Here is a 115,343-nt window from a genome sequence, read left to right as displayed (position 1 = left end):
AATCCCGCGCGGCAACCTCATCATTGCGGCGAGCGCGCGGGCGCCTTTGATCGAGTCAGCATTTCGTCACGCCCTGTCTACTTCACCCGAGTCACGCATGTTGCATCCAGACGACGCTTTGGCGATGGTGCCGTTTTTGAAGGCGGACTATGTTGCTGCTGCCTTCTACGATCCGTTGAGTTGGGATATGGAGGTAGACAGCCTGCTGCAAGGCTACCTTCGCCTGGCACGACAAGCCGGGGCGCAGGTGCAGGTCGCAAGCCCGGTCACCTCGGTCCATCGTGAGCACGGTGTCTATCGTCTGCAAACGCCGGGTGGCGAGATACTCTGCCGAAAAATCGTCAATGCGGCGGGCGCCTGGGCGGATGATTTCGCCGCGCTGGCAGGCCTTGAACGGCTGGGCATCGTGCCCTACCGCCGCACGGCAATCACTGTCGATGGGCCTGAAGGCATGGACATTTCCGCCATGCCAGGTGTGAACGAAGTCGAAGAGGCGTTTTACTTCAAACCTGAATCTGGGCGGATCATGGTCTCACCCGCCGATGCAACGCCGAGCGAGGCTTGCGACGCACAGCCCGATGAACTGGACGTCGCCTACGCCGCACACTTTCTGTCAGAGTCGACGACGCTACCCGTCAACCGAATCACTCACAAATGGGCGGGGCTGCGCAGCTTTGCCCCAGACAAACGGCAGGTCGTCGGTTTTAGTCCGCAGGACGCGGATTTCTTCTGGCTGGCAGGCCAAGGCGGTAGTGGAATTCTAACGTCTCCAGCCCTTTCCGCATGGGCTGCCGGCTTGTTTCTGGAGGGTGCGCCGCCAGCCGACCTATGTAAGGCCGGGATACGACCAGACTTCTTTTCACCCGCTCGCCTGTCAACCCTCAAACAATAGAAATTGTCCGACTCCGACAACAGGATGTGTCGCGGCATTGGTGCTTCTTCAACGACCCGATGGATTCAAACGGCCTTGGTCAAGATGGACATCCGCGAGGAACAGGACGGCCATCTCCAAAAGGCGGCATCAATCACTGAAGTCAGCGTACTCGGCTCCCATCCTGCCGCTACGCTTGACTTGATAGAGCAGCCCGTCGACTTTCTCGACAAATTGCAGCGCAGTGTCATCGTGCTTGGGGGTCGTGGTGCCAACTCCGAGGCTCAGGGTCAAGAGTGCTGAAACTTCGGACGTTGGATGGCTGATCTGCTGTTGGCGGATCAGTTGCAGGCATTTCTCCGCCACATCCCTGGCCTTTTCGGCAGTGGTTTCAGGCAGTAACCAAACGAACTCTTCGCCCCCGATACGCGCAATGAAATCCCCTGGACGGTTCGCCGCCTGCGACAAGGTCTGGGCTACTCGCCGCAAGGCTTCATCGCCCTTCACATGCCCGTAGTGATCGTTGTACTGCTTGAAGTAATCGATATCCAAAATAATCAAAGACAGCGGGCGTTGATCCCGTTGCGCACTGCTCCACTCGCGTTCGAGCACCCTGTCGAACATGCGTCGGTTGGCTATCCCGGTCAGCCCATCCTGGAAGGAAAATTCTTCAAGTTGTTTTTGCAGACGAATCAGATGATCTTCGGTCCTCTTGCGTTCGCTAATGTCAAACATGAAGCCGACCAAGGCTTCAACTTCACTACCCTTGCGCACAACGTGCACCACATCGCGTATCCAGACGTAGCCGCCATCCTTGGTCAATGCTCGATAATCCGCCTCATGATCAACGCCGGCCCTGGACTGCGATACGCAGAAGTTAACCACATAGTCACGATCATCCGGGTGCATGCGCGCAACCCAGTCATCAACCCCGATCCAGCTGTCCGGCGTCCACCCGAGCAGCCCTTCGATCTGCGGTCCTATGTAGCTGAACGTCATTGTTTTCCAGTCAATCCGCCAAGGGATTGCCTTGGTCGACTCAAGCAGGGTTTTATAAACAGCACTATCGGTTTCAGGAGGGAGTTTGGCGGTGTTCATATCGACCAGGCCTCAATGAAGGAAGTGCGCAATAGCATGTTGCCACCGTCGCGGCGAATCAAGGTCGAATCCATTGAAGCGATGCGCGGAGCTCCACAGTGTTCGCTGAACGCTCCAGGGCCAATTACAGGTAATATCAACGGCCCAAGAGCACACTCAAATAAGCGATTTAAGTGCTTGCTGGAATTGTTCGATGTTCTGCTCGTGGCGCTTGTAATAAGTCCACGGGCCAATGCGCTGCGACGTTACCAGTTGAGCCCTTTGCAACGCGGCGAGGTAAAGCGAAACCGTTGATTGCGACAAGTTGGCCCGCGCCTGAATAATGCTCACGCAAACGCCAACCTCATCGGCATTGACCTCTTGCTCGGGGAAATTTTTACGGGGCTCTTTGAGCCACGCAAGAATGGACAACCGAGTGGGGTTGTCCAAGGCCTTCAGGGCTTCGCTGATATCAATACTCATAGGTCATTCGCATCTGCTTTTCGAGATATTACGATATCTACGCCGAAAATACAGCGCGCCGCCCCTCGTGGCGCATCCGATGCTTAGATGCCGTGGAAAGGATAGTCGGTATACCCCATCGCAGTGCCGCCATAAAGACTGGCGGGATCAGCCAGATTCAGTGGCCAGCCGTTGGCGATGCGTTGCGGCAAATCCGGGTTGGCGATGAAGGGGCGTCCGAATGCGATCAGATCACTCCAGCCCTCGCCAATGGCTTTCTCACCGCGCACTGCCGTGTATTTGCCTGCGTAGATGATGCGCCCACTGAACGCAGCGCGAGCAGCGTGACGAAAACTCTCCGGCAGCTGCGGTGCGTCGTCCCAGTCAGCCTCGGCCAGCGACAAGTAGGCGATACCGATGTCCTCCAGTACCTTGATCGCTGCGACGTAGGTTGCATGAGGGTCGTCTTCAACCAGCCCGAGGTAGACGCGCGCTTCGTCGGTGCTTTGAAACAGGGGCGAGAAACGCACCCCCACACGATCTTTGCCCACGCGATCAGCTACAGCCTGGGTCACTTCCCTGAGAAAGCGCAAGCGGTTGTCCAGGCTGCCGCCGTATTCATCCTCACGCTGGTTGCTGTGCCGAGAGATGAACTGGTTGATCAGATAGCCATTGGCGCTGTGGATCTCAACGCCATCAAAGCCCGCATCCATCGCGTTCTGTGCAGCTTGCGCATAGAACGAAACCAGCTCTGCAATCTCTTCGCGTGTCAGCGCTCGTGGCTGGGACGGCGCGCTTAACTCACCCGTGCCCGGTCCTGTTTCGATGAATACGCTGACCCCTTGTGCGGCAATTGCCGAGGGCGCTACCGGCGCGCCACCATCAGGTTGTAGCGAAACATGCGAGACCCTGCCGACATGCCAGAGTTGGGCGAAGATGACTCCGCCATCGGCGTGCACTTTGGTTGTCACCTTGCGCCAGCCCTCGATTTGCTCTGCAGTGTGGATACCCGGTGTCCAGGCGTAACCCTGCCCTCTTGGTTCAATCTGGGTACCTTCAGTGACCATGAAGCCCGCACCACTGCGCTGGGAATAGTAGGTCGCCATGAGGTCATTCGGTACATTGCCTGGCTGCGAGCTACGAGAGCGGGTCAATGGTGGCAGGACCACCCGGTTTTTCAGGGTATAGGGGCCGAGTTCGGTGCTGCTGAATAGAGTCGAGTGTTTCAACGTAGAATCCTTGTGGATCACGGGTACTGATTAATGACAGCGGCCACTATAATCTGCATATTGATATATCTCAATATGTATATCCGAAAAGACCACCTGCCAGGGTGGCTCTCCCGAATTTTCGCGTCAGATCAGCGGTACTTAGAACGCGAGACAGATTTTCCCCAGGTGAGCACCCGACGCTTCATGGGCAAAGGCCCTACCGATATCAGTCAGCACGAAGGTACTGTCGATCACCGGTTTGATGCCCGTCGCTTCAAGCCCGCGCACCATGTCCCGCTGGTTCTGCCGGCTACCCACGATCAACCCCTGCAGACGTTGTTGTTTGGCCATCAATGCCGCCGTCGGCACCGGACCTTCCCATCCTGTAAGGACGCCGATCAGGGCGATATGCCCACCGATACGGCACGCGATTATTGATTGAGGCAGCGTGCCCGGACCGCCGACTTCGATGACGTGGTCAACTCCTCGGCCGCCGGTCAGTTTGAGCACTTCGTTGCCCCACTCGGGCTGTTGGCGGTAGTTGATCGTGTGGTCTGCACCCAGCTCTCGAACCTTGGCCAGCTTGGCGTCCGATGACGAGGTGGCAATCACTGTCGCGCCCATCGCCTTAGCTATTTGCAAGGCGAAAATCGACACGCCTCCGGTCCCCAACACCAACACACTGTCACCCGCTTTGAGCCCGCCATCGACGACAAGTGCCCGCCAGGCGGTAAGCCCTGCCGTGGTCAATGTGGCGGCTTGCACATGGCTGTAACCCGCAGGCGCCAGCGTGAACCAGTGACTTGGCTTGACCACTACCTCGCGGGCATAACCATCCACGCCATCGCCGGGTGTCGTGCTGAAGTCAGCGATCACGGCACCGCCGGTTTCCCAGTGCGGAAAAAAACACGAGACGACATGGTCGCCGACCTTGAACTCACTGACACCCTCACCCACTGCTTCCACCACACCCGCGCCATCGGCCATAGGGATACGCCCATCGGCGGTCGGCATCATGCCGGTCACTACCGCGTAATCGTGAAAATTCAATGAGCACGCATGAATGCGCACACGAATCTGCCCGGCAGCGGGTTTTCCAGGATCGGGCAGCTCGACCAGTTGAAGGTTTTTCAGTGACGCAGGCAGCGTGATCTTGATAGCTTTCATTGAGCAATTCTCCAAAAAAGAGGCTTCGATAAGGCTCGCGCGCCGCGAAAAGCCAACACTGACAAGACAGACACCCGAGCAGCAGAAGAAATTCGACCTTCACCCCGAAAAACCGAGAATAGCACCCCGCTCTAGCGCTGGCGGTATCGCTGAGCTGTGGCTGTCGGGGCTGTCGGTGGCTGAATATTCAAACGCTATCCGACGCCTTAACAGCCAGGCCGTCTACTATCATGAATCTACCAAACAGCCTGAAGACAACGACAACGGAGGTTGAACTTGAATCATCTGGTGATCGCGGCAGTCGTTTTCATCTGTCTGTTCGGTAGCGCGCTGCTGGGTTCGTATCTACGCGGGCGGCTGCCCTCTCAACACCTGAGCGATGAATCCATCAGCGTAGTGAAACTCGCCACAGGCCTGATCGCGACAATGGCCGCCCTGGTGCTTGGTCTTCTTGTCTCGTCAGCCAAAGGCACTTTCGATACGACCAGCGCCGAGCTCGTGGGAACGGCGGCCAAGGTCGTTCAATTCGACCGAGTGTTGTCCCGATATGGGCCGGACACCCAAGAAATCCGCAGCCTGCTCAAGCATAACTACGCAGGCGTCATGCAAGTGCTTGCATCACGCGATGCGACACAGATCGCAAAGCTCGACAGCCCCGAGGCAATAAACCGGTCTGAAGAGCTGCAGCGCAAGGTGGAAGCCCTTTCCCCTGGCAATGATGCTCAGAGCGCGCTCAAGGCACGTGCCTTGCTGGTTATGGATGAAGTGTTTGCTACCCGCTGGCTGGCACTCCTTCAGGCAAATGGCTCGATCCCGCTTACGATGCTTGCGATTCTGGTGTCGTGGCTGTGCATTATCTTCGGCACCTTTGGCTTGTTCGCGCCTCGTAACGGCACCATTTTGGCCGTGCTAATGATGTGCGCACTATCAACCTCCGCGGCGATTCTTCTGGTCGAGGAACTGAACAGGCCGCTCGATGGTTTGATCGGTGTATCACTTGAGCCCATACGCGACACACTAGGCAGACTCGGTCAGTAGCCAAATTCCAGGGCGAGCACGGGTGTGAGATAGAGGCGCCTATAGTTTTTCAAATTCGCTTTTAAGCTGATCTGAATCAATGGCCCATGACCGACAGCGCTATAAACAGTACGTTTGACTGAGCAAGGAAATAACCGAGTTATGTGTAGCGCCAGGGTAAGATTCAGCAAACTGACACCTGATGGCATCACGCTAACCATCACCGGTTATGTCTGTAGCCCTAGAATTGTTAGCGCGACCAAGAGTGACCTCCTCTTTGAAATACTCAAGAGACTGAGCGCTGCCGGTATTCCGTTGGCCAGCCCTAAACCTTGATGCCTACGAAATTTTCGGGTTGGATTGATTGTTTAAATGCAGTGGGCCCGTTTGTATAGATAGCTACCCGGCTGCACGGATCTGCCTACCCACCTTCCGACGCCATTCCTGATAAACTTTCATCTCCCGCCTCACCCACCTAGATACCCAATGCCCCTAAATCTCGCCACGGCACCACCCCAATCCTTCTCCCGCCGCTTCAGTGTTGCGCCGATGATGGATTGGACCGATCACCATTGCCGCTTTTTCCTGCGGCTGTTGTCGAAAAACGCGCTGCTCTACACGGAAATGGTCACGACCGGCGCGCTTCTCAATGGGGATCACGCTCGTTTCCTGCAGCACGATGAAGCAGAGCACCCACTGGCTCTTCAACTGGGCGGGAGCGTTCCTGCCGACTTGGCAGCCTGCGCGCGTATGGCTGAAGCCGTAGGCTATGACGAGGTCAATCTGAATGTGGGCTGTCCGAGTGATCGGGTGCAGAACAATTTGATTGGCGCGGTGTTGATGGCGCATCCGGGGTTGGTGGCGGATTGTGTCAAGGCGATGCTGGATGCAGTGTCGATACCGGTGACGGTGAAGCATCGGATAGGGATCAATGGTCGGGACAGTTACGCGCAGTTGTGTGACTTTGTCGGACAGGTGAGTGAGGCGGGTTGCACGAGTTTTACCGTGCATGCGCGGATTGCGATTCTTGAGGGGTTGTCGCCTAAGGAGAACCGCGATATTCCGCCGCTGCGCTATGACATAGCTGCGCAGTTGAAGGCGGATTTTCCTGACCTGGAAATCATTCTCAACGGAGGGATCAAGACGCTCGAGCAATGCCGTGAACATTTGCAGGTGTTCGATGGCGTGATGTTGGGGCGTGAGGCTTATCACAACCCTTATGTGTTGGCCGAGGTCGATCAGCAGCTATTTGGCAGTACCGCGCCGGTGATTTCCCGGGCGGAGTCGCTGGCGACGTTACGGCCTTATATAGCGGCTCATATTGCCAACGGCGGTTCGATGCATCACATCACTCGGCATGTGCTGGGGCTGGGTACGGGTTTTCCGGGAGCTCGGCGGTTTCGGCAATTGCTGTCGGTCGATATCCATAAGGCGAAAGACCCGCTGGCGTTGCTGGATCAGGCGGCGCAGCTACTCGAAGGTCGGTAGTTACCGCGTCGCTTGGGGAACAACCGGTACGGATCGGGTTCAAAGGATTCTGGATCGCTTATCCGCCTCTTGGAGTGCCGATAAGGATGCGCCCTTGAGTGGCTGGCAGCGCTCGGGTAATGTCTTCTAACCGCACAGGACAGAGCACGCTCATGACTTCCAAGCTGGATCAACTCAAGCAAATGACTACTGTGGTCGCTGATACTGGCGATTTTGATGCCATCGCCCGCCTCAAGCCGGTGGATGCGACGACCAACCCTTCCCTGCTGCTCAAGGCCGCGTCCAGTTCGAACAACGCCGAACTGCTCGCCGATGCGTTTAGCGGTAGCAAAAACGATATTGGACTCGCTTGCGACCGGTTTGCCGTCGCGATCGGGCAAAAAATTCTCAACGTGGTACCTGGCCGCGTTTCCACTGAAGTGGACTCCCGGTTGTCATTCGACACTGATGCCATGATCAATCGCGCCGAGCGTCTGGTTGGCCTTTACGATGATGCCGGCATTGGCCGCGACCGGATACTGATCAAACTGGCGTCGACCTGGGAAGGCATTCGTGCCGCCGAGAAGCTCGAACGCGATGGCATTCAGACCAACCTCACGCTGCTGTTCTCGTTTGCTCAAGCAATTGCCTGCGCCGAGGCTGGCGTGTTCTTGATTTCGCCGTTCGTAGGGCGGATTTACGACTGGTACAAAAAATCGGCTGGTCGTGATTTTTTTGGCGCTGAAGACCCAGGCGTGCAATCGGTCACCCGGATCTACAACTACTACAAGTCCAATGACTACAAGACCGTGGTCATGGGCGCGAGCTTCCGCAACCTCAGCCAGATCGAGCTACTGGCCGGGTGTGATCGTCTGACCATCAGCCCGGACTTGCTGGAGCAGCTGTCGAATGACAACGGTAAGCTGGAGCGAAAACTGGCACCGGGCAATGCCGGTGAGAAACGTCAGAGCTTGAGCGAGAACCAGTTCCGCTGGGCCTCGAACGAAGATGCGATGGCCACCGAAAAACTGGCAGAAGGCATTCGTCAGTTCGCACGGGATCAGGAAAAACTCGAAGCATTACTCGCCGCCAAGGCCTGAATACATCAAAGGGCGGCACCTTCACAGGTCCGCCCTTTTTAATTCCCGCGCAACAGTGCCGCTATCAGTGCCGCTCTAGCGCATTGACCAAGTCGTGAAACGCTTCGCGATTAGAGTCGTTCAAGCCCATCAGTATCTTGTGCGCTTCCAGCACTTTGGCCTTCACTACTTCTTCGGACTGATCCTGCGACGGTAAGTCGGTCAGGCACTCAGGACATGGGATCGGCCGATCTACTATGTTGAACACTTGATCAAAGCCCATCGACTGCAACAGTCGAGTGATGTCTTCGTGGGTGGTGACGACCGTCGGCAATAACCCCACTTTTTGGCGCGACAAGATGGACAACTTGGCCAGCAAGCCGAGCGTCGTGCTGTCAATGCTACGGGTTTCGGTCAAATCGATGACGATTGCCGAAAAATTCCGCGCAGTGAAGATACGTTCAATAGTTGCATCCAAAGCCGAACAGAGCGTAAGGCGCACTTCGCCAACAAACTTGAGGACAAAAGTGCCTGCTTGCTCAGCGAACTGGATTCTACCGGTACTCATTAAAGGTTCCTGCTCAACACCAACAAGGCGATATCATCCGGCATCTCTCCTAGCGTGGCCAATCCAAAAACTTGACGCAGACCATCCAGGCTGCCGCCGGCCTTTTTTACCAGCTGAGGTAAAATGGCCTCTTTCTCTTTGAGTGTATCACCGGGCAAAAGGTCCAAAATCCCATCGGAGAGTAAAGTCAGGCTGAAGGTCTCAGGCAAGTCCAGTACGTGATCCTGATAGGTCGCCTCATTGAACAGCCCGACCGGCAGGCCACGGCCTTCCAGATAATGGACATCCGTGGGCGTGTACAAGATCGGTAGCGGTAAATGGCCACCGATGCTGTAGGTCAATTTCCCGGTTTCTTCGTCGATCACACCACCCACCATGGTCACATGCTTGCCCAGGTTGCAGTTGATCAGTCCACGGTTGATATGACCCAGCACCTCCGAAGGTTTGAACTCCGGCAATGTACCGCTACGTTTGAATTCGAACAACAGGCGCGTGGTCATGAACTTCAGCAGCACCGTGACAAAGGCTGAAGAAGCACCATGCCCGGACACGTCGGCGAGGTAAAACGCCACGCGGCGCTCGTCGACCCGAAAGTAATCCACGAAGTCGCCCGACAGGTATAGCGACGGGATGATCTCGTGAGCGAACTGGAACTGATCGACCGCCCATGGATTGACCGGCAACATGTTCATCTGCACCTGTCGACCGGCGTTCTGGTCTTCCTGGAGCAAATGCAGGCTGGCTTCGAGTTCGCGGTTGGCCGTTTCGAGCTTCTGACGATAGCGCTGGTTTTCCAGAAGCAGCCGCGCACGATCCAGGGCTCGACGCACTGAGTGCTCAAGCACCGCTAGATCTTCTAGAGGCTTGACCAAGTAATCGGCAGCACCCAGGCGCAAGGCCTCGACGGCGTCGCTCATGACTCCTGCCCCGGATACGACTATCACTGGCGTTTCAGGCGAGAGGGTAGTTACCTGACGGATCAGCTCGAGGCCGCCCACCTGAGGCATACGCAGGTCGCAGATCACAAGGTCGGGCTTTTTTTGCTCAAAGACCTGAAGACCCTGCAAGCCATTGCTCGCTTGCAGGACGCTGAAACCACTGTCTTCCAAATAGGCGGCGATGCTAGCTCGCACTACTTCGTCGTCATCGATTATCAGCAGCGTGGCACTGGTTTTCTGCATGTGGGCAAACGGCGCCAGAGTAGGTTGGCGTAGGCGGCTCGGTTTTTACCGGACTCGCGTACTGGATTCGCTTCTAGCCTCTCTGAACAGTAACGACAGACTTTTGGTCGTGCGCAGCGCTGTTCAAAGGTGCCCTTCAAGGCGCAGACGGTACTCCCATACGCCGGGCGTTTCAAGCTCACGCCGATGGTCACTGGATGTCTTTACATCGCAAATCACCCGGAGTTATAAGAACAGGTAAATCAGCAACGAAATCGAAGGACATGTCATGAGCCAAAATGATCGGAACTACGCGGAAAAGAGAGATTACATCCGCATGCGTGTGGATGCCGACGTGACCCTGTTGTACGCCGGCCAGATCATTCCAGCAGTCTGCGTGGACCTGTCAAGCTCGGGCATGCAAGTGGAGACGCCTCGCGTGTTCAAGGTCGGAGACAAGCTGAGTGTGCGGATCGATTCCGACCATACGGCGCTCAAGGGGCTGGAAGCAGATACCGAAGTCGTGTGGCTAACCGATCAAGAAGAAGGGGGTCAGAAGCTAGGCCTGACTATTCTCTCAATGAATTGAATCGATTTTTTTCGAAGGGAAAATCAAACAAAAAAGGCGACCAGAAGGTCGCCTTTTTTACTGGCCGGAAGACTAGAAATCGTCTTTGACCTTGCCGTCTTTCACCTTGAACTCACGGTTTTGCAAGTAGGCGTTACGGATGAACGTGTATTTGTCGCCGCGGATCAACTTCTCAGCTGACAGCAGGCTCGCACGGGTGTCAATAATATCCACACCCCACGTGGTGTTACGGGCCGGTATGTCATTCATGTAATGGTACGGTGCATCGTAAGTATCAGGGTACAGGGCGAGGCCATCGCGCACGTTGCTAGGACCGAGCAACGGCAGCACCACATATGGGCCGCTCGGCAAACCCCAATAACCCAAGGTCTGACCAAAGTCTTCATCGTTACGCTGCAAACCCATTTTGGTACCGACGTCGAAGAAGCCGGCCACACCAAGCGTGGTATTCAAGAGCAGACGCGTTGTGTCGACGCCCGCAGCGTACGGCTTGGCCTGCAATACATCATTGGCGAAGTTGCGAACGTCACCGATGTTATTGAACATGTTGTGGATGCCGTCTTCAAGGAACTGCGGCGTGATGTACTGATAACCCTGCGCCAATGGCTTCAGCGCATAGGTATCGAGCGTGTCATTGAAGCGGAAAATGACTCGGTTGACGCCTTCCCAAGGGTCTTCATCAGCGGCCTGAGCAACCATGGGAACCAGCGCAACACCGGCACAAATACACAATTGAGCCAGACGATCGATAAAGCCTGCACCAGTCACGGGCATAGCAGACACTCCTAGAGACAGTAATGGGACGGGCGCTACGCCCTGCAACTCAAGACGCGCAGTATAAAGCCTTCCACGACTATTTAGGCAGCTTAGTGGATCCAGAGGCTGACAAAGCACAAAATCAACGGCCCACCCTCGTGACTAAGTCGTCATGCGACTGTCATCTATCACCCGTAGCGTGTGAGGATACTTCAGGGACGTCACCATGCCTGCGCCACGCGCCACACCAGCCCCCTCTCCTTCGCCGACCTTCACTGCCCTGCTCTTTGGCCTCAGTGGCTGCCTGGTCGACTTTGGTGCTCGCGCCCGAGCGGTGTCGGCCCGAAACGCACTCGACGCACAGCCGCAGGATATTCAATTCGAGATGAGCGAGCAGGCCCGCGTCACACCGGGCGCTCTGGATATTCTGCAAACTCTAAGCCGACAAGGCGTACCTTGCGTATGGCTGGATGATCTCCCCTCCACGGTCAGCCAGCGCTTGGCGGCGCCACTGCTGGAATGGGTTCAACCGGCCGATCATGCCACTCCCTCCTGCGCAGCCTGGCCCGCACCCGATGCCTGCTGGCAGGCGTTAATGGCCTTGAAGGTGAAACAACTCGATGGCTGCGTGCTCGTCAGCGGTGAACCACGCCTGCTGCAGTCCGGGCTCAATGCCGGACTCTGGACCGTCGGCCTGGCATCTTGCGGCCCCCTCTGCGGATTGTCGCCTAGTGAATGGCGAGCGCTGAACAGTACTGAACGCGAATACCGACGCGGCCAAGCGACCCTACAACTGTATGGCCTTGGTGTGCATTCAGTGATCGATCACCTTGGGGAACTCGCTTCCTGCCTCGCCGATATCAGCTTGCGCCGCACCAAGGGTGAGAAACCCTGATCGCGACCCGTTGATCAAGATCATGCATGCAGCTTCGGAGTGGATTAGTCTTATACTTATCAAGGACCTTTAGCTCAGCGCTAAGGTCCATGCCAGAGACTATCCATAAAGGGAGCACGCTATGCCTGCCCGCGAACTGCAAGAACAACTCAATACCCTGCGCGAGCAACTGGAGCAGAACCCGCCGCTGTCCGAATCGGAACGCGAGCACCTGCATGATCTGATGCAGAAGATCGAACTGGAGCTGCAACTGGAAACCGTGACTCAGGATTCGAGCTTGGCTGACAACGTCAATCTTGCCGTCGAACGCTTTGAGCTGGAACATCCAGCCATTGCCGGAACATTGCGTAGCATTGTTCAGACCTTGGGTAATATCGGGATTTAAGCCCACCCGCGAAACACATCGGTTACGCACCACAAAAACCCGTCTGATTTAGACGGGTTTTTTCGTTTACTGACGTGCCAGCCTGCGGTTTTCCAGACTGATCGCCTCGGTACTGCGATAAGGGTTGATGTCCAACCCGCCGCGTCGCACGTAACGTGCGTAGACCGTTAACTTCTCTGGCTTGAGCAAGCGTTGCAGATCGAGAAAAATCCGCTCGACGCATTGCTCGTGAAAATCGGAGTGCTGACGAAAGCTGACGATATAGGCCAACAAACTGGCGTGATCCAGAGCGGAACCGCGATATTCCACAGCAACGCTACCCCAGTCAGGTTGGCTAGTGACCGGACAATTAGACTTGAGCAGATGGCTGTGCAGGCTTTCTTCGATCACCCGCGATTCATCGCAACGCAGCAGCTCTGGGCGCGGCGTTTCATAGCTGTTGATGCTCACGTCCAGCTCATCGATGCAAACGCCCGGCAATGCCGCGACACCCTCTGCTTCAACGTCACTCAGGCTGCGAATGCGTACGCCCACCGGCTTGCCAGCGGCGGCAGACAGATCCGCCTGCAACGTCGAGACCAGGCTGGCGCGATCCGGGAACTCGGTCTGGTTCAGCGAGTTAAGGTAGAGCTTGAAAGATTTAGACTCAATAATATTCGGCGAGTCTGCCGGGATGGTGAATTCACCAATAGCTACCACCGGCTTGCCCGACGGCAGCAACCAGGACAACTCGAAACAGTTCCAGAAGTCGACACCTTGATAGGGCAGCGTTTCAGCTGTGAGCCCAAGCTCGGCCCATTTCGCCGCGCGCGGGATCGGGAACAGCAGGGACGGCGTGTAGGTAGCAATGTATTCACTGGACTTGCCCAGCGGCGAATGTTCGGCTGCGGGATGCATGGCGGGGACCTGGCTAAATAATCCCCGCAAGTTTATAGGGTTTGCCCGCAGCTTTCAGCGCCTAGTCGACGACGTTGATCTTGCCGACCATACCCGCCTGATAATGCCCGGGAATGTTGCAGGCAAATTCCAGGTTGCTGGCCTTGCTGAAGGTCCAGGTCAATTCGGCGGTTTTGCCCGGCTCAACCAGCACGCTGTTGGGGGCGTCGTGTTTCATGGGTTTATCATTATTCATTGCACCTTGCATCATGCTGTCATGACCCATACTGCCGTGATCCATTGCCTCATGGCTCATTGCCTCATGACTCATACCCGTCGGCGAGAGCATGCCGCCTTGCTGCATCGCGAGCATTTCCTTCTGATGTTCCGCGTGCATGGCCGCGTCGCCAAGGTTGAACTCGTGCAGCAACTGCCCCTTGTTGACGAGGACGAAGCGCACCGTCTCACCCGCTTTGACCTGAATAGCCTTGTCCTGGAAAAACATATCGCCCAAGGTCAACTCGACCGTGCGAGTAGCCTGAGCCGCCGGAGCAGCGTGACCGAAGTTCAGTGTATGGGCAGACGAAGCCATTAGCGGCAGGCTCAACCCCAGCAGCCCCGCGACCACGGCAATACGAACAAGCGAAACCATAGACTTCTCCAAATAAGCGACAATCAATCACCCTACTGTAGAGAGGCAGCGCTGGCAGTTAGCTGACCGGGAGATTACAACTTTGTCAGCTTCGGCCTTGGATCTGCCATTCGCGTTATAAAGTACCGCTGCATAAGCTCCTCCGCGGTCGCCACGAGTCGCCCATGAAATTACTAATCGTCGAAGATCAACCGAAAACCGGCCATTACCTGCGCCAAGGCCTGAACGAGGCCGGTTTCATCACCGAACTGGTGGCCGATGGCACCACGGGACAGCACTTGGCGTTGAGCGGCGACTACGCGCTGCTGATCCTGGATGTGATGCTGCCCGGCCGCGACGGCTGGCAGATACTCCAGGCCGTGCGCAGCGCCGGACTGGAGACGCCTGTGCTATTTCTCACAGCCCGTGATGCAGTGGAGGATCGGGTTCGAGGCCTTGAGCTGGGTGCAGATGATTACCTGGTCAAACCCTTCGCCTTCTCTGAACTGCTCGCCCGGGTCCGCAGCCTGCTTCGTCGTGGCAGCAGCGTCGCGCAGGAAACCCATCTGCAACTGGCGGATTTGCGCCTTGACCTGCTGCGTCGACGTGTCGAGCGCAATGGACACCGCATCGACCTGACGGCCAAGGAGTTTTCGCTGCTGGAACTGCTGTTGCGGCGCCAGGGTGAAGTGCTACCTAAATCGCTGATCGCATCACAGGTCTGGGACATGAATTTCGACAGCGACACCAACGTGATCGAAGTCGCCATCCGCCGCTTGCGCTTGAAGGTCGATGATGATTACCCAAACAAACTGATCCATACCGTGCGCGGCATGGGCTATGTCCTTGAAGAGCGCCCCCTGTGATGGCTCGCCTGTCCCTCAGCAGTCGTTTGGCACTGCTGTTCGCAGCCTGCACTGCCGTGGTTTCGTTGACCGCGGGCGTACTGTTCAATCGAGCCAGCGAAGCACACTTCATCGAGCTGGACCAACAATCACTCGACAGCAAGTTGCAGACATTTCGCTCGGTATTGAAGGGTGTTGCAAGCCAAACCGATCTCATCGGTCGACAAGCGGCGCTGCAAAGCGAACTCGGCCGTCAGCCTGACTTGGCGCTGCGTATCAGCGGCAGTGACGGAGGCATCTGGTTCGACAGCCTGCCGACGCTCCCGGCAACATTGTCCGTTCCGCACGGCCTGCACACCTTGCACAGCGCAGAGACTGAGTATCGAACGTATCACGCCTTGCTGGAGCCAGAGGCCGTTAATTCACCGCAGCTGACGCTGTTGCTGGACGTGACTCATCACCAACACTTTCTTCAGCGCATGCAGCACTTGATCTGGCTCACGGTCGGTTTTTCCGCTCTGGCCACCGCACTGCTGGGCGCATGGGCAGCACGCAGTGGCCTGCGCCCACTCAGACAGATGAGCGAAATCGCCGCCAGCGTCTCAGCCAGTTCGCTGACCACACGGCTGCCGCAGACGGAAATGCCCGCTGAACTGGCGGAACTGACGCACGCCTTCAACGCCATGCTTGGGCGCCTCGACGACGCCTTTCAGCGGCTCTCGGCATTCTCTGCGGACATCGCCCATGAGCTGCGCACACCGCTGTCCAACCTGCTGACCCACACCCAAGTCACCCTAACCCGCCCGCGCTCGACCGAAGATTATCGCGAAGCCTTGCTCGGTAATCTTGAGGAGCTGCAATGGATGGCGCAGATGATCAACGACATGCTGTATCTGGCCAAGGCCGAACACGGTTTGCTCAACCCGATGCGGGAAACCCTGCAACTGGAAGACGAAGCGGACGCAGTGCTGGAGTTCTTCGCACCCTTGGCCGAGGACGCACAGGTGCGGCTGTCACGCGAAGGCAACGCCACACTGGCCGGTGATCGCAACATGCTGCGCCGCGCTATCTCCAACCTACTGGACAACGCGCTGCGCTTCACCCCGGCGGGCGGACAGGTCGCAATGCGCATATCCCACTCGGATCAAGGGGTGCAACTAAGCATCGAAAACAACGGCGCAACTATTCCGGCACGAGCGTTACCCCATGTGTTCGATCGGTTTTTTCGTGCGGACCCTGCACGCAGCGAAGGCAGCAGTGAGCACGCGGGATTGGGGCTGGCGATCACTCAGTCAATCATCCGCGCCCACGGCGGACAGATTCGCTGCGAATCGGCGGACGACTGGACGCGCTTTGTGATTGAGTTGCCGGCTTGAGTTCAAGCGTGAATCACTGCACAGCAATCACTCGTAACGCAGCGCATACGCCGGCTGAATCTGTGCCGCACGCCAGGCTGGGTAGAGCGTCGCGAGAAAACTCAGGATAAACCCGGCGCTGCAGATCAGCGCAACGTCTGCCCACTGCAGCTGGGATGGCAGATTGTTGACGAAGTACACATCGGAACTGAAGATGTGCTGCCCCGTGACGCGCTCCAGCCAACCCACCATCTCGCTGACATTGAACGCCGCGATCACACCGAGAACGCCGCCGATAAGGGTACCGACGATCCCGATGACTGTGCCTTGAACCATGAAAATCATCATGATCTGCCCTGGCGTGGCACCAATGGTGCGCAAGATGGCGATGTCAGCACCTTTGTCGTTAACCACCATGATCAAGGTGGCAATGATGTTGAACGCCGCCACCGCGACAATCATCAACAGCAGCAGGCCGATCATGGTTTTTTCCATTTTCATCGCACTGAACAGGCTGCCCTGAGTGTGAGTCCAGTCATCGGCGCGGTAATCAGCACCGAGGCCGGCAACAATGGCAGCCGAGACTTGCGGCGCGGTGTACAGATCCTTCAGCGCCAGACGTACGCCTTGCACTTGATCAGGCTGCCAGCGCTGCATTTGCGCAGCGTCGGCGACGTTGATCAGAGCCATGGAACCGTCCAGTTCGGCACCCACCTTGAACACGCCGACCACCGTCAGCCGCTGCAGGCGCGGGGTAATGCCGCCGGGCGCGTTACTGGCTTCCGGGACGATCAGGGTCAGCTTGTCGCCGACGTTCAGGCGAAAACGTCGAGCGGTGATCTCACCGACCACCACACCGAATTCGCCAGCCTTGAGGTCTTCCAGGCGCCCTTGAGTGATGTGCTGAGCAACAATCGAAACCTTGTGCTCCAGCGCGGGGTCAACGCCGCTGATCTGGATCGGCTGCATCGAACCCTTATAGGAGAACATGCCCTCCATTTCAGTGAACGGAACGGCAGCGGTCACCTCGGGGTTCTTCATCGCCGCAGCGGCTGCGGGCTTCCAGTCGTCAAGCGGCGTTACGCCAGCGATAACGGCGTGGGGCACCATGCCCAGAATCCGCGAACTCATTTCACGCTGAAAACCATTCATCACCGACAGCACCACGATCATCGCCAACACGCCCAGCGCGAGGCCAATCATCGAGGTCATCGAAATAAACGAAATAAAGTGATTACGGCGCTTGGCGCGGGTATAGCGCGCGCCAATAAAAATTGATAACGGTCTGAACATTCGCGGAGCACCGTAGAAAAAATGAAAACCCCGACGCTGTGACAACCGGCGCCGGGTTGATTGAATCAATCAGCGACCAAATGACCATCTTCTAGACGCAACACCCGATCCATCTGCCGGGCCAGAGCCATGTCGTGGGTCACGACCAGAAACGCCGTTTGCGATGAGGTACTGAGCTCCAGCATCAAATCCTGAATGCCCTGCGCCGTGTGATGATCGAGGTTACCGGTAGGTTCGTCGAGCATCACCAGTCCCGGCCGGTTGACCAGCGCCCGGGCAATCGCCACGCGCTGACGCTCGCCGCCAGACAATTCCGATGGCTTATGCGCCAGGCGATGCCCCAGCCCTACCCGCTGCAGCAACTCGGTGGCACGCTGACGGGCTTCCGGGATCGCCGTCCGGCCGATCAACAGCGGCATGCAGACGTTCTCCAGAGCGGTGAACTCAGGCAACAGATGGTGGAATTGATACACAAACCCCAGCGCCCGGTTACGCAACAGACCCCGGGCTTTTTCGCCCAACGCCGACAATTCTTCACCCGCCAGCCACACGCTGCCTTGCGAAGGCGTATCCAGACCGCCAAGCAGATTGAGCAAGGTACTTTTACCGGAACCCGAACTGCCGACAATGGCGACGCGCTCGCCGGGGTGCAACTCCAGTTGCAAGCCCGAAAGGACCACCACCGATTCTGGGCCTTCCTCGTAGGATTTGCCCAGATTGCGGCAACTCAGTACTGCTTTATCACTCATGCCCGACTCACTCATAACGTAGCGCCTCCGCAGGCTGGGTGCGCGCAGCACGCCAGGCTGGATACAGGGTGGCGAGAAAACTCAGAATCAATGCAGCACCGCAGACCAGCAGTACGTCTTCGGCCATCAATTGCGACGGCAGGTAGTCGATGAAGTAGACGTCCGCATTGAGAAACTTGTGCCCGAGCAAACCTTCCAGCGCGGAGATCGCAGCGCTGACGTTGAGCGCGGCGAAAATCCCCACCACGGCACCGATCAGCGTCCCGACCACACCGATGACAGTGCCCTGCACCATAAAGATAGCCATGATCTGCCCAGGTGTAGCGCCCAGGGTCCGCAGGATCGCGATATCGCCCTTCTTGTCGTTGACCACCATCACCAACGTGGAAATGATATTGAAGGCAGCGACCGCAACGATCAGTAACAACAGCAAGCCGATCATGGCTTTTTCCATACGGATCGCCTGATACAGATTGCCTTGGGTCCGGGTCCAGTCACGGGCATAGAAATTATGATCACCCAACGTCTGCGCGATTTCCCATGACACCCGGGGCGCCTCGAACAGGTCGTCGAACTTCAGACGCAGCCCTTGCACCTGATCCGGTTTCCAGCGATGCAGACGCGCCAGATCGGTAAGATTGGTCAGGCCGAGGTAGCCGTCCAGCTCGCCAGCGCCGACGTGAAAGATGCCGACGACGGTAAAGCGCTTCATCCGCGGAAATATTCCGGCGGGGGTGACCGTCACTTCCGGAGCGACGAAGGTCAGTTTGTCACCGAGGCCTACACCCAGTTTCGTGGCGGCCTTGTCGCCGATAACGATCCCAAAGCTACCGGGTGCCAGATCATCCAGACGCCCCTTCAGCATGAAGTTATCGATGATCGAAACCTTGCGCTCCTGCGCCGGATCAATCGCGTTGAGCAGCACCTTCTGCACCTGACCGTTGCTGGTCAGCAAACCCTGCATCTGGGTAAACGGCGCAACCGCGACAACCTTGGGGTTCGCCTTGACCTTGTCGCCCAGGCTTTGCCAGTCACTGATCGGCTGATCGGACTCGATGGTCGCGTGGGGCACCATGCCCAGCACACGGGTGCGCATCTCATGATCGAAACCATTCATGACCGATAACACGACGATCATCACGACGACGCCAAGGGCGAGGCCGATCATCGACGTCAGGGAAATGAAGGAGACAAAGTGATTGCGGCGTTTTGCACGGGTATAACGCGTGCCAATAAATACAAAAAGAGGTCTGAACATGTCGGGGCTTGTTCGGAGGAAAGGGAACGTCCTTGTGGCGGGGCTCAGCGAGCAGCTTTACACTCAGAACACCGCCGCTACCATGGGTTCGCCATGTCGACATTAAATGAAGAAGATCGCCGCGAATACTACCGTATCGAGGACACGATCGCACTGGAAATTAACCACTTGTCCGACACTCACGCGCCCCATCAGGCGCCAGCGCAGGACACGTCCACGCTGTTCAACCTGCTCAGCGAGCTGCACATCAGCGAGTTCGAGTCTCAACATCTGCTACGCCAGTTAGGCGATCACGACCGCGCGCTAGGCAGTTATCTAAAGGCCCTGAACAAGCGTATCGATTTGCTCGGCCAAGTCGTGGCACACACCGTCCTGGGCAAGATCGGCGAGCCACAGCTGGTGATTCTCTCCGAAGGCGGCGTGCTGTTTCATCATCCACTGCCGATTCCCACAGGCACAAAACTGTCCATCAAGATGGTGCTGATGCCACAAGCACTGGGCTTGATGATGAACGCCAAGGTCACGCACTGCGACGCTCGCGAAATCGGAAATTTCGAAATCGGCACTGAGTTCGAGGACCTGCCGGATGCCCAGCGACAGCTGCTCGCCCGTTATATTTTGCAACGACAATCCCAGCAACGCCGCCTGGCGCGAGAGCAAAACAATGGCTCAGAGACTTGATACCTGACAAATTCGGCTATCCCGTGAAAACATCCGAACCCAGGTAACGAAGACGCTTAGGCAATAAGCAGCGCAAAAACCCACAAGGAGTAAACGTGACCCTTATTTACGGCCACCGCGGCGCTAAAGGCGAAGCACCGGAAAACACCCTGACCAGCTTCCAGGAATGCCTCAAGCACGGCGTTCGCCGCTGCGAGTTGGATCTGCACCTGTCCCGTGATGGCGAATTGATGGTAATCCATGACCCGACGCTAAAACGCACCACGGATCGGCGCGGCAAAGTCATTGAGCAAGACGCTGCTGACTTGGTGACTTTTGATGCGCGCAAAGGCGGCCCCGGCTGGATTCATCCCTGCCCGATCCCACGCCTGGAGGAATTGTTCGAGCAATGCGCCTTCGATCATTGGCAACTGGAAGTCAAAAGCGCATCACGCACACGCGCTGCGACCACCGTGCTGGCAATTCGGGAGTTGGCCCAGCGTCACGGCTTGCTGGACAAGGTCACCGTTACGTCGAGTTCGCGGGAAGTATTGCGCGCAGCGCTGGACCTGACACCCGACCTGTCACGCGGACTGGTGGCTGAATACGCCTGGCTCGACCCACTGAAGGTCGCGCAAAGTTATGACTGCAAGATTCTGGCGTTGAACTGGACACTGTGCACCCCCGAGCGCTTGCAGAAAGCCCAGCGTCAGGGATTGCACGTATCTGTTTGGACCGTCAACGAACCCGCGCTGATGCGCAGGCTCGCCGACTTCGGCGTAGATAGCCTGATTACAGACTTTCCCGGTTTGGCCACTGCCACTCTCGGGAATTGCTGAAATCGGTCTCCCCGGCCGGCTCAGGCCACCGGCCGGAGCCGCTCAAAAAAGCCGGTTGAGGCCATCGTAAGCAGCTACCCGATAAGCTTCTGCCATGGTCGGGTAGTTAAAGGTGGTGTTGACGAAGTACTTGAGGGTATTGGCCTCACCCGGCTGGTTCATGATTGCCTGACCGATATGCACGATCTCTGACGCCTGGTCACCAAAGCAATGCACGCCCAGCACTTGCAGCGTCTCGCGATGGAACAGGATCTTCAGCATGCCGACCGGCTCGCCGGAGATCTGCGCCCGGGCCATGCCCTTGAAGAACGCCTTGCCAACTTCGTACGGTATTTTCGCCTGGGTCAGTTCGTGTTCATTCTTGCCGATCGAACTGATCTCCGGAATGGTGTAGATCCCGGTTGGTACATCGTTGACGAAACGCCAGCTGCCATTGTCGACGAGACTGCCCGCCGCTGAACGACCCTGGTCATAAGCCGCACTGGCCAGGCTAGGCCAACCGATCACATCGCCCGCACCATAGATGGTCGGTACGCTGGTGCGGTAGCTCTCGTCGACTTCAATCTGACCACGGCTGTTGGCCTTGATCCCGACGTTTTCCAACCCGAGTTTGTCGGTGTTGCCGGTCCGGCCGTTACACCAGAGCAAGGCGTCGGCCTTGATCTTTTTACCGGACTTGAGGTGCAGGATCACACCATGATCCAGGCCTTCGACCTTCTCGTAATCTTCGTTGTGGCGAACCATTACGTTGTTGTTGCTGAAGTGATAGCTCAACGCCTGAGAGATTTCCGAATCAAGGAAGCTCAGCAGTTGCTCACGGTTGTCCACCAGTTCGACCATCACCCCAAGACCGCTGAAGATCGAGGCGTATTCGCAACCGATAACACCGGCACCGTAGATGATCAGCTTGCGCGGGGTATGCCCGAGGCTGAGGATGGTGTCGCTGTCATAAATTCGTTGGTGGGTGAAATCGATATCGACCGGGCGATAGGGACGCGAGCCGGTGGCGATGATGATCTGATTGGCCACCAACTTTTCCAGCGTACCGTTGGGGCACACCACGTCGATGCTGTGCTCATCGGCAAAACTGCCCGTGCCTAAAAACACGTCGACACGGTTACGAGCGTAATAGCCGGTACGCGATGTCACTTGCTTGGCGATGACTTTTTCAGCGTTTTTAAGTACGTCCGGGAACGAGAACCAGCGCGGCTCACCAATGGCCCTGAACATAGGGTTGGTGTTGAAGTGGATGATTTGCTTGACCGAGTGACGCAGCGCCTTGGACGGGATGGTGCCAAGGTGAGTGCAGTTGCCGCCGACCTGACGACGGCTATCGACCATCGCTACTTTGCGTCCTGCTTTAGCGGCGTTCATTGCCGCGCCTTCTCCCGCCGGGCCTGAACCCAGCACTACTACGTCGTAGTTGTAGACAGCCATGCGTACTCCTTTAGAACAGGCCGAGGCACCACTCTGGCGTCTCTGGCTAAATCATGCCGCGGCCAGCGGCATGAAGGATCGAAACTGGTGCGCAGTCTAACCAAGCGCGCAAGCGGCGAACATTAACCCTTGGTCGCGTCGTAGGCTAATACTGTCTGCACTACATCACACGCCTGGGTGATAAATCGCTGTCGGACTACTGCGATTTCCCGGCAAACAGCCTGTCAAACTCCGGATTGCTGCGGATGATAAAACGCTTGTCGACACGAATCACAAAAAAAGCGGCAATTTTATGCTGCTCTGCAAAAGCCCAACCCCGTTCCGGTCCGAGAATCAGCAGCAGAGTGGATAAACCATCAGCCATCAACGTCGAGTGATCAATAACGGTGACCGATGCCAGCGCATGATCAATGGGCGCACCGGTCAACGCATCAAGGGTATGGGAGTAACGGTGCCCATCCTGTTCGAAATAGTTACGGTAGTCGCCAGAGGTGGAGACGCCATAACCATCGAGTTCGATGGTTTTTTCGACGACCCGCTCATCGTCCCGGGGCGCTTCGAGCGCTACACGCCAGGGCGAACCATCAGCTTTTTTCCCAACCGCCTTGAGTTCACCTGTCGCCTCGACCAAAAAACTGCCGATACCCAACGCCTGCATCCGCGCGCTGATGCGGTCCACCGCATAACCGGCTGCGATGCTATTGAAGTCCACCTCCACCGGCGCATCCTTGCACAACTGATCGCCGTCGATATGCAAGTGACCATACCCCACCCGCTGGCGCACCACGGCCAACTGCTCAGGCGTCGGCACTTGCTCGACCCGGGCCTGCGGGCCAAAACCCCACAAATCGAGCAAGGGTTCCACCGTCAGATCATATGAGCCGTCGCTGTCGATGGACAATTGCTCCCCCACCCGCACCAACGCCAACACCCCTGCGGGCATCGTCTGACAACTGTTCGCTGGCAGCCCATTGAACCGCTCAATGTCGGAATCACTGCGGTAGGTCGACATCTGCTGATCGACTTCAGCCAGAATCGCTTCCACCTCCGGCTGGACGTGCGCAACGTCTGGCCCGGAGGGGCCGCGGATGTATTTCACCGAATACGTACTGCCCATGGTCGGACCGCCAAAGCGTTCCAGGCCATCACCCGAACCGCATGCGGCCATGGAGCCCATCAGCAGTAAGGGCATCCAAAACTTGACGAGCCAAACGCTGCAATTGAGCGCGCGCGATTCTGCTATCCAATCGGAACACATTTATTCCTCGCAAGCCCGGCATCGAGCAAAAATTGACTTAACCTGTCAGTAGGCATTCAACGAAGCGCGGCCATTATGCGACATCTGATGATTTACCTGCTGCTGACATTCAGTCCATTGGCACTGGCTAATCAAGCAGAGCGCCTCAAGGAAGCAAACTTCCCCGCGCAACTCAGCGACCACTCACCTGTGCTTGAACGCAAGAGCCAGGCGGTACTGACGTATTTATGGGTCGACGTATACGCTGCAGCCCTGTTTGCTGAACCTTCGACCAGCGTCCAACAGGCGGTTTCCGCCCAAAAAACGCAGCGCCTCGAATTGTATTATTTTCGCGACATTGATCGTCAGGACGTGATCAAAGCCGCCAGTGCTACGCTCGAACGCCAGCAAAACACAGCAACCCTCGCCCGCCTGCAACCACAACTGGATCAGATCAATCAGAGCATCCAGAGTATTCGTCGCGGAGACAGGTACGCCTTGACCTGGCAGCCTGGCCAGGGACTGAAGATGGAATGCAACAGCAAGGTCATCTTCAGCAGCCGGGACAGCGAATTGGCCCAGGTATATTTCTCGATCTGGCTGGGGACTCAGGGGGTCTCAGACGACTTGCGAGAAGCCTTGCTCACGCAGAATTGAGCAAGGCTGTTGTGCTTCGTATCAGCGAGCTAACACCAGGAACAAGCGTTGCGCCAGCTCCTTGCCAATTACACTGCGGTAAATGCTCACGACTTCTTTATTGTCACTGGCGGCTCTAAGCAAAGCCTTATAACCCAGACGTCTCTGTTCAGGTAACTTCAGATGTGCAGCCGTGAAGGCCTCGGAACTGGCGCTTTCTGTGGCGTAATGAAAATGCGCCCACCATAAGATCTGGTTGTCCTTGTCGCGAATCGCGTACTCCTGCAGAAAATCGTCACGCCGGGCACCCGACAAGTTCTTTCTACCGTCGAAGCGTGAAATATTGACCTCCCCTTGCCTATCCAGGTAGTTGATTCGTGCCGCCGTCGGCGGCCGAGCCTTGATCATACTGATACGAATGCTGCGCCCCTCTTTGGTCAATCGGGCCGCTGCCGCCCGAAGGTCTTTGAGCACGCTGACCACCTGCGCATAAACCGATTCAGCCAGCATTGCATCATTGCTGTACACGTCGAGCCGGTCCGCAAGCTCGCTCAGCTTTCCGGCCTTTTGCACCAGAATATCTTGCATATCTTCAGGTTCACTGGCCCTCTTGGACTGACGCCAGGCGCTGCTGACTGTTCGCTCCACTTGACTGAGCGACTCAAGCGCATCGCGTTGCAACTCATTCAATGGCACGTTTTTGACTTTCGGGGTGGTCGTGGGTGGCTGAGCAGTCTCGATGCCCACCCATTCCCCGTCGGCATGCTGGTGATAGGAGCCGATGACTCGATGGGTGATCAGGTCGGTCACATCTACAACCTCGCCGGGAAAATCCGGTTCTTCCGAGCGAACCTGCCCCACCAGCGAGCGCTGACCTCGTGTCCTGATTATTTTTTTCCTGGGCTGCTCAACCTTGGGTACATATTCAGACGGCAGTGCAGACGAGTCTGTTTCCTCTTGAATCAGCGCAGACAAACGGGTTTCCGCGCTGTCACGTATGGCAACCATCTCAGCCAAAAATCGCTTCAGGTACTCACTCTGAACAGAGTCAATTTCAAAGGACTGCGCATAAACCGCAATATCAACGGCCCTGCCATATTCGCGAAATGCACTTTCAAGCACGTTGATCTGCTCGATCAGCGAGTAGTCGTTAGGCTTGTCCAGCTCGGCGTGAGAACTGAGTGCACCGTGAAGGCCGTCGTCGTTACGCAACGCCTTGAGCTGCTTCAAGCTTTGATCCATGAGCATTTGTTCTTTGCTGAAACACAGTTCAAGCAAGGAGAACAGGCGCGTCACTTTCCACTCCAGACGGGTGAACATATTATTCTTGTGCAATTCCAATACCTCGACGCGCCAAAGCGACTCTCCCACCTTGGGAACCGCACGCAACTGCTGCCAAAGTAATTCCCTGGCATCTGCCCATTTCGCGCCCATTTCCTGCTGCACCAGAAGCTTCCTGAATAAATTCAGGTATGCATCGACATTAGCGGGGACCACCACACCATCCGAGGATGATTCTTGCAGGATCGCGATGTCATGCCGCGTCATGCGTTGAATATCCTGAAGCAAAAGCCCTTCGAAATAACACACGTGCCTGGCAGCGCCCCGAAGATCAGCCGCAGTCACCTGCTCTAAAGGACGATCTGCGGACCTCAACGCTTGGCCCTGCTTGATTTTTTGCTCGACAACTTCAACGACTTCCTGCAAATCTTTTTCATAACGCAGGAAAAACAATGAGCGAAGCTCGCCGGTCGCGGTCCGGAGCTGCGTGTCGTAAGCCATGATTTTTTTATACAGTGCGTCTAAACGCGACTGTGACTGCATCCTGCTTTCCGTGATTTGTTTGAGCTTGGCGGCGTTTTCCTCAATCATTTTTCCAGCTTTTTTCTTGGGGCCTCCACCGCGTAATCTCAGCCTCAGGTCCAGATCCCAGACCGGACCATCATGCTTGAGCCACGGCCCGGTTCGCAGTGAATCATTCAAGTCGACAACGACGACGCCGTCCTCCTCAAGCATCACCCGGTAAAGGTCTGAATCGACCCTGGCATACCATGCTCCCTCAACCTCATACAAACCCTCATGAGGACCGGCAGCCGCAGGAGCCCCCAGGGTCGACGCAAGCGAGACCTTAAAGGCGTCCAAAATCCCTCGTTGAGTCGCGGTCAATTGATTCCTCGGATTCGACCAAGTGAAATCGAGCACAGTTCGTCCGGCGCCAATCGGCTGCATCGCCAGCGGCTCGGATTGCCGAATAACCATTTCAGCCACAACCGATGGGGCTGCCTCGTCTCTGCGGCTCAGCCCTGATGTACGAATGGCTGACCCGCTGACAGAGAGACCTTGGTGCATGAGAATCAGAGAAATATTCAGCAAAAAATCGGCCAGCGCGGTGGCCTGGACGCTGGCATCAGTGCTGCCTTGAGCCTTCAGCGCCTGATCAACGCTGACCATCAACTGTGCAAGCCACACGGCATTGGCCACCGGACCACTGACAAAAGGCAGCAGGACATTGAGCAGCAACCAGCCACCTTGCTTGAGCCTCGCCCAGCGACTTTCGGTGTTAGAGACTGAGTTTCGGTCAGCCAGATCAACCAGCGCCCGGGCATTGGCGGCAAAAAGGACGAGCAATGGGTCGCCATCAACCGTGTCGACACTCAGCACAGCTGGTTGCGGGCGCTCCAGCGGCGCAAACTCGGAGCCCAGACCGAAGCGCACACTATGCGGTTCCTGAAAGCCGCCGTTGGCGTAGTTCAATCGCGCCCGGTCACCCAGCCAAACCAGAACGGTCTCCTGCATGTCGCCCGGTTGTTGTATGGCAGCCAGCAGCGCTGACCATGAGCCAAATTCAGTCAACGACTGACTGGCGAACGGCCGGTAAAGCACATGCGGCCCGGCAGCCACTTTTTCAGGGCCAATCACGAACATATTGCTGACCACGTCAGCGCTTGCGCCTGGGTGCGAGAAGAATGCCAAGGGCCGGATGACGATGCCGTGAGTCCCGACCTTTCGTTCGCCTGACGCTTTCATGAGCGCGGCGACATTGCGATAACCCGCCTCGCTGAACCCGCCCTCTCCCTTGATCTTCTGTTCCAGCGCCTTGAGCGGCAACTGAATCCGCAATTGTCGGGCAAACAATACCTGACGCCGCCCGGCTTCCTCGGTATCGGTAATCAGAGACCGCTCAAGCAGATGAGGATAGGCCTGGCCAATGTTCGCGCGTGCAGTCAGCGCTTTAAGGTAGTCCACCGAGAACCAGTCGGGTATTGGCTGAGCGCCGGCACGATGCAGGGTAATGCTTCCATAGGGCAGACTCGACAGGTTTTCCAGTGCGAACTCGCTCAGTGTCATACGCACCCGTTCAACCCCGCCTACCGACACGATCTGCCCGCCCGATGGCAACGCTGCAGCCGTCACTTTGTCGATCACGATCTCGATGTCGTCCAGCGACAAGTCGCTGGCACCGGGATGGTCTTCCAGCACATTCAGGCGCAAGGTCTGAAGCGTAAAATCGGTGATCGACGGCAAATCGTCATTAAACGATTGGCCGTTCGAACGTTCCTGCTCTACCGCCAACGCAGCCAGATACCAGCTGTAATCCAGACGGTCAGTTATCGTGGCGTGCTGAAGCCATTCGGGAAGCGTCTCGAGGGCCCGTGCCGGAACCTGAATATTGGCGGGGCCCGGCGCGTCGAACACGCTGCACAGGTCTGTGGCCGAGGCCAGGTGTTGCTCTAGAGACTCAAGGTCATACGAATCGGCACCTTTCAGCGCCTGCAGGGTGTTCAACTGCGTCTCCAGAAGGACCTGAGTCAACGCCTCGAAAATATTGCCCTCGGGCTCATACAGCGTCCATTGGAGCTGATCGACGTCCCACTCTCTGCCGAGCCTCGCACCCAGGCTTACGCCTAACTGATCCTGGGATGAACAGGATTCGACCTTCCCCGAAGGCCAGCACACCATCACGATCTCGTCTCCAGCCGTGTGCCCGACCAACACAATCGCAGGCAGTGGCTCGTCGTTGGATTCGCCCTCTTTGCCCATATTGAGGTAAGCGATGCACGCGCGCAGGTCATCGTCGGCCTTGCCAGGGATCGCACCGAGCAAGGCGTTGCGTTGAGCCTTATCCGCAAACATGGCAACAGCACTCAAGGCTGAGCGTTGCGCGTCAGTCTGCTGCGGAAAAGCCCCCGCTATGACCTTGTCGCTGAGCTGCTGCTTCAGCCTGCTGGACAACCATTCCCAGCGACTGATACCCGTGGTGCTTGGCTGACACCAATAGTCCGCAGTAGCCTGTTCAAAACCTTCGATCAACACCAGCGACAACCTGTCGAGCAGGGCGCTGATGTCTGCCATATCGACGGCCAGCGGCATCCATTCGCCAGCCGATGGCTGAGCCGCAAGCACATGCTGTCCTTGCGTGAAGTGCCACGGTCTCTGGCTAGAGAAATTATCCAGCAGACAGTCCGTCAGTGTCATGAGGCGGCCTGCCGTGTTTGCGTACTCGCGACTCAATGGCGGTTCGGACACAACCGCCACCTCGGGTTCAATGCTCAGCGCAGGGTATTTTTCGCTTAGGGCGTCACGGAGCATTGCGGTTGCCACGTCACGCAGTGTTGGGCGGGTCAAAAATTGTTCGACCACATCGATTTTGATTGTCATCTCGCAGGTTTACTCACTCAGTTGGGTTGTTCGCCCCCAAACGTAGCCATTGCTATGTTTGAGGGGGCACGGCCGAGTGAGTTAAGGGTGCGCCTCTGAGCCGAGTGACATACATAAGTAGTGATGCCTGAATAAGCTTTCGATATCGGTAGTCGTATGGATTGTTCTGCAGGTGTGAAACCGACCGCCACCACACTGGCAGTCACCTCTGGCGGCGCCGGTAAACGGCTGATAGCCAAATCGCGTCCAAAAAAATGCCCCGAACTGAGTCGGGGCACCTTTCTACCTTTTACTTGGCCTAGTGGTTACTTAACGCGGGAAAGCAGGCGGGTTGACCCCGGACATGTCTTCCATCACGCGAACAACCTGGCAGCTGTAACCGAATTCGTTGTCATACCAGACGTACAGAACAACACGGTTGTCATTGCAGATGGTCGCTTCAGCATCAACTACACCGGCGTGACGCGAACCCACGAAGTCGGTGGAAACCACCTCCTGCGAATGCACGAAATCGATCTGCTTGTGCAGGTCCGAGTGCATGGCCATGTAGCGCAGGTACTCGTTGATTTCGTCGCGGCTGGTTGGCTTCTCAAGGGTCAGGTTGAGAATAGCCATGGACACGTTTGGCGTTGGAACACGGATCGCGTTGCCGGTCAGTTTGCCAGCCAGTTCAGGCAGGGCCTTGGCAGCGGCGGTAGCAGCACCGGTTTCAGTGATAACCATGTTCAACGCAGCGCTACGGCCACGACGATCACCCTTGTGGAAGTTGTCGATCAGGTTCTGGTCGTTGGTGTACGAGTGAACTGTTTCAACGTGACCATTGACGATACCGAACTTGTCGTTGACGGCTTTCAACACCGGCACGATGGCGTTGGTGGTGCAGGAGGCCGCCGAAACGATCAGGTCTTCAGCCGTGATCTGATCATGGTTGATGCCATGCACGATATTCTTCAGTTTGCCTTTGCCTGGCGCGGTGAGAACCACACGCTCGATGCCTGCGCAGGTCAAATGCTGGCCCAGACCCTCGGCATCACGCCATACGCCGGTGTTATCCACCAGCAATGCGTCCTTGATGCCGTACTGGGTGTAATCCACCTCGGTCGGGTTCTTCGCGTAGATCACCTTGATCATGTTGCCGTTGGCGGTGATGGTGCTGTTGGCTTCATCGATAGTGATGGTGCCATTGAACGGGCCATGTACCGAGTCACGACGCAGCAGACTGGCACGCTTGACCAAGTCATTGTCGGCGCCTTTGCGCACGACAATGGCGCGCAGACGCAGGCCATCGCCCCCACCGGTTTTCTCGATCAGAATCCGCGCCAGCAGGCGACCGATCCGGCCGAAACCGTACAGCACGACGTCCTTGCCTTTACGAGCAGTGGCGCTTTGTTGACCGACGACGTCAGCCAGCTCTGCACGCACGAACTGCTCGGCAGTACGGCCTTGGCCTTCTGCCTTGAATTTCACGGCCAACTTGCCCAGGTCCACCGAAGCGGCACCCAGCTTGAGTTCGCTCATCGCTTTTATAAGCGGGAATGTTTCGTGTACGGACAGCTCACTGCCATCGGCCTGGCGATGACGAGCAAAGCGATGGGCTTTGAGAATCGCGATGACTGAACGGTTGATCAGACTGCGGCCATAGATCGAGCTCACCACATTGTTATTGCGGTAGAGCTGACCGATGAGGGGGATCATCGCCTCGGCGAGGGCTTCACGATCGATCCATTCACCAAGACACTGGTCGGGCTTCTGAGTCACGGGAACCTTCCACATGTAGGGGCTGAAAAAAGGGGCTACATTATGCCGCCGCCTTTGTTTATGAGCAATGCACGGCTATCAGATTACATGGCACTACATTTTCCGGCGCGCTGAAAACTGACAGCACCTACCTCCTCCCGCTACAATCGCACCCCCTGTTGCAACGCTTGGAGCTCAACCTCCCGTGCCTGTCCTGCGCCTACCGCTACTCCCTGCCGCTGCAGGTAAACAACACTGGGGCAATTTGCCTGGTGCCGCCCTGAGCCTGGCCATCGCCGAGGCTGCCAGCGCCGCCAAGCGCTTCACGCTGCTGTTGACCGCCGACAGCCAGAGTGCCGAACGTCTTGAGCAAGAGCTTAGCTTCTTTGCGCCCACGCTGCCGGTTCTGCATTTTCCGGATTGGGAAACCCTGCCCTACGATTTGTTCTCGCCGCACCAGGACATTATTTCCCAGCGCATCGCCAGCCTTTATCGGTTGCCGGAACTCGCGCATGGCGTTTTGGTAGTACCGATCACGACGGCGCTACACAGACTGGCACCCACCAAATTCCTGCTCGGCAGCAGCCTGGTGCTGGACATCGGCCAGAAGCTTGATGTCGAGCAGATGCGTACCCGGCTTGAGGCCAGCGGCTATCGCTGCGTCGATACGGTGTATGAGCACGGCGAGTTCGCGGTCCGTGGCGCCCTGATCGATCTGTTCCCGATGGGCAGCAAACTGCCGTACCGGATCGACCTGTTCGACGACGAAATCGAAACCCTGCGCACCTTCGACCCGGAAAACCAGCGCTCCATCGACAAGGTCGAATCGGTTCGCCTGCTGCCGGCGCGAGAGTTTCCGCTGCAAAAAGATGCTGTCACCCGCTTCAAGGCCCGCTTTCGCGAGCGCTTCGACGTGGACTTCCGTCGCTGCCCGATCTTTCAGGACCTGAGCAGCGGCATCACACCGGCCGGTATCGAGTACTACCTGCCGTTGTTCTTCGACGAAACCTCAACCCTGTTCGATTATCTGCCCCAGGACACCCAGGTGTTCTCCCTGCCCGGCATCGAACAAGCGGCGGAAAATTTCTGGAACGACGTCCGCAACCGTTATGAGGAGCGTCGCGTCGACCCTGAGCGACCTTTATTACCGCCCAATGAATTGTTCCTGCCGGTGGAAGACTGCTTTGCTCGCCTGAAAAGCTGGCCACGCGTGGTTGTCAGCCAGCAGGACGTCGAGCCCAGCGCTGGTCGCGAGCGCTTCCCGGCGCTGCCGTTGCCGGACTTGGCGATTCAATCCAAGGCCACGCAACCGTTGGCGGCGCTGTCGACATTTCTCGAAGGATTCCCGGGCCGTGTGCTGTTCACTGCTGAATCCGCCGGGCGCCGGGAAGTCCTGCTGGAACTGCTTGAACGCCTGAAGCTGCGGCCGAAAACCGTGGACAACTGGCCGGACTTCGTCAGTGGCAGCGAGCGCCTGTCGATCACCATCGCACCACTGGATGAGGGTCTGCTGCTGGAACACCCCTCCCTGGCACTGGTAGCCGAAAGCCCACTGTTCGGTCAGCGGGTCATGCAGCGCCGGCGCCGGGAAAAACGCACCGACGGCGGCAACAATGACGCAGTCATCAAAAACCTCACTGAACTGCGCGAAGGCGCACCGGTGGTGCATATCGACCATGGCGTTGGCCGCTACCTGGGCCTGGCCACGCTGGAAGTGGAGAATCAGGTCGCCGAATTCCTGATGCTGGCCTATGCCGAAGACGCCAAGCTATATGTCCCGGTTGCCAACCTGCACCTGATCGCCCGCTACACTGGCAGCGATGACGCCCTTGCGCCGCTGCACCGACTGGGTTCGGAAACCTGGCAGAAAGCCAAACGCAAAGCGGCCGAGCAAGTGCGCGATGTCGCCGCCGAGCTATTGGACATCTACGCGCGACGGGCCGCCCGTGAAGGGTATGCCTTCGCCGACCCGAAAGCCGACTACGCGACGTTCAGCGCCGGCTTCCCATTCGAAGAAACCCCGGACCAGCAAACCACCATTGATGCCGTACGTGCCGACATGCTCGCGCCCAAGCCGATGGACCGCCTGGTGTGCGGCGACGTGGGCTTCGGCAAAACCGAAGTGGCAATGCGCGCAGCCTTTATTGCCGTACATGGCGGACGTCAGGTGGCCATTCTGGTGCCGACCACCCTCCTCGCCCAGCAGCACTACAACAGTTTCCGCGATCGCTTTGCCGATTGGCCAGTAAGCGTGGAAGTCATGAGCCGCTTCAAGTCTGCCAAGGAAATCAACGCGGCAGTCGCGGACCTGGCAGAAGGCAAGATTGATATCGTCATCGGCACGCACAAGCTGCTGCAGGACGATGTGAAGATCAAGAATCTGGGCTTGGTTATCATCGACGAAGAGCACCGTTTCGGCGTGCGTCAGAAGGAGCAACTCAAGGCCCTGCGCAGTGAAGTCGACATTCTCACCCTGACCGCGACCCCGATCCCGCGCACGCTGAATATGGCGGTTTCGGGCATGCGTGATTTATCGATCATTGCCACACCGCCAGCTCGCCGCTTGTCCGTGCGCACTTTTGTCATGGAAGAGAACAAAAGTACGGTCAAGGAAGCACTGCTCCGTGAACTGCTGCGTGGTGGCCAGGTTTACTACCTGCACAACGACGTGAAAACCATCGAGAAATGCGCCGCCGACCTGGCCGAACTGGTGCCTGAAGCCCGTATCGGCATCGGCCATGGACAGATGCGCGAACGCGATCTCGAACAGGTGATGAGCGACTTCTATCACAAGCGCTTCAACGTCCTGATCGCCTCGACCATCATCGAGACGGGTATTGACGTGCCCAGCGCGAACACCATCATCATCGAACGTGCCGACAAATTCGGTCTGGCGCAATTGCACCAATTACGTGGCCGGGTCGGCCGCAGTCACCACCAGGCTTACGCCTACCTGCTGACCCCACCCCGGAAACAGATCACTCCAGACGCAGAGAAGCGCCTGGAAGCCATCGCCAACACCCAGGACCTCGGTGCGGGCTTCGTGCTCGCGACCAACGATCTGGAGATCCGTGGTGCTGGCGAACTGCTGGGCGACGGGCAGAGCGGACAGATCCAGGCCGTGGGCTTCACCCTGTACATGGAAATGCTTGAACGCGCGGTCAAGGCCATTCGCAAGGGCGAGCAGCCAAACCTCGACCAACCCCTGGGCGGCGGCCCGGAAATCAACCTGCGCTTGCCAGCGTTGATCCCCGAAGCCTACCTGCCCGATGTTCATACCCGCCTGATTCTGTACAAACGCATCGCCAATGCCGCCGACGAAGAGGGCCTCAAGGACCTCCAGGTCGAGATGATCGACCGCTTCGGCCTGCTGCCCGAACCGACCAAAAACCTGGTACGCCTGACGCTGCTCAAATTGCAGGCCGAGCAGCTGGGCATCAAAAAAGTCGACGCCGGACCGCAGGGTGGACGAATTGAGTTCAGCGCCGATACCCAAGTTGATCCGCTGGTGCTGATCAAACTGATTCAGGGCCAGCCCAACCGCTACAAGTTCGAGGGTGCCACGCTGTTCAAGTTCATGGTGCCGATGGAGCGCCCGGAAGAGCGATTCAATATTTTAGAAGCGCTGTTCGAGCGCCTGACTCCAAAAACGGCTTAAGGATTCACCCATGCGTGTGCTCCACTCATTGATTCTGCTGCTGACACTGGTCACACCGGCAGCGTTTGCCGACGGCCTGTATCAGGTCGAAATGATCCTGTTCCGGCAGATTGGCCAACCAGCCACGACCAACCAGCCCTCCCCCGAAGCCTGGGCCGCCGGGGCGCAGAAAATCAGCTCCGAGAATGAACGCAGCCCGGCGCTGACCGGAATGGCCAGCAAACTGGAGGCGAGCGGCAACTATAACGTGCTGCTGCATCGGGCCTGGCAGCAAAACCTGAGCGCTGACCCGAGCAAAATGGCGGTCAGCAGTGGTCAGGAGCAGTTTGGTCACTTTCCCATTGAAGGCACCGTCACCTTGAGCCTGGCGCGGTTTACTGATATCACGGCAGACTTTTGGGTCAATCAGCTCGATGCCTATGGCGTGGTGCGCACCAGCGAGCGAATGACCCAGACGACCCGGGTGAAGAATGGCGAATTGACCTATATGGACAATGGCAGCCTGGCCATGCTGATCAAGGTTTCACCTCTTTAAGCATCCAGGGAGCGCGTTGCGCTCCTTGCCCTTTGAGCATCGCTGCGGCGTCGGGCTGTACTGAACTGTGTCGTCCATTCTTGAAAAAGTTCTAGCCTCTTCATGGGCACAAGTCTTCAAAGCTCAAAGCCTTGAGCGAGGGCGCGACTACGCCCAGCAGCAACGCATCAAGTTGCAGCACCTGAGTCCCGAGCTGGTCAGGACAGTGTGCAAAGGCTCGGGCCTGGAAATCTACACGCAAACCCTCACCCTCAAGGACCCAGCCGAGCATAAACAATTCGTGGCGTGTAAATGCACCTGCCCCGTGCGCAACAATTGCAAACATTGCGCTGCCGCTCTTTTCTTTCTGCAGGACCCGGAAAACAAGGCCTCGATCCTCACCGCGCTGGGTGCGCCAGACCGTGCGCCTGCGCCAGCACGAGCCGAGCCCAAGCCCGCATTGCCAGAACGCTTGATCGACACCCAGCCTCGGCCTCGGCTGATTCTCGCCAGCTTCGAGTTCAGCGCTTACGAACCGCGCAATGGCCGTATGCAGCGCCATATCCAGCATCGCGCCGCGCTGGCGTTTGGCTACGGTGAGTATTACGCGACGGGAAGCAAAACCACCGACGTCCTGGAGCACTTCGATACTGAAACCGTGCGCATACGCCGCTATCCAGAGGCAGAAAAGCACTGGCGACAGGTTATTCAGGACCTCGGTTTCAGGCTGGCGACTCGGCAAAGCAAGGCCTTGCCCGATAGCGCTGGGGACATGTTCGAACTGCCGAGCGACAAGGCCTGGCTGAATTTCATGACCCACGACCTGCCGCAGTTGCGTGAGCAAGGCTGGGAGATCGACGTCGCGGAGGATTTCGCGTTTGACGTCACCCCCGTAGACGACTGGTATGCAGTCATTGATGAGCAGCCTGAGCACGACTGGTTCGACCTGGAGCTGGGCATCATCGTCAATGGTGAGCGCCTGAGCCTGCTGCCGATTCTGATCAATCTACTGCGCAGCCACCCCGAACTGATGAGCCCGGCCGGGATCGCCAAGCGTCGGGATGATGAGCAACTCTTGGTCCAGCTCAACCACTTCACCCAGCGAGGTGGCGGCCCGGTGCAAGTCGCCCTGCCCTACGGCCGTCTAAAACCAGTACTGGCAACCCTGGGTGACTTCTATTGGCGCGAAGACGGCAATACCGCGCTGCGCCTCAATACTGCAGACGCCGCACGCTTGACCCAGCTGGACGATATGCCGCTGACATGGGAAGGCGGTGAACGCCTGCGCCAATTCGGCGAGCGCCTGGCGGACATCAAGAATTTTTCAGTAAGTGTCCCCGATGGCTTGAATGCGACCCTGCGACCCTATCAGCTCGAAGGCCTGAGCTGGATGCAATCGCTGCGCGAACTGGAAGTGGGCGGCATCCTGGCCGATGACATGGGCCTGGGTAAAACCCTGCAAACCCTGGCCCACCTGCTGGTGGAAAAACAGGCCGGTCGCCTTGATCGCCCGTCCCTGGCCGTGATGCCCACCAGCCTGATTCCCAACTGGATGGATGAAGCTGAACGCTTCACACCTCAACTACGTGTATTGGCGTTGTATGGGCCAGGTCGGCGCCAGAACTTCGCCAACCTGCAGGATTACGACCTGATTCTCACCACCTATGCATTGCTGCCGCGCGATGTAGAATTGTTGGCGCAGCAACCGCTGCATGTGCTGATCCTCGACGAAGCGCAGTACATCAAGAACCCCAACAGCAAGGCCGCTGAGGCCGCGCGCAGTCTAAACGCCCGACAGCGCCTGTGCCTGAGTGGTACGCCGCTGGAAAACCATCTGGGCGAACTCTGGTCGCTGTTCCACTTCCTGATGCCCGGCTGGCTGGGCGACAGCAAGCAGTTCAACAGCAACTACCGCACCGCCATCGAGAAGCAGGGCAACGAAGAACGCTTGCAGCACTTGAACGCGCGAATCAAGCCGTTTTTGCTGCGTCGTACCAAGGAGCAAGTCGCAACCGAACTGCCGCCCAAGACCGAAATCATCCATTGGGTCGAGCTCAACGACGCCCAGCGCGATGTGTATGAGACGGTGCGCCTGGCCATGGACAAAAAGGTGCGCGACGAAATCGCCCGCAAAGGCGTTGGTCGCAGTCAGATCATCGTACTTGAGGCGCTGCTCAAACTGCGCCAGGTCTGCTGTGATTTACGGCTGGTCAACAGCGCACCTGCAACGGGGCGCCATGGCAGCTCGGCCAAGCTGCACAGTCTGATGGAAATGTTTGAAGAGTTGCTGGCAGAAGGTCGAAAAATCCTGTTGTTCTCGCAGTTCACCTCAATGCTGACCCTGATCGAAGCCGAGCTGAAACAGCGCGGCATCGAATACGCATTGCTCACCGGGGCAACCAGAGACCGTCGCACACCGGTGCAGGATTTTCAGAGCGGCAAGCTTCCGGTTTTCCTGATCAGCCTCAAAGCCGGTGGCACCGGCCTGAACCTGACCGCAGCCGACACGGTGATCCATTACGATCCCTGGTGGAACCCGGCGGCCGAAAATCAGGCCACCGACCGCGCGTACCGCATCGGCCAGGAGAAACCGGTGTTCGTCTACAAGATGATCGCGCGCGGCACCGTGGAAGAGAAAATCCAGCGTTTACAGCAGGAAAAATCAGCGCTGGCGTCAGGCGTACTGGATGGCAGGACCGCAGGTGACTGGAAGCTGGGAAGCGAAGACATCGCCGCCCTGTTCGCGCCATTGCCAGCGCCGGTCAAAAAGATAAAGCATTGAGTCAGCCACCCCTAACTTACCCTGTGAAAGCTGAGTGAGCGTTCACTGGGTAAGCGAGGGGTAACAATAGATGCAGGAGCGGGCTTGCCCATGTCCGTCCCCAGCGCAGCCTTCAGCCAGCAGCAAGCACCCGCGCCAAAGTTGCCTTCACCTTGCCCATTCCGTCATGCAGTGCCTGTTCAATTTCGGCCATGGTAATCACTGCCGACGACTTGCCTGCCGCAGGGTTGACCACCAGCGCCAGACAGGCGTAATCCAGTTCTATTTCGCGGGCCAGTGCCGCTTCAGGCATACCGGTCATACCGACGATATCGCAACCATCACGCTCCAGGCGGATGATCTCCGCCACGGTTTCAAGGCGCGGGCCCTGAGTACAGGCATACACGCCCTGGTCGCTGTAAGCACAGCCTTCAGCCGCCAGCGCTGCAATAAGTCGCGTGCGTAGCACTTCGCTGTAGGGGTAGCTGAAGTCGATGTGGGTCACCTGCTCCAGATCATCGGCAAAATAGGTGTGCTCGCGACCGCTGGTGTAGTCGATTAACTGATGCGGTACGCAGAAATGCCCAGTGCCCATCGCCGGATGAATCCCGCCCACAGCATTCACGGCCAGAATCGCCTCTGCCCCGGCCTGCTTCAATGCCCACAGATTAGCGCGGTAGTTGACCTGATGCGGCGGTAGGCGATGGGGGTGACCATGGCGCGCCAGAAACAGCACCTCGCGGCCTGCATATTCGCCAATCTGAATCTCGGCCGACGGCGCACCATAAGGCGTATTCATCGGCAGGGACTGACGGATATTCAAGCCCTCAAGTTGGGTCAGGCCAGTGCCGCCGATAATCGCGTAAACAGTCATTAATACATCCTTCAGTCGATCAGTTGGGCGGCACGCAGTGCATCAAGGGCCGCCAGCCAGCGTGGGTGCTGACGATATTCAGTAGTGGCGTACGCCTGGCCTCGCATCCTCGCAATGCGTGGCGACGGCTTAACCTTCAGCCGTTGCGCAGAACCGAGTGCCAGCTCGGCAGCAGCCCGATCATTGCAGACCAGGCCCATGTCACACCCGGCGCTCAAAGCAGCCTCGATACGACTTGCAGCATCACCGACCACATGTGCGCCGGCCATGGACAGATCATCGCTGAAAATCACCCCATCGAACTGCAACTCGCCGCGCAAGATATCTTGCAACCAACGCAGGGAGAAACCAGCAGGCTGGGCATCGACTTGCGGATAAATGACGTGGGCCGGCATCACGGCAGCCAGTTGCTTGCTCAGGCGAGCGAACGGCACAAGGTCCTTGGCGCGGATTTCATCCAGGCTGCGCTCGTCCGTTGGAATCGCGACATGGGAGTCGGCTTCAGCCCAGCCATGGCCAGGAAAATGTTTCCCGGTTGCCGCCATGCCCGCGGCGTTCATGCCACGAATAAAGGCGCCCGCCAGCAACGCCACACGTTCAGGATCACCGTCAAAAGCCCGGCTGCCGACCACGGCACTGCGCTGATAATCCAGATCGAGGACTGGCGCAAAACTCAAATCCAGCCCGACCGCCAACACTTCAGTGGCCATCAGCCATCCGCAATGCTCGGCCAGAGATTCGGCATTCAGGTTGTCGGCAATCGCCCGCATTGCGGGCAATCGGACGAATCCCTGACGCAGGCGCTGTACCCGCCCGCCCTCCTGATCGACCGCCAACAACAACTCAGGCCGTATCGCACGGACAGCGGCACTGAGTTCACGAACCTGGCGTGGATGCTCAATATTGCGCGCGAAAATAATCAGGCCACCAACTTCGGGCTGACGCAAAAACTGGCGATCCTCAGCGGTCAGCCAAGTACCGGCGACATCCACCATCAACGAGCCTTGCAGGCCAGAACTCATATGCAATTCCTTAACTCAACGCAGCCGACACCCGATCCGGGCGTGGCATCAAAGCGCAGTGAAGACAGCCAGACGCACACACCGCTGCCCATCGGCGAAGCCGGACACATACGGAGTGGCGTGGGAGACATGAATAAATCGAGGGTACGCATGGGCGGCTAGCTTAGCCGATGAAAGCTGCCGCGCCCACCCATCAACAGTCAAACCTTGGCGACGGCGACCGTACTTTTGCTACGTGGCTTGAGTTGTGCAGAAACCATGGCCGCGTCGGTCACGCCTGTTTCGGCGCGCATGCCGGCTGCCAGGAACGGCACCATCAGACGCATGACTTGTTCAATGGAGGTATTGACCCCGAAATCAGTCTCGGCGATCGCTCGCAACGCTTTGATCCCGGACATGCTGAACGCCGCAGCGCCGAGCATGAAATGCACGCGCCAGAACAGTTCGATCGGTGGAATATTTGGGGCGGCTTCATTGACCAGTAGCATGTAGCGGCGAAACACCTTGCCGTACATGTCTTCCAGGTAACGACGCAGGTGCCCTTGGCTCTGACTAAAGGCCAGGCCCAGCAAGCGCATAAAAATCGACAGGTCGTTACCGCTCCGCGGCTGCACCACCAACGCTTGTTCGACGAGGATTTCCAGCAGCTCTTCAAGTGTCGGCTTGTGTTCAGGCTTGGCCTGACGACGCTCCAGCTCTCGATCGAGACTGATACAGAACGGACCGAGGAAGCGCGAGAAAACCGCCTGAATCAGGGCCTTCTTCGAACCAAAGTGATAATTCACCGCGGCCAGGTTGACCGAGGCTTTGCTGGTGATCAACCGCAACGAAGTTTCGGCAAAGCCTTTTTCCGCGAACAGCTGCTCAGCAGCATCAAGGATACGTTCAACTGTTTCCGACTGGGCCATGGTTTTTCTGCCTGACAAACACTCGTTTGAAACATACGTTTCAGCCGGGCTATTTGTCAAGTCTGTCCGTTCGTTTTCTGGCTGACCAGTCATGCATTTAATCATATAACCCGGGGCCTGTAGCCATTGCGTGATTTATTGCCTCGGATCACCTGCCAACACCCTTCTGCACACCGTCCAGCGGCCTGAGTAAAAAGGACGATTGCCAAGACGCAATCACTGTATATAATCCCAGTCACTGTATAAAAAGACAGAGCGATCATCATGATAAAACTGACGCCACGCCAAGCTGAGATTCTGGGTTTCATCAAACGCTGCCTTGAAGACAACGGCTACCCGCCGACCCGTGCGGAAATCGCTCAGGAACTGGGCTTCAAGTCGCCCAATGCGGCGGAAGAACACCTCAAGGCTCTGGCGCGCAAAGGCGCTATCGAAATGACGCCAGGCGCCTCGCGGGGTATTCGTATTCCAGGCTTCGAGGCCAAGTCCGAAGAGCGCAGCCTGCCAATCATCGGTCGCGTTGCCGCTGGCGCACCGATTCTGGCGCAGCAACATGTCGAAGAGTCCTGCAACATCAACCCGTCTTTCTTCCATCCGAGCGCAGACTATTTGTTGCGCGTACATGGCATGAGCATGAAAGACGTCGGCATCCTCGATGGCGACTTGATTGCCGTTCACACCTGCCGCGAAGCCCGCAACGGTCAAATCGTCGTGGCGCGAATTGGTGATGAAGTGACGGTTAAACGCTTCAAGCGTGAAGGCAGCAAGGTCTGGCTACTCGCCGAGAACCCGGATTTCGCCCCTATTGAAGTGAACCTCAAAGATCAGGAATTGGTGATCGAAGGCTTGAGTGTCGGCGTCATTCGCCGCTAAAGGAGACGTTATGCAGTTCCCCCAAACACCACAGCAAGCACAACTACCACTGTTCGAGGCATTCATGGCTCAGCCCATCGCCCCGCTCCTTAAAGAAGTGGTCGACACGCCCTGGAACACAGAGCCAGACGCTTTTAGTGAACTGTCATTGCGCGGCGCAGCCGGGAACTGTCTGAACCTTCTGGCGCCGATTTTGCGGGAGCTGAGTCAGGACCAGGATGCACGCTGGCTGACATTGATCGCGCCGCCTGCGAGCCTGACTCAGACCTGGCTGCGTGATGCGGGGCTTAATCGTGAACGGATTCTTCTACTGCAACCACGCGGCACACAAAGCGCGTTGCAATTGACCTGCGAAGCTCTGCGACTGGGTCGCAGCCACACGGTTGTCAGCTGGCTCAACCCGATTAATACCGGGGCGCGCCAACAGCTGGTCAGCGCTGCCAGAACGGGTGATGCACAAAGTTTGAATATTCGGCTGGGCTGAAATCAGCCCGTGATCAATGAAGAACGCGCGGGCCATCGTGCTTATCAAGGTCGCCTTCCGCAAGGCGCCCAGCCATCTGAACGCCGACGCTCAGCATGGCTTTAGCGATTTCTACGTGCTGACCTTGCAAAAAAGCTTTGGCATCAGCGGAGAAATCCAGGGTAACCAAGGAGCCCTCGTCCTCAGCACGGCGCAGTTCGATACGGCCGTCGGGCAACTCGACAATTTCTAAAAAGGACGTTGGCATAGGATCTGTTCTCCACGAAAGGCCAGCATTGTATCAGCCTGTCGACTCAGCCCCTAGCCCATCGATCAATCAGCACTCGCTCAGCCCTTCGCGAAAACGAATCGTCAAGCTCTTGAGCTGCTGACGCCAACTTTCCATTTCCTCGCGGCCCAACTCAGGCTCAGGCTCGTCATCCAGGCTGACAGCGATAATCATTGGCTGCGTAACGTCACCCTTGGCTTTCCTTGGCGCACGTGGCGGCAGGAACAGCGCGTTGTAGGCTGCTAGCAACTGCGCAAGCCAGGTTTCCCGGTTTTGTGCCAGCTCGATCAGCTCGGCCATTTCAGGGATCGCGATAGCGTCCAGCACGTCCTTGGTCAGCAGCAGCTCTGCGCGCGGCGCATTGGCTTGGGGCAAACGGTAAAATCCTGCGATTTCATGGCACAAACCGAGCAACGCGCCATACAGGTGAAACAGTACGGACTCACGCTCAGCCTGAACCAGCGCGATAGCGTTCATTGCCCGGCTTTCCTGAGCCTTGCCCAGCGCCTCAAGAGCAAGCCCTGCAAAATAGATCTTCTGGTTGGTACGGGTATAGAGTTCATGGGCCATGGTGGCATTCTCCATCACAAACAAAAAAGAACGGCTCGACTCAAAGCAAATCTGGCTCGCGCAACGCGCTTTGGGCGCACCGGGCGAGCCAGCATCAGACAATCGATGGGCGCCTGACAGGTGGCGTCAGGCGTAATAGATCAACGTTTGTCTTCGACCTTCCAGGCCTTGCCATCGTAGAACGCGCGCCAGCCTGTCGGCTTGCCTTCCACTTCGGTCTGCACATATTGCTCTTTGGTTTTGCGGCTGTAACGAATCACCGCAGGGTGCCCGTCGGGATCTTTCTTCGGTGCTTCGCAGAGGAAGTGGTACTTCGGATCGATTTCATCCTTGTGCGGCACGATCTCGATCACCAGCGGAGCGCGGGTCTCGCGGTTTTTCGGGAACTGACTGGCCGCCAGAAACAGGCCGGAAGCACCGTCACGCAGAATGTACGTGTCGGTGACCTTCTCGCATTTGAGTTCGGGCATTTTCACCGGGTCCATTTTCGGCCCGGCCGCTTCACCGCTTTTCAGCAGCTTGCGGGTGTTCTTGCAGTCAGGGTTGGTGCAACCGAAGAACTTGCCGAAACGACCCGTCTTGAGCTGCATCTCGGAACCACACTTGTCGCACTCCAGGCTCGGGCCTTCATAACCCTTGATCCGGTAGGTGCCCTCTTCGATCTCATAACCCACGCAATCGGGGTTATTGCCGCAGATGTGCAGCTTGTGCTTCTCGTCCAGCAAGTACGCATCCATGGCCGTACTGCAAATATGGCAACGGTGCTTGCCACGCAATACGCGCGACTCGGACTCACCCTCGTCATCCTCGGCAATTTCGTCGCCGGGTGTGAGGTTGACGGTCGCCTTGCAGCGCTCTTTAGGCGGCAGGCTGTACCCGGAGCAACCGAGAAACACTCCGGTCGACGCCGTACGAATCTGCATCGGGCGACCGCAGAGCTTGCAGGGGATGTCCGTCATCACCGGCTGGTTGGAACGCATGCCGCTGTCTGGCGCTTCGGCTACTTCGAGCTTCTTCTTGAAGTCACCGTAGAACTCGTCGAGCACGTTTTTCCAGTCGCGCTGACCTTGAGCGACGTCATCGAGGTTCTCTTCCATGCCGGCGGTGAAGCCGTAGTCCATCAGGTTCGAGAAGCTTTCAGACAAGCGCCCGGTAACGATATCGCCCATTTTTTCGGAGTAGAAACGGCGGTTATGCAACGCGACGTAACCACGATCCTGAATAGTCGAAATAATCGCAGCGTACGTCGATGGACGACCGATACCGCGTTTTTCCATTTCCTTGACCAGGCTCGCTTCAGAGTAGCGCGCAGGCGGCTTGGTGAAGTGCTGGCTTGGATCGAGCTTGTTCAGCTTCAGATTGTCGCCCTGAGCCATGTCCGGCAACACATCGTCGTCACCCGGCTTGGCCATCTGCGGCATGACACGGGTGTAACCGTCGAACTTGAGGATGCGGCCTTTGGCGCGCAGCTCAAAGGTGCCAGCAGCGACGCTGACGGTAGTCGACAGGTATTGCGCCGGTGGCATCTGGCACGCGACGAATTGACGCCAGATCAGCTCGTAGAGGCGCTCAGCGTCACGTTCCATACCCGTCAGCTTGCTCGGGTGGGTGTTGACATCGGACGGACGAATCGCTTCGTGCGCCTCTTGTGCGCCTTCTTTGCTGCTGTAGACGTTTGGCGATTCAGGCAGGTACTTCTTGCCGAACTCGGTTTCGATGTAGCTGCGCGCCATGGTGACCGCATCGACTGACAAGTTAGTCGAATCGGTACGCATGTACGTGATATAGCCCGCTTCATACAAACGCTGGGCCATCATCATGGTTTTTTTCACGCCAAAGCCCAGGCGGTTGCTCCCCGCCTGTTGCAGGGTCGACGTGATGAACGGCGCAGAAGGTTTGCTGCTGGTCGGCTTGTCTTCACGCTTGACGATGCTATAGCTGGACGCTTTAAGCTTCTCCAGCGCAGCCATGGCATGGGTTTCATTCAACGGCTTAAAAGCTTCGCCGTTTTCGCGAGCCACTTCAAAGCGTACGTTGGCGCCTTTGGTGGTGCCCAGATCAGCGTGGATTTCCCAATATTCTTCGGGGTTGAACGCACGAATCTCGCGCTCACGCTCCACCACCAGCTTCACGGCAACCGATTGCACACGGCCTGCCGACAAGCCACGGGCGACTTTCTGCCAGAGCAGCGGCGACACCATGTAACCCACGACACGATCGAGGAAGCGACGTGCCTGCTGGGCATTGACCCGATTGATATCCAGCTCGCCCGGCTTGGAGAACGCTTCCTGAATCGCTTTCTTGGTGATTTCGTTAAACACCACGCGCTTGTAGCGGCTGTCGTCACCACCGATGGCTTCGCGCAGGTGCCAGGCAATGGCTTCCCCCTCGCGGTCCAAGTCGGTTGCGAGATAGATGATGTCAGCATCCTTGGCGAGCCGGCGCAGCTCCTCGACCACCTTCTCTTTACCAGGAAGGATTTCGTACTTGGCTTTCCAGCCATGATCAGGATCGACACCCATGCGCGAGACGAGCTGGCGCTTGGCTTTTTCCTTTGGCGTAAGCACAGGCGCATCACCAGCGGCAGCCTTGCCACGCTTGGCAGCGGGCTCTTTGCTGGCGCTAGCGGAACCGCTAGTGGGCAAGTCTCGGATATGGCCGATACTCGACTTCACCACGTATTGGTTACCCAAGTACTTGTTGATGGTCTTGGCCTTAGCCGGGGATTCCACAATGACCAGCGATTTGCCCATGGATCAGAAAATTCCTGAATTCTAGAAATGAAAGGCGGTTGGTGCCTGTCGAGGCCCGCTATATATAGTGGCAATCAGGTGAGGTCAAGCACAGGTTACTGCGCGATCTCAGCTCAAGGCCTTGAAAACAGACTGGGTTCAACCTGAACCAAAGCAAAGCGAGGCACCTGTTCACCGTCAACTTCGACGGATTCAAGGAACATGCTCAAAGGCCGCACCCACAGGCCGTAATCGCCATAGAGTGCTTGGTAGAACACCACTTCCTCTTCGGTTTCAGAGTGTCGGGCAACGCTGAATACACGGTACTCAGGGCCCTTGTAATGGCGATAGAGTCCTGGCTGTAACTGCATGCTGCTGCCCTCGTAAAAAATCCGAAATAAAAGATTTCAAAAACAATTTTTCAGAAAAACAAAAGCCGGGGCACAAGGCCCCGGCGTCCATCACTCGAACCGTTTAGACGCGTTCGAAGACGGTGGCAATGCCCTGACCGAGGCCGATGCACATGGTAGCAACCCCAAGGTTACCGCCATTTTGCTTCATGACGTTCAGCAACGTGCCGGAGATCCGCGCGCCAGAACACCCAAATGGATGACCCAGAGCGATCGCGCCGCCGTGCAGGTTAACCTTCTCGTTCATCTTGTCGAGAACTTTCAAATCTTTCAGCACTGGCAGGGCCTGTGCAGCGAAAGCTTCGTTGAGCTCGAAGAAGTCGATATCGGCAATGCTCAGACCGGCACGTTTCAACGCTTTTTGCGTTGCCGGTACTGGACCATAGCCCATGATCGCCGGATCAACACCTGCCACTGCCATCGAGCGGATAACCGCCATAGGCTGGATGCCAAGGTCTTGAGCGCGTTGTGCGGACATGACGATCATGCACGATGCACCGTCGGTGATTTGCGAGGAAGTCCCCGCCGTCACGGTACCGCCTTTCGGGTTGAACGCAGGCTTCAAGGCGGCCAGGCTTTCCAATGTCGTTTCTGGACGAATGGTCTCGTCGTAGTCGAACATTTTCAGGAAGCCGTTCTCGTCATACCCTTGCATCGGGATGATTTCGTCCTTGAACTTGCCTTCAATCGTGGCCTTGTGTGCCAGCTGATGCGAGCGCACACCGAAAGCGTCTTGCGCTTCGCGGGTGATGCCGTGCATTTTGCCGAGCATTTCTGCAGTCAGGCCCATCATGCCGGAAGCCTTGGCCGCGTGCAGTGACATATGCGGGTTCGGATCCACGCCATGCATCATGCTGACGTGGCCCATGTGCTCGACACCGCCGATCACGAACACATCACCGTTGCCGGTCATGATCGCTTGCGCAGCAGTGTGCAGAGCGCTCATGGACGAGCCACACAGGCGGCTGACTGTCTGTGCCGCCGAGGTGTGCGGGATCGGCGTCAGCAGCGACACCATGCGAGCGATGTTCCAGCCCTGCTCCAGGGTCTGGTTCACACACCCCCAGATTACGTCTTCGACTTCCGCAGGATCGACCTTGACGTTACGTTCCAGCAGCTTGGTGATCAGGTGCGCGGACATATCTTCAGCGCGGGTATTACGGTGCATGCCACCCTTGGAGCGGCCCATCGGAGTGCGACCGAAGTCAACAATCACGACATCTCTCGGATTCAAGCTCATAAATTCCTCTCAATCGTTGGGCGCTTAACCGAAGAAGCTCTGGCCATTCTTGGCCATCTCACGCAGCTTCGCGGTGGGTTGGTACAAGGCGCCCAGATAAGCGTACTTGTCAGCCAGCGCGACGAATTCAGCGACACCCACGGAGTCGATGTAACGCAGCGCACCGCCACGGAATGGAGGGAAACCGATGCCGTAAATCAAGCCCATATCAGCTTCGGCGGCCGTTTCAACAATGCCGTCTTCCAGGCAGCGTACGGTTTCCAGGCACAACGGAATCATCAACCAGTTGATGATGTCGTCGTCGGACACTTCGCGCTGCTCGTAGACAATCGGCTTGAGTACTTCAAGCACGGCGGCATCGGCGACTTTCTTCGGCTTGCCCTTCTTGTCCATTTCGTAGGCGTAGAAACCCTTGCCGTTCTTCTGACCCAGACGATTGGCTTCGTAAAGCACGTCTATAGCCGAACGACGATCATCCTTCATGCGATCAGGGAAACCTTCAGCCATGACATCGCGGCCGTGGTGGCCGGTGTCGATACCGACTACGTCCATCAGGTAGGCCGGGCCCATTGGCCAACCGAATTTTTCCATGACCTTGTCGATGCGAACGAAGTCCACACCGGCGCTGACCAATTTGGCAAAACCGCCGAAGTACGGGAACAGGACACGGTTGACCAGGAAGCCCGGGCAGTCATTGACCACGATCGGGTTCTTGCCGATTTTCTTGGCGTAAGCCACAGCCGTCGCAACCGCGACTTCACTGGATTTCTCACCACGAATCACTTCGACCAGCGGCATCATGTGCACCGGGTTGAAGAAGTGCATACCGACGAAGTCTTCCGGACGCTTGAGGGCCTTGGCCAACAAACTGATGGAAATGGTCGAGGTGTTAGACGCCAGAATGGTGCCTTCCTTGACCTGAGCTTCGACTTCAGCCAGTACAGCTTGCTTGACCTTAGGGTTTTCGACCACGGCTTCGACGACGAAGTCGACGGTGCCGAAATCACCGTAGGACAGGGTTGGACGAATTGCGTTGAGGGCCACAGCCATCTTCGCCGAGGTCAGGCGACCTTTGTCGACACGGTTGCCCAGCAGCTTGGACGCTTCGTTCAGACCCAGTTGAATGGCGTCTTCGCGGATGTCCTTCATCAGGATCGGCGTGCCTTTTACCGCCGACTGATAGGCAATGCCGCCGCCCATGATGCCTGCACCGAGTACCGCCGCCTGCTTCACGTCTTTTGCGACTTCATCGTAGATCTTGGCTTTTTTCTTCAGTTCCTGATCATTCAGGAACAGACCGATCAGACTATGCGCAGCCGAGGTTTTGGCCATTTTGACGAAGCCGGCAGCTTCGATTTCCAGCGCTTTGTCCCGGCCAAAGTTGGCGGCTTTCTGGATGGTCTTGATCGCTTCGACCGGCGCCGGGTAGTTCGGGCCAGCCTGGCCTGCAACGAAGCCCTTGGCAGTTTCGAATGCCATCATCTGTTCGATGGCATTGAGCTTGAGCTTGTCCAGTTTCGGCTGACGCTTGACCTTGAAATCGAACTCGCCGGAAATGGCGCGTTTGATCAGGTCCTGCGCGGCTTCACGCAGTTTTTCAGGGGCAACCACCGCATCGACAGCACCGACTTTCAGAGCATCTTCAGCACGGTTTTCCTTGCCCGACGCGATCCACTCTATAGCGTTGTCGGCACCGATGATGCGTGGCAGACGCACGGTGCCGCCGAAACCTGGGTAGAGGCCCAGTTTGACTTCAGGCAGACCGACCTTGGCGCTGCTGGACATCACGCGGAAATCCGCTGCCAGGCACATCTCGAAACCACCGCCCAGGGCGATGCCATTGATGGCCACGACGGTTGGAACGCTGAGGTCTTCAAAATCGCTGAAGATTTTGTTGGCTTCGAGGTTACCCGCCAACAGCTCTGCATCCGGCAACTTGAAGTTGTCGACGAACTCGGTGATGTCGGCGCCGACGATGAAGACGTCCTTGCCGCTGGTGACAATCACGCCCTTGATCGAACCATCTGCCTTGATGGTGTCAACGGCCTGACGCAGGTCGTTGAGGGTTAGACGGTTGAACTTGTTGACGGACTCACCCTTGAGATCGAAATTCAATTCGACGATGCCACTTTCAAGAGCCTTAACCGTGATGGCTTTACCTTCGTAAATCATCAACTGATCTCCACGATATGGAAGCTGAACAATACACGTCGGACACTGGAGGCCGGCGTGACTACGACGTTTCCGTCAATGCTAACGCCAAACCGCCAGACACACCCGCCGACGTGTTAGTCGGGATTCTGTAAGAGCCTTCTGACAATGCAAACGCTCAATTCATACGCCCGTTTGATTTGGGTAACACACCTTCACGGAAATCCTGGCAATTGTCAAATCAACAAAACACCAATAAAAGCGGCGAATTATGGGGGCACATGATCATTCATCAGCACCCATCACAGGTTTGATGCATGCTTAATGGGGAAGTATTCATGCCCGTTATGACGAACAGACTGACGCAAAGTGTCAGGCAAACCCTGCACGCTTGAGGTGACGGGCATCTTTTGCGAATAAAATGATGGAAGCGACAGCGACAAACGCTTCGGGAGCGACTACATTCATCGCACCGAACGTTTCAGGCCAAACACGTCCGGCCGAAACATCGCGCAGCACAGTGCCTTCCCAGTCTCGTCACAGGGATCGCTACAGATTATCGGCCTGCCTGGCCACCCCCAGCCCGATGTTGTTGTCGGGCTTTTTATTGCCTGAATTTTGAGGTGTGGCTGATTACCAATACCGGCAGAATCATCAAGCCAGCGCCTTAAGCACGACGGAAATGCGTTGCAGTATTTCGGGTTCGCCGCGCTCGCCCCAGTACAAGGCGATCATCTGCTGACCCGCCTCGACCTTGAACACGTTGGCTGGAAGCGTACTGAACTGGGCCATCAGTTGCGCATCCTCGCAGGGCTCACGCCATTGGTTGAGCCAGACGCCCGGCGTGGTTTGCCAATAGACCCAGCACGCGGCCCGTTCGCTACGGCGCGGTCGGTGGTATTGCGCGCAGGGGCTTGGCGGCTCTTCTGGCAGCCAGTGCGGCCATTCTTGAGGGGCCAGCTGCATGCCAAGTCCAATACGCCGTGCCTCCATGCGCAGGGCCATCTTGCCGCTCTGGTGGCGCGAAGGTCGCAGCCACGCCAAAGGGCTCAGGACCAGCGCAAGGATTGACAACACTATCCAGACCGTCATATTTCTTATTCCCAGAAGTAATTATCAATTTAACCGCGCACCCAGCCCAGGGTGAAAAGAGCCATACTTACAGTTATCGCAATCCTAAAGAGGAACTCCTCATGCCATACGAACACATTTTGGTCGCTATAGACCTCACTGAAGAGTGCGATCCTGTTATCCGCCGCGCTCGCGAACTCGCCGTCAGCAATGGCGCCAAATTGTCCCTGGTGCATATCGTTGAACCCATGGCCATGGCCTTTGGTGGCGATGTACCGATGGACCTTTCCCAACTGCAACAGCAGCAGTTCGACCAGGCCAAAGAGAAACTCGAAGCCTTGAAGCTGAAGTACCCGGAAGTCCGGATCGGCGACAGCCATCTCACCTATGGCCAGCCACGACAGGAGATCCATCAACTGGCCAAGACACAGGGCTGCGACCTGATCGTTGTCGGCAGCCATGGCCGGCATGGCTTGGCGTTGCTGCTCGGCTCGACCGCCAACGACGTCCTCCACGGTGCGCCGTGCGACGTTCTTGCCGTGCGCCTGAAGCGCCCTGAGTAACCGGGATGTAAATTGAAGGCCGGTGCGACCAGCCTTCAGTAAAAAGCCCGGGCCATTTGCAAAATGGCCCGGGCTTTTTTATTCAGCTCAGCAAAGCAAAACGCATTACGCGTCCAGCTCGGCCCAGCGCTCCAGCAATGCATCGAGTTGCGCTTGCTGGTTTTCCATTTGCGCCAGCACTGCCGCAGTCTGTTCGGCTGGACGCTGATAGAAACCGGCATGAGCCATTTCAGCCGTCAGAGCAGCCATCTGCGCCTCGACTTCGTCGATTTGCGCAGGCAGCCCTTCCAGCTCGCGTTGCAGCTTATAGCTGAGCTTCTTCTTGGCCACTGGCATTTCCTGCGCAGCCACCGGCGTCGCAGCAACAACCGCCGTCGCCAGTTCGGCTTTACCGGATTTATTCTCGGTCACACCCAGCAGGCGCGGCGAGCCGCCCTGACGCAGCCAGTCCTGATAACCACCGACGTACTCACGAACCTTGCCTTCACCTTCGAACACCAAGGTGCTGGTCACGACGTTATCGAGGAATGCCCGGTCGTGACTGACCATCAACACGGTGCCTTTGAAGGTCAACAGCACTTCTTCAAGCAACTCGAGGGTTTCCACATCGAGGTCGTTGGTAGGTTCGTCGAGTACCAGCAGGTTGGCTGGCTTGCTGAACAGTTTGGCCAGCAACAGACGCGCACGCTCGCCACCGGACAATGCCTTCACTGGCGTACGGGCACGTTGCGGGCTGAACAGGAAGTCGCCCAGATAGCTCAGTACATGCCGGCTTTGACCGTCGATATCGATGAAGTCCCGACCTTCGGCCACGTTGTCGATAACGGTTTTTTCCAGATCGAGCTGGTGACGCAACTGGTCGAAATAGGCCACTTCCAGACGCGTCCCCACTTCCACGGTGCCGCTGGAGGGTTGCAGGTTATCGAGCATCAGCTTGAGCAAGGTGGTCTTGCCGGTACCGTTGGCGCCCAACAGACCGATACGGTCCTCGCGCTGCAGGACCATGGAAAAATCCTTGATCAGGAACGGGCCGCCCGGGTGAGCGAAGCTGACGTTGTCCAGAACCATCACTTGCTTGCCGGACTTGTCGGATGTATCCAGCTGAATGTTGGCCTTGCCCGTGCGCTCACGACGCTCGCCACGTTCCACACGCAACTCTTTCAAGGCGCGTACGCGACCTTCGTTACGGGTACGACGAGCCTTGATGCCCTGACGAATCCAGACTTCTTCTTGCGCCAGGCGCTTGTCGAACAACGCGTTGGCGGTTTCTTCAGCCGACAACTGGGCTTCCTTATGGACCAGGAAGCTGGCGTAGTCGCCATCCCAGTCGATCAGACCGCCACGGTCCAGCTCAAGAATGCGAGTGGCCAGGTTCTGCAGAAAGGACCGGTCGTGGGTAATGAACAGAACCGCGCCCTGGAAGCCCATCAAGGCCTCTTCGAGCCAAGCGATCGCGCCGATATCCAAGTGGTTGGTCGGTTCGTCGAGCAGCAGCAGATCGGGCTCGGAGACCAACGCCTGGGCCAGCAAGACTCGACGACGCCAGCCACCGGACAGCTCAGCCAGGGTTTTGTCGGCCGGCAATTGCAGGCGGCTCAAGGTGCTGTCGACCAATTGCTGCAGACGCCAGCCGTCGCGGGACTCAAGGTCGTGCTGGACATGCATCAGCTTGTCCAGATCCTCGGCGGTGACGATGTTCTGGCTCAGGTGGTGGTATTCGGCAAGCAATGCGCCGACGCCATCCAGGCCTTCAGCAACCACATCGAATACTGTCCGATCGTCGGCCACCGGCAATTCCTGCGGCAACTCGCCGATTTTCAGGCCCGGGGCACGCCACACAGAACCATCGTCAGGCTTTTGCACGCCCTTGACGAGTTTCAACATACTGGACTTGCCAGTGCCATTGCGGCCGATGATGCACACCCGCTCACCACGGGCGATCTGCCAGGACACCTTGTCCAACAACGGCATAGCGCCGAAAGCAAGGGACACATCGCTGAATTTGAGCAGGGTCATGAGTTTCTCCAAAAACTGGGCGCGCATTCTACCTGAGATACCCAGGCTATGTCGGCATTCAATGACGAACAACCCGCCGCGGCTGAACGCAAATCCCTGATTTTCGCCCTGGAACAGACGCGGATGAATATTTCTGTCGCACGTCGTATAGTCGGCAATGCTTTCACCCAGAGCTGGCAAAGGGCTAAGCTAGTAGTACCTTTCACGGTTCATCTGCACGGAAGTCTCATGCGCAGTCGTTTGTTCAGTTTTTTATCCTGCCTGCTTCTCTCTGCGACCGCTGCGCAGTCGGCCCAAGCAGCAGATCTCACCCTTCAGCGTCAGTATTACGACGAGGCAAAGCGCGCACTGGCCAAAGGTGATTCCGGCCCCTACGTGCGTTATAGCCAGGCGCTCGCCGATTATCCGCTGGAACCTTATCTGGCCTATGACGAGCTGACCGCACGACTCAAGACAGCGACCAACCCGGAAATTGAACGATTTCTCTCGGCTCACGGCGACCTGCCTCAGGCCAACTGGATGAAGCTACGCTGGTTGCGCTGGCTGGCAGAACGTGGCGATTGGCAAACATTCGCCCAGTATTACGACCCAAAGCTCAATTTCACCGAACTCGACTGCCTCTACGGCCAATACCAACTGAGCCATAACCTGCGCGCAGAAGGCTATGCCAACGCCGAGAAGCTGTGGATGACTGGTAAGACTCAGCCTGCCGCGTGCGATGCATTATTCTCGCGCTGGGCAGCTGAGGGCCAGTTACCGGAAGAGAAACGCTGGCAGCGTGCCAAGCTGGCCGCACAAGCACGCAATTACAACCTGGCCAATTCCCTGGTCGACAGCCTCGTTACACTGGCCCCGCAAGGCAAGCTGCTAATCGCGGTCGCACAGAAACCCGAACTGCTCAACGACCCTTCCCGCTTCATGCCGGTCGATGAAGCCATGTCCGATGTGGTCGGTCTTGGCCTGCGACGTCTGGCCAAGCTGGACCCGCAGAAAGCCATGGACATGCTCGACAGTTACTCGGCGAAGATGCATTTCTCACGCGATGAGCAAGTGGAAATCGCCAAGGAGATCGGTCTGACGCTGGCCCGCCGCTTCGATGGCCGGGCGCTCGAGGTCATGACCAAATATGACCCGGACTTGCGCGACAACACGGTCACCGAATGGCGTTTGCGCCTGCTGCTGCGCCTGGGCCGTTGGGACGATGCGTACCAGTTGACCCGCAAACTGCCGCAGGACCTGGCGATCACCAATCGCTGGCGTTACTGGCAAGCGCGCTCTCTGGAGCTGTCACAACCGACTAGCCCGCTGGTGCCAACGCTCTACAAAGCGGTCGCCAAGGAGCGCGACTTCTATGGCTTCCTTGCCGCCGATCGTACGCAGACCGCTTATCAGCTGAACAACAAGCCGCTGATGCTCAGTCAGCAGCTCATCAACAAGGTCCGCACCACGCCTGGCGTACGTCGGGCACTGGAGTTTCACGATCGTGGTCAGGTGGTCGACGGTCGGCGCGAGTGGTACCACGTCAGCCGCCTGTTCAGCCGCGATGAAATGGTCGCTCAGGCCAAACTGGCCTACGACATGCACTGGTACTTTCCGGCCATCCGCACCATCAGTCAGGCGCAATACTGGGACGATCTGGATATTCGCTTCCCGATGGCCCACCGCGACACGTTGGTACGTGAAGCCAATGTCCGCGGCCTGCACTCCAGCTGGGTGTTTGCCATTACGCGTCAGGAAAGCGCCTTCATGGACGACGCACGTTCCGGCGTCGGCGCCAGTGGCCTGATGCAACTTATGCCAACCACTGCCAAGGAGACCGCTCGCAAGTTCAGCATCCCGCTGGCATCGCCCCAGCAAGTGCTCGATCCGGATAAAAACATCCAGCTGGGCGCTGCCTATCTGAGCCAGGTACACAGCCAGTTCAACGGCAACCGCGTACTCGCATCGGCCGCCTATAACGCAGGCCCCGCCCGCGTTCGCCAATGGCTCAAGGGCGCGAACCACCTGGCATTCGATGTGTGGGTTGAAAGCATCCCCTTCGATGAGACCCGCCAGTATGTGCAGAACGTACTGTCTTATTCGGTGATCTACGGCGAAAAACTCAACTCCCCGCAGCCTCTAGTGGATTGGCATGAGCGGTTTTTCGACGATCAGTGAGCACTGATGGTGTCAGGCGGCTCTTCGCTGCCTGACACCTTATCTTCTCTTCGCGCGCGTGTGAATGATGGGCACACAGTAGATATGCGCACCCGCTTTCGCCCTACTCCAACACTGTCACCGGCATCCCGACGTCGAGAGTGCCAAGACCGTCGCTGACCATGTTCTGTCCAAACCACACCTCCCCTTCGCGCTCGCGATAGGTCTTGAGGGTGGTCAGTGGTTCGCGATCCTGGGTGCGCTCACCGGTCTTGGGGTCGATGGTCGTGAGTATGCAACGCGAGCAGCCCTTTAGCAGACGAAACTCGATGTCGCCTATACGGATGCGCTTCCAGCCATCCTCGGCAAACGCTTCACTGCCCTCGACCACCAGATTGGGCCTGAACCGGAGCATCTCCAGTGGCCAGCCGACCTTTGCCGACAAATCATCCAGCGAAGCCTGACCGATCAGCAGCAAGGGGAAGCCGTCGGCAAAACCCACCCTGTCTTCAACCGTGCCGTAACCGCTGGGCAACCAGCGAGCCCGGTTGTCGGGCACGTGAACCATGCGCGTAGGCTTGCCCATGAACTCGCTGAGCCAGCGGGCCGCCTCATCCCCCGCATCGGGCACACGCAGGGTGTCGCGCCACACGGTCACGCCACGCAGCGACGCCTCAGTGTCTTCAGGCAGGGGCACATCAAGGGCCTGGAAGCCAGGAGCATTGAGGGTCACCCCACCGTCGGCATTCCACAACACCGACAACTGTGACATGTGCGGCATGGCTCGCTGAGTAAAGAAACGCCCAGAAGCCTCTTCCACCAACATCCAGCGTCGATCCCCAGCCAGGCCCAGCCCATCGAACCGGGCTTGTTGCAGAGGTTCGGCCATGCCAGATTTGAGTGGAAATCGATAAAGCGCGCTGAGACGCAACATGGTCAGCTCCGTAATGGGCAAAGCGTTAATCTATACGAGTTAACACCCCGTACGACACCCCAAACCCACCTCGAAACCAAAAATCCGTCAGGCCTGATCCAGCATCAGACGCTCACGCACCACGTCGACCAATTTGTCCGGCTGGAACTTGGAGAGGAAATTGTCGCAACCGACCTTCTTCACCATTGATTCGTTGAAGCTGCCCGACAACGAGGTGTGCAGCACCACATACAGACCGCGCAAGCGCGGATCGTTGCGGATCTCGGTGGTCAGGCGATAACCATCCATCTCCGGCATCTCGGCGTCGGTGAATACCATCAACAGTTTGTCAGTCATGACTTCGCCGGTATCAGCCCATGCCTTGAGCATATTCAACGCCTTCAGACCATCACGAGCGATGTGCATCTTCACCCCAAGCTGGGACAAGGTGTCACGCAGTTGCGCCAATGCCACATTCGAATCATCCACCAACAGCACTTCGCGACCACGGGCAAGCTCCAGGACGGGATCCTGCAATTTGTCACGAGACACTTTGGCGTTGTAAGGCACGATTTCAGCAAGGACTTTTTCGACGTCGATAATCTCCACCAACTGATCATCGACCTTGCTGATGGCGGTCAGGTAATGCTGGCGGCCAGCACTGGCAGGCGGTGGCAGGATCGCCTCCCAGTTCATGTTGACGATGCGATCCACCCCCCCGACCAAAAACGCCTGCACCGACCGATTGTACTCAGTGACGATGATTGTACTGGTGGGCCCTGGTATCAGCGGACGCATACCAATTGCCTGGGAAAGATCGATGACCGGGAGCGTCTGACCACGCAGGTTGACCACACCACAGACAAAGGGATGACGCTGCGGCATCAAGGTCAGTTTGGGCAGTTGCAAAACCTCCTGAACTTTGAAAACGTTGATCGCGAACAGTTGTCGCCCGGCCAGACGAAACATCAGAATTTCCAGGCGATTCTCACCCACCAGCTGCGTGCGTTGATCTACCGTGTCGAGAATGCCAGCCATTAATGACTCCTGGGGGATAGTTCGTATTGAGAGCGCTCAACCCGTTATCGGCCGAAGTGAGCAGGACCTTAATTGCAACAAAATGAGGCGCAAAGCAATTGATGTCATATTGATATCATGATTTACTCAATTTGCATTTCCAACGATCGAACTTTCGGTCACGACGCTGCTTATCCAGCGATGGAAACTGACTCCCAACTCATTCTCTAGGGGAAACCCTGAGTGGCAATCAGGCCCAACCTGATATGAGTAATATCTAATAGCCATTATTGTGACGCCATTCTCATTGCATGAATGGAGTCAGGCTCTTGTTTGCTATCGCAGGACCACGTTCAGACAACACCATAAGGGTCTCGGCCTTCCTTGATCGCGTATCAAGGTATGTCACAGGCCAAAAACAACTCGCCCGGTACTTTGCAACGCATTCGCAAAAGCGGGAGGCGGTGTCGCAGAACGCGATCAAAAAACAATATTCGGAAATAGACTACAGACATCTGTTTGCTTTCAACATTAACTTGAAGCCACTCGCCGAGCGCGACCTACGATCGCTGTCCATGAGTTGTGGAGATAAAACATGTTGAACGGCAACGAGTGGCAACATTCGCTCCCTGATTTTTTGATCACATCGCAGGCGCTTCTCGCCAAGTCCGAAGAGTGCCTGTGTCATCTGGAGCTGTTCATTAACGATAAGGACGCTATCGAATGCCTGCTCAGCACCCTGTTCACCCTCTCCCACGAGGCTGACGCGCTGTCCCTTGAGAGTATTGCTGACTTCTCCCGGCAGATTCGTCACCTCCTGGCTCTCGCCTCCCCACACACCAGCCTTCAGGGCGATGCATTGTCCACCCTCAGGGACTGTTTCGCTCTTCTCGCCTGGCAACTGGAACTGGTCGATACCGACACAGGAATACTATTACTCGACGACAGCGAACAATTGGAACTACTGAACACATTCGCGACTATCGTAGGATTTGAAGATCAATTGGCAAGTGCTATATCGCCCACGCGCTGGCCTACTGCCCTGACACTGAAATCCGAAGTAGCACCAGAAAGCATCGCCGCCTCAAGGATTGCCTGACGCCGCGAGCTGGAAATAAGCGCCTGGTCAACTGTACGGTCCCCTGCGGTGCGACACAGGGTTGCCTGTATCAATAACAACCCTGTGGATCAATTAGCCACATAAAAGCATCAACTTCGTCGTGCTCCACGATGTTTCAAGCGCTGCACTGATTGCCTGTCTTCCCGCTGAAGGACGAACTGAGCGACTGCGTTCGACAGGCATATTACTGACCAGCCAGACATGCATTGACCGGGTTTTTCTGCCGACAACACCCAAAACAATTAATTATTCAAACAATTGAGGTAAGCTCCACGCGTTCGAATTGACGGTCGAAGTTTTTTATCCAGAGAGGCATAAACTCCATCGTCACCTGACCAGCCACTGGCTGGACGAATGATGATCCGAAGGTGATGCGTCGGCACCGTCGAGCTCCCTCACACTGACCTGATAGCAGCCGAAACAGGTTATCCGCAGCGAACATCCAATGGCTCCATCAGCTATGCATGCCAGCATCAAGTCATTCAAACTTTGGCCCCTCAGCAAAAAAAGCGCCCGTCGGCTTACCGCCTTACTTTGCATGGGTTCAGTCGCGGGCAACCTTACGGTCTATTTCAACGGCATGGCATTACCAGCCGGCTTGCTTGCACTGAACCTTGCAACCATCGCCAGCGTTTGGCACGTTCAGCGACAATCTGGCAACTCGATCAAATTCCAGCCTCGAGAGCTGGCCGAACGCATGCTTGAGGTGCAAGAAACCGAGCGCCATCGGCTCAGTCGTGAATTGCACGACGACATCGGCCAGATGCTCACCGCCGCCAAGATGCAAAGTGACTGGCTCCAGCGTCGCGTGGCGCCCGAGTGGCATAAGCAATGCGCGGTACTGTGCAGCACGCTGGATGAAACCCTGGCCAAAGTGCGCGACGTGTCTGCCATTCTCAATCCTCGCCAATTGGCCAGCCTGGGGCTGGAAGCCAGCTTGCGTGCGCATCTTGTGCGCACACTGGGGAACACAACAGTGAGCTGGAGTATGGAATGCCATCAACGCCTGGCGGGTATCCCGGACGACATGGCAGTCGCCGCGTATCGGATCACTCAGGAAGCCGTCACCAACATGTTGCGTCATGCTCAGGCCGATAATGTATTAGTGCGTCTGGAACGCTCGCCCGAGGGCTTGCTGCTGCATATCGCAGACGATGGCCTTGGCTTTACTCCGGCAGAAAATCCGGGCCAGGAAGGCCAGCGTGGTATGGCTGGCATGGCCGAACGGATAGCATTGCTGGGAGGCGCACTGACAGTCCATAGCGAACCCGGCAAAGGCACCCAGATAGAAGCACTTTTCCCTTGGGCACCACGTGTCCGCGAACGAGCCAACAAAAGTAAGGGCTTATGATCAACCTGCTTCTGGTCGATGACCACGCGCTCATCAGGGCCGGCGTACGTGCACTGGTCTCAGACATCCCTGGTTATGCCGTGATCGGCGAGGCCAACGATGGCGCGCAGTTGCTCGATCTTGCACAGCAACTGCGCCCTGACATCATTCTTCTGGATATCTCCATGAAGGAGACCAGTGGCCTGGACGCACTAGAAACGCTGCTCCTGAAGCTGCCCCAAAGCAAAGTGCTTATCCTGTCGATGCACACAGACCCCGAACTGATCATGCGAGCGCTTGAGATGGGCGCCCATGGCTATCTGCTCAAGGACGCCACCGGCACTGAGCTGGAGCAGGCCCTGAATGCGCTACACAATAATGAACGCTACCTGAGCCCCGCAATCGCCCACACCGTGATCGATCAGGCCCTGATCAGCGTACAGGCGAACAGACCCGAGCGGATTGAAAATCACAACCTGACAGCACGCCAACTGGAAATTCTGAGGTTGATAGTGCGCGGTAAATCCACGCGCGAGATCGCTGGCGGTCTGGGCCTGAGTATCAAGACGGTGGAGGCCCATCGCTCGCAAATCATGAAACGCTTGCACATTTACGATGTCGCTGGCCTGGTGTTGTTCTGCGTACGAGAGCGGATCATCAGCCTCGACGACTGATTCGTCTCCGCCGTACCGAGCCTTGACGAGCGCAGCCCTCACAGCGGAACGAACCTCTTCGTTGAGGGCCTGCTTACCGCGCAAAACCAAGATGTCTTGCGCAATCTCATTACTGTCTTCTCCCTCTCGGGACTCAATACCCATGTGGCTTGCGCAGACTATTGACCATGCGGCAGGCAAAAAGGCTCCTTCGACCAAAAAAAATGGTTAATCCCTTAACGCCATCACAAAACGACACCCTCTGTTTCAGCCGCCTTACGCCATAAAATCAATCCAGTTGAATTGACCCTGGAGATAAAACAGAGAGGTCTGAAATATTTTGTAGAAAAAACACTGCCTAAATACAAATTGCCATTGAAATGCAATCAAGGGCTGTGTTTAATTCGACAGAATATTGGCTATATCGAAAAATGAATTCACATAAGTCATTTTATTGACTTTGCTAATGAATATCCGTCTCAGTACCGCGGGATTTGGCACTGAATTCATGGCTTGAGGGATGGACAGTTATGCGCTTGCAACCTGTTGACAGTCTTCTGTTTACGCGTTCCAGCCTGGTCGAATACTTTTTGTTCGGTATTCGCCTCGTGCACGGTATGACCTGCATTCTCGCGGGATTATTGATTCTGGCGCTCTGGCAAACTGACCACCCCATTGCACTGCAGAGCTATTTAATGGTGCTGATGTACCAGCGCCTCATGCAAAAAGGCTTCTTCCTGCAGAACGCGATCATTCCCGGTGCAACTGAAAACGGTCAGCGCCTGGCCGAGTACCTGGCGAAGAGTCAGGACATCCGTTCCGGCGTTTCCGAGCTTATCAACGACCGTATCGGACGCATGCCTAACGCAAGACCAGCCTTGACGAGCCGCCACAACTGCTCAACGTCTTCACCGGCAGTATGTCCATGGTCGTGCCGCGCCCCCCCCCGCGCCACGGCAACCAAAGCTGCGGGCATTCTTTTTGAAGAAGCGGTCAAAGAATACACGGCTCGCCATCGGGTCAAACCAGGCATTACTGGCTTGGCGCAAATCAACGGCTATCGTGGTGAAACGGACACGTTGGAAAAAATCGAAAAGCGCGTCGAATTCGACCTTGAATACATAGAAAACTGGTCGGTCTGGTTCGATTTGTACATCCTTTTCCGCACTGCTCCTGCAGTGTTGTTCACTCGTGAGGCCTATTGATGAGCACTCTCATCCCTTGCATTATCGCTGGCGGCGCTGGCACCCGACTGTGGCCGGTTTCCCGCGAAGCCATGCCCAAGCCCTTCATGCGTCTTCCCGATGGAGAAAGCCTGCTGCAAAAAACCTTCGTTCGGGCCGTCGGGTTGGCCGACGTCGACCGAATCTTGACCGTGACCAACCGTGACGTGTATTTCCGGACGGTGGACGACTACCGCCAACTCAATAAGAACCACGTAAGCCTGGACTTTATCCTCGAACCGTTCGGGCGCAATACTGCCCCGGCCATCGCGGCTGCGGCGCTGCATGTCGCTCGTTTGTATGGCGACGATGCTCACCTATTGATTCTTCCAGCCGATCATTTGATCAAGGATGTGGAGGCGTTCGCTCAAGCCGTGAGCACCGCTCGAGAACTGGCCGACCAAGGCTGGATGGTGACATTCGGCATCGTGCCGACCAAGGCTGAAACCGGGTTTGGTTATATCGAAAAAGGTCAGTCCTTGAATTCGACAGCCACAGCCTATCAAGTGGCCCGTTTTGTCGAAAAACCAGACGCTGATACTGCTCAGGGTTACCTCGACGGTGGATTGCACCTGTGGAACGGCGGCATGTTCTGCATGCGCGCCGACACGATCTTGCGCGAGCTGCAAGAGCACGCGCCGCAGGTATTGGCCTCGGTCAAAGCTTGCCTGGAGCGAAGCCCGAGTAAGGAAGGCAATCACGAATTGCAGCTGGAACTGGACAGTGAACTGTTTGCGCTGGCCCCGGACATTTCCATCGACTACGCCGTGATGGAACCCTCGCAAAAAGTCGCGGTGGTGCCATGCCAGCTGGGCTGGAGCGACATCGGCTCATGGCAGGCCATGCGCGAACTGAGCCCGGCCGACACCGATGGCAACCAATGCAACGGCCAGACCGTCTTGCATGAGGTGACCAATTGCTACATCGACTCGCCACGACGCCTGGTGGGCGGCGTCGGCCTGGATAACCTGATCATCATCGATACCCCCGACGCGCTGCTGATTGCCGACGCCAATCGTAGCCAGGACGTCAGAATCATTGCCAAGGAGCTCAAGCGCCAGGGACATGATGCTTATCGCCTGCACCGTACCGTCACCCGCCCGTGGGGGACCTACACCGTGCTCGAAGAAGGCAAGCGCTTCAAGATCAAACGCATCATGGTCCGCCCTCAGGCATCGTTGTCACTGCAAATGCACCATCACCGCAGCGAACACTGGATTGTGGTCAGCGGCATGGCGCGGGTGACCAACGGCGACAGTGAGTTTCTACTCGATACCAATGAGTCGACGTTTATCAAACCTGGCCGCACTCATCGTCTGATCAACCCCGGCGTGGTCGATTTGGTCATGATCGAAGTACAGAGCGGCGAATACCTGGGTGAAGACGACATTGTTCGTTTCACCGACGTTTATGGTCGCGTGCCCGTGGAAACGCTCAATACCTAGAAAGTCGACATCACCCTCGAGAGAACAGCAGGCCTGTAGCGACGGCTGTACCCGCTCAGGTCTGTTCGGAAATCTCGATCAAGTTCAGGTCCGGGTCACGCACGTATACCGAGCGAATCGGCCCGGTGGCGCCCGTGCGCATGATCGGGCCTTCGACAATTGGCCAGCGGGCCTCAGCCAGGCGCTCAATCACCTGTTCCAGCGGGATCGACGCAATAAAGCACAAGTCCAGCGCGCCCGGAACTGGCAGATGCGCCTTGGGCTCGAATTCGTGCCCGCGAATGTGCAGGTTGATTTTCTGGTTGCCAAACGTGAACGCCATACGTCCGGCACCAAAGGTCTCCAGTTGCATGCCGAGCACGCGGGTGTAGAAATCCCGGGTGGCATCGGCATCGCTGGCGGTCAGGACCAAATGGTCAAGATGATCGATCATGGGGTGAGCTCCTTGAATAGGGTCGAAGGCACTTGCTGGTGCATGCCAGTGACGCGGGCGGGAATCGAGTGCCCGAGCACAATATCCCGAATGCCTTGCAGAGGCTGACGAAGTCGACTGACGACTTTAGGGATGTTTAAGCATTGAATGGCCACGCTCAGTCAACCGATACATCTGCACAGGGCTGCGGGGCGAGTCGGGATCGGTCATTTCTACCAGCCCTGCCGCCAATGCCGGGTTGAGGTACGTGCGACGAAATGATTGCCGATGCGCGAGGCCCAATTGATCCATCAGCTCGCCGGACTTGAACGAAGGATGGCTTGCGAGAACCTTGAGTAGTTTTTTTACCGGGTCGGTTTGTCGTTTCCCGCAACGACGACAAGCGACCGACCTCTTCGCTGATATCTGCGACGAGGGCGAGCATCCGTGAAGTCAGTGTCAACGGTGGCTGGTATTTCTTCATTTACTAAAGTCCATGATCAATCTTCATGTTACAGAGTGGGTTTCTCGCTGAAATCCTTTACGTGTTCGATGAAGCGCGCCACCGCCGGAGCCTTTTCAAAACGGCGATAAACCAGCGACAAGAATGACGAAGGTTGGCAGTCTTGAATACGCCGGTACACCACATTGGGCAACTTGATGTGGTCCACCATTGACTCCGGCACCACGGCCACACCCTGGCCGAGAGACACCAGCGCCACAACAGCAACTAACCCACCCGGTTGAGGCCCAAGCGTTGGCGCATAGCCGCCTTGCGCGGCGACCTGCAAGGTGCCAGAGATCTGTTCGGGGAGAATGAAGATTTCATTCTGCAAATGCGCCGCATTGATTTCTTTCAGACGACACAGCCATGAGCTGCTTGGCAGCGCCAGCGCAAAGCCTTCTACCAACAGACTGACGGTGCTCAGGGCTTCGGGTAAATGCATGGGCGAGCGAACATAACCGACATCCAGCCGCCCCTCCTCGATCATTTCTGGCAAGGCCGACATCAGGTTCTCGCTGATGGTGAAGCCAATGTCCGGATAACGCAGGCGAAAGCTGCTGACCTGTTTTTGCAGCACCCCGGAAAACACCGACGAAGCCACATAACCCAGCTCGATGTGACCCGTCTCACCGCGCCCCGCACGTTGCGCATTGAGCTGCGCGGCTTCGAACTGACGCACGGTCGGCTCCGCCTCTGCCTGCAAGGCCCTGCCCGCATCCGTCAGGCTGACCTCGCGTTGCAGGCGCAGGAACAAGCGCGTGCCCAAGGCGCTTTCCATGTCCTGAATCTGTCGGGTAAGCGTCGGCGGAGCAATGCCCAGTTGTGCTGCGGCACGGCTGAAATTCCTGTGCTTGGCGACGGCCAGAAAGTAACGAAAGTGGCGTATTTCCATGACTGCATTAGCTCAAAGGTAATGAAGTGCTCAAGCCCAAGTAACAAAGCGCCTAAGGCATTGCAATAAGCTTGCTAGCACGTTACCCATAAAGCAATCGTGTATCTGCGAGGAATGACATGAAAACGCCCAGCCCGCGCATGACTCTGTTGGCCGCCTCGGCGGTCTGCTCGCTTATCGTTCTTGACACCAATATTGTCGCCGTGACCTTGCCCAGTATTGCCCGTGACCTGGGGGCCAATTTCGCCGACATCGAATGGGTGGTCAGCGCCTACATGCTGGCCTTCGCCGCACTGCTATTGCCCGCAGGCAGCATTGCTGATCGTTTTGGCAGGAAGAAGACCCTACTCTGCGGCCTGGCGCTGTTCATTCTGGCCTCACTGGGCTGTGGCGCGGCGCCAAACATCCTCTTCCTCGACATTGCTCGAGCGATCAAAGGTGTAGGGGCCGCGCTGTTATTGACCTCGGCACTGGCGACTATCGGCCATGCGTTCCATGACGAGACCGAACGGGCCAAAGCCTGGGCGTTCTGGGGGGCCTGCATGGGCGTAGCCATGACCGCCGCGCCCACCGTGGGTGGTCTGATTGCCTCATTCGTGGGCTGGCGCTGGATTTTCTACCTGAACCTGCCGCTGGGCTTGCTGCTGGTGAGCATGGTATGGCGCAACATCGACGAGTCGCGCAACGAACAATCAGCGCGGCTCGACCCTTGGGGCAGTCTGGCGTTTAGCGGCAGTCTGCTGTGTCTTATCTGGGGCCTGATCGAGGCCAATCGCATTGGCTGGGACACTTCATTGACCACACTGCGCTTGCTGGCCGGCGTACTGTTGATGGTCCTGTTCGTGGTGGTTCAGCGGCTACAGCTTCGGCCTATGGTCGATCTGCAATTGTTCAAACACCCGCGGTTCGTTGGTGCGCTCCTGGGCATGTTCGCTTACGCAGGTTGTGCCCAAGTGATGATGACGCTATTACCGTTCTACTTGCAGAATGGCCTAGGGTTCACTGCCATCGCCTCCGGGCTGGGCATGTTGCCGTTCGCGCTGACCATGCTCACCTTCCCGAAGATCGGCACGCGGTTATCTCGCCTGTTATCGCCAGCCAGCATGATGGCCCTCGGGCTGACTCTGGTCGGTTGCGGCAACCTGCTAAGCGCCTGGGCGGTGTCGATGGGCGGCTACCTGAGCTTTGCCTGCGCCATCGCCGTCACCGGGGCTGGCGCAGGACTACTCAATGGCGATACCCAGAAGAACATCATGGCGTGCGTACCGCGTGACCGCGCAGGCATGGCGTCAGGAATGAGCACCACGATGCGTTTCAGCGCGATCATGCTCGCCATCGGTGTGTTCGGCGCCTTGTTGGCCAGCCACTCACAACAGGCCTTGACCCGTAGCCTGCAACTCAATGCTCCCGGTTGGCTGGCTCAGACTGATCACATCGTGTCCCGCGTGGTAGCCGGTGACATGGTCGCGGCGATGCAGCCGCTGACGGAGAATGCGCGGCTGATCGTCCAGCCGCTGGCGCAACAGGCATTTGTTTCAGGCTTCAGCACGGTCCTGTGGGTGGCCGGATTGATGGCGCTGCTTGGCGCCCTGCTGGTGGGCACCCTTATGCGCAACCCGATACCCGCGGTTCAGTTGAGTGCTGCATAAACCCTCATGACACCACTCTGTCGCGCAGCGAACTCGGTCGGGGAAGGAACACGCATCAGCGCGACACAGCCAGCCGCCAGACCCGCGCCAGATCACGAGCTCGATCATGCAACAAGCTCGCGGCGTTGCGACAGGCATAACCGAGCGTCATTGGGCCACTGGTCAACGCAAACGCCGCACTGATGCCATGCGCGTACAGATCGGCATAGCCCTCACCCAACGTCCCGGCCAACACGATCACCGGCACCCCCTTGCGCCGGGCAATGCGGGCGACACCGAACGGCGTTTTGCCACGCAGCGTCTGAGCATCAAAACAGCCTTCGCCGGTGATCACCAAATCGGCACCGTCCAGTGCATAGGCCAGGCCCACAAGGTCGGCCACCACCTCTACGCCAGGGCGAAAAGTCGCGTTCAGGTAAGCCTTGGCAGCGAAGCCCATGCCCCCTGCCGCCCCGCAACCGGGTTGGTCGCGCACGTCATGACCCAGAACCTGAGCCGAATGGTCGGCGAAATGCCCCAACGCGGCGTCCAGCTCCAGAACTTGCTGCGGGGATGCCCCCTTTTGTGGGCCAAAAATATGAGAGGCACCCTGCAGACCGCACAATGGGTTGTCGACATCCGCCGCAACCTCAAAGCGCACGTCACGCAAACGTGCATCAAGACCGCCCAGTTCGATCCGTTGTACCTGCGCCAAAGCCTGACCACTTGGAATCAGAGGCTGATCATTACCGTCGAGAAAACGCGCACCCAACGCCGACAGCATGCCACTGCCCGCATCATTGGTCGCGCTGCCGCCAATCGCCAGGATGATACGTTGCGCGCCAGCGTCCAGCGCCGCACGAATCAACTCGCCCGTGCCATGCGTGCTACTCAGGCAAGCGTCCCTTTGCTCAAGGGTCAGTAACTGCAAGCCGCTGGCCATGGCCATTTCAATGATTGCGGTCCGGGTCTGTTCCAGCCAGCCCCACTGAGCCTCGACCGCAACGCCCAACGGTCCGCTGACAGTGGTGCTCATCCACTGCCCATCACAGGCGGCCAGAACCGCTTCGATGGTGCCCTCACCGCCATCGGCCATCGGGCATTGAACCAACTCGGCGTCAGGCCAGACTTCGGCCAGGCCCCCGGCAATAGCATTGGCGACAGCCTGGGCACTCAGGCTGTCCTTGAAAGAGTCGGGTGCGATGACGATTTTCATGGGGGCTCCTATCCGTAATGAGTAGATGTTCTCACCCTAACCGACGTTTTCCGCCTGACCTTCGCCCAAGAAACGTAGGCAGTTATTGGTCATTGGACCAAAACAACATACTGGATTTTAGTCCGCAGTGATTCGAGGCGTCATTTGTACGCCCAGATACAGGCGCAACAAGTCGTCAGTTTTGTAGGGGTCGCAACCGCTGAGCTCCGCGACCTTTTCCAGTCGATAACGCAGGCTGTTGCGGTGAATGCCCAGCGCGTCTGCACAGGCCTGACTTTCGCCGCTGTAGTCGAACCAGCTGCGCAGGGTTTCCAGCAACTGCCCGCTGTTGCTTTCTTGCAGCCGGATGATCGGGGCGGCCACGCCTTGGGCGAGCCAATCGTTGCGATAACGCCAGAACAGCACGGCCGGACGATGAACGGCCAGACGCAACAGCCGCCGCTGCGGATGGACATGGCGGGCGTAATCGAGCAAATCACGCCCCGCAGCACAGGCCTGTTGCAACGTCGCCAGATCGGCCGATTGCTCGACCGTGACCATCCGCACCACGGGCCAGCCCTGCTCGTCGAACTGCTCCAGCAGCAGCGTATCGTCGCGTTCCTTGCCTGCGGCGCGGCACCAGTGCAACAACGTCGGCTCGCGCACCACACACCAACTATGGGCATAACGGGCGTTCAACCAAGTGGCAATCTGGCTGGCCGCAGGCGTTTGCGCAGGCAGCTCGATCAATACCGACTGACGCGGCAATTGCGGTTGCAGCCCCAAATGCTCGGCTTCGTCGACCTGGCTGTCGGGGCAGTCGACCAGCAACAACCGCGAAAGCAGGTCCTCGCTGCGCTGATGCCTCCACTGTTGATCCGCCTGCTGGCGCCGGTGCTCCATGAGCATCTCGGCGGTCATCTTCACCAGCTCGCCATAGACCCGGACCTCGTCCGGCTCACCGGTAATCCCCAGTACGCCCATCAATTTCTGGTCAAGCATCAGCGGCAGATTGACCCCCGGACGCACACCATTCAGATGCTTGGCCGTCTGCGAATCAATCTCCACCACCCGGCTGTTGGCCAACACCAACTGAGCACCTTCATGCCGGGTATACAACCGATCAGCCTCGCCACTACCAATAATGATGCCCAGACAGTCCATCACATTGACGTTGCACGGCAGGATCGCCATGGCACGGTCGACGATGTCCTGCGCAAGGTCGTGATCAAGAGCAAACATGGTGGACTCCGGAGAAGGTGGGTTGCGGTGAAGGTGTTTATAGAAACACTTTTAAATTAGATGGTGAGGAGTCTGCCTGGTTCGGTAAGTTGCAGAGCCTATAAGTTGCAAGTGCGGTAAGGCTATTCCCAACGTGGCGCGCGGCGCGGAATCACTTCCGCGCCGTTTTTTCTTCTGGCGCAGAGGCCGTGCTAAGGTTCGCCAAGACTCTGACCACGATGCCCTCAAATGCCCCATCTCGCCCACACCCACCCTCGCCTGACCGCTGCGGCACTGCTCGGTTGTGTCGGTGGTTTTCTTTCCAGCTACGTTGTTCCCGATCTCGCGCCCACCACCCAAATATTGATTGGCTGGAACGTTGGGGTGTGGACCTACCTGATCCTGATGATCTGGCTGACGTTTCGCGCACAAGCCGAGGACGTCAAACGCTTCGCTATGATCGAGGACGAAAATGCCGGACTGGTGTTGGCGACAGTATGCGTGGCGGCGATTGCCAGCCTTGCAGCGATTACCCTGGAACTGGCTGGCAGTAAAGACCTGAGCGTCCACATCAGGTTGCTGCATTACGGTTTTACCGGCCTGACCATTGTCGGTTCCTGGCTGCTCACCGGTGTAATATTCAGCCTGCATTACGCTCGCCTGTTCTACACCGCCACTACCAGTAAACCCCCTCTGCGCTTCGCCGATGGCGAGAAGAACCCGAACTATTGGGACTTTCTTTACTTCTCATTCACCATCAGTGTCGCGGTACAGACAGCAGACGTAGGGGTCGCAAGCCGAGACCTGCGCAAAACCGTACTGGCCCAATCACTGATTGGTTTTGTGTTCAACACCGCGATCCTGGGGTTCTCGATCAACATCGCTGCGGGGCTGTTTGGTTGAGCGGGACCCTGCTTCAATCGCAATCTACCTGGCGGCACTGTTAGTCTCACGAATAATTTCACTGTGTTTTTGGCGAGGAAAACCACAATGGCTGAACATTCCCTCTTACAGATCGCCGTGCTCGATGACTGGCAGTCGGTGGCGAGTAACGTGGTGGACTGGACCGTTCTCGACCTGATCGGCGAAGTCAGTTTTCTGCACGAGTTCCCGGCAGATACCGCCAGCATGGTGGCGCGCCTGGAGTCGTTTGACGTGGTGTGTGTCATGCGTGAGCGCACCCTGTTCAACGAAGCCTTATTGAGCCAGTTGCCGCGCCTGAAATTGTTGGTCACCGGTGGCATGCGCAATGCCGCAATCGACCTTCCGGCGGCTGCACGACTAGGCATTCAGGTGTGCGGCACTGACAGCTACAAGCATGCCGCCCCGGAAATGACCTGGGCCTTGATCATGGGAATTACCCGCAATCTGGTGGGCGAAGCCAACTCATTGCGCGACGGCGGCTGGCAGATCGGCCTGGGCGGCGATTTATACGGCAAGACCTTGGGGATTCTCGGTCTGGGCAGCATTGGTAATTGGATTGCACGCTATGGCCAGGCCTTTGGCATGCGGGTGATCGCCTGGAGCGAAAACCTCACGCCCGAGCGTGCCGCGGAATCGGGCGTGACGTACGTCAGCAAGCAAGCGCTGTTTGAACAGGCGGATGTATTGTCGGTGCACCTGGTGCTCAGCGACCGCAGTCGCGGGATGGTCGATGCACAGGCACTGAGCTGGATGAAGCCCTCCGCGTACCTGATCAACACCGCACGCGGCCCGATCATCGACGAAGCGGCATTGATCAATGCACTGCAACAACGCCGAATCGCCGGAGCGGCTCTGGATGTCTACGAACCTGAACCCCTGCCCGCTGACCATCCATTCCGGCACATGGACAACGTGCTGGCGACACCACACATCGGTTATGTCACCGAGAACAACTACCGGACATTCTTCAGCCAAATGATCGAAGACATCCAGGCATGGCACGGTGGCACACCGAGTCGGGTGCTTGGCTGATCATGACCGGCGGGGCAAGCGTGCGCAGCACCTACTCGCCTAACGCAAAGCTCTTCAGGGTTTCGCCGTCCAGCCGGTAGCGCACCCACTCATCCTGCGGCGCGGCGCCGATGGCTTTATAAAAATCGATAGCCGGTGTGTTCCAGTCCAGCACGCTCCATTCGAAACGACCACAACCGCTGTCGTATGCCAGCTTCGCCAGATGCCGGAGCATTTTCTTGCCCGCCCCGCCGCCGCGATGGCTGGCCGAGATGAACAGGTCTTCCAGGTACAAACCCTTGCGCCCCTGCCAGGTGGAATAGCTCAAGAAGTACACGGCGAAACCAATCGGTTCATCATTCTGCAGGCAGATCAGCGCCCGTGCTGGCGACGGCTCGTCAAACAGGCTGCGCTCGATGTCCGCCACACTGGCCAACACTTCATGCTCGGCCTTTTCGTAGATCGCCAGTTCGGTGATAAAACCCAGAATAACCCTGGCATCGGCCCTGGTCGCTTCGCGGATATGGATGCTCACGGTCACGCTCCTGAATTTGAACGGTTTTACTTAACGAAATGCTCTCACCCCGGAGGGCGAACGCTCAGCAGCGAATTGTGTCTCAACCATCAGTGCCGTGCAGCATTCGATGCACGACTTAGCGACATTACTAAATTCGACCCGAGGCGCTTATGGACAGTGAAAAAGATGGCAAGACCCCTGGTCTGTCCGCTGAAGAAGAAAGAGAGGTCGACAAAAACCAGCCCCCACGTGCCGCCGTGCTGCACGAAACCATTCGCCTCCAGGGTGATCAGGAGCTTGAGCGCAGCATCGCCGCTCTTTGGTGGTCGGCCCTCGCTGCTGGTCTGACCATGGGCTTATCGCTGATGGCCATGGGCCTGCTCGATGCTCGACTGCCCGAAGGCGATACCAGCAAAGTAATCGCCAGCCTGGGTTATTCGGCGGGGTTTCTTGCGGTAATTCTGGCACGTCAGCAGTTGTTCACCGAAAACACCCTGACCGCCGTGCTGCCGGTGATGACCAAACCAACGCTGGGCAACTTCGGCCGGCTCTTGCGTTTGTGGGGCGTGGTATTGATCGGCAACCTGACCGGCACCCTGTTGGTGGCCTACGTCATGCTGCACTTGCCGATTTTCGATGCAAAAACCGATGCAGCGTTTCTCGATATTGGCCGTAAGGTCATGGAAAACAACGTCAGCCAGATGTTCTCCAAGGGCATCATTTCCGGCTGGATGATCGCCACCATGGTCTGGATGATCCCGTCCATGGAGAGCGCAAAAATCTGGATCATCCTCCTCATCACCTACCTGATGGCGCTGGGCGATTTCACCCACATCGTCGTCGGTTCGGCCGAGGTTTCATACCTGGTGTTCGCCGGCCAACTGCCGTGGAAAGACTTCTGGCTGACCTTTGCCGGGCCGACCCTGGCTGGCAACATTATCGGCGGCAGTTTTATTTTCGCCCTGATCAGCCATGCCCAAATCCGCAGCGAAAGCGGTCCACCCAAGCAACGAGGAAGCAAGGACCTGGGTCAGCCTGACAAACACAAGAATGAAGAGATAAAGCGCGGATAAGAGCGCGCGCCTATCTGGAAACGGAGCGTCGCGCCTCAACGCCGCCAACGGAAAACTGTTCGGCAAAGGCGGCGCGGCGGAGCTGTTGGGGCTTAAACCTACAACCCTGGCTTCAAGGTTGAAGCGGTTGGACATTGAGTTGGAAGGCGGAAATAAAGGGTAAGCACCCCATCATTATTTTCAGGAATAGTCGCTATCACCCTCACCCCCCTTCTCACCTCGCGGCAGAACAATTAGCCTGCGCGCAATCTATTACCAGACAGCCTTTCGCGCGCATGTTGCAGGCGTGTTTGGTTCACTTGTCCGCCCGAGAACGCTTTTCTTATGAGTACCACGACCCAAACCCGCCACGCCGAGGCCCCCACTATGACGCGAGGCATGGTAATGCTGTTCGCGTTTTGCTGTGGCGCTATTGTCGGCAATATCTATTACGCCCAGCCCATCATCGAGCTGATTGCGCCCGACATCGGCCTGTCCAGCACCATGGCCAGCGTGATCGTGTCGCTGACTCAGATCGGCTACGCGCTTGGGCTGTTCTTCCTAGTGCCGTTGGGCGACCTGCTGGAGAACCGACGGTTGATGATCATGACCTCCCTGTTGGCCATCATCAGCTTGTTGGGCGCAGCGTTCAGTCAACAACCGAATGTGTTTTTGCTCGCGTCGTTGTTGGTGGGGTTCAGTTCAGTGTCGGTGCAAATCCTGATTCCGCTGGCGGCGCATCTAGCACCTGAGGAATCTCGGGGGCGGGTCGTTGGCGGGATCATGGGCGGGTTACTGCTGGGGATTCTGCTGGCACGGCCACTGTCCAGCGTGATCGCCGACCACTTCGGCTGGCGCGCGGTGTTTGTCTCGGCATCGGTACTAATGATGATCATCAGTGTGGTGCTTGCCACCACCATGCCCAAACGCCAACCTGACCATAGCGCCTCGTACGGGCAACTGCTGTTTTCACTGTGGACCTTGCTGCGTACGCAACCAGTTTTACGTCAGCGGGCGTTCTACCAAGGGCTGATGTTTGCTGCGTTCAGCTTGTTCTGGACCGCCGTACCGCTGGAGCTGGCACGCAACCATGGCCTGTCGCAGACACAGATCGCCTTGTTCGCGCTGGTCGGTGCCATCGGCGCGATCGCAGCGCCCATCAGTGGGCGTCTGGCCGATGCCGGACACACCCGCATTGCCAGCCTCGGGGCATTGGTTCTGGCTGCGTTGAGTTTCTTGCCGGCGCTGATTCACCCGATTTACAGCGTGATCGGACTGGCCGTGACCGGTGTGGTCCTGGACTTCTGCGTGCAGATGAACATGGTGTTGGGGCAGCGTGCGGTCTACGCCCTGGATGCCGCCAGCCGCAGCCGCCTGAATGCGCTGTACATGACCAGTATTTTCATCGGAGGGGCCTTCGGTTCGGCGATTGCCAGCGTGCTGTACGACCGCGGCGGCTGGCTATGGATCGTCGTTGCCGGCAGCGCGTTCCCGGTGGTTGCGTTGCTCAGTTTTCTGAAAGACGCTGCAGGCGAACGGCACGACGCTGTCATCGCTGACTGATCAGCGCATTGACCCGTCCGGAACATGAGGGCCGCCCGGCTCGAATGCCTTCGCGCACTACACTGCGCGTGCCGGGGTGCCCCACAGGTTCAGATCGTCAGAGATGCAACGCATGCCCCAGCGCACGTAGCGCCGCTTCCTGAACCGCTTCGCCGAGTGTCGGGTGGGCGTGGATGGTGCCTGCGATGTCTTCCAGGCGAGCGCCCATTTCCAGGGATTGGGCAAAGGCCGTAGACAGTTCCGACACGCCGACCCCGACGGCTTGCCAGCCGAGAATCAGGTGATTGTCACTTCGCGCGACCACCCGCACGAAACCGCTTTTCGATTCCAGGGTCATCGCCCGGCCGTTGGCAGCGAACGGGAAGTTGGCGACCAGCACGTCCAGTCCTTCGGCCTTGGCCTCCTGAGGCGTCTTGCCGACCACCACCAGCTCCGGGTCGGTAAAGCACACGGCGGCAATCGCCAGCGGATTGAACTCTCGGTGTTTGCCCGCGACCAGCTCCGCGACCATTTCGCCTTGAGCCATGGCGCGGTGAGCGAGCATCGGCTCCCCCGCCAAGTCGCCAATGGCCCAGACATTACGCATGCTGGTCTGGCAACGCTCGTCGATCTTGATCGCCGCGCCGTTCATGTCCAACGCCAGGGCTTCAAGGTTCCAGCCTTGGGTGTGCGGACGACGACCGACAGCGACCAACACCTGATCAGCTTCCAGCTCGAGGGTCTCGCCCTCTGGATTACGCACCTGCAAGGTCTGCGTGACGGGGTCGAAACCTTCGACGCTGTGTTGCAGGTACAGCTTCACACCCAGGGTTTTCAGGGTCTCGGCAATCGGCTGGGTCAGTTCCTGATCGTAAGCCGGCAAGATCCGGTCGCGAGCCTCGACCACGCTGACGTCCGCGCCCAGCTTGCTGTAGGCAATGCCCAACTCCAGGCCAATATAACCGGCACCGACCACGATCAAACGCTTGGGGATGGCGCTGGGTGTCAGCGCTTCAGTGGACGAAATGATCGGCCCACCGAGGGGCAGCATCGGCAGATTGACCGAGGTCGATCCGGTGGCCAGCAGCAGGTGCTCGCACTGAATACGCATGCCAGCGCCTTCAACCTCGACGGTCTTGCCGTCAATGATCCGCGCCCAGCCGTGAATGACCTGAACCTTGTTTTTCTTCAGCAACGCCGCGACGCCCGAGGTCAAGCGGTCAACGATGCCGTTCTTCCAGTTCACGCTTTGGCCAATGTCCAGGGTGGGCGGCTGGACACTGATACCCAGCGCCGAGCCTTGACTGAAGCGCGTGGTCTGATGGAACTGTTCCGCGACGTGGATCAGCGCCTTGGACGGTATGCAGCCGACGTTCAGGCAGGTGCCACCCAGTGTCTGGCCTTCGATCAAAATAGTCGGTATGCCCAACTGCCCGGCACGGATCGCCGCGACATAACCGCCGGGGCCGCCGCCGATGATCAGCAAGGTGGTGCTCAGAGTCTGCTGCATGATTACTCCACAAACAGGGTGGCGGGTTGTTCGAGCAAGCCGCGAATGGCCTGGATGAATTGCGCCGCGTCCATGCCATCGACCACGCGATGGTCGAAGGAGCTGGAGAGGTTCATCATTTTTCGAATCACGATCTGGCCTTTAATCACCATTGGCCGCTCGACGATGCGATTGACCCCGACGATGGCCACTTCCGGCAGATTAAGTACCGGCGTACTGACGATGCCGCCCAATGCGCCGAGGCTGGTCAAGGTAATCGTGGAGCCGGACATCTCGTCGCGACTGGCTTTGCCTGTACGTGCAGCGCTGGCGAGCCGGGAGATCTCCTCAGCGTTGGCCCACAGACTGCGGGCTTCGGCGTGACGGATTACCGGCACCATCAGACCGTTATCGCTTTGGGTCGCAACACCGACATGCACCGCGCCGTGACGAGTGATGATTTGCGCTTCATCGTCGTAGCGAGCGTTGATCTGCGGGAAGTCGCGCAGAGCCACCACCATCGCGCGTACAAGAAATGGCAACAGCGTCAGTTTGCCGCGACTGGCGCCCCATTTTTCGTTGAGGTGGACACGCAGTTCTTCGAGCGCGGTGACGTCCACTTCTTCGACATAACTGAAGTGCGCCGCACGGCGGGTGGCGTCTTGCATGCGTTGGGCGATTTTGCGTCGCAAGCCGATCACTGGGATCTGCTGTTCGTCATTGCGCTCGGCGTAAGCGGCTGCGGGGGCTGCACTGGCCTGCTGGCTCTGCTCGATATACGCGTCCAGATCTTCATGCCGAATAATGCCGGCCGGACCACTGCCCTGCACAAAACGCAATTCAATACCGGCATCCAGGGCACGCTTGCGCACGGCTGGCGAGGCTAACGGACGATCATTGGCCTGCCGAGTAGACCGGGCTTCCAGCGAGCGTTTTACACCGGGGACAGGCGCGGCTTGAGGTTTGGCTTCAGCCACGACGCTGACATCGACCTTGGGCGGGGCGACAAGCACGGGCTCACGGGCGGATTCGGCCACGGCACCCGAGGCGGTCTCCTTGAGGTTACCGGCGCCTTCGACTTCGATCCGAATCAGCTCACTGCCTACGGCCATGACTTCACCGGGCTGCCCGCCGAGGGCGATCACCTTGCCATGTACCGGGGACGGGATATCGACCATCGCCTTGTCGGTCATGACATCGGCCAGCACCTGGTCTTCAACGACCATATCGCCGACCTTGACGTGCCACTGAGACAATTCAACTTCTGCAATGCCTTCACCAATGTCCGGCATTTTAATAACGTGCGTGCCCATTCAGACCTCCATGACCCGTTTCAAAGCCGCACCCACTCGGGATGGACCGGGGAAATACGCCCACTCTTGAGCATGAGGATAAGGGGTATCCCATCCGGTGACGCGCTCGATAGGTGCTTCCAGATAGTGGAAGCAGTGTTCTTGCACCAACGCCACCAGTTCAGCGCCAAAGCCGCAGGTGCGCGTGGCTTCGTGAACCACCACACAGCGACCGGTTTTCTTCACCGAATTGACAATGGTTTCCAGGTCCAGCGGCCAGAGGCTGCGCAGATCGATGACTTCAGCGTCAATGCCGGTTTCCTCGGCCGCCACTTGAGACACATACACAGTGGTGCCATAGGTCAGCACGGTGACGTCGTTGCCGGGGCGGGCAATCGCCGCCACGTCCAGCGGCACTTTGTAATAACCGTCAGGCACGGCACTCGCCGGGTGTTTCGACCACGGCGTTACCGGGCGGTCGTGGTGACCATCGAACGGGCCGTTATACAGGCGTTTGGGTTCAAGAAAAATCACCGGATCATCATTCTCGATGGAGGCGATCAACAGGCCCTTGGCGTCATAGGGGTTGGACGGCATGACCGTGCGCAAACCGCAGACTTGGGTGAACATCGCCTCAATGCTTTGGCTGTGAGTCTGACCGCCATAAATGCCGCCACCGCAGGGCATGCGCAGGGTCAATGGGGCGGTGAACTCGCCGGCCGAGCGATAGCGCAAACGTGCGGCTTCAGAAATGATCTGATCCGACGCCGGGTAAACGTAATCGGCGAACTGAATCTCGACCACTGGCCGCAATCCGTAAGCCCCCATGCCCACCGCGACGCCGACGATCCCGCTTTCGGAGATCGGCGCATCGAACACTCGCGAGGTGCCATATTTGCCTTGCAGGCCTTCGGTGCAGCGAAAAACGCCGCCGAAATAGCCCACGTCCTGGCCGAACACAACCACGTTATTGTCACGCTCAAGCATGATGTCCATGGCCGAGCGCAAGGCCTGGATCATGGTCATGGTGGTTGTGGTCATGGCGGTTTCCAACTGAATATTATTGTTGTGATCGTTCATGTCAGATCCCCAGTTGCTGGCGCTGCAGGCGTAGGTGCTCCGGCATCTCTTTATAGACGTCTTCGAAGATGGTCGCGGCGCTGGGCATTTGCCCGCCCGCCAAGGTGCCGTAGCGTTCGGCTTCTTTCTGCGCAGCGATGATTTCGGCTTCGAGCTCGGCGCTGGTGGCCGCGTGCTCCTCTTCGGACCATTGGCCGATGCGGATCAGGTGTTGCTTGAGGCGCATGATCGGGTCGCCCAACGGGAAGTGACTCCAGTCATCGGCCGGACGGTATTTGGACGGATCATCCGACGTCGAGTGCGGGCCGGCACGGTAGGTCACCCACTCGATCAGAGTCGGGCCCAGGTTGCGTCGTGCGCGTTCAGCCGCCCAGGCCGAGGCCGCGTAGACCGCCACGAAATCGTTGCCATCCACCCGCAACGAGGCAATACCGCAGCCCACACCGCGACCGGCAAAAGTCGTTGCTTCGCCGCCGGCAATGGCCTGGAAGGTAGAGATGGCCCATTGATTGTTGACCACGTTGAGGATTACTGGCGCACGGTAGACGTGGGCGAACGTGAGGGCGGTGTGGAAATCCGATTCGGCGGTGGCGCCATCGCCGATCCAGGCCGACGCGATTTTAGTATCGCCCTTGATCGCCGACGCCATGCCCCAGCCAACCGCCTGGACGAATTGGGTGGCCAGATTGCCGGAGATGGAGAAAAATCCGAAGTCACGTACTGAGTACATGATCGGCAGCTGCCGACCTTTGAGGGGGTCGCGTTCGTTGGACAGCAGTTGGCAAATCAGATCCACCAACGGCACTTCGCGGGCCATCAGGATGCTTTGCTGACGATAGGTTGGAAAACACATGTCGGTTACGTTCAATGCCAAAGCCTGGGCGCTGCCAATGGCCTCTTCGCCAAGACTCTGCATGTAGAACGACATTTTCTTCTGGCGCTGGGCAACGACCATGCGGTTGTCGAAAATCCGCGTCTTGAGCATGGCACGCATGCCTTTACGCAGGATTTCGACAGAAACGCCTTCAGCCCATGGGCCGAGTGCCTGACCTTGATCGTCGAGCACCCGAATCAGGCCTTTGGCGAGGTCAGCGGTATCGGACGGTTCGACATCAATCGGGGGCTTGCGGACGAGACCGGCATCGTTCAGATGCAGGTACGAAAAATCGGTTTTACAGCCTGGACGGCCAGAAGGTTCAGGAACGTGCAGGCGCAGGGGTTCGTATTCGTTCATGGGCTTTCTCTACGCTCGCTTTTGTCATGTGTTTTTGTTGGGCGCTGGAGCTTGTTCAATCATTGGACGCCGATATCCCCTTTGGAAAATCTTGTCCTACACAAATCATAGGCCTGAGCGTGGAGAATATTTTTCTCAACTTCGTTGCGTGCGGAGCCATTTAAAGATATCTATTCTGAATAAATAGAATAAACAGGCGTATTTGTCTCATGAGAAAGCTTGATCGTACTGACATAGGGATTCTCAACAGTCTTCAAGAGAATGCCAGAATCACCAATGCCGACCTCGCACGCTCCGTCAATCTCTCCCCTACCCCCTGCTTCAATCGGGTCAAGGCGATGGAAGACCTGGGGCTCATCCGGCAACAAGTCACCCTGCTGGACCCGGAACTATTAGGACTGCACGTCAACGTGTTTATCCATGTCAGCCTGGAAAAGCAGGTTGAGGAAGCCTTGCACGAGTTCGAAGAGGCCATCGCCAATCGTCCCGAAGTGATGGAGTGCTATTTGATGGCGGGCGACCCAGATTATTTGATCCGGGTGCTGGTGCCGACCATTCAGGCACTGGAGCGTTTTTTGCTGGATTTCCTGACCAAAGTGCCAGGAGTGGCCAACATTCGCTCCAACTTCGCGCTCAAGCAGGTGCGCTACAAAACGGCGTTGCCATTGCCAGCCAATGGGCTGAGTCTGGAGCGTTAGTGAGCCTGGTACGGACGCTTGTCAGCGTCTGACCCGCTGCAAACGAACCGCCCGTCAGCCACGGCCGTGTTACTATCGCCCCTCATTCGCAGCCGTCTGGCATCGTCGTGAAATCTTCTCTTCTCTTCTTTTTTTGCCCATGACCTCGACGTCCGATACCCAACCCGACTTGCCGACAATTCTTGTTGTCGATGACGAGTTGCGCTCGCGGGAGTCGCTGTGTCGGGTGCTGAATCAAGAGTTTGAAGTGCTCCTGGCCGACTCGGCGATCGAGGCCCGCAAGCTGCTCGAAGAGCACCCGGTCTCGGTGATTATCTGCGACCAGCGCATGCCCGGCATGAGTGGCATCGAGTTCCTCCAGGAAGCTCGCGAGCGCTGGCCGGAAGTCGTGCGTATTGTTCTTTCCGGCTACACCGATTCGGAAGACATCATCAACGGCATCAACCTCGCCGGGATCTATCAGTATCTGCTCAAACCCTGGTTACCGGAGCACTTGCTGAGCACCGTACGCAACGCGGTGGAAAGCCAGGCCCTACAAAATCATATGCAACGACTGGATCTGGAGCTGCGCGCCGGCACGCCAGTGTTGCGACGGCGCAACCAGGAGACCCTTTCCAGGGTCCGTGAAACCTTCGACTTTTCACGCATTGTGCGCGCCGTTGGCGGACCGCTGGATGCGCTCTGTGAAATGGCCGCGCGCGTTGCCCGCTACGACCTTCCAGTGCTGCTGCTGGGTGAGTCGGGCACCGGCAAGGAACTGCTGGCTCGCGGCATTCACTATGCCAGCCCGCGAGCGGCCAACGCGTTTGTCATGGAGAACTGCGCGGCGCTGCCCGACACCCTGCTTGAGTCCGAGCTTTTCGGTCACAAGCGTGGCGCCTTCACCGGCGCCCACCAGGATCACATCGGCCTGTTCCAGAGGGCAAACGGCGGCACCCTGCTGCTCGACGAGATCGGTGATACCTCACCGGCGTTTCAGGTCAAGTTATTGCGGGTTCTGCAAGAAGGCGAGCTGCGTCCGGTCGGCGCGTCCAGCACAGTGCGAGTCGACGTTCGGGTCATTGCCGCGACCCACCGCGACCTTGAAGAGGACGTGCGCGCCGGACGTTTCCGTAGCGATCTTTATTACCGGCTGGCGGGCGTCAGCCTGGCGCTGCCGCCACTGCGCGAACGCAGCGCTGACGTATTACCGATTGCCAACAAGTTGCTGGATGACGCCCGCCAGGAACTCGATTTACCCGAATTGAACTTCGCCAACGATGCCTTGGCCAGCCTGATCGGCTATTCCTGGCCCGGTAATATCCGCGAACTGCGCAACGAGATTTACCGCGCCGCCGCCTTGTCCGATGGCGCGCAAATCAACGCGCGGGCCTTCTCCTGGCGCGTATTGCAAGGCCAGGCCAGACTTGCCCTGTCCACCAGTACACCGACCTCAAGCCCAAGCGGGACACTGCAAGAGCAACTCGACGCCATTGAGGCAACCCTGTTAAAAGAGTCGCTGTTGCGTCATCGCTGGAACAAGACCCACGCGGCCCGTGAGTTGGGCCTGTCCCGCGTAGGCTTGCGGCAGAAACTGCGCCGCTTCGGTTTGGAGGAGTCCTGATGAAAGACAACGCGTTCAACGTGCTTTGGCTGCAATCGGGTGGCTGTGGGGGCTGCACGATGTCGCTGCTGTGCGCCGACACTCAGGACTTCGCAGGCATGTGGCGCAGTGCCGGAATCGAACTGCTCTGGCACCCGTCGCTGTCGCTGGAAACCGGCGACGAAATGGTCAGTATCCTCAACGACTGCTTGCAGGGACGTACCCGTCTCGACGCGCTGTGTATCGAAGGCTCCATGCTTCGCGGCCCCAACGGCACCGGGCGCTTTCACATGCTGGCCGGCACGGGTCGGGCAATGATCGACTGGGTTCGGGACCTGGCCGAAGTAGCCGAATACACCTTGGGCATCGGTACCTGCGCCGCGTATGGCGGCATCACCGCTGCCGGTAATAACCCGACGGACGCCTGCGGCTTGCAATACGACGGCCATCGCCTGGGCGGCTTGCTGGGTGCCGATTACCGTTCACGTCGCGGCCTGCCGGTGATCAACGTTGCCGGATGCCCGACTCACCCTGGCTGGGTCACCGACACCCTCATGTCACTGGCCGCCGGCCTGTTCGCCGAGCCCGACCTGGACATCCTGGGGCGGCCGCGCTTCTACGCCGATCAGTTGGTTCACCACGGCTGCACGCGTAACGAGTTCTACGAATACAAGGCCAGCGCCGAGAAACCTTCGGACCTCGGCTGCATGATGGAAAACCTCGGCTGCAAGGGCACCCAGGCCCACGCTGATTGCAATACGCGCTTGTGGAACGGCGAAGGCTCCTGCACCCGTGGCGGCTATGCCTGCATCAACTGCACCGCCCCTGGTTTCGAAGAACCGGGGCATGCGTTCAACCTCACGCCCAAGGTGGCAGGCATTCCCATCGGCCTGCCAACCGACATGCCCAAAGCCTGGTTTGTCGCCCTGTCAGCGCTGTCCAAATCGGCAACGCCCAAGCGGGTCAAGCAGAACGCCACGTCCGACCATCAACTCATCGCGCCCGTTGTGCTTATCCCACGGCGTTAGGAAAGCCTTATGTCACGTCTGGTGGTGGGTCCTTTCAATCGTGTCGAAGGTGACCTCGAAGTGCAGCTTGAGGTGGAAGACGGCCGCGTGCGTTCGGCGCAGGTCAACGCCACCATGTTTCGCGGCTTCGAGCAAATACTGCTACAACACGCCCCGCTTGATGCGCTGGTCTATGCCCCACGTATCTGTGGGATTTGCTCGGTATCGCAGTCGATTGCCGCCGCCCGTGCACTGGCCTCACTGGCTGGCGTGCAACCGCCTGACAACGGTCTGCTGACGATTAATCTCATGGCGGCGACAGAGAACCTCGCTGACCACCTGACTCATTTCTATTTATTTTTCATGCCCGACTTCGTGCGCCCGGCGTATGCAGAACGACCGTGGTACGCGGCGGCTCAGGCGCGCTTTACGCCGGGCCAGGGCAGCCAGCAACGTCTGGCGGTGTCCGCCCGCAAACGCTGGCTGGATCTGATCGGCACCCTGGGCGGAAAGTGGCCGCACACTGGCTCCATCCAGCCCGGCGGCTCGACCCGTGCCATTGATGCGGCCGAACGCCTGCGTTTGCTGACACGGGTGCGCGAGTTCCGCCAATTTCTCGAAACCGAGCTGTTCGCCACCCCACTGGAGCGCATCGTCGGGCTTGGCAGCGAAAACGAACTTTGGGCCTGGCAGGCAGAAGCGCCAGGCCAAGGCGATCTGCGCCAGTTCCTCGATATCACGCTGGACAGCGGTCTGGAGCATCTCGGTCCGGGACCGGGGCTCTACCTGTCCTATGGCGCCTATCCGCAGCCCGACGGACATATGGTGTTCCCACAAGGCCTGTGGAACGCTGCTACGCAGCGGGTAGAAAGCCTGGAGCTGGCGGATATCAGCGAGGACGCCGCCCACGCCTGGCTGGATGACAGCGGCGGCCCGCTGCATCCGGCCCAAGGCCAAACCGAACCGCTGGCAGAAAAACCTGCCGCCTATACCTGGAACAAGGCCCCACGACTGGCAGGCGCCGTGCTCGAAACCGGCGCCTTGGCCCGTCAACTGATCGCGGGTCAACCGTTGCTGCGCGACGCTGTCGCCCGCTGCGGGGCAACCGTCTACACCCGTGTACTGGCTCGGCTGGTGGAACTGGCCCGTGTAGTGCCGCTGATGGAGCAGTGGCTGATGGCCCTGCGCCCCGGCGAACCCTATTATCGCGCCGCAGAACTGCCCGACAACGGCAGCGCCGTGGGCCTCACTGAAGCGGCGCGCGGCGCCCTCGGCCATTGGCTTCGGGTCGAGCACGGACGCATCGCCAGCTACCAGATCATCGCGCCGACCACCTGGAATTTTTCCCCGCGTGACGCTCAGGGTCGGCCCGGTGCACTGGAGCAAGCCCTTGAGGGCGCACCCGTGCTGCCCGGCGAGAAAACGCCGGTTGCGGTGCAGCATATCGTTCGTTCTTTCGACCCGTGCATGGTTTGCACGGTGCATTGAACCAGGAGAACGTCATGGCGCGCAAAGCAGCGCCCGGCAACCTCGACGAGGACGCCTGGCTGGAAGTAATCGGCAAGATGGATGAAGTCTATTCACAGCTGGTGCAGGACGAAATCGCCCTGGAAGAAAAGAATGCCGAGCTGGAACAGTCGCAGCAGTTCATCGCCGGGCTGCTGTCGTCCATGTCCGACGTGCTACTGGCCTGCGACCCGGACGGACGCATCGAAGAATCCAACAATGCCCTGCGCACACTGGTAGGACGCGACGAACAGACACTGCTCGGCAGCCCGGTCTATGCCTTGCTGGCCGACGCGCGAAGTGACGAACAGCTGCGCGAGACATTGGCCGGGTTGCGCAGACCCAATGCCAGCGCCAGCCTCGAACTGAATTTCAAGGACGCCCTCGGCGCGCCGCTCCCCGTAGACATCAGCTGCACCGTGCGCAGTACTGGCAACGGACGCTGCATCGGTCACGTGCTGGTGGGGCGCCCGCTGGGTGAGCTGAAACACGCCTACCGCCAGTTGCACGAAGCCCACGAAGCCCTTAAGCGCACCCAGCAACAACTGCTGCATGCGGAGAAAATGGCCTCCCTCGGTCGGTTGGTCGCCGGGGTCGCCCACGAACTGAACAACCCAATCAGCTTCGTACTCGCCAATGCCCATGTTCTGGGGGGTTACCGAGAGCGTCTTGAGCAGTATCTGGAGGCGGTCAACGCCGACGAACCACGGGAGATACGTGAAGCCCTGCGCCGACAGTTGCGCATTGACCCACTGCTGGCCGACCTGCCGTCGCTGATCGAAGGTACGCTGGAAGGCGCGCAACGGACCGCCGACATTGTCAGCGCGCTGAAGCGCTTTTCGGCGGTGGATCGCGAGACGCTGGGCGAGGTTGCGCTGAACGAAGTAATCGAGCGGGCCATTCACTGGATCACCCGCGGCATCGCACCAGATCTGCGCGTGCACTGGCACCCCGAAGGTGCACCTTGTGTGCACGGCAACAGCGGGCAGTTGCTGCAAGTGCTGATGAACCTGATGCAAAACGCCTACGACGCCGCCCAGGCTGCCGAGCGCGAAACACCGGAAGTGTGGATAAGCGTCGAACAGGAACCCGGCTGGGTCACCCTGCGCCTGCGCGACAACGGCAGCGGCATTGCCGCAGAACATCTGACCCAAGTGTTCGACCCCTTCTTCAGCACCAAACCGGTTGGCAAGGGCACAGGCCTGGGGCTGTCGATCAGCTACAGCATTGTCGAACGCTGCGGTGGCCGTCTGATCGCAGGCAATCATCCTAAAGGCGGGGCCGAGTTCACCCTGATCATCCCCAGCCAGTCCGCTGACTAAGCGCAGACGCGCCTAGCGCCACTGCAAAGCGAGTATCCGTTTACCCACGAACAGTGCAAGAACAGTGTCCAGCGCACGGCACACAAACACGGCTGCAGCGCGTTCGAACAGGGCTGGCACAGGGTTTGTATGACATTCTCTTTGATTTCCAGCCAGCCCCCCTTCCTTGCGGAGTACCCATGCCTGTATCCAACGCCGCCGGAACCGCCAAAAGCGCGGCACCTTTGATCTTCAAGCGCCACGTGGTGATGATTTTCGGTGGCCTGCTCGCCGTCAATCTTATGGCCTGGCTCTGGGCCTTCATTGCCTTCCGCGACTACCCGTTGCTGCTCGGCACCGCGTTCCTCGCCTACAGCTTCGGCCTGCGTCATGCCGTCGATGCGGACCATATCGCCGCCATCGATAATGTCACTCGCAAGCTGATTCAAGAGGGTCAACAGACCGCCACCGTGGGCCTGTTCTTTTCCTTGGGACACAGCACCATCGTGATCCTCGCGACCTTGGTCATCGCCTTGACCGCCTCGACGTTCAAGGCGGACATTGAGGCGTTCCACGGTATCGGTGGCCTGATTGGCACCTCGGTTTCCGCCGTCTTCCTTCTATTGGTGGCGCTGATAAACCTGATCATCCTGCGCTCGGTGTACCTGGCTTTTCGCCGGGTTCGGCGCGGCGAGCGGGTCGGCGAACAAGAGATGAATGCAATGCTGGCGGGCGGCGGCCTGATTGCGCGACTGGTACGCCCACTGTTCGGCCTGATCAGCCGCAGCTGGCACCTTTACCCACTAGGCTTTCTGTTTGGCCTGGGCTTCGATACCGCCACGGAAATAGGTTTGCTGGGCATTTCAGCGGCACAGGCTTCGCAGGACTTGCCCATCTGGTCGATCCTGGTCTTCCCCGCGCTGTTCACCGCTGGCATGGCGCTGGTCGATACCGCCGACAGCGTGATGATGACCGGCGCCTACCACTGGGCGCTGATCAAACCTGCGCGCAAGCTCTACTACAACCTGACCATCACCTCGGTCTCGGTGTTGGTGGCGCTGCTGGTGGGTGGCCTGGAAGTGCTGCACCTGATTGCCTCGCGCCTGGGTCTGGAAGGTGGCGCATGGGACGTTATCGCGTCCCTGAACGACGACTTCGGCTTGATCGGCTACCTGATCATCGGGCTCTTCATCCTCACGTGGACCCTCTCCCTGCTGTTCTACCGTCTTAAAGGCTACGACCGGCTGGACCTCGACTACCCTGCGGCTTAAAGCGGGTCCCCGCCTGACAAACAGGTCGGAGCCTTCGGGGCAGCGTTGGCTGAGCGACAGCGCTGCCCTCACCGATCAGCCCGTTACCAGTAAAGAAGACCAGTGGAAACCAAGTATCCACTACTGCGCGTTCGACCCTAAAGCGCAACGCTCGAATACGATTAAAAACTCCTTAAAAAACAACCGCATACATGAAATTAAGCGCTATCCGGCAAGACCGCGACGAAATGGCACAGGTCTTGTAGTTACCAGGCATTACTTTCAGTACGTGGCGTGCAACCCCACTCGAAGAATATTCCTGGGGAGGAGAAAACAGGTGACCGAAACATTTTATGAAGTGATGCGCAGACAGGGCATCTCACGTCGGAGCTTTCTCAAGTTCTGCTCCCTAACCGCGACGTCACTGGGGCTCGGCCCGGCGTTCATGCCCAAAATCGCCTGGGCGATGGAGAACAAGCCGCGCACGCCGGTGCTCTGGCTGCATGGCCTGGAATGCACCTGTTGTTCCGAGTCGTTCATCCGCTCCGCGCACCCGCTGGCCAAGGACGTGGTGCTGTCGATGATCTCCCTGGATTACGACGACACCCTGATGGCTGCGGCCGGGCACCAGGCCGAAGCCATCCTCGACGAGGTCATGACCAAATACAAAGGCAACTACATCCTCGCCGTTGAGGGCAACCCGCCGCTGAATCAGGACGGCATGAGCTGCATCATCGGTGGCAAGCCGTTCATCGAACAATTGAAGCGCGTTTCCCGCGATGCCAAGGCGATCATTTCCTGGGGCTCCTGCGCCAGTTGGGGCTGCGTGCAAGCGGCCAAACCCAACCCGACCCAAGCGGTGCCGATCCACAAGGTCATCACCGACAAACCGATTATCAAAGTGCCGGGTTGCCCGCCGATCGCCGAAGTCATGACCGGGGTGATCACCTACATGCTGACCTTCGACCGTTTGCCTGAACTGGACCGTCAGGGTCGGCCGAAAATGTTTTACAGCCAGCGTATCCACGACAAGTGCTATCGCCGTCCGAACTTCGACGCCGGCCAGTTCGTCGAGGCCTGGGACGATGATGCCGCACGCAAGGGCTACTGCCTTTACAAAGTAGGCTGCAAGGGCCCGACCACCTACAACGCCTGCTCGACCGTGCGCTGGAATGGCGGCACCAGCTTCCCGATTCAATCCGGGCACGGCTGTATTGGCTGTTCCGAGGAAGGGTTCTGGGACAAAGGTTCGTTCTACCAACACCTGACTGACGTCAACGCCTTTGGTGTGGAGGCCAATGCCGATCAAATCGGTCTTGCCGCAGGTGTCACGGTCGGCGCTGCGGTCACTGCCCATGCCGCAGTGACCGCCCTCAAACGCGCCAGCAACGGCAAAACGCCCACTGCACCGCATGACGCCCCAGCGACAAGACAGGAATAACCATCGATGAGCAACTATTCGACCCAGGGTTTCGACCTGAACAACACTGGCCGACGCATCGTCGTTGACCCTGTCACTCGCATCGAAGGCCATATGCGCGTAGAGGTCAACCTCGACGCCAACAACATCATTCGCAACGCGGTCTCCACCGGCACCATGTGGCGCGGCCTCGAAGTCATTCTCAAGGGCCGCGACCCGCGTGACGCCTGGGCGTTCGTCGAGCGCATCTGCGGCGTGTGCACCGGCTGCCACGCGCTGGCCTCGGTACGTTCAGTCGAAGATGCACTGGGCATCCGCATTCCGCCGAACGCGCACCTGATACGCGAAATGATGGCCAAGACCCTGCAGATCCACGACCACGCAGTGCACTTCTATCACCTGCATGCGCTGGATTGGGTTGACGTGGTGTCCGCACTCAAGGCGGACCCCAAGCGTACTTCGGAATTGCAGCAACAGGTCTCGCCGTCTCACCCGTTGTCGTCGCCCGGCTATTTCCGCGACGTACAGAATCGGCTGAAGAAGTTTTTCGAAAGCGGCCAACTCGGGCCGTTCATGAATGGCTATTGGGGCAACCCTGCCTACCAATTGCCGCCGGAAGCCAACCTGATGGCGGTCACCCATTACCTCGAAGCCCTCGACCTGCAAAAAGAATGGGTGAAGATCCACACCATTTTCGGTGGCAAGAACCCGCACCCGAACTACCTGGTGGGCGGCGTGCCCTGCGCGATCAATATCGACGGCGATCTAGCCGCCGGTGCCCCGCTGAACATGGAACGGCTGAACTTCGTCCGCGCCCGCATCGATGAAGCGCTGACCTTCTGCCGCAACGTTTATGTACCGGACGTGCTGGCCATCGGCACCATCTACAAACAGAAAGGCTGGCTGCATGGCGGCGGTCTGGCCGCGACCAACGTGATGGACTATGGCACTTACGCCAAGGTCAATTACGACGACAGTACCAACCAGTTGCCGGGCGGCGCGATTCTCAATGGCAACTGGGACGAGATCCTTCCGGTTGATCCTCGCGATCCGGAGCAAGTGCAGGAGTTCGTCACCCACTCTTGGTACAACTACCCGGACAACGATAAAGGCCTGCACCCGTGGGACGGCATCACCGAGGCCAATTACGAGTTGGGTGCGAAGACCAAGGGCACTCGCACCGCCATCGAAGAAGTCGACGAAAGCGCGAAATACTCTTGGGTCAAATCGCCTCGCTGGCGTGGGCATGCCATGGAGGTCGGGCCACTGGCTCGCTACATCCTTGGGTATGCCCACGCACTCAAAGGCAACCCGCACTGTCAGCGAGTCAAAGAGCAACTTGAGGGCGCGTTGCAGGCGGTCAACCACAGCCTGCCCAAGACCCTCGGCATGCCTGAGACCGACTACAGCGCCAAGATATTGTTGCCGAGTACCATCGGCCGCACCCTGACCCGCGCGCTGGAGGCCGAATACTGCGCGGAGATGATGGTCGACGACTGGAACGAGCTGATGACCAACATCCGCAACGGCGACCGTTCCACCGCCAACGTCGAGAAATGGGACCCTGCCACCTGGCCGTCCGAAGCCAAAGGTGTCGGCATCGTCGCCGCACCGCGTGGCGCGCTGGGCCACTGGATACGCATCAAGGACGGTCGCATCGAAAACTACCAGTGCGTCGTGCCGAGCACCTGGAACGGCAGCCCGCGTGACGCCAAGGGACAGATCGGGGCTTTCGAAGCCGCCTTGATGAACACCCCCGTGGCCATTCCCGATCAGCCAGTGGAAATCCTGCGCACCCTGCACTCCTTCGACCCTTGCATGGCCTGCGCGACCCACGTGATGAGCGAGGACGGCGCAGAGCTGAGCACCGTCAAGGTGAGCTGAGTAATCAAGGCATCCGGCAGGTGCGAAAAGGCACCTGCCCTTCCAAAGGTGAAGATATGACCCTCCAGACCGAAACACCCATGGGCCTGCCGGAGTACGTTTACGAGGCACCGGTGCGCCTGTGGCATTGGATCAACGCCGCCTGCATTCTGGTACTGGCGGTAACCGGGTACTTGATCGGCTCCCCATTGGCTACCCAGCCAGGCGAGGCCAGCGCACACTTCCTGATGGGCTACATCCGTTTTGCGCACTTCAGCGCAGGGTATGTGTTTGCCATTGGCATCCTGGGCCGCGCCTATTGGGCGCTGGTGGGCAACCATCACGCCCGCGAGCTGTTCTCGGTTCCGGTGTTGAGCAAAGCCTACTGGACCGATTTCCTCAGTTGGCTGCGCTATTACCTGTTCATTGGCCCTACGCCGGAGCCCACATTCGGGCACAACCCACTGTCGCGCTTTGCAATGTTTTTCGTCTTCCTGCTGAGCTCGCTGTTCATGGTACTGACCGGTTTCGCCCTCTACGGCGAAGGCTCGCAAATGGGCTCATGGCAGGAACGGATGTTCGGCTGGGTACTGCCATTGCTCGGGCAATCCCAACAAGTCCACACCCTGCATCACGTGGGCATTTGGGTCATCGTGGTGTTCATCATCCTGCATGTGTACGCCGCTGTGCGCGAAGAAATCAACGGTCGCCTCAGCCTAATAGGCGGGATGATCTCCGGCTACAAGACCTTCAAAAAATGAACACACCGACAGAGTCGCACATGATCACCTCAGAATCGCCCCGTCCGCGCATCACCGTATTGGGAATCGGCAACCTGCTGTGGGCCGACGAAGGCTTCGGCGTGCGCTGTGTCGAGGCCTTGCAACAACGCTATGAGTTCGCCGACAACGTCGCGCTGATCGATGGCGGAACCCAGGGTCTGTACCTGATCCAGCATGTACAGGAAGCCGATTACCTGCTGATTTTCGACGCCGTCGACTACAACCTCGCCCCCGGTGAATTGAAATTCATCGCCGATGACGAAGTGCCCAAGTTTCTCGGGATCAAAAAGCTCAGTCTGCACCAGACCGGCTTTCAGGAAGTGCTGATGCTGGCCCAACTGACTGCTCACTATCCTCAACGAGTCCTGCTGATTGGTTGCCAGCCAGAGCAGATGATGGACTATGGCGGCAGCTTACGACCCAGCGTCAAGGCAGCCATGGAAGGCGCGCTGGACGAAGCCGTTCGGGTGCTTGAAACCTGGGGTGCCGAGCCGCGCAAACGTGCTTCGCCGCTTAACGGGGACGACGCTGTGACCCTGCCGCACCTGGAATTGCAACGCTACGAAGGCGAGCGTCCATCCGCGCAGACCGCCTGCCGGATCGGTGACGAACGCATCCTCGCCAGGCGCGCCTGATATGTGCATCGGACTGCCCATGCAAGTGGTTGCCGTAAACCCTGGCTCAGCGCTGTGCCGTGACCGCCACGGCGAGGAACGGCTCATCGATACGGTATTGGTCGATACCTGCACCGTCGGTGACTGGTTGCTGATCTTCCTCGACGCAGCGCGCGAACACCTCGATGCACGACGGGCAGCGGAGATCGACTCGACCCTCGCCATGCTCGAAGCCGCGCTGTACGGCACCCCGCCAACACCCGACAGCGCGCCCGGTTTCAGTCTGCCCTCCGCGATGAACGCCGAACAGCTCGCCGCCCTGCTGGGCCAGATGCCACCCGTTGCTGCGCGTACGCGGCCTAACCTCAAGGAACCCATATGAGTGAATCCGCCGCCTTCATGGCGCCCATTCCCGCCACCCCTGCTATCCCGCCACTGATCACCCGTCTGGTAGAGCAATTCGATGCCACCTGGATTGGCAGCGACAACCTCGACGCCTGGCTCGCTGAAAGCGGTGACTGTCTGTTACTGCTGTGCGGTGACCCGGTGCGCCACCCTGAATCCCTGGATGTGGCGGTGGTGTTGCCCGAACTGCGCCAGGAAGTTGCCAGGCGCCATGGCTGCACCCTGCGGTTGGGCGTGGTTCATCGCGCCGAGGAAGAAGCCATCGCGGCACGCTTTGCCCTGCGTCGCTGGCCAACCCTAGTCTGGCTGCGCGACGGTGGCTACGTCACCACCATCGACGGCATGCATGACTGGGACGAATACCTCAGCCTGGCCGACAAGGCCTTGAACCTGAGCAACGCCCGCATCCCCTTGTTCGCCGAAACGCCCAGCGGCGCTACCGGCGGCTGCCAGTGAACAGAGGAACGCCCATGGCCCCGCAAATGTACATCCCGGTGGTCGATCTAGGCCCAGGCTCTCAAGTGGAAGACGAGGTCCTCGAATACATCAGCATGCCGCAAGGTATGTACACCCACAGCGCCCCGATACTGCCCGAACCGGAAGAATTGGACACGCTGCCAGGCGCCCGCCAAGCCTTGCAGGACCTGCTGCAAATGCTCCACACCTGCAATCGCGGTGAAGTGACCCGGAGCCTCGACCTCAGCGGACTTGAAGCCGGCGACCGCACGCTGCTCGATCAACTGCTCGGTGAGGGCGAAGTCAGCGTACGCGTTGTCGTGCAAACCCCGTTGCGCATCCAGGAATCGATCTTCGCCGGGGTCTGGCGAATTTACGGTGAGGGCCACGACTATGTCGAAGTCGGCGCCGCACCTGTGCAACTGCGCACTACCGCCCATGCCGCGGCCCGACCAGCCGCGTTTGACCTGCCGTCACAACTACCGCCTGGCGTGATGAACGCTCCGGCGATTCTCACCGAGGTGGAAGACCAGACCCGGCACTGGCAAACCGGTAGCCCCGCGCACGTGATCAACCTGACACTGCTGCCGCTGTCCGAACAAGACATTGCCTTCCTCGACGCTTATTTGCCGGTCGGCCCGGTGCGGGCACTGGCTCGCGGTTACGGCAATTGCCGGATCAGCAGCACACTGGTGCACAATTGCTGGCGCGTCACCTACTTCAATTCCCAGGACGCGCAAATCCTCGACACCATCGAGATCACCGACTTGCCAGAAGTGATTTGTGCTGCGCCGGAAGACCTCAGCGATTCGCTGGAACGCTTCGAGGATGTCATCCAATGGTTCGAAGGGCAGTAACATGACCGACAGACCCAGCTTCGAAGGCAGCTACAGGGGCGACTCCGCGCGCATCAGCGATACCACCCGTCTGGAGTGCAAAATCTGCTGGTGGGTGTACGACCCGAGCGAGGGCGACCCGGTCTGGCAAATCGAGCCCGGCACGCCGTTTTCAGCGCTGCCGGACCATTGGTGCTGCCCGAACTGCGATGGTGCCGCCGAGCAGTTCATGGTGATCAATGACACAGTCTGAATCGCCACCCTCCCCGACCCTGCGGGGTGAGGCGCTGGCTGCCCACTTCAGAGACATCGCCGACACCCGCATGCGCGGCCTGCCCTTTCTCAACCCAAGGCTGGACGTCGAGGCGGTAGGCTTCGCCGTGCAGATTGCGGGTGAAGATGCGACCTCTGGCGTACTCGGCATTCTGATCACGCCCTGGTTCATGAACCTGATGTGGCTCGCGCCCGCCTTGAGTGCACCGCTGGCCCAAGGTGCCTCCCGAGAGCATTTTTTCGGTGGCCAGCGTCTGACATTCATAGGCGCAGTCGACGAGGCGTTCGGCGTTTACCAAAGCTGTTCGTTGTTTTCCCCGATGTTCGAGTTCGCCGATCAAGCGGCGGCCCGCGCTACCGCCGAACAGGTGCTCAGCCTGTTGCGCGACACCCCCAAAGAGGAAGAGCCGCAATACCCGGCGCTCAGTCGTCGCGCCCTGCTGTTCGGGCGTCGGCCTGGTGCCTCGGAATGAATGCCTCAAGCAGTTTGTCGCCACTCGGTGGATCGCTGAGAGTGCGTCCCGGTCAGCAACCGGCGATCATTGGCGGTCGGCCATTACTGGCGGCTCGGCTATTGCGAGGCCAGCCACCCGAGGCCGCCGCGCAACGACTGCCCCTGCTCTACAGCCTGTGCGGTCAGGCCCATCGTTTGACTGCACAACTGGCCATCCGCGCAGCACTGCAGGGCCAGACGAACACCCTCGTGGCCGCCAGCCAGGCGTTGCTGGCCGAAACTCGCCGTGAACACTTGCGACGCGTCTTGCTGGACTGGCCGCCGCTACTCGACCCAGGCGCTCCGCGCCCCTCTCCAGGGGAAATGCGCGCGTGGGATCAGGCACCCGAAGCGGCCATGACTTTCTGGCTTGGCGGCCCGGTACGCGTCTGGCTACAGCAGTGGGAAGACGACCCTCATCACGCGTTGCTGGAATGGACCCAGCGCAACGAACACTGGCTGAGCCGCATACTTGCCAACTGCCGCAGAGACGCAGACGCCCTGCAATTGCCGGTGCATGCACTGCAACTGATCACCGATACCCCGGCGCTGCACGCCGTGGCAGATCACCTGCGCCGTTCCACCGACTTTGCCCTGCGCCCTGAGCTGAATGGACAGCCGTGCGAAACCGGCAGTTGGACCCGGTTCGGCGAAACACATCCGGAACGCTACACCAGCGCCTGGCTGAGGTTGGGGGCGCGGGTCGCCGAATTGGCACGACTGTCACTGCCCGATGCCCGCCCACCGGCGCTTGGGGTGATAGCGTTGGGTCAGAACGAAGCCCTGGCCTGGAGCGAAACCGCTCGCGGTCTGTTGCTGCATCGGGTATGTCTGGAACGCAGCGGCGGCACCGTGCAGATAGCCGACTATCAGATCGTCGCCCCCACCGAGTGGAACCTTCATCCGCAGGGTGCTCTGGCCCTGGCGCTGTCATCGCTGCCGAGCGCCGATCCACGCAGCCAGCGCCAGGCTGAACTGTTGATGGCAGCCTTCGATCCCTGCATCGCTTTTACGCTGGAAACAGACAAAGACAACCACCAAGGACAATCAAGCCATGCATGAACTGAGTCTGGCGGGCGGAATTCTCAGCGCCGTGGAAGCAGCGGCTGCCGCTGATCCGTTCGTGCGCGTCAGCCGTTTGCGCCTGGAAGCCGGAAAGTTGGCAGGGGTCGAGGTACACGCGCTGCGTTTCGCCTTGGAAGCGCTGGCACCGGGCACCTTGCTGGCCGGTGCGCAGATCGACATCGAAGAACCGCACGGACAGGCCTGGTGCCTGGACTGCGCCGCCACTGTGCCATTAGTCGAGCGCGGCGCACCGTGCCCGACCTGCGGCGGTTTCTGGCTGCAACCTACCGGCGGCACCGAATTACGCATCCTCGACCTGCAGGTCGAGGATCACTGATAGTTGATTTCTGATTTGAAATCTGGAGGAACGCCATGTGCGTCGTTTGCGGCTGCGGTACCGGCCATTCACACGAGCAACACCCAAGCAACGAGTCAACCACCGATAGCGAAGCGCGGGTCGACGCCACGGGCGATCTGCATTACGGCGCGGGCGAAGCGCGGGTCTCGGTGCCCGGCCTGAGCCAGGCAAGGACGATCCGCATCGAGCAAGATGTGCTCGGCGAGAACGACCGCCACGCCGCACGCAACCGAGAGAATTTCATCGCCCACGGCGTGCTGGCCCTCAATCTGGTGTCCAGCCCCGGCTCCGGCAAAACCACCCTGCTGTGTGCCACCCTCCTCGCCCTGCGCGAGCGCCGAGCCGGGTTGCCAATCGCGGTGATTGAAGGCGACCAGCAGACCCGCAACGACGCCGAGCGCATCCGCGCAACAGGGGTGCCGGCGATCCAGATAAACACCGGCAAGGGTTGCCACCTGGACGCACGGATGATCACCGAAGCTTACGCGCGCCTGCCGCTGCACGACGCATTGCATGCCGCAGGGCATGAGCATCACCACCCAAAGGCCCCGCTGCTCTCCAACCACCATCATCACCACGCCGCCCACGATCATCATGCACACGGCGCAGGCGAACCGGCGGGCATTCTGTTTATCGAGAACGTCGGCAACCTGGTGTGCCCGGCACTTTGGGACCTCGGCGAGGCCGGTAAAGTGGCGATCCTGTCAGTCACCGAGGGCGAGGACAAGCCGCTCAAATACCCGGACATGTTCGCCGCTGCAAAGCTGATGATCCTCAACAAGATCGACCTGCTGCCTCATCTGGACTTCGACGTGCAGCGCTGCCTGGACTATGCCCATCAGGTCAATCCGCAGTTGCAGATCATTCAGCTCAGTGCCCGTGACGGCACCGGCCTGGACGCCTGGCTCGACTGGCTACTGGCGGGTGCGCCGGAGAGTGACCGCAAGGCTGCACGCATCGCCGCACTCGAAGCCGAACTGGCAGCGCTGAAAGCGCCGGCCAAGGGGGCCTGACGTGCATAGCCAAAAACTCCCCAACGCGAACGTCTGGCCGCCCGTATTGGCCTGCGGTGCCTGGCTGAAAAACGCAGCCTGTCTGCTGCAACGCGATCAAGTGCTGTGGTCCCCAGTGCATGGCGATTTGGGCGATCCACAAAGTTGTCTGGACCTCGAAGCCTCGCTGGAGCGTTTGCTCGCGCATGCCGACGCTACCCCGCAGGCAATCGTCCATGACCTGCACCCGGACTTCTACAGTTCCCAACTGGCCGTGAGCCTGGCCGCTCGGCTGGACGTGCCCGCGCTGGCGGTCCAGCACCACCATGCGCATATCGGCGCACTCATGGCCGAACATGGGCTCGACGGCCCGGTGCTGGGTCTGGCGCTGGACGGCGTCGGCCTCGGCAGTGACGGCGCCGCCTGGGGGGGTGAGTTGCTATGGGTCGCGCCCCACGCCTGGCGCCGACTCGGGCATCTGCTGCCACTGCCACTGCCGGGCGGCGACATCGCCGCCCGTGAGCCTTGGCGTCTGGCCGCAGCCGCGCTGCATCTACTGGGCCGCAATGAAGAAATCATTACTCGCCTCGGCGCGCTGGTCGGCGAGCAAAGCGCTGGCACCGTTGCAGGCATGCTCCGCCGTAACCTCAACTGCCCACCCAGCAGTGGCGCGGGACGCTGGTTCGATGCCGCCGCCGGTATTCTCGGGATCAGTGTGCGCCAGCAAGCCGAGGCAGAAGCCGCCATCGCCCTGGAACGTCTGGCCAGCGACTATCTGGCAGCGAATGCCGAGCCAACGGTCGAAGGCCTATGGCGCATCCGCGCTGACGGCGTGCTTGATCTACGGCCGCTGCTCACACGTCTATTCGACTTGGCCGATCATGGCCGTAGCGCCGAAGGTGCCGCACTGTTCCACCTGACACTCGCGGCGGCCCTGACTGACTGGGTGCTGCAACAGCCTGCAAAACTGCCGGTACTGCTCGGCGGTGGCTGCTTCGCCAACCGTCTGCTCAGTACGCGCCTCAGCCATCTGCTCGGCACCCACGGCGTGCCGGTCTTCAGCGCACAGAGCGTGTCCTGCGGCGATGCCGGACTGGCCCTCGGCCAAGGCTGGATCGCCGCCCACTGGCCCGAACTTGAAAGCCAAGCGGCGTTGCCGCTGGAGGAACCTCTGTCATGTGCCTAGCTATTCCCGCCCGTGTGGTCGAACTGCGCAGTGGCGACACCGCACTGGTCGATCTCGGCGGCATCCGCAAAGAAATCTCTATAGCGCTGGTGCCCGAGGCACAGGTCGGCGATTACGTGATTATCCACGTCGGCTATGCCCTGGGCCTGATTGATCCAGAAGAAGCCCAGCGCACGCTGGACATGTTCGACGAGTTGAACCGCACGCAACGGGAAGCCTCATGAAGTACATCGACGAATACCGCGACGGCGAGCTGGCTCAACGCATCGCCGCACGCATCCGCGAAGAAGCCCATCCCGACCGATCCTATCGGTTTATGGAGTTCTGCGGCGGCCACACCCACGCGATTTCCCGCTACGGCGTCAGCGAGCTACTGCCCGACAACGTGCGCATGATCCACGGCCCCGGCTGCCCGGTCTGCGTGCTGCCGATTGGACGTATCGACCTGGCGGTGAAGCTGGCCCTGGAACACGGAGCAATCCTTTGCAGCTACGGCGACACCTTGCGTGTGCCCGCGTCTGAAGGGCTTTCCTTGCTCCGCGCCAAGGCCCACGGCGCCGATATCCGCATGATTTATTCGCCGCTGGATGCACTGAAAATCGCCGAAGCGAACCCGGAACGGCAGGTGGTGTTCTTCGCCATCGGTTTCGAAACCACCACACCGCCCACGGCACTGATCATTCGCGAAGCGGTGGCACGTGGCCTGGATAATTTCAGCGTGCTCTGCTGCCATGTCCTGACTCCGGCTGCGATTTCGCACATCCTCGCCGCGCCGGAAAAGGACGCCGCGTCGGCGGTGGAACTGGATGGTTTTGTCGGCCCGGCGCATGTCAGCATCGTCATCGGCTCGGCGCCTTACGAAGCCTTCGCCCGCCAATACCACAAGCCAGTGGTCATCGCCGGTTTCGAGCCGCTGGACGTGATGCAGGCGATCTTGATGCTGGTGCGCCAGGTCAATGAAGGTCGGGCTGAAGTCGAGAACGAGTTCATCCGCGCTGTCGGACGCTATGGCAATACGGGCGCCCAGGCGCTGATGGATGAGGTCTTCGAGTTGCGCCCCAGCTTCGAATGGCGCGGGCTCGGTGAAGTCCCCCTCAGCGCCCTGCGCATTCGTCCGGCCTTCGCCCGCTACGACGCCGAAGTGCGCTTCGACTTGGAGTACCAGGCGGTGCCGGATCACAAGGCCTGCGAATGTGGCGCCATCCTCCGCGGGCAGAAAAAACCCACGGATTGCCGCCTGTTCGGCACCGTGTGCACACCCGAAAATCCAATGGGCTCGTGCATGGTGTCCAACGAAGGCGCCTGCGCCGCGCATTACGCCTACGGGCGCTACAAAGACATTGAGGTAGTGGCTTTATGAACGCTGGTTCCCCCGTCAAGCGCGGCTATGTCCGCCCCCTGAACCTGCGAGAAGGACGCATCGACATGAGTCACGGCGCTGGCGGCCGTGCTTCGGCGCAATTGATCGAAGAACTGTTCGTCGCCGCCTTCGATAACACCTGGCTGCGTGAGGGCAACGACGGCGCGGTCTTCACACCCGAACTCGCCCCCGGCGAGCGCATGGTTATGGCGACGGACGCGCATGTGGTTTCGCCGCTATTCTTCCCCGGCGGCGACATCGGCAGCCTGTCCGTGCATGGCACCGTCAACGACGTCGCCATGACCGGTGCGCGACCGCTGTACCTCGCCGCCAGCTTCATCATTGAGGAAGGTTTCCCACTCGCAGACCTGAAACGCATTGTCGACTCCATGGCCCGTGCCTCCCGTCAGGCGGGCGTCCCCATCGTCACCGGCGACACCAAGGTGGTCGAGCGCGGCAAGGGCGACGGCGTATTCATCAGTACCACCGGGATTGGCGTGGTCGCCGCCGGGGTGAATACCAGCGGCCATCGTGCTCGCCCTGGCGATGCCATTTTGCTGTCCGGGAGCATTGGCGAACACGGCGTGGCAATCATGTCCAAGCGTGAGGCGCTGGAATTCGACACCGAGATCATCTCCGACAGCATCGCCCTGCACGAACTGGTTGCCCATATGCTCGCGACCGCCCCCGGTTTGCGCGTGCTCCGCGACCCGACACGTGGTGGCTTGGCGACAACGCTGAACGAGATTGCCGGTCAATCCGGGGTTGGCATGCTCCTCGACGAAGCCATGATCCCGGTGCTACCACAGGTCGAAGCCGCGTGCGAACTGCTCGGCCTCGACCCGCTGTACATCGCCAACGAAGGCAAGTTGATCGCCATCTGTTCCGAGGCCGACGCTGAACCGTTGCTGCACGCCATGCGCCAACACCCGCAGGGGAAAGACGCGGTGCGCATCGGCACCGTATTGGATGACTCGCACGGCTTCGTGCAAATGCAGACCCGTTTCGGTGGGCGCAGGATAGTAGACTGGCTGACCGGAGAGCAGTTGCCTAGAATCTGTTGATCATAGGGTTCGAGCTGCCGGACAGCCCGTGACTGAACGGCCTCGACCCACAGACCAAGAGTCTCATTGAACCGATGTATGACCTTCGATCATCGCGACTCCCCCCGCTTCTACGCAAATTCCTGCGACCGCTGCTGGATCCCTATCGACGCTACCGTAACGCCAGGCTTATCCACGCCGTGCGCGTATCGCTGGGGTTGCTCGCGTCGATCTTGTTGACCACCGGCATCAACCTGCCCCACGGGGAATGGGCCTCGGTCACCATGCTGGTGGTAATCGGCGGACTTCAGCACCATGGTAATATCGGCAAAAAAGCGGCCGAGCGGGCGTATGGAACGCTGATAGGCGCCGCCGTTGGCCTGTTGCTGGTCGCCCAGCAAGCGTACTTGGGCATACCGTTGCTCACGTACCTGGGCATGTCTGCGGTATGCGGCTTTTTTGCTTATCACGCGATCGGCAAAGGCGGCTACACGGCGCTGCTGTCGGCAATCACCGTGTTCATCGTCGCCGGTCATGGCGATAACCCGATATCCGATGGCCTTTGGCGCACTGTCGATATCCTCATTGGCATCGTCCTGGCCCTGGCGTTCTCTTTCGCGCTGCCCCTGTACGCGGTCTTTTCCTGGCGCTACAACCTGGCGAGCGCACTGCGTGACTGTGCCGCGATCCACAGCCGCATCATCAGTGGCCAATCGGTCAGCGACGACGAGTACCTCAAGCTGATGAACCGACTGACCGGCGCCATGGTGCAACTGCGTTCGTTGATGCCCTCCGTGTCCAAGGAGGTGCGGATATCACTCAATAAACTCGACGCCATCCAGCGCAATCTGCGGCTGTGCATCAGCACCCTGGAGATCCTCGCCAACACCCGGCCCACCGCCAACGACGAACAGGCCATGGCCGTGTTGCAGCTGTCCCTCAACGCCGAACACAAACAGATACGCGTACAGCTGATTGCAATGGCGCGCGCACTGCAAACCGGTGTCTCGGAGCGGATCGAGCGCCCTGTCGGCGGGGCAGACAATACGGCCGCGTTGAGTGCCCCGGTCTACTCGGCACTGGACGGCTACCGACTGTTGACCCTGCAACTTGCCGCCACCGTCGACGATCTGCGCCAGCAACTGGCGAACACTGCAAGGAAATGGAAGATCTGACTGTTACTCATTGGACCGCGAAAACGCCCTCCACGATGATTCAATACACCTGCGTCACAAAAAAGGTGCCCGCACTAATCCGACAGAATGAACCGTATTTTTCAGGGGCCCTCCTATACTCCACTGCGCACGCCGTCTAACAGCAACACCATGCATGCCTTGTTTTTCATCTATTGAATAACGAAGGGAGCAGACTGTGCGACCCACTCTCCTTGATCAGATCCGCGCAGGGGCCTTGCGCTGGTGGCAAGAGTCCTTTATTGATCGCTATCGCCTTTGGCGCGCCCGCGTTAACGGCATTGAAGTGACACAGTCGATCCAGTATTACCGAGCTGCCGAACACTTAACCGATAGCGCCGACCGTGGACCGGATAACTCGGTCCAGTTGGTGGCGTACAAAGCGGCCTGGGTTCGGGTTTATGTACGTTCCGGGTTATTAAGCTCCGTTGCCAATGTCACTGGTTCGCTGGACCTCGCGCGCCGTAACCACGCCTTGAACTATGACGCCGTCGCGACTTACGCCGCTCAAGGTGCGGCGACTGTTACGGCTGAGCAAACCGTTGATTACGCAACCGAGCGCAACAACATAAACCGTACCTTGAACTTTTTGATTCCTGCCCAGGAGTGTCATGGCACGTTACGGCTGACGGCGCGCCTGCAAGGCATTGAAAGTTCAGACAGCAGCATTATCATCAATACGAACCTGGTTCAGACCCTGCGCGTGCGTGCCATTCTCGTCGCATACAACGGTCCCAGTTCCGCCAATACACCCGCACCCGGTCAACCGGCCATTACCCAACTCACGCTTCCCGCGCCGACACTCGCGGATTTGCAAACCAATGCATCGATGGCGTTCGCTGCCATGCCCGTGCAGGCCACCGGATCGTTCGCCAGTTGCGGCACCTTGAACTGGGCAACCCCACTGGACGACGTACGCTCTGGACCAGGAGCCTGTTCAACCAATTGGGGCACCCTGCTCAACTGGCTTGCACTACTCCGGGACAACGACGGCAACCGCACGGACGTTGTGTATTACGGTTTGCTCCCCGCTGGCATCCCGCTCAACGTGCCAGGCTGTGGACAGGATGGCCTGGGCGCTGGAGCCGTGGGTAATCAACTGACGTTCCTGCATGAAATCGGCCATGGCTATGGCTTCCAGCACACCCCATGCGGTGCCGCAGGGGCGACCGATCCAAACTACCCGACTTACGAACCCTATGCCTCCGCGTCCATTGGTGAATTCGGGCTCGATATTCGCAACGGCGCGGTGTACGACCCGACGACGGCGCGGGACTACATGTCCTATTGCAATCCACGCTGGATGTCTCTGTATCAACACGACCGCTTGCTTCAGCACCCGCGACTTGAGCCCCGGTGGTTGAGAGAGCGTTCGATTTTCGATGATTACCCTCTGGAAAGGGCTTTTGACATCGAACACCTCTGGTGGCCCGATCCACCATGGCTACAGGACGAACTGCAGGGGCGAACGATGAATCCGGTCATTTCCATCGTGGGTCATGTCGAGGAAAACGGGGAGATTCAGGTTCAATCTGTCGCACGTGTCCCTGTGACAGCATTGCCCACGGGCGTGCAGACACACTGGGTTGCGCAACTCATGAACGAGCAGGGCCACGTGATTGCAAGTGGATCGCTGGTGCGCTCCGACTTCCAGGGTGGATGCGGCTGTTGCCAGGGCCACGGACACCCGAACCAAGACCCCGACCGCCCACCGTTCATGTTCAAAGTCTACCTGCCTGACAGAGCGCCCGGCTCATCGCTGCGCATCGCAGGTCCGGCAGAGCAAGTCTGGACACGCCAGGCGCCTGCACGTCCTGCGCAGTTCGTCAGCGCCACAGCCGACGTGACGTCGACACAACAACTGGCGCTGAGGTGGCAGGTCGACGCCGAGAGCGATGTCGACGTCTGGGTGCAATGGACTGTCGATAAAGGCGAGCGATGGCACGGCTTGGCCGTTGGCCTGCGGGGTGGCGAAGCGGAGTTGCCGCTGACCGGTTTACCCGCAGGACAGGTCCAGTTGCGCTTACTCGGACATGACGGATTTTTCACCGCCGAATCGCCAGCGTTGGTCGTCGACTTGCCCGAACGTGCGCCTGAGGTGGCGATTCTTTACCCGCAGAACGGGCAGACGCTGCGAGCCGATCAACCGATACAGGCGTCAGGCAATGCAACTGACTCCGCAGGGTATCCACTGTCAGCGGAGCGACTCACCTGGATGCTCGACGACAAGGTTGTAGGACGGGGGCGCGAAGTATGGCTCTCCCCTGCTGCCGGTCGCCATGAATTGGTACTCGACGTCGACTGGAGCCAAGGCCGAGTTCAAACGGTTGTGGTTTTTAATACGGCAAAAGATCAGGGCCGAACGGGTCCTCACGCCCGGTGAGAAAGGCACCTGCTCAGGGCTGGATTTCGACCGAAAAGCACCTACACACGTGAGCCGACTCATTAAGCGTGCCTGTGCCCACCTCTTACAGGCGATAATGCCCCGCAATAGTGTTATCCACTCAACAAAGGGGCGCTGCAGCAGTGATGTTTGAGATCAAGCAATTCAATCCTGAAACCTATCGACGGCAAACGCGACGCAGTACGCTGATCATTATCGTGATCTTCGCGCTGCTGGCCATGGTGCTGTCCAGCGTTGCCGTGAAGCTGTTTGGCGAACCCGGTGGCGATAATTTCCGCTTGAATGCGGCGGGCGTCATTGCCGCGTTGGCAGTGACCGTGACCGTGGTGCGGTTCCAGTTCTGGTCGCAGGCATGGATGGCACCGGCCGTCTACGGCTGGCAGCTGAAACGCAGCCTAATGAGCATTACCAACGTCATGCATTACGTCACCGAGGGCGTGCAGGCCAGTGACCCGACGGCCATGAAACTGCTGCGCTTTTATCACTTGGGGCTCACGCAGATGCACCAGTTGGATGGCAACTCCGGCGCAGCAAGCCAGACAGTGCGAGAGGCCGACCTGCACAAGGCGCGCATGGAAGCTCTCGGCATTGATACCGACCAGCATCGACTGGATCCCGCCTGGCTTGCGGCGGCGAAGAAAGCCAGTGCGGCGAAGGCGAAGTAACACCCTCGCGATACAGTATCGCCCCAACGACACGTTGATACCTGAGCGTTGGGGCCAGGCCCGGAACGATGACCGCCCGAGCCTTTCAGGCTGTTTTTGACGCCCAGACAATCACTACGGACAGGTCACATCCGGTTTTTACGTGACCACCTGATAACAAGGCACATAGGCCGCGCCGCCTGGCAGCTTCATGCGGTGCTGCTCGACGAACGATTTCAATAAGCGGTCCAGAGGCTGCATCACCGCCGCGTCGCCACGGATCTGGTAAGGGCCATGCTGCTCGATCAGGCGAATGCCCTTGTCTTTCACATTACCGGCAACGATGCCGGAAAAGGCACGCCGCAGATTGGCCGCCAATTCGTGAGGAGGCAGGTCCAGGCTCAGTTGGAGACTGGCCATGTTGGCGTGGGTGGGGTCGAACGGGCGCTGAAAGCCTTCCTCGATCCTTAGCATCCAGTTGAAATGGAAAGCGTCATTTCGGTCTCGACGGAACTGCTTGACCGCTTTTAGTCCCACGGTCATTTGCCTTGCTACTTGAACAGGATCATCGATGATAATTTCGTAACGAGTCTGTGCGGCCTCCCCCAGCGTAGCGCCGACGAACGCGTGCAACTGATGCAAGTAGGGCGCGGCACTCTTTGGCCCGGTCAGGATGACAGGGAGCGGCAGGTCCTTGTTGTCAGGGTGCATCAGGATCCCGAGCAGGTAGAGGAACTCCTCGGCTGTGCCCGCGCCGCCTGGAAAAATGATTACACCGTGGCCGACGCGCACGAAGGCCTCGAGGCGTTTTTCTATGTCAGGAAGGATCACCAGCTCATTGACGATCGGGTTAGGCGCCTCGGCAGCGATGATTCCCGGTTCGGTCAGGCCCAAGTAGCGGCCGCCGATGATTCGCTGCTTGGCGTGAGCAATGGTGGCACCCTTCATCGGCCCTTTCATTACGCCAGGCCCACAACCGGTGCAGATGTCCAGGCTGCGCAGGCCCAGTTCGTGGCCGACCTTTTTGGTGTACTTGTATTCCTCGGTGTTGATCGAATGGCCGCCCCAACACACCACCATCTTCGGCTCCAGACCGGGACGCAGGGTGCGGGCATTGCGCAGCAGGTGGAAGACGTAGTCAGTGATCCCCTGCGAGCTGCTCAGGTCGATGCGCTGGCTGTCCAGCTCACTCTCGGTATAGACGATGTCACGTAGCGCGCTGAACAGCATCTCGCGGGTACTGGCGATCATCTCACCGTCGACGAAGGCGTCCGCAGGCGCGTTGAGCAGTTCGAGGCGCACGCCACGATCCTGCTGGTGGATGCGAACCTCGAAGCTCTCGTAGGCCTCAAGAATAGTCTTGGCGTTATCTATGTGGGCGCCTGTGTTGAGGATTGCCAAGGCGCATTGGCGGAACAGCTTGTAGATGCTGCCAGCCCCGGCTTCGCTCAGTTGCTGAACTTCACGTTGGGACAGAGTCTCCAGGCTGCCCCTTGGGCTTACCGAAGCGTTAATTACATGTCTTGGGGCCATTCTAGGTTCCTGAGATCGATGCCACCGAGCCCGGTAGGGTCAGTTGCATCAGGAGGGTGAGTGCCAAATGCAGTCGCGCGTGACGGGTATTTTCTCCGGCGACCGGGCTGAAAAGCAAACGTTGCGGTGAGATCCTCCGGGGTCGAGCGCCTTCACCACAGCAGAGAAAGCGGCAGCTAAAGGCCAATGAGCAGTTTCGTCATCTTACCCGGCCACGCATGGAACGGCGCTAACTCATAAGATCGCTGGGTTTTCTTGCCCCCCCTTTCACCACCTATACTCAAAAGGCCATGACCCGAGACGCTGAACGCCCCTTCCAATGGGGAAGGCGCAAAGCGGCAAAAGCACTCCATGCCGGGTATCAGAAGGATAGCCGCGCACTGAGGCTTGCGAATCAAAAAAGGCGTGGAGTGTTTGTTTGAAGCTCATCCAATGCCGGATGGGTTAACGCGGTCGAGTCTATTTAGAGGACTGCGATCTTGAATCTGCGTTCCCTGATCCTCGCCCTTATCGTCGCCTTGATGATGGCGTTGGTAGGGTGCGCCTCCAAAAATCACGCCCCCGATCAGACTCCGCCGGTTCTGGTTTCGGAGGATACCTGGCGACAGGTCGACTGGGATATTGTCACCGCGTCGCTGACCGCGAAAGGATCGGCCAAGGACTATGCGCGCAGCTCCATGGCAAACTGGAGGGACCTCGCCTACCAGCGCACCGAGGCAGACTTCATTCCGTGGTTTACCGGCTACTGGACTCAGCAATGGCTGACGCTCAAGGTGGCCTGGTACAAGGTGAGCACAGGGAAAGAGACCGATCCGGCCAAACGAATGGCTAACTATCTGCAGGAGCAATACCACAATCGCGTGCTGGACCCTGTTGCCAAGCAGATTGATCCCGGCGCGGTCATGGAGCAGACGACGAAACTGTACATCCAGCTTCTCGGCACGCAACTTCAGGGCATTGCGCCACGCTACGATGTGCCTCTAGACCAATTAGACCGACGATTCAAAGACATTCCAGCAATCGAGCTGGCGCCACCACCCAATCGTAACGCTTCGCTCTACCAGATCATCCACATCGATCCTGTCGTCAAGCTGCCGGCGTATGTGGCTCTGGTCAATCAGATCCGCAATACGCCAAGTGGTGCGGGCGCCGGTCCATCGGACGCAAACATATCGTCAGTGGCACAACGGACCAGCGAAAAACTGGAGGCCACGCTCCCCACCCGAGGTGTCGCAGGCGCTGTCGCCGCGGCGGTTGGCCGAGTAGCAGGCACGATGATTTCCCTTGCTGTGTCGGGTTTCGGCGCCATTGCGCACGAGAAAGAACGGTCAGAAATGGTGGAGCAGCTTCGGGTAATCCTGAGCGCCGCCCTGGACGATGAGCGGCGTAACCTGATGGACAATCCCACCACCGGGGTAATGGCAGGGGTCTATCACTTGTCAGGACACATCGAGGGAAGCCTCATCAAAACCTTTACCCCGTCGGTCGAATTAGAACCGATACCTCAAGACCTTCCTCCGCCCGGTGAGCAACCTCTCCAGGACAACAAAAGTGATGAGCAAGCGCCGAGCGACGACGGGAAGGCGACTGAATAACGCCACAAGGGTCGGGGCATTTTTATCGCGACGGCACTCAAGGAAGATAAATAATGAATTGACCGCCCCCCAACTTGCCGCCGTTGGCCAGTTCGATATGTCCATGCACGCCATTGCGCTCGTGCCGTTTGGCGATGTGCGCTGCGAAATAGAGGCCTAGACCGGTACTGCCGCTGCTTTGATTGATGCCCTGCACATAGTCTGACTGACGCTCGATCATCTGCGCTGGATACCCGGGTCCGTCGTCATTGATCGTCAACACAAGTTGGTCTCCCTCCTCATGGGCGCTGATCAACACAGCATGGCGCGCATAACGGATGGCATTGATAATAATGTTCGCCACCACCGAACCTATCAGTTCACGGTCAAAAAAGCCGAGCACATTAATGCCCTGGAGTTCGTAACTCGCGACGATCCCGTGACTGTTCAAGACATCCTGATGGCACGCCAGTTGTGCTTCGATGAAATCATCGAGCTCATGATAGTCAGGCCGCAGCGGCAACTGGTTGACGCCCAACTTATACAAACCGAGCAACTGCACCAACATCCCGTTGAGATGGGCGAATTCGTATTCGATGGCCCCATGCTCGGGGGTGCCTTGCTGCACGTCGGGCAGCCGCATCAGCCACTGGCTATGAGCGTGCATCAATGTCGCCAGGGAGTTCTTCATGTCATGCACGATGGAGGCGATCACCATCGAGAAGTCGAGGCCCTCATCGTTAGTATTCATGCGCCAAACGCCCGACTCTGCAACTTCTGATAACGCTCATAACGGGGATCCGTGTCAGGCATCATGCCGATCATGTTCAGGCACACCCGACATTCTTCAAGCCGTGCAGCATCTGGAGTCACGCCCTTCGCAGGCAACAACGATTGCACCATGTTCAGGGCGATACTGATGTTCTTCGATTGCAACGCCAACGCGCGGCGGAAAAAATCCTGCGCTTCGGCGAGATTGCCAGCCTTGTAACTGCGTACGCCTTGAAGGTTGAGGTCAGCGGCGGCCTTGCCCGCACCAAGGATCGCAGGATCATCGGTCAGGCGAGAGATGCCCTGCATGACTGCGGGGTCATCGCCGTAGATTTCTGCGCAGTTTTTCAATACCCCTGCTCCAGCTTCCTCTTGACCCAAGCGCTGAAGCTGGGCGGCAACCGCCAGTGCCGCGTCGGCGCCGAGAAAGCTCTCCATGCCCTGAAGAACTGCCAACGCCTGCGCGGTCAGCTTCGCGGCGGTCTCAGGGTCCGACTGTTGCAGACTGGTCGCCTTCATCAGACGAGTGCGCAATTGCAGCCCCTGATCGTTGCCGTACTCCTTAGCGACCTCGCCCAGCGTCTGGTTGATCTCCACCCGGGCCCGGGCATCCAGGCCCTTATCACCATTCTTGCTGATCAGTGCTTGTGCCAGGCCGAGGTTGCTCTCTGGATCCTTGAAGCGCGAGTACTGCCCTTGGGACACGGCATGACGATAAGCCTTGGAGGCGCTTTCAAAATCTTCGTTACCCATCGCCAGCTTGCCCAGCAACCTTTGCCGACGCACCGCCAATGGCGACAAACGTACCGCATCCTCGAGTACGCTTTGGGCGCGTCGCGCGTCACCACGGGCAACTAACACATCAGCCAGGCCATCGTAGAGCGTCGGGATCATCGGAAAGGCAATCATTGCCCGCTCGTAAATAGCCTGAGCCTCGCTGGCCTTGCCGCGCTTGAACAATAATTTGCCAAGCGCCGCGTAAGCCCAAGGCGTAGCGCGGTCGGCCAGGATCATCTTGAGAAAGCTTTCCAGCGCATCATGCTGATTCAGATCGCGCAGGGCATCAGCCTTGTAGCGCTGGCAGAGGGGGGCAAAGCGCTGGTCCTTCTCGGTGAGGCTGGTGCAGGCGGCCAACACATCGGCAGGCTTGCCGCGATCAAGCGCCTGGAGAATCGGTTTGAGCAACGTCTTGCGCTGGTCAAGCTTTTCAAGGCGCTGGGCCAGGCCCGCTCGGTTGAACGGCTTGGTCAGATAAGCATCCGGCTCCCATTCCAGGGCGCTCATCACCATGGCCTGGCTGTTCTCGGCGGTGACCATGACGAAAACACCTTCATGGCTTATCAGCTTATCGGTCATCAGGTCTTCAAGCACCTGCTGACCATTTTTCTTACCGTCACCGAAATTGAAATCATGCAGGATAAAGTCGTAGCGTTTCTGCGCGCACATGAGTAGCGCCTGCTCACCCGTATCGGCGGTGTCTACTTCCACAACGCCCAGTTCGCGCAACATGGACCTGACCGAACTGCGAAAATCGGAGAAATCATCGACGATAAGAAACTTTTTTTGGTTGTACGCCAGCATCGAGATTCCTGTCATGGGAAGTAAAGAGTAGGAGCCCAAAAGCAAATACCAATGCAAGGACGGATTGAGCTTCGCTGCCCATTTCGGCGCGCACATAATAGCTAAGCGTAATAGGTCATCAAGCGACTTTACATAGCAATGCTATCCTTCTTGCTTGCCGCATCGCAATGGCCTTGATCCAAGCGTTTCCAGACGCTCGGGCGAACGCTATAAGAGCTTCAGCGGCAACCGGATTTTTGGTCAATTCGGACAGCAGAAAGATAGTCTCCTATCGACCCAAAACAGGAAATCAATACTGGTAGAAATCGGCAAGAAGAAGACTATGAACACGATACCCATAACGCCATAAATTGCCCAAGAGCCATGTCGCTCTTTCTGTGCAAGACAGTCAAGCAGAACTCGGAGTCATGCGTGGACAAGGACCGTAATCAGACGACAAATAGGGCAGAAAAAATTATGCATGTTTGTCACCTGATTACAGTGAGTGACTTATAGGAATTTTTTGTCTTAATACACTAAACGCAACGAACACTCTTTACCGTGAGAAGTTTTCTCTGACCCGCCCCTCTGGAGAGTGCTTAAAGAGTTGGATTAAATAGTATCCACGGTCAATGGCCGAGGCATTTGTTTGATCGCCCAAGGACATTGATAATGGCAAAATTGTTCCTGCCGCAGTGATCAGCGATGCTTAATCAGGAGGGCGACTCGCAGCGGTTTTCCCCCGCGTCCGAGAGGTCGAATGAGTAGGTGTTGCGACCCGACTTCTTGGCTGCGTACATCGCATGGTCCGCGTGCTGGACCAAGGCTTCGATATCGTTGCCATCACGTGGGAACATGCTGACACCCATGCTTGCATTGATTCTCACTTCATGACCATCAATGAACAGGGGAAGCTGGAAGCGGTTATGCAGCTTCTCCAGGATGGTGACAATATGCTGGGTATCCTCAACCGCCTCGAAGAAGATGACGAATTCATCCCCCCCCAAACGTGCCACCGAATCGTTTTCGCAGGTGGCAGAACGTAGCAGGTTGGCCACCGCCTTGAGCACATGGTCACCGAGGCTGTGGCCGTACCGGTCGTTGATGCTCTTGAAGTGATCGAGATCGACAAACAGCACCGCCAAGTGCTTGCCGCTACTCTGTGAATTGATCAAGGCACACTCAAGGCGATCAAAGAACACCCGACGGTTCGGCAGACCGGTCAGCGGATCATGTCGAGACAGGTGTTCGAAGGCCGTGCGGCTGTGCGTGAGGTCGTCCAGTTGGCTGAGGATTTCTTCCTCCATTTCGCGAAAACTCTGGGCCAACTGGCCCAATTCGTCCTGACGCGAGGGCAGCTCGCTGATCTTGCGTTCACGGGAAAATAGCTGCACGGCTCGGGTCATGCTTTTCAGCGGCCGGATGACCGCACGCGAGGTGATGATCGCCGTGAGCAGGGCCAGCAGACTGAACAGCAGAACAATCTGGACGATCTTCTGGCCTACACGCGAGGCCTCGGCGAGTACGAGGCTTTGTGACTGGCCGAGGCCGAGGACGATGAAAGGTTCTGAGGTCTGCGCATTGTTTGAGATTCGTACAAACGCTGCAACCAGCCCATCTTGCTGCTCCTGCGCGACGCTACGACTGATTACGTGGTCCTTATGCCTCTCACCCAGCAGTCTGGCGACTTCCGGGAACTCGTCCTGGATGAACAGACGACGTCCCTGGTCAAATCCGAAAGTGCGTTGGTGGTCTGGGTGGACCAGCAGGTCGCCCCAGCGATTGCTCAGATACACTTGGTATTGCGCGGGCAAATCTCCCTGCAATTGGCTAAAGAGCTGGTCGAGGTCGACGTTGATCACCATCAGGGCGAATACTTTACCGCTGGCGTCAGCCACGGGTGTGGACACGTGCAGGGTCGGCTTGCCCAACCCGGAGTGAGCGCCCTGCTCATGATTGATCACTATCGGGGACAAGCGTGTTTCACCGGGCGCCAAGCGCAAGGTGTCGAACACGTAAGCGTAATGGGCCTTCTCCTGCAGATCGGCACCGCTGACGCGTAACAAGCGCTCACCGTCGCGATCCACCCGCACCAGTTCGAGGCCATGGTCGACAGCGCTGATCAGGCGAACCTGCATATAGTCTGGGTGCACTTGCAACATCGCGCGGAACAACTCGGCAAGGTTATCTTGCGCATGTAAACGCGTACTCTGGCTACCGGCGTCCGAAAGCTCGCGTACCTCGGGGCCGTTGGCCAGCAGTTGCGCATCGAGACCGATGTCGTCTAGGTTGCCGTGCAAGTTGCGTCCGAGCACCTGGGCGGAAGTGAGCAGGTCACGTTCTGCGGCCTTGAGCAGAATGTCGCGACTACTGATGTAGGAATAATATCCGGCCAGACCGGTGGGCAGGATGCCGAACAGAGCCATCAGGCACCCGAGTTTGAGGGCGATACTGAACCTCATCGCGCCTCCTGCAGGGGCGGCCGGTCGCCGGACATGATGCGCTGCCATAGCGCAGTACGATGTGCATCATCCTCGACAGGACGCAGCCAGATCAGTTGTGCCGACGGGTCCATACCAACCGGCTCCACCAAGGTATTGGACAAGCCCTGACGCTCGCTCAAGGCGCGACTGACATGGGGCTCGAGGGTGAAGTTGATCCAGGCTTCGGCCAACACTGGATCGCGCGCGTTGCGACTGATCGCCCAACAGTCGAGCCAAGCCAAAGCACCTTCTCGCGGAATCACGTAACCGACATCGGCGCCAGCGTCCTGCAACTGCTTGAGCTGCTGCCGGCCATAGTTGGCAAATAGTAGAGCCACCGAGTGCTCACGGAACAGTTCGGCAGCTTCCTCCGGTAGAGAATAGAAGGTCAGCACGTTGCGGCGCAGAGCGATCAACTGATCAGTGACCAAAGGGAAGTCAGCGGCGGCGATGTGGAACGGGTCGCCACCGCGCGCCAGGTTAGCCAGAGAGAAGTTATGGCTGCTGGTGTTGAACGCCAATACACGGCCTTGGAATTTGGGGTCCCACATACTGGTGATCGACTGCGGCGGCTGACTGAACTGCTGTCGGTCATAGATCAGCCCCATGTCCGAATAGGTGTAGGGGATCGCGTAGACGCTGCCGCCGGCCATGATCCCGGGGATCTTCGAGTAGTCGCGAAAGCGCAAGAGTTGGCGCGAGGTGTTAGTTATACGCGCAGGTTGCAATGGCTGTAGCAGTTGCTGACCTATGTAGTACTCGACTTCCGCAGTGTTGGCAGCGATCAAGTCGTAGTTGCCACCCTGATTTTCCGCCAGCTTGCTACGCAGCACTTCGTCGCTGCCAACCAGAGTGACTTCGACCTTCACTTTGTAACGCGCCTCAAACTCCGCGACCAGGTCGCTGTCGGCATAGCCGGGCCAAGCAAGCAGACGTAGCGTTTGAACGCCAGCCTGTGCCAGGGTCGGGACCAGGATGGAGAGAAGGACGAGCAGAAGTGGGTAGAAGTGCTTCATCGACAAGGCCAAAAAAAGCGAGATTTTGAGTATATAGATGGCTATATGCCTTAGTCTTTAATACCACGCCCAACTTTCGCCGTTGGTCGGAAACAGTCTATTCGCGAGATCAATGAGGGCAAGACCCCCCTCTGCGTTTAAACCGGAAAGCAGCTCACCAAAACCCGATCATGTGTCATTCGAACCATCACAGAGCATTGTGGCTCAGCAATTCCCACGACTGGTGCGTTGATCGCCTCTTCCGCCTTCGCCGTAAACATCGAAATAAAGCCTGAGGAGAAAACAGGTCAGCCAGTTCCTATCCTTAACCAGCGTTTTCCAACAAGCGTGTTCCGTGCTAGGCCAATCGTTCATCGATATCAATCGAACAGAGTCACCCTTCTCACTGCGTGGTTGACACGTTTCCTTGCGGCCGACGGCAAAGACTGGCAAGCAACTTGCTTGATCTGATCACACTTGAGCCATCAACGACGATGGTTTCACAACTATTACGGGCAACGGCGTCCGCTCACCTCCGCATTGCGGAAAGTGAGCGTGCGCCGTTTTTGCGTTCACACTGGTTCAAAAGGAAATCCTCATGCCTGCTCAAGGAGTCCTCCCAATGGGCCATGCCACCGCAACGCTGCACAGGGGCGCAGGCAAGTGCCGTCCTACTGGCACGTCATTCGGCAAAGCATTGTTCAAACCGGGCATAGCCCTACTGGAACGCAGCGGGATCAACCTCTGGTTACCGCTCGGATTGGCCCTCGGCGCCTGTGGTCTCGCACTAGCCGAACAGCCTGCCAGCGCACTGACCCTCATCCCTGGAGTTCTCTACCTAGGCTGTGCCTGGCAATTGCGCGAGCGCGATCAACGCCATCTACAGACATTCTGGAACACCGAACTGGCACGACTACTGCGCAGCTCCCGGAATGCCGACCTCGCGACGCTGCTGGTGACCACAAGCACTTCGCTACGCAACAGCGAACGCATGCGTAGCGAAGTGCAGTTCGCCAGCCGCGCCTTGGAACAGATGGCCCAGCAGACCAGCGACCAAGGTGAGGAGCAGAGCCAACGGATCGCCATGATCGCCGCTGCCAGCGAGCAGATCGACCAGACCCTGCACAGCATCGACGCCTTGGCCCAGGATGCATTGGCGGCCTTCGCCGACGCCCACGCCCGAAGTGACGCCGGCTGTCTGGAGGCTCGCGCCGTAGGCGGAAGCATGCTCGCCATCCAGCACAGCCTGGGCAATACCGCGCAGGCTGTGGAAGCTTTGCTGCAGCGAACGGCCGCAGTCGAAAAAACGGTGAATAGCATCCAGGCGCTGGCCAAACAGACCCAGTTGCTGGCACTCAATGCATCCATAGAGGCCGCCCGCGCAGGCGAGCATGGCCGTGGTTTCGCCGTAGTAGCCGATGAAGTCCGCAGTCTGGCCCAGGCTACCGACCAAGCGACCCACGAAATCACCAAGGTCGCGACAGCGATCGCCATGGCTGTGCGCCAGGTAGATGGCGAGGTCAAAGAACACCGCCATTTGTTGGAAGCCGGCAACCGGCAGAGTGAGCACCTCGCCACCAACCTCGAAGACCTCGCTCAACGAAGCCAGACCAATCTGCAACAACTCGGCGCCATGCAACAGGCGCTCAGCGAACACCAACAAGCCAATCATGCTCTCAGCGAACAGCTGCAACAGGTCAATGGGGCCGTGCAGGTGCAGAGCACACAGACTCATGCGCTGCACGACCTGACCCGCTATCTCAACCAGCTCACCGCCGGAAACCGAACATGAACCCACAAGCCGCCGTGGCATTCGATTCTATCCAGCCGCCGCAGGGCGACCCAGCACTGCGGCGGGCATTATTGCAGGGCATTGACCTGCTGCAAGGCCTGCAGCAGCATCGCGGTCTCGGCGGACAAACTACCAGCGAAGCACGGCAGCGTTGCCAAACGCTGGGCGCCTCGCTCGACCACCGCTGGAAGGAATGGCCCTATGCTGAACAGCGGCAGAACTGGCAAGCGTTACGCCGTGCCCCCGCAGATTTCGATGGCCATTGCCGTTTGCTGCAAGACCTGCTGGCCACTATCCAGCACCTTGAGCTACACCGTTGCGCGCTCAATCTGCAGCCCCCAAGTATCGCCGAACGCTGCTGGGAACTGGAAGATCTTGGCCGGCTGCGGGGTCTGTCAGTACGCGCAGCCGCCCATCGAACCTGCCCTTTGGAAATGCTTATCCAGTTGCAATACCTGCACGAACGCTTACTCAGGCATGCCCCCCGCTCGCTGCATAGCGCTCTCGATCAGTTGCAGCACTGCCTTATTGATACTCGAATCGTGTCCATCGCCCCTGCGGAGTGCTACGCCCTGCTCACCCCATTACTCGACGAACGCCTGGACGCCATCCGCCGAGATCTGGACTAAGGCGGCTCTCCGCTCAACTTGGCAACAGAGCGCTATAGTCGTCGCACGCAACTCTTGAGCCCTATTTTCCTCGCACACAAACAAAACCCCTGTTTGCGTAAGCAAACAGGGGTTTCGGAATTCAATCTTGACGATGACCTACTCTCACATGGGGAAACCCCACACTACCATCGGCGATGCATCGTTTCACTGCTGAGTTCGGGATGGGATCAGGTGGTTCCAATGCTCTATGGTCGTCAAGAAATTCGGCTGCCGGATCGTCGTGCTTGCGCGCAACGGGCCAACTAATGGGGATGTGATAGATCTGTGGGTTGTTGCCAATTTTCGGTTTGTGTCGTCTTCACACACCGCAATCTGCTCTTTCGACGCAAATTGCTTGGGTGTTATATGGTCAAGCCTCACGGGCAATTAGT

At 58.4% G+C, this 115,343-nt stretch carries 100 protein-coding genes, 1 rRNA gene and 1 pseudogene (1 of these 102 running past the window's edge); 57 read left to right on the top strand and 45 right to left on the bottom strand.

Annotated elements, in window-relative coordinates; genetic code table 11:
* Window positions 1-892, top strand: the 3' portion of a protein-coding gene (locus QN399_RS09610) for an FAD-dependent oxidoreductase (RefSeq protein ID WP_322178609.1). It extends 248 nt beyond the left edge of the window; only the last 892 of its 1,140 coding nucleotides appear in the window; its start codon lies off the left edge, out of view; it ends in the stop codon at window positions 890-892.
* 129 nt (window positions 893-1,021) lie between these two features.
* Here the strand turns inward: QN399_RS09610 and QN399_RS09605 are convergent, their stop codons facing one another.
* The 4 genes from QN399_RS09605 to QN399_RS09590 all read right to left on the bottom strand — a co-directional run bounded on the left by QN399_RS09605 (window position 1,022) and on the right by QN399_RS09590 (window position 4,788).
* Window positions 1,022-1,969 carry a diguanylate cyclase gene (locus tag QN399_RS09605; RefSeq protein WP_322178608.1) on the bottom strand — a complete coding sequence of 316 codons (948 nt, stop codon included), beginning with the start codon at window positions 1,967-1,969 and terminating at the stop codon, window positions 1,022-1,024.
* A gap of 156 nt (window positions 1,970-2,125) precedes the next feature.
* The gene (locus QN399_RS09600; protein ID WP_330200874.1) at window positions 2,126-2,431 is read right to left on the bottom strand and encodes a helix-turn-helix transcriptional regulator; all 306 of its coding nucleotides are present in this window, start codon (window positions 2,429-2,431) and stop codon (window positions 2,126-2,128) included.
* An 83-nt stretch (window positions 2,432-2,514) separates the two neighbouring features.
* The gene (locus tag QN399_RS09595; protein WP_330200873.1) at window positions 2,515-3,639 is read right to left on the bottom strand and encodes an alkene reductase; all 1,125 of its coding nucleotides are present in this window, start codon (window positions 3,637-3,639) and stop codon (window positions 2,515-2,517) included.
* 141 nt (window positions 3,640-3,780) lie between these two features.
* On the bottom strand, window positions 3,781-4,788 hold the full coding sequence (locus QN399_RS09590) for an NAD(P)-dependent alcohol dehydrogenase (protein WP_322178606.1): 1,008 nt from the start codon (window positions 4,786-4,788) through the stop codon (window positions 3,781-3,783).
* A 276-nt stretch (window positions 4,789-5,064) separates the two neighbouring features.
* On the opposite strand from QN399_RS09590, the gene QN399_RS09585 reads away from it, so the two are divergent.
* From QN399_RS09585 to tal, 3 genes are all read left to right on the top strand, one after another.
* Window positions 5,065-5,826, top strand: coding sequence for a hypothetical protein (locus QN399_RS09585; RefSeq protein ID WP_322216978.1), 762 nt, complete (start codon window positions 5,065-5,067; stop codon window positions 5,824-5,826).
* Between the two features lie 465 nt (window positions 5,827-6,291).
* On the top strand, window positions 6,292-7,293 hold the full coding sequence (dusA, locus tag QN399_RS09580; RefSeq protein WP_322178604.1) for a tRNA dihydrouridine(20/20a) synthase DusA: 1,002 nt from the start codon (window positions 6,292-6,294) through the stop codon (window positions 7,291-7,293).
* 152 nt (window positions 7,294-7,445) lie between these two features.
* Complete coding sequence (gene tal / locus QN399_RS09575) at window positions 7,446-8,372, top strand: transaldolase (protein WP_322178603.1); 927 nt, start codon at window positions 7,446-7,448, stop codon at window positions 8,370-8,372.
* 64 nt (window positions 8,373-8,436) lie between these two features.
* On the opposite strand, the gene rssC is transcribed toward tal, so the two are convergent.
* Both rssC and rssB read right to left on the bottom strand, forming a co-directional pair.
* A complete protein-coding gene (rssC, locus tag QN399_RS09570; protein ID WP_219063157.1) occupies window positions 8,437-8,919 on the bottom strand; it encodes an anti-sigma factor antagonist RssC in 483 nt (160 codons plus the stop codon).
* On the bottom strand, window positions 8,919-10,100 hold the full coding sequence (rssB, locus tag QN399_RS09565; RefSeq protein ID WP_322178602.1) for a two-component system response regulator RssB: 1,182 nt from the start codon (window positions 10,098-10,100) through the stop codon (window positions 8,919-8,921). The genes rssC and rssB overlap by 1 nt, the downstream gene beginning before the upstream one ends.
* A 268-nt stretch (window positions 10,101-10,368) precedes the next feature.
* On the opposite strand from rssB, the gene QN399_RS09560 reads away from it, so the two are divergent.
* The gene (locus QN399_RS09560; RefSeq protein WP_322178601.1) at window positions 10,369-10,668 is read left to right on the top strand and encodes a PilZ domain-containing protein; all 300 of its coding nucleotides are present in this window, start codon (window positions 10,369-10,371) and stop codon (window positions 10,666-10,668) included.
* A gap of 72 nt (window positions 10,669-10,740) precedes the next feature.
* Here the strand turns inward: QN399_RS09560 and QN399_RS09555 are convergent, their stop codons facing one another.
* Window positions 10,741-11,442, bottom strand: a complete 702-nt coding sequence (locus QN399_RS09555) for a VacJ family lipoprotein (RefSeq protein WP_322178600.1) — start codon at window positions 11,440-11,442, stop codon at window positions 10,741-10,743.
* Between the two features lie 208 nt (window positions 11,443-11,650).
* On the opposite strand from QN399_RS09555, the gene QN399_RS09550 reads away from it, so the two are divergent.
* Window positions 11,651-12,319, top strand: coding sequence for an HAD family phosphatase (locus tag QN399_RS09550; protein WP_322178599.1), 669 nt, complete (start codon window positions 11,651-11,653; stop codon window positions 12,317-12,319).
* Window positions 12,320-12,440: 121 nt separating this feature from the next.
* Complete coding sequence (locus tag QN399_RS09545; protein WP_322178598.1) at window positions 12,441-12,704, top strand: DUF4404 family protein; 264 nt, start codon at window positions 12,441-12,443, stop codon at window positions 12,702-12,704.
* Window positions 12,705-12,770: 66 nt separating this feature from the next.
* Here QN399_RS09545 and queF read toward each other — a convergent pair whose 3' ends face one another.
* Window positions 12,771-13,601, bottom strand: a complete 831-nt coding sequence (queF, locus tag QN399_RS09540) for an NADPH-dependent 7-cyano-7-deazaguanine reductase QueF (RefSeq protein WP_322178597.1) — start codon at window positions 13,599-13,601, stop codon at window positions 12,771-12,773.
* A gap of 61 nt (window positions 13,602-13,662) precedes the next feature.
* Entirely contained in the window at window positions 13,663-14,232 is a 570-nt protein-coding gene (locus QN399_RS09535; protein ID WP_322178596.1) for a plastocyanin/azurin family copper-binding protein, read from the bottom strand.
* 164 nt (window positions 14,233-14,396) lie between these two features.
* On the opposite strand from QN399_RS09535, the gene QN399_RS09530 reads away from it, so the two are divergent.
* Window positions 14,397-15,077 (top strand): heavy metal response regulator transcription factor, encoded by a 681-nt coding sequence (locus QN399_RS09530; RefSeq protein WP_322178595.1) that lies wholly within the window; start codon window positions 14,397-14,399, stop codon window positions 15,075-15,077.
* A complete protein-coding gene (locus QN399_RS09525) occupies window positions 15,077-16,432 on the top strand; it encodes a heavy metal sensor histidine kinase (RefSeq protein ID WP_322178594.1) in 1,356 nt (451 codons plus the stop codon). The genes QN399_RS09530 and QN399_RS09525 overlap by 1 nt, the downstream gene beginning before the upstream one ends.
* A gap of 27 nt (window positions 16,433-16,459) precedes the next feature.
* Here the strand turns inward: QN399_RS09525 and QN399_RS09520 are convergent, their stop codons facing one another.
* From QN399_RS09520 to QN399_RS09510, 3 genes are all read right to left on the bottom strand, one after another.
* On the bottom strand, window positions 16,460-17,704 hold the full coding sequence (locus QN399_RS09520) for a lipoprotein-releasing ABC transporter permease subunit (RefSeq protein WP_322178593.1): 1,245 nt from the start codon (window positions 17,702-17,704) through the stop codon (window positions 16,460-16,462).
* Between the two features lie 65 nt (window positions 17,705-17,769).
* The gene (gene lolD / locus QN399_RS09515) at window positions 17,770-18,453 is read right to left on the bottom strand and encodes a lipoprotein-releasing ABC transporter ATP-binding protein LolD (protein ID WP_219063168.1); all 684 of its coding nucleotides are present in this window, start codon (window positions 18,451-18,453) and stop codon (window positions 17,770-17,772) included.
* A gap of 7 nt (window positions 18,454-18,460) precedes the next feature.
* A complete protein-coding gene (locus QN399_RS09510; protein ID WP_219063169.1) occupies window positions 18,461-19,711 on the bottom strand; it encodes a lipoprotein-releasing ABC transporter permease subunit in 1,251 nt (416 codons plus the stop codon).
* A 93-nt stretch (window positions 19,712-19,804) separates the two neighbouring features.
* On the opposite strand from QN399_RS09510, the gene QN399_RS09505 reads away from it, so the two are divergent.
* Complete coding sequence (locus QN399_RS09505; RefSeq protein WP_322178592.1) at window positions 19,805-20,392, top strand: PilZ domain-containing protein; 588 nt, start codon at window positions 19,805-19,807, stop codon at window positions 20,390-20,392.
* Between the two features lie 95 nt (window positions 20,393-20,487).
* The gene (locus QN399_RS09500) at window positions 20,488-21,210 is read left to right on the top strand and encodes a glycerophosphodiester phosphodiesterase (RefSeq protein ID WP_322178591.1); all 723 of its coding nucleotides are present in this window, start codon (window positions 20,488-20,490) and stop codon (window positions 21,208-21,210) included.
* Between the two features lie 42 nt (window positions 21,211-21,252).
* On the opposite strand, the gene sthA is transcribed toward QN399_RS09500, so the two are convergent.
* Together sthA and QN399_RS09490 are read right to left on the bottom strand one after the other, a co-directional pair.
* Window positions 21,253-22,647, bottom strand: coding sequence for a Si-specific NAD(P)(+) transhydrogenase (gene sthA / locus QN399_RS09495; protein WP_322178590.1), 1,395 nt, complete (start codon window positions 22,645-22,647; stop codon window positions 21,253-21,255).
* A 196-nt stretch (window positions 22,648-22,843) separates the two neighbouring features.
* Window positions 22,844-23,839 (bottom strand): FAD:protein FMN transferase, encoded by a 996-nt coding sequence (locus QN399_RS09490; protein WP_322178589.1) that lies wholly within the window; start codon window positions 23,837-23,839, stop codon window positions 22,844-22,846.
* 141 nt (window positions 23,840-23,980) lie between these two features.
* Here QN399_RS09490 and QN399_RS09485 point away from each other — a divergent pair, with 141 nt between their 5' ends.
* Window positions 23,981-24,541, top strand: a complete 561-nt coding sequence (locus QN399_RS09485) for a chalcone isomerase family protein (protein WP_322216986.1) — start codon at window positions 23,981-23,983, stop codon at window positions 24,539-24,541.
* Window positions 24,542-24,562: 21 nt separating this feature from the next.
* Here the strand turns inward: QN399_RS09485 and QN399_RS09480 are convergent, their stop codons facing one another.
* Entirely contained in the window at window positions 24,563-29,179 is a 4,617-nt protein-coding gene (locus QN399_RS09480) for a DUF6543 domain-containing protein (RefSeq protein WP_330200872.1), read from the bottom strand.
* Window positions 29,180-29,488: 309 nt separating this feature from the next.
* Window positions 29,489-30,952: a glyceraldehyde-3-phosphate dehydrogenase gene (locus tag QN399_RS09475; RefSeq protein ID WP_322178586.1), complete on the bottom strand. Its 1,464-nt coding sequence runs from the start codon at window positions 30,950-30,952 to the stop codon at window positions 29,489-29,491.
* A gap of 169 nt (window positions 30,953-31,121) precedes the next feature.
* Between QN399_RS09475 and mfd the strand changes: the two genes are divergently transcribed.
* The 3 genes from mfd to QN399_RS09460 all read left to right on the top strand — a co-directional run bounded on the left by mfd (window position 31,122) and on the right by QN399_RS09460 (window position 37,870).
* A complete protein-coding gene (gene mfd / locus QN399_RS09470) occupies window positions 31,122-34,574 on the top strand; it encodes a transcription-repair coupling factor (RefSeq protein ID WP_322216990.1) in 3,453 nt (1,150 codons plus the stop codon).
* 10 nt (window positions 34,575-34,584) lie between these two features.
* The gene (locus tag QN399_RS09465) at window positions 34,585-35,109 is read left to right on the top strand and encodes a CsiV family protein (protein ID WP_330200871.1); all 525 of its coding nucleotides are present in this window, start codon (window positions 34,585-34,587) and stop codon (window positions 35,107-35,109) included.
* A gap of 67 nt (window positions 35,110-35,176) precedes the next feature.
* The gene (locus tag QN399_RS09460; RefSeq protein ID WP_322178583.1) at window positions 35,177-37,870 is read left to right on the top strand and encodes a DEAD/DEAH box helicase; all 2,694 of its coding nucleotides are present in this window, start codon (window positions 35,177-35,179) and stop codon (window positions 37,868-37,870) included.
* Window positions 37,871-37,982: 112 nt separating this feature from the next.
* Here the strand turns inward: QN399_RS09460 and QN399_RS09455 are convergent, their stop codons facing one another.
* From QN399_RS09455 to QN399_RS09445, 3 genes are all read right to left on the bottom strand, one after another.
* The gene (locus QN399_RS09455) at window positions 37,983-38,723 is read right to left on the bottom strand and encodes an S-methyl-5'-thioinosine phosphorylase (RefSeq protein WP_322178582.1); all 741 of its coding nucleotides are present in this window, start codon (window positions 38,721-38,723) and stop codon (window positions 37,983-37,985) included.
* Window positions 38,724-38,734: 11 nt separating this feature from the next.
* Window positions 38,735-39,733: a beta-N-acetylhexosaminidase gene (gene nagZ / locus QN399_RS09450; protein WP_330200899.1), complete on the bottom strand. Its 999-nt coding sequence runs from the start codon at window positions 39,731-39,733 to the stop codon at window positions 38,735-38,737.
* Between the two features lie 212 nt (window positions 39,734-39,945).
* Window positions 39,946-40,653, bottom strand: coding sequence for a TetR/AcrR family transcriptional regulator (locus QN399_RS09445; protein WP_219063179.1), 708 nt, complete (start codon window positions 40,651-40,653; stop codon window positions 39,946-39,948).
* Between the two features lie 264 nt (window positions 40,654-40,917).
* On the opposite strand from QN399_RS09445, the gene lexA reads away from it, so the two are divergent.
* On the top strand, window positions 40,918-41,526 hold the full coding sequence (lexA, locus tag QN399_RS09440) for a transcriptional repressor LexA (protein WP_219063180.1): 609 nt from the start codon (window positions 40,918-40,920) through the stop codon (window positions 41,524-41,526).
* A gap of 10 nt (window positions 41,527-41,536) precedes the next feature.
* Entirely contained in the window at window positions 41,537-42,010 is a 474-nt protein-coding gene (sulA, locus tag QN399_RS09435; RefSeq protein ID WP_322178581.1) for an SOS-induced cell division inhibitor SulA, read from the top strand.
* Window positions 42,011-42,023: 13 nt separating this feature from the next.
* Here the strand turns inward: sulA and QN399_RS09430 are convergent, their stop codons facing one another.
* From QN399_RS09430 to QN399_RS09400, 7 genes are all read right to left on the bottom strand, one after another.
* Window positions 42,024-42,257, bottom strand: coding sequence for a hypothetical protein (locus QN399_RS09430; RefSeq protein ID WP_322178580.1), 234 nt, complete (start codon window positions 42,255-42,257; stop codon window positions 42,024-42,026).
* A gap of 69 nt (window positions 42,258-42,326) precedes the next feature.
* Window positions 42,327-42,848, bottom strand: coding sequence for a DUF6586 family protein (locus tag QN399_RS09425; RefSeq protein ID WP_322178579.1), 522 nt, complete (start codon window positions 42,846-42,848; stop codon window positions 42,327-42,329).
* Between the two features lie 140 nt (window positions 42,849-42,988).
* Window positions 42,989-45,601, bottom strand: coding sequence for a type I DNA topoisomerase (topA, locus tag QN399_RS09420; protein ID WP_219063184.1), 2,613 nt, complete (start codon window positions 45,599-45,601; stop codon window positions 42,989-42,991).
* Window positions 45,602-45,714: 113 nt separating this feature from the next.
* On the bottom strand, window positions 45,715-45,951 hold the full coding sequence (locus QN399_RS09415) for a DUF1653 domain-containing protein (protein ID WP_219063249.1): 237 nt from the start codon (window positions 45,949-45,951) through the stop codon (window positions 45,715-45,717).
* Window positions 45,952-46,054: 103 nt separating this feature from the next.
* Window positions 46,055-47,230, bottom strand: a complete 1,176-nt coding sequence (gene fadA, locus QN399_RS09410; protein ID WP_219063185.1) for an acetyl-CoA C-acyltransferase FadA — start codon at window positions 47,228-47,230, stop codon at window positions 46,055-46,057.
* A gap of 24 nt (window positions 47,231-47,254) precedes the next feature.
* Entirely contained in the window at window positions 47,255-49,402 is a 2,148-nt protein-coding gene (fadB, locus tag QN399_RS09405; RefSeq protein WP_330200870.1) for a fatty acid oxidation complex subunit alpha FadB, read from the bottom strand.
* A gap of 633 nt (window positions 49,403-50,035) precedes the next feature.
* Entirely contained in the window at window positions 50,036-50,473 is a 438-nt protein-coding gene (locus QN399_RS09400) for a hypothetical protein (RefSeq protein WP_322217001.1), read from the bottom strand.
* Window positions 50,474-50,574: 101 nt separating this feature from the next.
* Between QN399_RS09400 and QN399_RS09395 the strand changes: the two genes are divergently transcribed.
* Window positions 50,575-51,015, top strand: coding sequence for a universal stress protein (locus QN399_RS09395; protein WP_322217004.1), 441 nt, complete (start codon window positions 50,575-50,577; stop codon window positions 51,013-51,015).
* A gap of 105 nt (window positions 51,016-51,120) precedes the next feature.
* On the opposite strand, the gene QN399_RS09390 is transcribed toward QN399_RS09395, so the two are convergent.
* Window positions 51,121-53,031, bottom strand: a complete 1,911-nt coding sequence (locus QN399_RS09390; protein ID WP_322217007.1) for an ATP-binding cassette domain-containing protein — start codon at window positions 53,029-53,031, stop codon at window positions 51,121-51,123.
* Between the two features lie 228 nt (window positions 53,032-53,259).
* Here QN399_RS09390 and QN399_RS09385 point away from each other — a divergent pair, with 228 nt between their 5' ends.
* The gene (locus QN399_RS09385; RefSeq protein WP_322217009.1) at window positions 53,260-55,188 is read left to right on the top strand and encodes a transglycosylase SLT domain-containing protein; all 1,929 of its coding nucleotides are present in this window, start codon (window positions 53,260-53,262) and stop codon (window positions 55,186-55,188) included.
* Window positions 55,189-55,291: 103 nt separating this feature from the next.
* On the opposite strand, the gene QN399_RS09380 is transcribed toward QN399_RS09385, so the two are convergent.
* Together QN399_RS09380 and QN399_RS09375 are read right to left on the bottom strand one after the other, a co-directional pair.
* Window positions 55,292-56,101 carry an MOSC domain-containing protein gene (locus QN399_RS09380; protein WP_322217012.1) on the bottom strand — a complete coding sequence of 270 codons (810 nt, stop codon included), beginning with the start codon at window positions 56,099-56,101 and terminating at the stop codon, window positions 55,292-55,294.
* An 87-nt stretch (window positions 56,102-56,188) separates the two neighbouring features.
* Complete coding sequence (locus QN399_RS09375) at window positions 56,189-57,118, bottom strand: chemotaxis protein CheV (protein ID WP_322178573.1); 930 nt, start codon at window positions 57,116-57,118, stop codon at window positions 56,189-56,191.
* 574 nt (window positions 57,119-57,692) lie between these two features.
* Here QN399_RS09375 and QN399_RS09370 point away from each other — a divergent pair.
* The 5 genes and pseudogenes from QN399_RS09370 (at window position 57,693) to QN399_RS09350 (ending at window position 62,868) form a co-directional block, all read left to right on the top strand.
* On the top strand, window positions 57,693-58,196 hold the full coding sequence (locus QN399_RS09370) for a hypothetical protein (RefSeq protein ID WP_323569034.1): 504 nt from the start codon (window positions 57,693-57,695) through the stop codon (window positions 58,194-58,196).
* 481 nt (window positions 58,197-58,677) lie between these two features.
* Window positions 58,678-59,568, top strand: coding sequence for a sensor histidine kinase (locus tag QN399_RS09365; RefSeq protein WP_330200898.1), 891 nt, complete (start codon window positions 58,678-58,680; stop codon window positions 59,566-59,568).
* A complete protein-coding gene (locus QN399_RS09360; protein ID WP_330200869.1) occupies window positions 59,565-60,221 on the top strand; it encodes a response regulator transcription factor in 657 nt (218 codons plus the stop codon). Before QN399_RS09365 ends, QN399_RS09360 begins: the two co-directional genes overlap by 4 nt.
* Window positions 60,222-61,045: 824 nt before the next feature.
* Window positions 61,046-61,405: pseudogene (locus QN399_RS09355) on the top strand (sugar transferase); the annotation flags it as partial.
* Window positions 61,405-62,868: a mannose-1-phosphate guanylyltransferase/mannose-6-phosphate isomerase gene (locus QN399_RS09350; RefSeq protein WP_322178570.1), complete on the top strand. Its 1,464-nt coding sequence runs from the start codon at window positions 61,405-61,407 to the stop codon at window positions 62,866-62,868. The pseudogene QN399_RS09355 and the gene QN399_RS09350, both read left to right, overlap by 1 nt.
* A gap of 55 nt (window positions 62,869-62,923) precedes the next feature.
* Here the strand turns inward: QN399_RS09350 and QN399_RS09345 are convergent, their stop codons facing one another.
* The 3 genes from QN399_RS09345 to QN399_RS09335 all read right to left on the bottom strand — a co-directional run bounded on the left by QN399_RS09345 (window position 62,924) and on the right by QN399_RS09335 (window position 64,677).
* Window positions 62,924-63,301, bottom strand: coding sequence for a VOC family protein (locus QN399_RS09345; RefSeq protein ID WP_322178569.1), 378 nt, complete (start codon window positions 63,299-63,301; stop codon window positions 62,924-62,926).
* Between the two features lie 126 nt (window positions 63,302-63,427).
* Complete coding sequence (locus QN399_RS09340; RefSeq protein WP_323565942.1) at window positions 63,428-63,706, bottom strand: Fic family protein; 279 nt, start codon at window positions 63,704-63,706, stop codon at window positions 63,428-63,430.
* A gap of 86 nt (window positions 63,707-63,792) precedes the next feature.
* Window positions 63,793-64,677, bottom strand: a complete 885-nt coding sequence (locus QN399_RS09335) for a LysR substrate-binding domain-containing protein (RefSeq protein ID WP_322178567.1) — start codon at window positions 64,675-64,677, stop codon at window positions 63,793-63,795.
* Window positions 64,678-64,796: 119 nt separating this feature from the next.
* On the opposite strand from QN399_RS09335, the gene QN399_RS09330 reads away from it, so the two are divergent.
* A complete protein-coding gene (locus QN399_RS09330; protein ID WP_330200868.1) occupies window positions 64,797-66,326 on the top strand; it encodes an MFS transporter in 1,530 nt (509 codons plus the stop codon).
* 55 nt (window positions 66,327-66,381) lie between these two features.
* Here the strand turns inward: QN399_RS09330 and QN399_RS09325 are convergent, their stop codons facing one another.
* Window positions 66,382-67,521 (bottom strand): glycerate kinase, encoded by a 1,140-nt coding sequence (locus QN399_RS09325; protein WP_322178565.1) that lies wholly within the window; start codon window positions 67,519-67,521, stop codon window positions 66,382-66,384.
* A 117-nt stretch (window positions 67,522-67,638) separates the two neighbouring features.
* Entirely contained in the window at window positions 67,639-68,742 is a 1,104-nt protein-coding gene (locus tag QN399_RS09320) for a sugar diacid recognition domain-containing protein (protein WP_322178564.1), read from the bottom strand.
* A gap of 228 nt (window positions 68,743-68,970) precedes the next feature.
* On the opposite strand from QN399_RS09320, the gene QN399_RS09315 reads away from it, so the two are divergent.
* Both QN399_RS09315 and QN399_RS09310 read left to right on the top strand, forming a co-directional pair.
* A complete protein-coding gene (locus QN399_RS09315; protein ID WP_322178563.1) occupies window positions 68,971-69,624 on the top strand; it encodes a DUF1345 domain-containing protein in 654 nt (217 codons plus the stop codon).
* An 87-nt stretch (window positions 69,625-69,711) separates the two neighbouring features.
* Window positions 69,712-70,677, top strand: a complete 966-nt coding sequence (locus QN399_RS09310; protein ID WP_330200867.1) for a D-2-hydroxyacid dehydrogenase family protein — start codon at window positions 69,712-69,714, stop codon at window positions 70,675-70,677.
* A gap of 31 nt (window positions 70,678-70,708) precedes the next feature.
* On the opposite strand, the gene QN399_RS09305 is transcribed toward QN399_RS09310, so the two are convergent.
* Window positions 70,709-71,191, bottom strand: a complete 483-nt coding sequence (locus QN399_RS09305) for a GNAT family N-acetyltransferase (RefSeq protein WP_322178561.1) — start codon at window positions 71,189-71,191, stop codon at window positions 70,709-70,711.
* Between the two features lie 152 nt (window positions 71,192-71,343).
* Between QN399_RS09305 and QN399_RS09300 the strand changes: the two genes are divergently transcribed.
* Window positions 71,344-72,246 (top strand): formate/nitrite transporter family protein, encoded by a 903-nt coding sequence (locus QN399_RS09300; protein ID WP_322178560.1) that lies wholly within the window; start codon window positions 71,344-71,346, stop codon window positions 72,244-72,246.
* A 324-nt stretch (window positions 72,247-72,570) separates the two neighbouring features.
* A complete protein-coding gene (locus QN399_RS09295; protein WP_322178559.1) occupies window positions 72,571-73,788 on the top strand; it encodes an MFS transporter in 1,218 nt (405 codons plus the stop codon).
* A 97-nt stretch (window positions 73,789-73,885) separates the two neighbouring features.
* Here the strand turns inward: QN399_RS09295 and lpdA are convergent, their stop codons facing one another.
* Genes lpdA through QN399_RS09275 form a run of 4 tightly spaced genes read right to left on the bottom strand, consistent with a single transcriptional unit; the run spans window position 73,886 to window position 78,862 of the window.
* Window positions 73,886-75,277 carry a dihydrolipoyl dehydrogenase gene (gene lpdA, locus QN399_RS09290; RefSeq protein ID WP_322178558.1) on the bottom strand — a complete coding sequence of 464 codons (1,392 nt, stop codon included), beginning with the start codon at window positions 75,275-75,277 and terminating at the stop codon, window positions 73,886-73,888.
* A 2-nt stretch (window positions 75,278-75,279) separates the two neighbouring features.
* On the bottom strand, window positions 75,280-76,569 hold the full coding sequence (locus QN399_RS09285) for a dihydrolipoamide acetyltransferase family protein (RefSeq protein WP_322178557.1): 1,290 nt from the start codon (window positions 76,567-76,569) through the stop codon (window positions 75,280-75,282).
* Complete coding sequence (locus tag QN399_RS09280; RefSeq protein ID WP_322178556.1) at window positions 76,570-77,628, bottom strand: alpha-ketoacid dehydrogenase subunit beta; 1,059 nt, start codon at window positions 77,626-77,628, stop codon at window positions 76,570-76,572.
* Window position 77,629: 1 nt separating this feature from the next.
* A complete protein-coding gene (locus QN399_RS09275) occupies window positions 77,630-78,862 on the bottom strand; it encodes a 3-methyl-2-oxobutanoate dehydrogenase (2-methylpropanoyl-transferring) subunit alpha (protein ID WP_322178555.1) in 1,233 nt (410 codons plus the stop codon).
* A gap of 209 nt (window positions 78,863-79,071) precedes the next feature.
* On the opposite strand from QN399_RS09275, the gene bkdR reads away from it, so the two are divergent.
* From bkdR to QN399_RS09150, 25 genes are all read left to right on the top strand, one after another.
* Entirely contained in the window at window positions 79,072-79,560 is a 489-nt protein-coding gene (gene bkdR, locus QN399_RS09270) for a Bkd operon transcriptional regulator BkdR (protein WP_322178554.1), read from the top strand.
* A gap of 139 nt (window positions 79,561-79,699) precedes the next feature.
* A complete protein-coding gene (locus QN399_RS09265; protein WP_322178553.1) occupies window positions 79,700-81,163 on the top strand; it encodes a sigma-54 dependent transcriptional regulator in 1,464 nt (487 codons plus the stop codon).
* On the top strand, window positions 81,163-82,170 hold the full coding sequence (locus QN399_RS09260; RefSeq protein WP_322178552.1) for a HupU protein: 1,008 nt from the start codon (window positions 81,163-81,165) through the stop codon (window positions 82,168-82,170). The genes QN399_RS09265 and QN399_RS09260 overlap by 1 nt, the downstream gene beginning before the upstream one ends.
* 9 nt (window positions 82,171-82,179) lie before the next feature.
* A complete protein-coding gene (locus QN399_RS09255) occupies window positions 82,180-83,637 on the top strand; it encodes a nickel-dependent hydrogenase large subunit (RefSeq protein WP_330200866.1) in 1,458 nt (485 codons plus the stop codon).
* Window positions 83,638-83,651: 14 nt separating this feature from the next.
* On the top strand, window positions 83,652-84,977 hold the full coding sequence (locus QN399_RS09250) for an ATP-binding protein (RefSeq protein WP_330200865.1): 1,326 nt from the start codon (window positions 83,652-83,654) through the stop codon (window positions 84,975-84,977).
* Window positions 84,978-85,156: 179 nt separating this feature from the next.
* The gene (locus QN399_RS09245; RefSeq protein ID WP_322178549.1) at window positions 85,157-86,227 is read left to right on the top strand and encodes a HoxN/HupN/NixA family nickel/cobalt transporter; all 1,071 of its coding nucleotides are present in this window, start codon (window positions 85,157-85,159) and stop codon (window positions 86,225-86,227) included.
* Window positions 86,228-86,543: 316 nt separating this feature from the next.
* Window positions 86,544-87,647, top strand: a complete 1,104-nt coding sequence (locus tag QN399_RS09240) for a hydrogenase small subunit (protein ID WP_257604422.1) — start codon at window positions 86,544-86,546, stop codon at window positions 87,645-87,647.
* Window positions 87,648-87,653: 6 nt separating this feature from the next.
* Window positions 87,654-89,510: a nickel-dependent hydrogenase large subunit gene (locus QN399_RS09235; protein ID WP_219063220.1), complete on the top strand. Its 1,857-nt coding sequence runs from the start codon at window positions 87,654-87,656 to the stop codon at window positions 89,508-89,510.
* A 56-nt stretch (window positions 89,511-89,566) separates the two neighbouring features.
* Entirely contained in the window at window positions 89,567-90,250 is a 684-nt protein-coding gene (gene cybH, locus QN399_RS09230) for a Ni/Fe-hydrogenase, b-type cytochrome subunit (RefSeq protein WP_330200864.1), read from the top strand.
* 20 nt (window positions 90,251-90,270) lie between these two features.
* A complete protein-coding gene (locus QN399_RS09225) occupies window positions 90,271-90,906 on the top strand; it encodes a HyaD/HybD family hydrogenase maturation endopeptidase (RefSeq protein WP_322217045.1) in 636 nt (211 codons plus the stop codon).
* A 1-nt stretch (window position 90,907) separates the two neighbouring features.
* On the top strand, window positions 90,908-91,267 hold the full coding sequence (hypC, locus tag QN399_RS09220) for a HypC/HybG/HupF family hydrogenase formation chaperone (protein ID WP_330200863.1): 360 nt from the start codon (window positions 90,908-90,910) through the stop codon (window positions 91,265-91,267).
* A complete protein-coding gene (locus QN399_RS09215) occupies window positions 91,264-91,746 on the top strand; it encodes a hydrogenase (protein WP_322178545.1) in 483 nt (160 codons plus the stop codon). The genes hypC and QN399_RS09215 overlap by 4 nt, the downstream gene beginning before the upstream one ends.
* Window positions 91,747-91,760: 14 nt before the next feature.
* Window positions 91,761-92,603 carry a hydrogenase expression/formation protein gene (locus QN399_RS09210; protein WP_322178544.1) on the top strand — a complete coding sequence of 281 codons (843 nt, stop codon included), beginning with the start codon at window positions 91,761-91,763 and terminating at the stop codon, window positions 92,601-92,603.
* A gap of 1 nt (window position 92,604) precedes the next feature.
* On the top strand, window positions 92,605-92,835 hold the full coding sequence (locus QN399_RS09205; protein WP_322178543.1) for a rubredoxin: 231 nt from the start codon (window positions 92,605-92,607) through the stop codon (window positions 92,833-92,835).
* Window positions 92,822-93,328, top strand: coding sequence for a [NiFe]-hydrogenase assembly chaperone HybE (hybE, locus tag QN399_RS09200; RefSeq protein WP_322178542.1), 507 nt, complete (start codon window positions 92,822-92,824; stop codon window positions 93,326-93,328). The genes QN399_RS09205 and hybE overlap by 14 nt, the downstream gene beginning before the upstream one ends.
* Entirely contained in the window at window positions 93,325-94,410 is a 1,086-nt protein-coding gene (locus tag QN399_RS09195; RefSeq protein ID WP_322178541.1) for a nickel-dependent hydrogenase large subunit, read from the top strand. The genes hybE and QN399_RS09195 overlap by 4 nt, the downstream gene beginning before the upstream one ends.
* Complete coding sequence (locus tag QN399_RS09190; RefSeq protein WP_219063229.1) at window positions 94,403-94,750, top strand: hydrogenase maturation nickel metallochaperone HypA; 348 nt, start codon at window positions 94,403-94,405, stop codon at window positions 94,748-94,750. The genes QN399_RS09195 and QN399_RS09190 overlap by 8 nt, the downstream gene beginning before the upstream one ends.
* Window positions 94,751-94,785: 35 nt before the next feature.
* Window positions 94,786-95,784, top strand: a complete 999-nt coding sequence (gene hypB / locus QN399_RS09185; RefSeq protein ID WP_322178540.1) for a hydrogenase nickel incorporation protein HypB — start codon at window positions 94,786-94,788, stop codon at window positions 95,782-95,784.
* A 1-nt stretch (window position 95,785) separates the two neighbouring features.
* Window positions 95,786-96,949 (top strand): carbamoyltransferase HypF, encoded by a 1,164-nt coding sequence (locus QN399_RS09180; RefSeq protein WP_322178539.1) that lies wholly within the window; start codon window positions 95,786-95,788, stop codon window positions 96,947-96,949.
* Entirely contained in the window at window positions 96,940-97,173 is a 234-nt protein-coding gene (locus tag QN399_RS09175) for a HypC/HybG/HupF family hydrogenase formation chaperone (RefSeq protein ID WP_322178538.1), read from the top strand. Before QN399_RS09180 ends, QN399_RS09175 begins: the two co-directional genes overlap by 10 nt.
* Window positions 97,170-98,309 (top strand): hydrogenase formation protein HypD, encoded by a 1,140-nt coding sequence (gene hypD / locus QN399_RS09170; RefSeq protein ID WP_330200862.1) that lies wholly within the window; start codon window positions 97,170-97,172, stop codon window positions 98,307-98,309. The genes QN399_RS09175 and hypD overlap by 4 nt, the downstream gene beginning before the upstream one ends.
* Window positions 98,306-99,373 carry a hydrogenase expression/formation protein HypE gene (gene hypE / locus QN399_RS09165; protein ID WP_322178536.1) on the top strand — a complete coding sequence of 356 codons (1,068 nt, stop codon included), beginning with the start codon at window positions 98,306-98,308 and terminating at the stop codon, window positions 99,371-99,373. Before hypD ends, hypE begins: the two co-directional genes overlap by 4 nt.
* A 74-nt stretch (window positions 99,374-99,447) precedes the next feature.
* Entirely contained in the window at window positions 99,448-100,527 is a 1,080-nt protein-coding gene (locus tag QN399_RS09160) for an FUSC family protein (RefSeq protein ID WP_322178535.1), read from the top strand.
* 196 nt (window positions 100,528-100,723) lie between these two features.
* On the top strand, window positions 100,724-102,928 hold the full coding sequence (locus QN399_RS09155; protein ID WP_322178534.1) for a M66 family metalloprotease: 2,205 nt from the start codon (window positions 100,724-100,726) through the stop codon (window positions 102,926-102,928).
* Window positions 102,929-103,074: 146 nt separating this feature from the next.
* On the top strand, window positions 103,075-103,614 hold the full coding sequence (locus QN399_RS09150; protein WP_322178533.1) for a DUF3087 domain-containing protein: 540 nt from the start codon (window positions 103,075-103,077) through the stop codon (window positions 103,612-103,614).
* Window positions 103,615-103,752: 138 nt separating this feature from the next.
* On the opposite strand, the gene ppnN is transcribed toward QN399_RS09150, so the two are convergent.
* Window positions 103,753-105,126, bottom strand: a complete 1,374-nt coding sequence (gene ppnN / locus QN399_RS09145; RefSeq protein WP_322178532.1) for a nucleotide 5'-monophosphate nucleosidase PpnN — start codon at window positions 105,124-105,126, stop codon at window positions 103,753-103,755.
* 479 nt (window positions 105,127-105,605) lie between these two features.
* On the opposite strand from ppnN, the gene QN399_RS09140 reads away from it, so the two are divergent.
* Entirely contained in the window at window positions 105,606-106,721 is a 1,116-nt protein-coding gene (locus QN399_RS09140; protein WP_330200861.1) for a hypothetical protein, read from the top strand.
* 37 nt (window positions 106,722-106,758) lie between these two features.
* Here the strand turns inward: QN399_RS09140 and QN399_RS09135 are convergent, their stop codons facing one another.
* The 4 genes from QN399_RS09135 to QN399_RS09120 form a co-directional block, all read right to left on the bottom strand.
* Complete coding sequence (locus QN399_RS09135) at window positions 106,759-107,451, bottom strand: HAMP domain-containing sensor histidine kinase (RefSeq protein ID WP_322178530.1); 693 nt, start codon at window positions 107,449-107,451, stop codon at window positions 106,759-106,761.
* Window positions 107,448-109,052 (bottom strand): response regulator, encoded by a 1,605-nt coding sequence (locus QN399_RS09130; protein ID WP_322178529.1) that lies wholly within the window; start codon window positions 109,050-109,052, stop codon window positions 107,448-107,450. The genes QN399_RS09135 and QN399_RS09130 overlap by 4 nt, the downstream gene beginning before the upstream one ends.
* 692 nt (window positions 109,053-109,744) lie before the next feature.
* The gene (locus QN399_RS09125; RefSeq protein WP_322178528.1) at window positions 109,745-111,493 is read right to left on the bottom strand and encodes a diguanylate cyclase; all 1,749 of its coding nucleotides are present in this window, start codon (window positions 111,491-111,493) and stop codon (window positions 109,745-109,747) included.
* Entirely contained in the window at window positions 111,490-112,530 is a 1,041-nt protein-coding gene (locus QN399_RS09120) for an extracellular solute-binding protein (RefSeq protein ID WP_330200860.1), read from the bottom strand. Before QN399_RS09120 ends, QN399_RS09125 begins: the two co-directional genes overlap by 4 nt.
* A gap of 577 nt (window positions 112,531-113,107) precedes the next feature.
* Between QN399_RS09120 and QN399_RS09115 the strand changes: the two genes are divergently transcribed.
* Both QN399_RS09115 and QN399_RS09110 read left to right on the top strand, forming a co-directional pair.
* Window positions 113,108-114,301, top strand: coding sequence for a methyl-accepting chemotaxis protein (locus QN399_RS09115; protein ID WP_322178526.1), 1,194 nt, complete (start codon window positions 113,108-113,110; stop codon window positions 114,299-114,301).
* On the top strand, window positions 114,298-114,930 hold the full coding sequence (locus tag QN399_RS09110) for a hypothetical protein (RefSeq protein ID WP_322178525.1): 633 nt from the start codon (window positions 114,298-114,300) through the stop codon (window positions 114,928-114,930). Before QN399_RS09115 ends, QN399_RS09110 begins: the two co-directional genes overlap by 4 nt.
* A 125-nt stretch (window positions 114,931-115,055) precedes the next feature.
* Here the strand turns inward: QN399_RS09110 and rrf are convergent.
* A 5S ribosomal RNA gene (gene rrf / locus QN399_RS09105) occupies window positions 115,056-115,171 on the bottom strand.
* Window positions 115,172-115,343: the final 172 nt, after the last annotated feature.

This window comes from Pseudomonas sp. 10C3 (genome assembly GCF_036346185.1).
Lineage (GTDB): Bacteria > Pseudomonadota > Gammaproteobacteria > Pseudomonadales > Pseudomonadaceae > Aquipseudomonas.
This window is presented reverse-complemented; position numbering and strand designations above follow the sequence as displayed.

Bases quoted from the DNA above. Each gene is read 5' to 3' on its own strand.
- QN399_RS09605 (WP_322178608.1), bottom strand. From the start codon at position 1,969: ATGAACACCGCCAAACTCCCTCCTGAAACCGATAGTGCTGTTTATAAA.
- QN399_RS09600 (WP_330200874.1), bottom strand. From the start codon at position 2,431: ATGAGTATTGATATCAGCGAAGCCCTGAAGGCCTTGGACAACCCCACT.
- QN399_RS09590 (WP_322178606.1), bottom strand. From the start codon at position 4,788: ATGAAAGCTATCAAGATCACGCTGCCTGCGTCACTGAAAAACCTTCAA.
- dusA (WP_322178604.1), top strand. From the start codon at position 6,292: ATGCCCCTAAATCTCGCCACGGCACCACCCCAATCCTTCTCCCGCCGC.
- tal (WP_322178603.1), top strand. From the start codon at position 7,446: ATGACTTCCAAGCTGGATCAACTCAAGCAAATGACTACTGTGGTCGCT.
- rssC (WP_219063157.1), bottom strand. From the start codon at position 8,919: ATGAGTACCGGTAGAATCCAGTTCGCTGAGCAAGCAGGCACTTTTGTC.
- rssB (WP_322178602.1), bottom strand. From the start codon at position 10,100: ATGCAGAAAACCAGTGCCACGCTGCTGATAATCGATGACGACGAAGTA.
- QN399_RS09560 (WP_322178601.1), top strand. From the start codon at position 10,369: ATGAGCCAAAATGATCGGAACTACGCGGAAAAGAGAGATTACATCCGC.
- QN399_RS09555 (WP_322178600.1), bottom strand. From the start codon at position 11,442: ATGCCCGTGACTGGTGCAGGCTTTATCGATCGTCTGGCTCAATTGTGT.
- QN399_RS09550 (WP_322178599.1), top strand. From the start codon at position 11,651: ATGCCTGCGCCACGCGCCACACCAGCCCCCTCTCCTTCGCCGACCTTC.
- QN399_RS09545 (WP_322178598.1), top strand. From the start codon at position 12,441: ATGCCTGCCCGCGAACTGCAAGAACAACTCAATACCCTGCGCGAGCAA.
- queF (WP_322178597.1), bottom strand. From the start codon at position 13,601: ATGCATCCCGCAGCCGAACATTCGCCGCTGGGCAAGTCCAGTGAATAC.
- QN399_RS09535 (WP_322178596.1), bottom strand. From the start codon at position 14,232: ATGGTTTCGCTTGTTCGTATTGCCGTGGTCGCGGGGCTGCTGGGGTTG.
- QN399_RS09530 (WP_322178595.1), top strand. From the start codon at position 14,397: ATGAAATTACTAATCGTCGAAGATCAACCGAAAACCGGCCATTACCTG.
- QN399_RS09525 (WP_322178594.1), top strand. From the start codon at position 15,077: ATGGCTCGCCTGTCCCTCAGCAGTCGTTTGGCACTGCTGTTCGCAGCC.
- QN399_RS09520 (WP_322178593.1), bottom strand. From the start codon at position 17,704: ATGTTCAGACCGTTATCAATTTTTATTGGCGCGCGCTATACCCGCGCC.
- lolD (WP_219063168.1), bottom strand. From the start codon at position 18,453: ATGAGTGATAAAGCAGTACTGAGTTGCCGCAATCTGGGCAAATCCTAC.
- QN399_RS09510 (WP_219063169.1), bottom strand. From the start codon at position 19,711: ATGTTCAGACCTCTTTTTGTATTTATTGGCACGCGTTATACCCGTGCA.
- QN399_RS09505 (WP_322178592.1), top strand. From the start codon at position 19,805: ATGTCGACATTAAATGAAGAAGATCGCCGCGAATACTACCGTATCGAG.
- sthA (WP_322178590.1), bottom strand. From the start codon at position 22,647: ATGGCTGTCTACAACTACGACGTAGTAGTGCTGGGTTCAGGCCCGGCG.
- QN399_RS09490 (WP_322178589.1), bottom strand. From the start codon at position 23,839: ATGCCCTTACTGCTGATGGGCTCCATGGCCGCATGCGGTTCGGGTGAT.
- QN399_RS09485 (WP_322216986.1), top strand. From the start codon at position 23,981: ATGCGACATCTGATGATTTACCTGCTGCTGACATTCAGTCCATTGGCA.
- QN399_RS09480 (WP_330200872.1), bottom strand. From the start codon at position 29,179: ATGACAATCAAAATCGATGTGGTCGAACAATTTTTGACCCGCCCAACA.
- QN399_RS09475 (WP_322178586.1), bottom strand. From the start codon at position 30,952: ATGTGGAAGGTTCCCGTGACTCAGAAGCCCGACCAGTGTCTTGGTGAA.
- QN399_RS09465 (WP_330200871.1), top strand. From the start codon at position 34,585: ATGCGTGTGCTCCACTCATTGATTCTGCTGCTGACACTGGTCACACCG.
- QN399_RS09455 (WP_322178582.1), bottom strand. From the start codon at position 38,723: ATGACTGTTTACGCGATTATCGGCGGCACTGGCCTGACCCAACTTGAG.
- QN399_RS09445 (WP_219063179.1), bottom strand. From the start codon at position 40,653: ATGGCCCAGTCGGAAACAGTTGAACGTATCCTTGATGCTGCTGAGCAG.
- lexA (WP_219063180.1), top strand. From the start codon at position 40,918: ATGATAAAACTGACGCCACGCCAAGCTGAGATTCTGGGTTTCATCAAA.
- sulA (WP_322178581.1), top strand. From the start codon at position 41,537: ATGCAGTTCCCCCAAACACCACAGCAAGCACAACTACCACTGTTCGAG.
- QN399_RS09430 (WP_322178580.1), bottom strand. From the start codon at position 42,257: ATGCCAACGTCCTTTTTAGAAATTGTCGAGTTGCCCGACGGCCGTATC.
- QN399_RS09425 (WP_322178579.1), bottom strand. From the start codon at position 42,848: ATGGCCCATGAACTCTATACCCGTACCAACCAGAAGATCTATTTTGCA.
- topA (WP_219063184.1), bottom strand. From the start codon at position 45,601: ATGGGCAAATCGCTGGTCATTGTGGAATCCCCGGCTAAGGCCAAGACC.
- QN399_RS09415 (WP_219063249.1), bottom strand. From the start codon at position 45,951: ATGCAGTTACAGCCAGGACTCTATCGCCATTACAAGGGCCCTGAGTAC.
- fadA (WP_219063185.1), bottom strand. From the start codon at position 47,230: ATGAGCTTGAATCCGAGAGATGTCGTGATTGTTGACTTCGGTCGCACT.
- fadB (WP_330200870.1), bottom strand. From the start codon at position 49,402: ATGATTTACGAAGGTAAAGCCATCACGGTTAAGGCTCTTGAAAGTGGC.
- QN399_RS09400 (WP_322217001.1), bottom strand. From the start codon at position 50,473: ATGACGGTCTGGATAGTGTTGTCAATCCTTGCGCTGGTCCTGAGCCCT.
- QN399_RS09395 (WP_322217004.1), top strand. From the start codon at position 50,575: ATGCCATACGAACACATTTTGGTCGCTATAGACCTCACTGAAGAGTGC.
- QN399_RS09390 (WP_322217007.1), bottom strand. From the start codon at position 53,031: ATGACCCTGCTCAAATTCAGCGATGTGTCCCTTGCTTTCGGCGCTATG.
- QN399_RS09385 (WP_322217009.1), top strand. From the start codon at position 53,260: ATGCGCAGTCGTTTGTTCAGTTTTTTATCCTGCCTGCTTCTCTCTGCG.
- QN399_RS09380 (WP_322217012.1), bottom strand. From the start codon at position 56,101: ATGTTGCGTCTCAGCGCGCTTTATCGATTTCCACTCAAATCTGGCATG.
- QN399_RS09375 (WP_322178573.1), bottom strand. From the start codon at position 57,118: ATGGCTGGCATTCTCGACACGGTAGATCAACGCACGCAGCTGGTGGGT.
- QN399_RS09370 (WP_323569034.1), top strand. From the start codon at position 57,693: ATGTTGAACGGCAACGAGTGGCAACATTCGCTCCCTGATTTTTTGATC.
- QN399_RS09365 (WP_330200898.1), top strand. From the start codon at position 58,678: ATGCATGCCAGCATCAAGTCATTCAAACTTTGGCCCCTCAGCAAAAAA.
- QN399_RS09360 (WP_330200869.1), top strand. From the start codon at position 59,565: ATGATCAACCTGCTTCTGGTCGATGACCACGCGCTCATCAGGGCCGGC.
- QN399_RS09350 (WP_322178570.1), top strand. From the start codon at position 61,405: ATGAGCACTCTCATCCCTTGCATTATCGCTGGCGGCGCTGGCACCCGA.
- QN399_RS09345 (WP_322178569.1), bottom strand. From the start codon at position 63,301: ATGATCGATCATCTTGACCATTTGGTCCTGACCGCCAGCGATGCCGAT.
- QN399_RS09335 (WP_322178567.1), bottom strand. From the start codon at position 64,677: ATGGAAATACGCCACTTTCGTTACTTTCTGGCCGTCGCCAAGCACAGG.
- QN399_RS09330 (WP_330200868.1), top strand. From the start codon at position 64,797: ATGAAAACGCCCAGCCCGCGCATGACTCTGTTGGCCGCCTCGGCGGTC.
- QN399_RS09325 (WP_322178565.1), bottom strand. From the start codon at position 67,521: ATGAAAATCGTCATCGCACCCGACTCTTTCAAGGACAGCCTGAGTGCC.
- QN399_RS09320 (WP_322178564.1), bottom strand. From the start codon at position 68,742: ATGTTTGCTCTTGATCACGACCTTGCGCAGGACATCGTCGACCGTGCC.
- QN399_RS09315 (WP_322178563.1), top strand. From the start codon at position 68,971: ATGCCCCATCTCGCCCACACCCACCCTCGCCTGACCGCTGCGGCACTG.
- QN399_RS09310 (WP_330200867.1), top strand. From the start codon at position 69,712: ATGGCTGAACATTCCCTCTTACAGATCGCCGTGCTCGATGACTGGCAG.
- QN399_RS09300 (WP_322178560.1), top strand. From the start codon at position 71,344: ATGGACAGTGAAAAAGATGGCAAGACCCCTGGTCTGTCCGCTGAAGAA.
- QN399_RS09295 (WP_322178559.1), top strand. From the start codon at position 72,571: ATGAGTACCACGACCCAAACCCGCCACGCCGAGGCCCCCACTATGACG.
- lpdA (WP_322178558.1), bottom strand. From the start codon at position 75,277: ATGCAGCAGACTCTGAGCACCACCTTGCTGATCATCGGCGGCGGCCCC.
- QN399_RS09285 (WP_322178557.1), bottom strand. From the start codon at position 76,569: ATGGGCACGCACGTTATTAAAATGCCGGACATTGGTGAAGGCATTGCA.
- QN399_RS09280 (WP_322178556.1), bottom strand. From the start codon at position 77,628: ATGAACGATCACAACAATAATATTCAGTTGGAAACCGCCATGACCACA.
- QN399_RS09275 (WP_322178555.1), bottom strand. From the start codon at position 78,862: ATGAACGAATACGAACCCCTGCGCCTGCACGTTCCTGAACCTTCTGGC.
- bkdR (WP_322178554.1), top strand. From the start codon at position 79,072: ATGAGAAAGCTTGATCGTACTGACATAGGGATTCTCAACAGTCTTCAA.
- QN399_RS09265 (WP_322178553.1), top strand. From the start codon at position 79,700: ATGACCTCGACGTCCGATACCCAACCCGACTTGCCGACAATTCTTGTT.
- QN399_RS09260 (WP_322178552.1), top strand. From the start codon at position 81,163: ATGAAAGACAACGCGTTCAACGTGCTTTGGCTGCAATCGGGTGGCTGT.
- QN399_RS09255 (WP_330200866.1), top strand. From the start codon at position 82,180: ATGTCACGTCTGGTGGTGGGTCCTTTCAATCGTGTCGAAGGTGACCTC.
- QN399_RS09250 (WP_330200865.1), top strand. From the start codon at position 83,652: ATGGCGCGCAAAGCAGCGCCCGGCAACCTCGACGAGGACGCCTGGCTG.
- QN399_RS09245 (WP_322178549.1), top strand. From the start codon at position 85,157: ATGCCTGTATCCAACGCCGCCGGAACCGCCAAAAGCGCGGCACCTTTG.
- QN399_RS09235 (WP_219063220.1), top strand. From the start codon at position 87,654: ATGAGCAACTATTCGACCCAGGGTTTCGACCTGAACAACACTGGCCGA.
- cybH (WP_330200864.1), top strand. From the start codon at position 89,567: ATGACCCTCCAGACCGAAACACCCATGGGCCTGCCGGAGTACGTTTAC.
- QN399_RS09225 (WP_322217045.1), top strand. From the start codon at position 90,271: ATGATCACCTCAGAATCGCCCCGTCCGCGCATCACCGTATTGGGAATC.
- hypC (WP_330200863.1), top strand. From the start codon at position 90,908: ATGTGCATCGGACTGCCCATGCAAGTGGTTGCCGTAAACCCTGGCTCA.
- QN399_RS09215 (WP_322178545.1), top strand. From the start codon at position 91,264: ATGAGTGAATCCGCCGCCTTCATGGCGCCCATTCCCGCCACCCCTGCT.
- QN399_RS09210 (WP_322178544.1), top strand. From the start codon at position 91,761: ATGGCCCCGCAAATGTACATCCCGGTGGTCGATCTAGGCCCAGGCTCT.
- QN399_RS09205 (WP_322178543.1), top strand. From the start codon at position 92,605: ATGACCGACAGACCCAGCTTCGAAGGCAGCTACAGGGGCGACTCCGCG.
- hybE (WP_322178542.1), top strand. From the start codon at position 92,822: ATGACACAGTCTGAATCGCCACCCTCCCCGACCCTGCGGGGTGAGGCG.
- QN399_RS09195 (WP_322178541.1), top strand. From the start codon at position 93,325: ATGAATGCCTCAAGCAGTTTGTCGCCACTCGGTGGATCGCTGAGAGTG.
- QN399_RS09190 (WP_219063229.1), top strand. From the start codon at position 94,403: ATGCATGAACTGAGTCTGGCGGGCGGAATTCTCAGCGCCGTGGAAGCA.
- hypB (WP_322178540.1), top strand. From the start codon at position 94,786: ATGTGCGTCGTTTGCGGCTGCGGTACCGGCCATTCACACGAGCAACAC.
- QN399_RS09175 (WP_322178538.1), top strand. From the start codon at position 96,940: ATGTGCCTAGCTATTCCCGCCCGTGTGGTCGAACTGCGCAGTGGCGAC.
- hypD (WP_330200862.1), top strand. From the start codon at position 97,170: ATGAAGTACATCGACGAATACCGCGACGGCGAGCTGGCTCAACGCATC.
- hypE (WP_322178536.1), top strand. From the start codon at position 98,306: ATGAACGCTGGTTCCCCCGTCAAGCGCGGCTATGTCCGCCCCCTGAAC.
- QN399_RS09160 (WP_322178535.1), top strand. From the start codon at position 99,448: ATGTATGACCTTCGATCATCGCGACTCCCCCCGCTTCTACGCAAATTC.
- QN399_RS09150 (WP_322178533.1), top strand. From the start codon at position 103,075: ATGTTTGAGATCAAGCAATTCAATCCTGAAACCTATCGACGGCAAACG.
- ppnN (WP_322178532.1), bottom strand. From the start codon at position 105,126: ATGGCCCCAAGACATGTAATTAACGCTTCGGTAAGCCCAAGGGGCAGC.
- QN399_RS09135 (WP_322178530.1), bottom strand. From the start codon at position 107,451: ATGAATACTAACGATGAGGGCCTCGACTTCTCGATGGTGATCGCCTCC.
- QN399_RS09130 (WP_322178529.1), bottom strand. From the start codon at position 109,052: ATGCTGGCGTACAACCAAAAAAAGTTTCTTATCGTCGATGATTTCTCC.
- QN399_RS09125 (WP_322178528.1), bottom strand. From the start codon at position 111,493: ATGAGGTTCAGTATCGCCCTCAAACTCGGGTGCCTGATGGCTCTGTTC.
- QN399_RS09120 (WP_330200860.1), bottom strand. From the start codon at position 112,530: ATGAAGCACTTCTACCCACTTCTGCTCGTCCTTCTCTCCATCCTGGTC.
- QN399_RS09115 (WP_322178526.1), top strand. From the start codon at position 113,108: ATGCCTGCTCAAGGAGTCCTCCCAATGGGCCATGCCACCGCAACGCTG.
- QN399_RS09110 (WP_322178525.1), top strand. From the start codon at position 114,298: ATGAACCCACAAGCCGCCGTGGCATTCGATTCTATCCAGCCGCCGCAG.